Origin of the sequence: Mucilaginibacter sp. Bleaf8 (genome assembly GCF_018390515.1) — a bacterium.
Taxonomy (GTDB): Bacteria; Bacteroidota; Bacteroidia; order Sphingobacteriales; family Sphingobacteriaceae; genus Mucilaginibacter.
Map to the genome: position 1 here is coordinate 1,153,432 of NZ_JAHBBK010000001.1, position 115,343 is coordinate 1,268,774.

Annotated in this window: 96 protein-coding genes and 1 tRNA gene (2 of these 97 only partly in view); 36 read left to right on the forward strand and 61 right to left on the reverse strand. The window is 43.0% G+C overall.

The annotated features are described in order from the left end of the window. The 3 genes from KHS38_RS05050 to KHS38_RS05060 form a co-directional block, all read left to right on the forward strand. Nucleotides 1–1,102: the 3' portion of a sensor histidine kinase gene (locus KHS38_RS05050; RefSeq protein ID WP_213487412.1), read on the forward strand. Its footprint begins 1,784 nt before the window's first position; 1,102 of the gene's 2,886 nt are visible here — the last part of the coding sequence; its start codon lies beyond the left edge, outside the window; it ends in the stop codon at nt 1,100–1,102. A gap of 8 nt (nt 1,103–1,110) precedes the next feature. Then, nucleotides 1,111–1,752, forward strand: coding sequence for a response regulator transcription factor (locus KHS38_RS05055; RefSeq protein ID WP_213487413.1), 642 nt, complete (start codon nt 1,111–1,113; stop codon nt 1,750–1,752). Nucleotides 1,753–1,825: 73 nt separating this feature from the next. Further along, on the forward strand, nt 1,826–2,215 hold the full coding sequence (locus KHS38_RS05060) for a hypothetical protein (protein ID WP_213487414.1): 390 nt from the start codon (nt 1,826–1,828) through the stop codon (nt 2,213–2,215). A gap of 35 nt (nt 2,216–2,250) precedes the next feature. Here KHS38_RS05060 and KHS38_RS05065 read toward each other — a convergent pair whose 3' ends face one another. Genes KHS38_RS05065 through KHS38_RS05080 form a run of 4 tightly spaced genes read right to left on the reverse strand, consistent with a single transcriptional unit; the run spans nt 2,251 to nt 6,859 of the window. Then, nucleotides 2,251–2,820 carry a DUF4199 domain-containing protein gene (locus KHS38_RS05065; RefSeq protein WP_213487415.1) on the reverse strand — a complete coding sequence of 190 codons (570 nt, stop codon included), beginning with the start codon at nt 2,818–2,820 and terminating at the stop codon, nt 2,251–2,253. An 8-nt stretch (nt 2,821–2,828) separates the two neighbouring features. Next, nucleotides 2,829–3,503 (reverse strand): hypothetical protein, encoded by a 675-nt coding sequence (locus tag KHS38_RS05070; protein WP_249665286.1) that lies wholly within the window; start codon nt 3,501–3,503, stop codon nt 2,829–2,831. A 10-nt stretch (nt 3,504–3,513) separates the two neighbouring features. Continuing rightward, nucleotides 3,514–4,770, reverse strand: coding sequence for a dihydroorotase (locus KHS38_RS05075; protein WP_213487416.1), 1,257 nt, complete (start codon nt 4,768–4,770; stop codon nt 3,514–3,516). Between the two features lie 34 nt (nt 4,771–4,804). Further along, entirely contained in the window at nt 4,805–6,859 is a 2,055-nt protein-coding gene (locus KHS38_RS05080; protein ID WP_213487417.1) for a BatA domain-containing protein, read from the reverse strand. Nucleotides 6,860–7,031: 172 nt separating this feature from the next. Between KHS38_RS05080 and KHS38_RS05085 the strand changes: the two genes are divergently transcribed. Next, nucleotides 7,032–8,027 carry an aldo/keto reductase gene (locus KHS38_RS05085; RefSeq protein WP_213487418.1) on the forward strand — a complete coding sequence of 332 codons (996 nt, stop codon included), beginning with the start codon at nt 7,032–7,034 and terminating at the stop codon, nt 8,025–8,027. 205 nt (nt 8,028–8,232) lie between these two features. On the opposite strand, the gene KHS38_RS05090 is transcribed toward KHS38_RS05085, so the two are convergent. The 4 genes from KHS38_RS05090 to KHS38_RS05105 form a co-directional block, all read right to left on the reverse strand. Next, nucleotides 8,233–9,057, reverse strand: a complete 825-nt coding sequence (locus tag KHS38_RS05090) for a hypothetical protein (protein ID WP_213487419.1) — start codon at nt 9,055–9,057, stop codon at nt 8,233–8,235. A gap of 122 nt (nt 9,058–9,179) precedes the next feature. Beyond that, complete coding sequence (locus KHS38_RS05095) at nt 9,180–11,486, reverse strand: family 20 glycosylhydrolase (protein WP_213487420.1); 2,307 nt, start codon at nt 11,484–11,486, stop codon at nt 9,180–9,182. 144 nt (nt 11,487–11,630) lie between these two features. Next, nucleotides 11,631–12,596 (reverse strand): thioredoxin-disulfide reductase, encoded by a 966-nt coding sequence (gene trxB, locus KHS38_RS05100; protein ID WP_213487421.1) that lies wholly within the window; start codon nt 12,594–12,596, stop codon nt 11,631–11,633. A gap of 324 nt (nt 12,597–12,920) precedes the next feature. Then, nucleotides 12,921–13,310 (reverse strand): helix-turn-helix domain-containing protein, encoded by a 390-nt coding sequence (locus KHS38_RS05105; protein WP_213487422.1) that lies wholly within the window; start codon nt 13,308–13,310, stop codon nt 12,921–12,923. Between the two features lie 119 nt (nt 13,311–13,429). On the opposite strand from KHS38_RS05105, the gene KHS38_RS05110 reads away from it, so the two are divergent. Both KHS38_RS05110 and KHS38_RS05115 read left to right on the forward strand, forming a co-directional pair. Further along, nucleotides 13,430–13,729, forward strand: coding sequence for a hypothetical protein (locus tag KHS38_RS05110; RefSeq protein WP_213487423.1), 300 nt, complete (start codon nt 13,430–13,432; stop codon nt 13,727–13,729). Nucleotides 13,730–13,733: 4 nt separating this feature from the next. Then, entirely contained in the window at nt 13,734–13,967 is a 234-nt protein-coding gene (locus tag KHS38_RS05115; protein WP_213487424.1) for a hypothetical protein, read from the forward strand. Between the two features lie 14 nt (nt 13,968–13,981). On the opposite strand, the gene KHS38_RS05120 is transcribed toward KHS38_RS05115, so the two are convergent. Beyond that, a complete protein-coding gene (locus KHS38_RS05120) occupies nt 13,982–14,566 on the reverse strand; it encodes an LOG family protein (RefSeq protein WP_213487425.1) in 585 nt (194 codons plus the stop codon). 80 nt (nt 14,567–14,646) lie between these two features. Beyond that, nucleotides 14,647–16,116 (reverse strand): IMP dehydrogenase, encoded by a 1,470-nt coding sequence (gene guaB / locus KHS38_RS05125; protein ID WP_213487426.1) that lies wholly within the window; start codon nt 16,114–16,116, stop codon nt 14,647–14,649. 239 nt (nt 16,117–16,355) lie between these two features. On the opposite strand from guaB, the gene KHS38_RS05130 reads away from it, so the two are divergent. Beyond that, nucleotides 16,356–16,931, forward strand: a complete 576-nt coding sequence (locus tag KHS38_RS05130) for a hypothetical protein (RefSeq protein WP_213487427.1) — start codon at nt 16,356–16,358, stop codon at nt 16,929–16,931. Nucleotides 16,932–16,983: 52 nt separating this feature from the next. Here the strand turns inward: KHS38_RS05130 and KHS38_RS05135 are convergent, their stop codons facing one another. Together KHS38_RS05135 and KHS38_RS05140 are read right to left on the reverse strand one after the other, a co-directional pair. After that, nucleotides 16,984–18,264 carry a M16 family metallopeptidase gene (locus KHS38_RS05135; RefSeq protein WP_213487428.1) on the reverse strand — a complete coding sequence of 427 codons (1,281 nt, stop codon included), beginning with the start codon at nt 18,262–18,264 and terminating at the stop codon, nt 16,984–16,986. Nucleotides 18,265–18,271: 7 nt separating this feature from the next. Then, a complete protein-coding gene (locus tag KHS38_RS05140; RefSeq protein WP_213487429.1) occupies nt 18,272–19,510 on the reverse strand; it encodes a M16 family metallopeptidase in 1,239 nt (412 codons plus the stop codon). 147 nt (nt 19,511–19,657) lie between these two features. Between KHS38_RS05140 and KHS38_RS05145 the strand changes: the two genes are divergently transcribed. Continuing rightward, nucleotides 19,658–20,227, forward strand: coding sequence for a hypothetical protein (locus tag KHS38_RS05145; RefSeq protein ID WP_213487430.1), 570 nt, complete (start codon nt 19,658–19,660; stop codon nt 20,225–20,227). Here KHS38_RS05145 and KHS38_RS05150 read toward each other — a convergent pair. The 5 genes from KHS38_RS05150 to clpB all read right to left on the reverse strand — a co-directional run bounded on the left by KHS38_RS05150 (nt 20,214) and on the right by clpB (nt 25,042). Continuing rightward, nucleotides 20,214–20,567 (reverse strand): phosphoribosylpyrophosphate synthetase, encoded by a 354-nt coding sequence (locus KHS38_RS05150; protein ID WP_213487431.1) that lies wholly within the window; start codon nt 20,565–20,567, stop codon nt 20,214–20,216. The two genes, KHS38_RS05145 and KHS38_RS05150, sit on opposite strands and share 14 nt — an antisense overlap. A gap of 207 nt (nt 20,568–20,774) precedes the next feature. After that, the gene (locus tag KHS38_RS05155; RefSeq protein ID WP_213487432.1) at nt 20,775–21,311 is read right to left on the reverse strand and encodes a ferritin; all 537 of its coding nucleotides are present in this window, start codon (nt 21,309–21,311) and stop codon (nt 20,775–20,777) included. A 170-nt stretch (nt 21,312–21,481) separates the two neighbouring features. Next, a complete protein-coding gene (locus KHS38_RS05160; RefSeq protein WP_213487433.1) occupies nt 21,482–21,847 on the reverse strand; it encodes a hypothetical protein in 366 nt (121 codons plus the stop codon). An 85-nt stretch (nt 21,848–21,932) separates the two neighbouring features. Next, nucleotides 21,933–22,325 (reverse strand): DUF551 domain-containing protein, encoded by a 393-nt coding sequence (locus KHS38_RS05165; RefSeq protein ID WP_213487434.1) that lies wholly within the window; start codon nt 22,323–22,325, stop codon nt 21,933–21,935. Between the two features lie 125 nt (nt 22,326–22,450). Further along, a complete protein-coding gene (gene clpB / locus KHS38_RS05170; RefSeq protein ID WP_213487435.1) occupies nt 22,451–25,042 on the reverse strand; it encodes an ATP-dependent chaperone ClpB in 2,592 nt (863 codons plus the stop codon). Nucleotides 25,043–25,502: 460 nt separating this feature from the next. On the opposite strand from clpB, the gene KHS38_RS05175 reads away from it, so the two are divergent. From KHS38_RS05175 to coaD, 4 genes are all read left to right on the forward strand, one after another. Further along, a complete protein-coding gene (locus tag KHS38_RS05175) occupies nt 25,503–26,849 on the forward strand; it encodes a sensor histidine kinase (RefSeq protein WP_213487436.1) in 1,347 nt (448 codons plus the stop codon). Nucleotides 26,850–26,940: 91 nt separating this feature from the next. Continuing rightward, entirely contained in the window at nt 26,941–27,822 is an 882-nt protein-coding gene (locus KHS38_RS05180; RefSeq protein ID WP_213487437.1) for a helix-turn-helix domain-containing protein, read from the forward strand. Continuing rightward, on the forward strand, nt 27,819–28,253 hold the full coding sequence (locus KHS38_RS05185; protein ID WP_249665287.1) for a DUF983 domain-containing protein: 435 nt from the start codon (nt 27,819–27,821) through the stop codon (nt 28,251–28,253). The genes KHS38_RS05180 and KHS38_RS05185 overlap by 4 nt, the downstream gene beginning before the upstream one ends. Nucleotides 28,254–28,327: 74 nt before the next feature. After that, nucleotides 28,328–28,789: a pantetheine-phosphate adenylyltransferase gene (gene coaD / locus KHS38_RS05190; RefSeq protein ID WP_213487438.1), complete on the forward strand. Its 462-nt coding sequence runs from the start codon at nt 28,328–28,330 to the stop codon at nt 28,787–28,789. On the opposite strand, the gene KHS38_RS05195 is transcribed toward coaD, so the two are convergent. Beyond that, nucleotides 28,758–29,399 carry an NUDIX hydrolase gene (locus KHS38_RS05195; RefSeq protein ID WP_213487439.1) on the reverse strand — a complete coding sequence of 214 codons (642 nt, stop codon included), beginning with the start codon at nt 29,397–29,399 and terminating at the stop codon, nt 28,758–28,760. The two genes, coaD and KHS38_RS05195, sit on opposite strands and share 32 nt — an antisense overlap. Between KHS38_RS05195 and pyrE the strand changes: the two genes are divergently transcribed. The 6 genes from pyrE (at nt 29,398) to KHS38_RS05225 (ending at nt 34,655) form a co-directional block, all read left to right on the forward strand. Further along, nucleotides 29,398–30,045, forward strand: a complete 648-nt coding sequence (pyrE, locus tag KHS38_RS05200; protein ID WP_213487440.1) for an orotate phosphoribosyltransferase — start codon at nt 29,398–29,400, stop codon at nt 30,043–30,045. The genes KHS38_RS05195 and pyrE overlap by 2 nt on opposite strands. Nucleotides 30,046–30,543: 498 nt before the next feature. After that, complete coding sequence (locus KHS38_RS05205) at nt 30,544–32,172, forward strand: ABC-F family ATP-binding cassette domain-containing protein (protein WP_213487441.1); 1,629 nt, start codon at nt 30,544–30,546, stop codon at nt 32,170–32,172. Nucleotides 32,173–32,214: 42 nt separating this feature from the next. Next, nucleotides 32,215–32,287: transfer RNA gene (locus KHS38_RS05210), tRNA-Lys, on the forward strand. 302 nt (nt 32,288–32,589) lie between these two features. Continuing rightward, complete coding sequence (locus tag KHS38_RS05215) at nt 32,590–33,123, forward strand: phage/plasmid replication domain-containing protein (protein WP_213487442.1); 534 nt, start codon at nt 32,590–32,592, stop codon at nt 33,121–33,123. Nucleotides 33,124–33,259: 136 nt separating this feature from the next. Continuing rightward, nucleotides 33,260–33,664, forward strand: a complete 405-nt coding sequence (locus KHS38_RS05220) for a hypothetical protein (RefSeq protein WP_213487443.1) — start codon at nt 33,260–33,262, stop codon at nt 33,662–33,664. Nucleotides 33,665–34,202: 538 nt separating this feature from the next. Then, nucleotides 34,203–34,655, forward strand: coding sequence for a hypothetical protein (locus KHS38_RS05225; protein ID WP_213487444.1), 453 nt, complete (start codon nt 34,203–34,205; stop codon nt 34,653–34,655). Between the two features lie 857 nt (nt 34,656–35,512). Here the strand turns inward: KHS38_RS05225 and soxC are convergent. From soxC to KHS38_RS05300, 15 genes are all read right to left on the reverse strand, one after another. Next, complete coding sequence (gene soxC, locus KHS38_RS05230; RefSeq protein ID WP_213487445.1) at nt 35,513–36,736, reverse strand: sulfite dehydrogenase; 1,224 nt, start codon at nt 36,734–36,736, stop codon at nt 35,513–35,515. Nucleotides 36,737–36,744: 8 nt separating this feature from the next. Continuing rightward, nucleotides 36,745–37,386 carry a c-type cytochrome gene (locus tag KHS38_RS05235; RefSeq protein ID WP_213487446.1) on the reverse strand — a complete coding sequence of 214 codons (642 nt, stop codon included), beginning with the start codon at nt 37,384–37,386 and terminating at the stop codon, nt 36,745–36,747. A 12-nt stretch (nt 37,387–37,398) separates the two neighbouring features. Continuing rightward, entirely contained in the window at nt 37,399–38,658 is a 1,260-nt protein-coding gene (locus tag KHS38_RS05240) for a YeiH family protein (protein WP_213487447.1), read from the reverse strand. 19 nt (nt 38,659–38,677) lie between these two features. Further along, a complete protein-coding gene (locus KHS38_RS05245) occupies nt 38,678–40,135 on the reverse strand; it encodes a phytoene desaturase family protein (RefSeq protein ID WP_213487448.1) in 1,458 nt (485 codons plus the stop codon). Nucleotides 40,136–40,144: 9 nt separating this feature from the next. Next, nucleotides 40,145–41,755: a hypothetical protein gene (locus KHS38_RS05250; RefSeq protein WP_213487449.1), complete on the reverse strand. Its 1,611-nt coding sequence runs from the start codon at nt 41,753–41,755 to the stop codon at nt 40,145–40,147. An 11-nt stretch (nt 41,756–41,766) separates the two neighbouring features. Further along, nucleotides 41,767–43,131 (reverse strand): DoxX family protein, encoded by a 1,365-nt coding sequence (locus KHS38_RS05255; RefSeq protein ID WP_213487450.1) that lies wholly within the window; start codon nt 43,129–43,131, stop codon nt 41,767–41,769. Between the two features lie 108 nt (nt 43,132–43,239). Next, a complete protein-coding gene (locus tag KHS38_RS05260; protein WP_213487451.1) occupies nt 43,240–44,133 on the reverse strand; it encodes a cyanophycinase in 894 nt (297 codons plus the stop codon). A gap of 11 nt (nt 44,134–44,144) precedes the next feature. Further along, on the reverse strand, nt 44,145–45,488 hold the full coding sequence (locus tag KHS38_RS05265; protein ID WP_213487452.1) for a RagB/SusD family nutrient uptake outer membrane protein: 1,344 nt from the start codon (nt 45,486–45,488) through the stop codon (nt 44,145–44,147). Nucleotides 45,489–45,498: 10 nt separating this feature from the next. Then, nucleotides 45,499–48,606, reverse strand: a complete 3,108-nt coding sequence (locus KHS38_RS05270; RefSeq protein ID WP_213487453.1) for a SusC/RagA family TonB-linked outer membrane protein — start codon at nt 48,604–48,606, stop codon at nt 45,499–45,501. Between the two features lie 903 nt (nt 48,607–49,509). Further along, nucleotides 49,510–50,571 carry a HEAT repeat domain-containing protein gene (locus tag KHS38_RS05275; RefSeq protein WP_213487454.1) on the reverse strand — a complete coding sequence of 354 codons (1,062 nt, stop codon included), beginning with the start codon at nt 50,569–50,571 and terminating at the stop codon, nt 49,510–49,512. Nucleotides 50,572–50,595: 24 nt separating this feature from the next. Then, nucleotides 50,596–51,615, reverse strand: coding sequence for a leucine-rich repeat domain-containing protein (locus KHS38_RS05280; RefSeq protein ID WP_213487455.1), 1,020 nt, complete (start codon nt 51,613–51,615; stop codon nt 50,596–50,598). 121 nt (nt 51,616–51,736) lie between these two features. Then, entirely contained in the window at nt 51,737–52,042 is a 306-nt protein-coding gene (locus tag KHS38_RS05285) for a hypothetical protein (RefSeq protein WP_213487456.1), read from the reverse strand. Between the two features lie 2 nt (nt 52,043–52,044). Next, the gene (locus KHS38_RS05290) at nt 52,045–52,746 is read right to left on the reverse strand and encodes a hypothetical protein (protein ID WP_213487457.1); all 702 of its coding nucleotides are present in this window, start codon (nt 52,744–52,746) and stop codon (nt 52,045–52,047) included. 333 nt (nt 52,747–53,079) lie between these two features. Further along, entirely contained in the window at nt 53,080–53,334 is a 255-nt protein-coding gene (locus KHS38_RS05295) for a hypothetical protein (RefSeq protein WP_213487458.1), read from the reverse strand. Between the two features lie 28 nt (nt 53,335–53,362). Then, entirely contained in the window at nt 53,363–53,875 is a 513-nt protein-coding gene (locus KHS38_RS05300; RefSeq protein ID WP_213487459.1) for a hypothetical protein, read from the reverse strand. 704 nt (nt 53,876–54,579) lie between these two features. On the opposite strand from KHS38_RS05300, the gene KHS38_RS05305 reads away from it, so the two are divergent. Next, the gene (locus KHS38_RS05305; protein ID WP_213487460.1) at nt 54,580–55,578 is read left to right on the forward strand and encodes a hypothetical protein; all 999 of its coding nucleotides are present in this window, start codon (nt 54,580–54,582) and stop codon (nt 55,576–55,578) included. A gap of 1,496 nt (nt 55,579–57,074) precedes the next feature. Continuing rightward, entirely contained in the window at nt 57,075–57,755 is a 681-nt protein-coding gene (locus tag KHS38_RS05310; protein WP_213487461.1) for a tetratricopeptide repeat protein, read from the forward strand. A gap of 10 nt (nt 57,756–57,765) precedes the next feature. Here the strand turns inward: KHS38_RS05310 and KHS38_RS05315 are convergent, their stop codons facing one another. The 5 genes from KHS38_RS05315 to KHS38_RS05335 form a co-directional block, all read right to left on the reverse strand. After that, a complete protein-coding gene (locus KHS38_RS05315) occupies nt 57,766–58,308 on the reverse strand; it encodes a hypothetical protein (protein ID WP_213487462.1) in 543 nt (180 codons plus the stop codon). A 1,075-nt stretch (nt 58,309–59,383) separates the two neighbouring features. Beyond that, a complete protein-coding gene (locus KHS38_RS05320) occupies nt 59,384–59,758 on the reverse strand; it encodes a hypothetical protein (RefSeq protein ID WP_213487463.1) in 375 nt (124 codons plus the stop codon). A 3-nt stretch (nt 59,759–59,761) separates the two neighbouring features. Beyond that, nucleotides 59,762–63,325 carry a DUF6443 domain-containing protein gene (locus KHS38_RS05325; RefSeq protein ID WP_213487464.1) on the reverse strand — a complete coding sequence of 1,188 codons (3,564 nt, stop codon included), beginning with the start codon at nt 63,323–63,325 and terminating at the stop codon, nt 59,762–59,764. A 95-nt stretch (nt 63,326–63,420) separates the two neighbouring features. Further along, a complete protein-coding gene (locus KHS38_RS05330; RefSeq protein WP_213487465.1) occupies nt 63,421–66,906 on the reverse strand; it encodes an RHS repeat domain-containing protein in 3,486 nt (1,161 codons plus the stop codon). A gap of 257 nt (nt 66,907–67,163) precedes the next feature. Further along, a complete protein-coding gene (locus KHS38_RS05335) occupies nt 67,164–68,132 on the reverse strand; it encodes a hypothetical protein (RefSeq protein ID WP_213487466.1) in 969 nt (322 codons plus the stop codon). A 1,828-nt stretch (nt 68,133–69,960) separates the two neighbouring features. On the opposite strand from KHS38_RS05335, the gene KHS38_RS05340 reads away from it, so the two are divergent. Further along, entirely contained in the window at nt 69,961–71,046 is a 1,086-nt protein-coding gene (locus KHS38_RS05340) for an acyltransferase family protein (RefSeq protein WP_213487467.1), read from the forward strand. Nucleotides 71,047–71,446: 400 nt separating this feature from the next. Here the strand turns inward: KHS38_RS05340 and KHS38_RS05345 are convergent, their stop codons facing one another. Next, nucleotides 71,447–72,472 carry a DUF6438 domain-containing protein gene (locus KHS38_RS05345; RefSeq protein WP_213487468.1) on the reverse strand — a complete coding sequence of 342 codons (1,026 nt, stop codon included), beginning with the start codon at nt 72,470–72,472 and terminating at the stop codon, nt 71,447–71,449. Nucleotides 72,473–72,698: 226 nt separating this feature from the next. Between KHS38_RS05345 and KHS38_RS05350 the strand changes: the two genes are divergently transcribed. The 7 genes from KHS38_RS05350 to KHS38_RS05380 all read left to right on the forward strand — a co-directional run bounded on the left by KHS38_RS05350 (nt 72,699) and on the right by KHS38_RS05380 (nt 82,402). After that, the gene (locus KHS38_RS05350; RefSeq protein WP_213487469.1) at nt 72,699–73,430 is read left to right on the forward strand and encodes an ImuA family protein; all 732 of its coding nucleotides are present in this window, start codon (nt 72,699–72,701) and stop codon (nt 73,428–73,430) included. Nucleotides 73,431–73,434: 4 nt separating this feature from the next. After that, complete coding sequence (locus KHS38_RS05355; protein ID WP_213487470.1) at nt 73,435–74,934, forward strand: Y-family DNA polymerase; 1,500 nt, start codon at nt 73,435–73,437, stop codon at nt 74,932–74,934. A 9-nt stretch (nt 74,935–74,943) separates the two neighbouring features. Next, nucleotides 74,944–78,156 (forward strand): error-prone DNA polymerase, encoded by a 3,213-nt coding sequence (locus tag KHS38_RS05360; RefSeq protein ID WP_213487471.1) that lies wholly within the window; start codon nt 74,944–74,946, stop codon nt 78,154–78,156. A gap of 145 nt (nt 78,157–78,301) precedes the next feature. Beyond that, nucleotides 78,302–80,044 (forward strand): circadian clock protein KaiC, encoded by a 1,743-nt coding sequence (kaiC, locus tag KHS38_RS05365; RefSeq protein ID WP_213487472.1) that lies wholly within the window; start codon nt 78,302–78,304, stop codon nt 80,042–80,044. A gap of 2 nt (nt 80,045–80,046) precedes the next feature. Continuing rightward, nucleotides 80,047–80,331 (forward strand): circadian clock protein KaiB, encoded by a 285-nt coding sequence (gene kaiB / locus KHS38_RS05370; RefSeq protein WP_213487473.1) that lies wholly within the window; start codon nt 80,047–80,049, stop codon nt 80,329–80,331. A 17-nt stretch (nt 80,332–80,348) separates the two neighbouring features. Continuing rightward, on the forward strand, nt 80,349–80,669 hold the full coding sequence (locus KHS38_RS05375) for a circadian clock KaiB family protein (RefSeq protein WP_249665288.1): 321 nt from the start codon (nt 80,349–80,351) through the stop codon (nt 80,667–80,669). 14 nt (nt 80,670–80,683) lie between these two features. Then, entirely contained in the window at nt 80,684–82,402 is a 1,719-nt protein-coding gene (locus KHS38_RS05380) for an ATP-binding protein (RefSeq protein ID WP_213487474.1), read from the forward strand. Nucleotides 82,403–83,140: 738 nt separating this feature from the next. On the opposite strand, the gene KHS38_RS05385 is transcribed toward KHS38_RS05380, so the two are convergent. After that, nucleotides 83,141–83,680: an NAD(P)H-dependent oxidoreductase gene (locus tag KHS38_RS05385; RefSeq protein ID WP_213487475.1), complete on the reverse strand. Its 540-nt coding sequence runs from the start codon at nt 83,678–83,680 to the stop codon at nt 83,141–83,143. A gap of 146 nt (nt 83,681–83,826) precedes the next feature. After that, entirely contained in the window at nt 83,827–84,831 is a 1,005-nt protein-coding gene (locus tag KHS38_RS05390) for a saccharopine dehydrogenase family protein (RefSeq protein ID WP_213487476.1), read from the reverse strand. Between the two features lie 105 nt (nt 84,832–84,936). On the opposite strand from KHS38_RS05390, the gene KHS38_RS05395 reads away from it, so the two are divergent. Further along, nucleotides 84,937–85,503: a TetR/AcrR family transcriptional regulator gene (locus KHS38_RS05395; RefSeq protein ID WP_213487477.1), complete on the forward strand. Its 567-nt coding sequence runs from the start codon at nt 84,937–84,939 to the stop codon at nt 85,501–85,503. A gap of 303 nt (nt 85,504–85,806) precedes the next feature. Here KHS38_RS05395 and KHS38_RS05400 read toward each other — a convergent pair whose 3' ends face one another. The 9 genes from KHS38_RS05400 to KHS38_RS05440 form a co-directional block, all read right to left on the reverse strand. After that, nucleotides 85,807–87,636, reverse strand: coding sequence for an ABC transporter ATP-binding protein (locus KHS38_RS05400; protein ID WP_249665289.1), 1,830 nt, complete (start codon nt 87,634–87,636; stop codon nt 85,807–85,809). A 355-nt stretch (nt 87,637–87,991) separates the two neighbouring features. Then, nucleotides 87,992–88,159: a hypothetical protein gene (locus KHS38_RS05405; protein ID WP_213487478.1), complete on the reverse strand. Its 168-nt coding sequence runs from the start codon at nt 88,157–88,159 to the stop codon at nt 87,992–87,994. Between the two features lie 138 nt (nt 88,160–88,297). Then, a complete protein-coding gene (locus KHS38_RS05410; RefSeq protein WP_213487479.1) occupies nt 88,298–89,227 on the reverse strand; it encodes a methionyl-tRNA formyltransferase in 930 nt (309 codons plus the stop codon). A 42-nt stretch (nt 89,228–89,269) separates the two neighbouring features. Continuing rightward, complete coding sequence (locus KHS38_RS05415; protein WP_213487480.1) at nt 89,270–89,806, reverse strand: phage tail protein; 537 nt, start codon at nt 89,804–89,806, stop codon at nt 89,270–89,272. Nucleotides 89,807–89,831: 25 nt separating this feature from the next. Then, nucleotides 89,832–90,380 (reverse strand): phage tail protein, encoded by a 549-nt coding sequence (locus KHS38_RS05420; RefSeq protein ID WP_213487481.1) that lies wholly within the window; start codon nt 90,378–90,380, stop codon nt 89,832–89,834. Nucleotides 90,381–90,418: 38 nt separating this feature from the next. Then, the gene (locus KHS38_RS05425; protein ID WP_213487482.1) at nt 90,419–90,985 is read right to left on the reverse strand and encodes a phage tail protein; all 567 of its coding nucleotides are present in this window, start codon (nt 90,983–90,985) and stop codon (nt 90,419–90,421) included. 336 nt (nt 90,986–91,321) lie between these two features. Then, a complete protein-coding gene (locus KHS38_RS05430) occupies nt 91,322–93,103 on the reverse strand; it encodes a hypothetical protein (RefSeq protein WP_213487483.1) in 1,782 nt (593 codons plus the stop codon). An 8-nt stretch (nt 93,104–93,111) separates the two neighbouring features. After that, nucleotides 93,112–94,056 carry an NAD-dependent epimerase/dehydratase family protein gene (locus KHS38_RS05435; protein ID WP_213487484.1) on the reverse strand — a complete coding sequence of 315 codons (945 nt, stop codon included), beginning with the start codon at nt 94,054–94,056 and terminating at the stop codon, nt 93,112–93,114. A 33-nt stretch (nt 94,057–94,089) separates the two neighbouring features. After that, on the reverse strand, nt 94,090–95,280 hold the full coding sequence (locus KHS38_RS05440; RefSeq protein ID WP_213487485.1) for a glycosyltransferase: 1,191 nt from the start codon (nt 95,278–95,280) through the stop codon (nt 94,090–94,092). 174 nt (nt 95,281–95,454) lie between these two features. Here KHS38_RS05440 and KHS38_RS05445 point away from each other — a divergent pair, with 174 nt between their 5' ends. Beyond that, nucleotides 95,455–96,855, forward strand: a complete 1,401-nt coding sequence (locus KHS38_RS05445) for a hypothetical protein (RefSeq protein ID WP_213487486.1) — start codon at nt 95,455–95,457, stop codon at nt 96,853–96,855. Here the strand turns inward: KHS38_RS05445 and KHS38_RS05450 are convergent. The 11 genes from KHS38_RS05450 to KHS38_RS05500 all read right to left on the reverse strand — a co-directional run bounded on the left by KHS38_RS05450 (nt 96,852) and on the right by KHS38_RS05500 (nt 111,455). After that, nucleotides 96,852–97,757, reverse strand: a complete 906-nt coding sequence (locus KHS38_RS05450; RefSeq protein WP_213487487.1) for a glycosyltransferase family 2 protein — start codon at nt 97,755–97,757, stop codon at nt 96,852–96,854. The two genes, KHS38_RS05445 and KHS38_RS05450, sit on opposite strands and share 4 nt — an antisense overlap. A 54-nt stretch (nt 97,758–97,811) precedes the next feature. Continuing rightward, nucleotides 97,812–99,074 carry a glycosyltransferase gene (locus tag KHS38_RS05455; protein WP_213487488.1) on the reverse strand — a complete coding sequence of 421 codons (1,263 nt, stop codon included), beginning with the start codon at nt 99,072–99,074 and terminating at the stop codon, nt 97,812–97,814. After that, on the reverse strand, nt 99,067–100,974 hold the full coding sequence (asnB, locus tag KHS38_RS05460) for an asparagine synthase (glutamine-hydrolyzing) (protein WP_213487489.1): 1,908 nt from the start codon (nt 100,972–100,974) through the stop codon (nt 99,067–99,069). The genes KHS38_RS05455 and asnB overlap by 8 nt, the downstream gene beginning before the upstream one ends. Before the next feature lie 5 nt (nt 100,975–100,979). Beyond that, nucleotides 100,980–101,858: a glycosyltransferase family 2 protein gene (locus KHS38_RS05465; RefSeq protein WP_213487490.1), complete on the reverse strand. Its 879-nt coding sequence runs from the start codon at nt 101,856–101,858 to the stop codon at nt 100,980–100,982. 27 nt (nt 101,859–101,885) lie between these two features. Then, nucleotides 101,886–103,007 carry a glycosyltransferase family 4 protein gene (locus tag KHS38_RS05470; RefSeq protein ID WP_213487491.1) on the reverse strand — a complete coding sequence of 374 codons (1,122 nt, stop codon included), beginning with the start codon at nt 103,005–103,007 and terminating at the stop codon, nt 101,886–101,888. Continuing rightward, nucleotides 103,004–104,278: a lipopolysaccharide biosynthesis protein gene (locus KHS38_RS05475; protein WP_213487492.1), complete on the reverse strand. Its 1,275-nt coding sequence runs from the start codon at nt 104,276–104,278 to the stop codon at nt 103,004–103,006. Before KHS38_RS05475 ends, KHS38_RS05470 begins: the two co-directional genes overlap by 4 nt. Before the next feature lie 17 nt (nt 104,279–104,295). After that, nucleotides 104,296–105,282, reverse strand: coding sequence for an SDR family oxidoreductase (locus tag KHS38_RS05480; protein ID WP_213487493.1), 987 nt, complete (start codon nt 105,280–105,282; stop codon nt 104,296–104,298). Nucleotides 105,283–105,294: 12 nt separating this feature from the next. Continuing rightward, complete coding sequence (locus KHS38_RS05485; RefSeq protein ID WP_213487494.1) at nt 105,295–106,590, reverse strand: nucleotide sugar dehydrogenase; 1,296 nt, start codon at nt 106,588–106,590, stop codon at nt 105,295–105,297. 12 nt (nt 106,591–106,602) lie between these two features. Further along, nucleotides 106,603–107,625 (reverse strand): hypothetical protein, encoded by a 1,023-nt coding sequence (locus KHS38_RS05490; RefSeq protein WP_213487495.1) that lies wholly within the window; start codon nt 107,623–107,625, stop codon nt 106,603–106,605. A 2-nt stretch (nt 107,626–107,627) separates the two neighbouring features. After that, nucleotides 107,628–110,111, reverse strand: a complete 2,484-nt coding sequence (locus KHS38_RS05495) for an SLBB domain-containing protein (RefSeq protein ID WP_213487496.1) — start codon at nt 110,109–110,111, stop codon at nt 107,628–107,630. Between the two features lie 165 nt (nt 110,112–110,276). After that, nucleotides 110,277–111,455, reverse strand: coding sequence for a nucleotidyltransferase domain-containing protein (locus tag KHS38_RS05500; protein WP_213487497.1), 1,179 nt, complete (start codon nt 111,453–111,455; stop codon nt 110,277–110,279). Between the two features lie 115 nt (nt 111,456–111,570). Here KHS38_RS05500 and KHS38_RS05505 point away from each other — a divergent pair, with 115 nt between their 5' ends. The 6 genes from KHS38_RS05505 to KHS38_RS05530 all read left to right on the forward strand — a co-directional run. Continuing rightward, a complete protein-coding gene (locus KHS38_RS05505) occupies nt 111,571–112,536 on the forward strand; it encodes a glycosyltransferase family A protein (protein ID WP_213487498.1) in 966 nt (321 codons plus the stop codon). Nucleotides 112,537–112,649: 113 nt separating this feature from the next. Continuing rightward, nucleotides 112,650–113,564, forward strand: a complete 915-nt coding sequence (locus tag KHS38_RS05510; protein WP_213487499.1) for a serine kinase — start codon at nt 112,650–112,652, stop codon at nt 113,562–113,564. A 1-nt stretch (nt 113,565) separates the two neighbouring features. After that, entirely contained in the window at nt 113,566–114,423 is an 858-nt protein-coding gene (locus KHS38_RS05515; RefSeq protein ID WP_213487500.1) for a sulfotransferase domain-containing protein, read from the forward strand. A 77-nt stretch (nt 114,424–114,500) separates the two neighbouring features. Then, on the forward strand, nt 114,501–114,779 hold the full coding sequence (locus tag KHS38_RS05520) for a PqqD family peptide modification chaperone (protein ID WP_213487501.1): 279 nt from the start codon (nt 114,501–114,503) through the stop codon (nt 114,777–114,779). 10 nt (nt 114,780–114,789) lie between these two features. Continuing rightward, nucleotides 114,790–115,227: a lasso peptide biosynthesis B2 protein gene (locus KHS38_RS05525; protein WP_213487502.1), complete on the forward strand. Its 438-nt coding sequence runs from the start codon at nt 114,790–114,792 to the stop codon at nt 115,225–115,227. Nucleotides 115,228–115,291: 64 nt separating this feature from the next. Continuing rightward, on the forward strand, nt 115,292–115,343 hold the 5' portion of the coding sequence (locus tag KHS38_RS05530; protein ID WP_213487503.1) for an asparagine synthase-related protein. It continues 1,847 nt past the right edge of the window; the window shows 52 of its 1,899 coding nt (coding positions 1–52); it begins with the start codon at nt 115,292–115,294; the stop codon falls past the right edge of the window.

Here is a 115,343-nt window from a genome sequence, read left to right on the forward strand (position 1 = left end):
AAACGGCATCCAGTCCATCGATTACAGAGCGGTAACTAATACGTTTAATATAAAGAACTACTTGCTTTATTCTATTGTAAACAACCATGATACGGTATTTGGGCATAAAGCAAGGCTGCCTTATCATAAAAACAATATTGGTTTTACACTATCGGCAGTAAGTTATGATAACGCCAACGAAGTTTATTTTAAATATAAGCTATTTGGTAGCAATGACAGTAAATGGCAATACCTACCGCCTGGCGTCAAAACCGTGCAATATGCATCATTGATGCCTGGCACCTACCGTTTTTTGGCCATAGCTCAGCACACGCAAGGCAAACTTACCAGCCCTCCTATCGTGTTTGATCTAATTATTGATGACCCCTGGTGGATGCAATGGTGGTTCATGGCATTGATTTTACTGATACTGGTACTGCTCACAATCGCTTGTTTTAAATTTTATCATAAGATTTTACTGGATAAACAAAAGCTTAGGTATGAAAAAATCCTGGCTATTGAATACGAAAGGCAAACTATAAGCCGGGAGTTGCATGATAACATTGGGCAGCTGTTGTCACTTACTAAACTTACGCTGGGTACCACTGCCGGCAAAAGCGACGAATACAAGCAAGAGAAGATTGAGGAGAGCCGTGAACTGGTTGGCCAGGCTATTACCGATTTGCGTAACATGTCTAAAAGCCTTACCTTCCAAAACATGTCACATTTGGGGCTAACCAAAACCATACAAGCCGAAGCTGAACGTATAAACCGCAGCAACTTAGTTAATATGGCTGTTAAGGTGAATGGTAAGCCCTACAGTCTCGGAGAGCAGAACGAACTGGTATTGTTCCGCATATTCCAGGAAGCTTTGAATAACAGCTTAAAACATGCGTACGCGGAACATCTTGTTGTTACTTTGCAATTTGATTTTGATAAAGTAATGTTAACCATTATTGACGATGGCAAAGGCTTTGTTAAAAGCGATAAAATACAGGAAAGCGGCTCGGGGCTCAGGAACATGGAAAACCGTGCAGTACTTATTGGCGCCGACATGAGCATTAACACTGCACCAGGTAAAGGCACGCAAATTGTTGTAACATTAGATACTTTTACTCCCTGAATAGCATAATGCAACCTAATACAACACAAATAACTTTAGTGGATGACCACCGCCTTTTCAGAAGCGGGCTTGCCTCATTGATTAACAGCCTACCGGGCTATAATATACTTTTTGAAGCCTCAAACGGTGTTGATTTAGGTCGTAAGCTTACACCCAAAAACAAGCCCGATGTTATACTGCTCGACATCAATATGCCGTTGATGGATGGTATTGAAACTGCTAAGTGGCTGCGCGTAAACTACCCGGACATAAAAGTAATTGTACTATCCATGTTTGAGGATGCCGAAAAAGTATTGGCGATGCTACGCTTAGGTATCAAAGGATATTTGCTTAAGGATGCTGAACCACATGATTTTGAACAGGCACTGCAAAAAGTATCGGGCAATGAAGTTTACTTTCCGCAATTTGTAACCCGACATCTGGTATCCAACTATAACAATGAGCCAGACAAGGTTAAGCTAAACAGCCGCGAAATTGAGTTTTTAAAACTGGCCAGTACCGAAATGACCTATAAGGAAATTGCCGACCGCATGTGCATCAGTGCCCGCACGGTTGATGGTTACCGCGATCAGCTCTTCGAGAAACTAAACATTAAAAGCCGTGTAGGCTTAGTGCTTTATGCAGTAAAGAATAAGCTGATCGAACTATAAGAAATTATTAGGCAGCGTTTTGTACACAATTTTTCTGTTAGGTTGTTAAAACCTACAGAAAAATTTGATTGGAATGAGACGACGCATAGTTACGATAGTTACCCTTGTAATTTTAATTGCCTTATTTGGCATAGTGTATTACCGCTATTATTATGTTTTTGGCGACGGCGTTAAAGCCGGTACCATGAACTATTTTGTGCACAAGGGTTACGTGTTCAAAACCTATGAAGGTCGTCTGATACAAAGCGGGATCCGCACTCAACAGCAGGGTTCGGTACAATCCAATGAATTTATGTTCTCGGTTAGTGACGAGCGCGTTGCACAGCAACTGAACAGCAATGCAGGCGCCTACCTTAAGCTGCATTACAAAGAATACTTCCATACCCTGCCCTGGCGTGGCGTGAGCCGCTACGTTGTGGATAGCGTGGTATCGGTTACACCTGTTAATCCTGCACAGCCATAATAGCAGCCGTTGTTATCACGGCTCGCTTTGTACGCTCAAGCTTTATTTACGGCCCCTTCGCGCTTATACAAAGCGCCGAGGATTAAAGCTACAGCAAACAAGAGGATAATGGAAATCACAAAGTCCTGAATGGTTTTACCTATTGTAAACACCTTGCCTTGCTCAATGCTTTTCTGCATTTCGGCAATGGTAGTGTCTATATCTTTTTGGGGGCGATGGGCAAATTCCAGGGCGCCTCGGCGTATGTTAACCGAGTTTGTATTGGCAGCTTCCATAGCCGGCGGGTCAATCAGTTTAAAATACAGCCACCTGCCGCCGGTTGAGATTAAGTAGGTAAACAGCAGAATAAAGAAGATACCTGTGGCCGCTTGTTTTAAGCTCCAGTAACCGCCAATTTTTTTCCTTAACTTACTGGTTAAAAATAAGGTTAAGCCTAACTGTATAACGTAGGTGCCAATAAATGATATAAAGAAATATACTAAAGGCGAGCTAACCCAATAAGCAGTGCAATATACCAGCAGTATGTTAACCACCAGCAAAATGCCACCAAAAAGAAGGCCCCTTAAGGTGCCTTCTTTTCTGATGACGTTATTTAAATTCTCCATTTAACGTATTAATCGCGGCCAAATACTTGCAGTATGCTGTATACGGCCATATCAAATTCTTTATCTACCGCATTTTCGGCTACTTCCTGCTCGTCAGTCTGTGAACCTTTGGTATTTTGGAAGAAGGTGATCATAGGATAAAAAAGTTCCTTCAGCTCTTCATCTTCTGGCAGGCTTTGTGCAACGCGGTTTACTTCGGCCGGACTGCTTTCAACCAGTATCTGGTTGGCAATCACCGGCTCATAAATCTGGTGCTCATCCTGAAACTCATCATCCTCTACCAGTAAAAACTCTTCCAGGTAATCTTCCAGTGATGGTTCAATACCTTCGTCTTTACACTCGTTTAGATACAGCAACAGGTTCAGCAGTTCGGTACCACGGTCAAGTGTTTCCTCCTCAATCTCTTCCCACTCCGGTGTATCCAGATAATCATCTTCCAGGCGCTGTACATCGGCCTGAAAAAAGTTAACCATCAACAGGTCAAAAAACACCTCGCGTAAACCTTCGGCCTGAGGGTATTCATCAAATACCTCATCCAGGGCGTCTACTTTATCTAAAAAGTCTTCGTCGGCTGTAAATACTTCGGTCAGTCTGCTTTGCAGTGCGCCCACATTGATGGGGTTGTAAGCTGCAAATGCCTGTAATGCAGCGGCGATGGCTTGTTGTACTTTCGAGTCAATCATGATTATAAATTTAAGATCTGTATAACTGTTGGTTATTACAGGTTAACAGTACTTTGCCTTTTAAGTTCTGACCAATAAACGGTGAGTTGGCTGATTTTGAACGATTGCTTTGTTTATCAAACGTCCATTCTGTATCCATATCAAACACCACCAAGTTGGCAGGTTGTCCATTTTCTATGGATGGCAAAGCCACTTTCAGGATATTACGTGGATTGATAGCCAACTTTTCAACTATCGCCTCGGCAGATAAGCCTGCCTGTACAGCCAACGAAAACGCTGTTTGCAGGCCGATAATGCCATAAGCAGCTATTTCAAACTCCACCTCTTTAAACTCAATTTCATGCGGTGTGTGCTGCGATACAATAGCATCGATGGTGCCATCGGACAAACCCTGCAACAGGGCGTCCACATCGGCCTGGGTGCGTAGCGGGGGTTTTACTTTATAGTTGCTGTCAAAACCCATCAGGGCATCGTCAGTAAGTACCAGGTGGTGCGCGGCAACATCGCAGGTTACCGGCAAGCCTTTGCGTTTGGCTTCGCGTATCAAATCAACCGAACGCGCAGCCGATATGGTACTAAAATGGATGGGCGATTGCGTATACTCAGCCAAATACAAATCGCGTGCTATCATCAGTTCCTCGGCCAGTGCAGGTATACCTTTCATGCCCAGCAGGGTACTTACAACACCTTCGTGCACTTTGGCGCTGCCGGCAATGGCCATATCTTCAGGGTAAGAGAACACTAATCCGCCGAAGCCCTGCGCATATAGTAAAGCACGCTCCATTAGTCCGGCATCTTTAACCGGGTGGTTGCCATCGGTAAATGCTTTGGCACCGCTTTGGTGCATATCATACATCTCGGCCATGTCCTTACCTTCGCGCTTGTGCGAAATGGTGCCTAATGGATGTACCTCAACCAGATCACCTTTAGCTTTATTGATCAGGTACTCTACCTCGGTTTTAGAATGTACGGGCGGCTCGGTGTCGGGCATCAGGGCCACGCCGGTAAAACCACCAGCCGCTGCAGCCCGCAGGCCGGTTGTTAAGTCTTCTTTAGTTTCCAGTCCGGGTTCGCCTATGTTACAGTTCAGATCGAAAAATCCGGGCGACACGTACTTGCCCTGGGCGTTAAACACCTCAACGCCATCGGCACTGATGCCTGCGGCGATATTGGTAATACGACCATCCTGAATTAAAATATCAAGCTGTTGCTGATGAAACGGCGAGCCGGGTTGTAGAATAGTTGCAGATTGGATGAGCAAATTCATGTAAAGTGGCTTTATGCTTAGATTAATTGATCTATCAGACCAGCCCTGAAACCTGAGACTTGTTGACCCGGAAAAACCGGACAAGCGCTATTTCGGCTGCCACAAAAATCAGTGCCAAAATTATACAAAGTTTCCATAATTGCAGGCCAAAATTTGTTTCCGCTACAGCGCCCTTCAATGAGCCGTTACCTGCCTGTATTACGGCGCTGCCTTTTGGCGATAATTTTGACAGGTCAGCATTATTTAAATAGGTTAAATCAGACTCATGCCTGCTGTTGTTAAAAGCGGTTATGGCTATGGTGCTATCCTGCCGTGCAACACGGTAATTACCCGGCTGCTGTATTTGGTCGGCCACATAAAGCAGCGTGCTGCCCTCCTGCCGCCTAACATCGGGAATGAAACTTAAGGTTCCCTTTTGCAGTTTGATAATCTGTTTTTCGGACAGCTGTATAGGTTCGGTTTCAATAGCATTATCCTGCCCAATGGTATAAAAAAGTGGCTGATCGTGCCCGCTTAACAATGCTATGCGAAACAAAACCGGCAACATCAATGCATGGCGTTGCAGGTTACTGTAGGCATCATCAAGCGCAACTGCTGCTACATAAATGTGGCCGCTGCCACTGTTATAGCCGGCCCAAAACGGCTGGTGGCCGGGCAACTCCATCAAGCTTTGAGTACTACTGCGTGTAGCGGCGGCAAGTGTATAATACTTATGCACCTTGGGTAAATCAGGATTTTGCGGAACGTCTTCAAATACGGTTTTAAACAGTGGGTTTTGAAGATTTAAGGAGGCTACGCGCGTTTCTTCGGCAACCAGCTTTTCGGGCCAGGCTGCGCCTACCGGCTGTAGTAATGTACGATAGCTGGCCAAATCCGCATCGGCAGCGGGGAAAACCAGCAATGTGCCGCCTTTTGCAACATAGCTTTTTAGCTGCTGTGCCAAACCGGTTGAAATTGACTTTACATCACTCAAAACAACAAGTGGGTAGGTACCCAACGTAGAGTAATTTACATTGCCGTCATTTATACCATTAACGTTAAAAAAGGCATCGGCCCGAAAGGCAGCGTTAAGGTAAACATTTGGCGTACCGCCATCAACCAGCAGTACAGGCATTTGCTTGCGTACCTTAAAGGTAAAGTAAAACTGGTTATCAAACGTTACAGGGTTATCCTGTAGTTGTATTTCGGCCTGTTGCCAACCGGCCTGCAGGCCCGAAAAGGTGAGCGTATCTAAACTTATGCTGCGAGCCTTCACGGTAAAACTACCCAAGGCTTTTTGTGTACCGTTAACCATTAATTTTAATGGAATACCCTGTGCATCCTCTGCAGCGTAGTTATGCAGCTTTACTACCAGTCGTTCGGTTTCGTTAGGTCGGTGCAGGGCGTTAAGCAGCCAAACCGAATCTACTGCAACGTTGGGTAGTGTGTTTGCTTTAAGCTGCACCATATTAACCTGCATGCCTTCAGCCTGCTTAGCTGCTGTTTGGCTATAAGCACTCTTCTGGAAATCGGAAATAATATAGGCCGACGGTATAGCCGCGTTTTGACCTTGCAACAGGCTTTGCTGCCGGTTGATGATTTGCGGAAGACTGCGGCTCTGTGCGCTGATCTTTACAGTATCAACTGCATTATTAAACTCTTCGCGGCTGAGCAGGCGCTGATGACGGCCTTCAAAATCCTGCGTAAGCAGTTGAAAACGATCGTTGATATTGTAGGCTGATGCAATTTCTTTGGCCCGGCGCTTGGCTTCGTCAAGCAAACTACCCTCGCGTGTGAGCGTTTGCATAGAATAAGAGTTATCGATAAATATGCTTACCGCCTGCTGCTTACCAGCCGTGATCGAATTTTTGCCGGGAATAAATGGGCGGGCAAAAGCCAGCACCAAAAATGCAAGCGCCAGTAAACGGGCAGCCAATATTAGCCGTTCCTTCAAATTGCGCCGCGACGACTGCTGCTCATTAACTTCTTTTAAAAACTGTACGTTACTGAAATAAACTTTCTGGTATTTACGGAAATTGAATAAATGTACCAGTACCGGAATGGCCAGTGAAGCTAATGCGAATAAAAAAGCCGGATATACAAACTGCATGAATAATGTGCAATACCGCTTTGTTAGCTTAACGGTTAAAAACAAATATACCGGTTAATAACGCAAACCTGCAACCTTTAGCCGGTTAATATGCACAGCTATTTTACATAACACCAGCCGAACAATACGTATTCTGCAATGTTCATCTCAGTAAGTTTATTGATTTAATTTTATGGAATACAGAAAATTAGGGGACACAGATTTACAGGTATCGGCTATTACATTTGGCGCCTGGGCAGCCGGTGGCTGGATGTGGGGTGGCAATGATGATCAAGAAGCTATTGGTGCCATGAAAGCAGCTTACGATCAAGGCATTACCTCCATTGACACCGCACCTGTTTATGGACAGGGCAAAAGTGAGGAGCTGGTAGGCCAGGCCATTAAAGACCTGCCGCGCGATAAGGTGCAGATATTAACCAAATACGGCATGCGCTGGGATATTGCCAAAGGCACTTTTGGATTCAAAAGCCAAGATAACGATGGCAAGGATATAGACGTATATAAATATGCTGCCAAAGATAGCATTATACAGGAATGTGAAAACAGCCTGAAACGCTTAGGCACCGATTATATTGACCTGTACCAAATTCATTGGCCTGATGAAACTACGCCGATTGATGAAACCATGGAGGCTATATTACGCCTGCAGGAACAAGGTAAGATACGCCAGGCCGGCGTAAGCAATTACAGCGTACAACAAATGCAGGAAGCCGAAAAGACGATTAAGCTGGCCAGCAACCAGGTGCCGTTTAGTATGGTTAAACGTGATATTGAACAAGACCTGGTGCCGTACTGCATAGAGAACAACAAGGCCATATTGGCCTACAGCCCAATGGAGCGTGGCCTGCTAACCGGTAAAATGAAAGCCGGACAGCAATTTGGCGAAGGCGACCACCGCGCAAGTTTAAAATATTTTAAAGATGAAAACATTGAGCGCACCAACGCTTTTTTGCAAAAGATAAAACCGTTGGCTGACGAAAAGAACGCCACCTTAGGTCAGCTGGTAATCCGCTGGACTATTGAGCGCCCGGGCATTACCATTGCCCTGGTAGGCGCCCGCAATGCCGAACAGGCTACGCAAAACGCCAAGGCTATTGATGTAAAACTAAGTCAGGAAGAAATTCAGTTTATTAATACGGAGCTGGACAAACTGGTACTGGTTGATTAAGCCCCTCCCAACCCTCACCGGTAGGGAAGGCTTTACTTGATTTGTTGTTTATGGATTAAAAATAAGTGCTTCAATAAAAGACCTTAAATTTAATTTGTCATGGCGAGCGGTAGCGTGGCCATCCCATCGTATGCTTAAACAAGCGATGAGATGGCCACATTGCTGTGACAAATTAATCTTTACCTCCCAGAAGGGTTTAATAGACCTACCTATGCCGTCTTTTCTTTTTTGTGGTATGCGTTTCCTTATGGCGGGTACGCTCACGTTTACTTGATGTTTTTTTACGGGATGATGTATGGCGGCGGTTACTTGATGCATGACTGCGTGACTCTTGCTTAGCTTCCTGTTTTGGTGCCGCTACAGGCTGAACATCATTTTTTTTGCTACTGGTCTGGGTCGAATCTGTGCTCACTTGCTCCCCATTAATGCTGTTACCGCGCAGGTCATAAGCAATCAGTCGCTTTTGAACAGGCTTGGCGTTAGTAGTGTCGTCTTCATCATATACATTGAATTCGCGCATCAGTTTACCTTCTTTAATGAAGAAACTATCGTTGCCCCGGTATCCTTTACGTTGCGAACGGGTAAGTTTTGGAAAGTCTAACTGACGGGCGCGGTCCCCATTATATTCAAAACCAAACACAACTGCCTTGTGCGTGGTATCGGCCACCTGCGTATGGATAAAAATTTCAGGGTCGCCATCGGTATCCATATCCAGGTTCAACACATCCACAATACGGCCTTCTAGATCGCCGGTAGTCGTAGTGAACTTCTTTTCGGTGGAATCAGACCGCAGTATCTGAAACGCGCCAACGCTGTCCGTTCCTCTGCCCCAGCTCATCACATCATAATACTGGCCGGGTGCTACCTCAATAGCTTTATGATAACGAAAGGGCGACATCAGCGCAGGCGCTTTAGCAGCTGCTTTGCCTGAGGCGGCAGCTTTTTGTTCGCCGGCATCATTACTGCTATTACAGGCAGTTGCTGTTGCCAGGCAACCCAGCAACAAATAGGCATAATGCTTTAATATCATTTATAATCAGGGTTTATATCAATAGTTCAACTAACGTTTAAATAGCAACGAAAATACAGCATTGCTTATTTTGATGCAACCAGCATCTTATTCTGCGCAGGCCGCATTTACTTATTGCCCGCTCAATGGTACAAGGAGTCTGCCGAGAGCTCGCCTTTGGGTTTGCCCGGTATGGTCATGTACACGCGCAGGGTACTGAACGCGCCGGCATCAAAGTACTTGAGCGTAAAGGTATGGAATCCTTTTTGCAACAGCACCTCGCCTGTTTGCTCATACAGGCTATGCTTACCATCGTTGTTCACAACCGCCTGATCATCGATATACAGTACCGAACCATCATCCGATTGGGTAGAGAATAGGTATTTGCCATCGGTATCAATTTTAATATAACCATTGAAGGTAATACCAAACGTACGATTGGCTTTTTTAAAGGCCGAGGTGTTGAAGGTACGTACAATGCCGGTATCCATCACTCGCGCTGCATCCAGCTGCCCAACATCGGTAAAGTTGCCTGTTACCAGCTCATACTGAACGCCGGTAGCCGTACCTGTATAATTAACCGGTGGCAAGGGGGTGCGGTTGGTTACCACGGTACGGGTTACCAAACTGCGTTTGCCTGATGGTGTAACGACCAGCGTTTGCAGCTCGCGGTACTGATCGGGCGGAATATTTAGCGTAAACGGTGTGGTATAAACCAAATCAGTTTCGCGCGGCGTATAACCATCAATGGTGTAATAAATTTTGGCCCCTTCAACCGGCGATTTCAGGTTTACGGTCAACTGCGCTGCGGTATATGCGGTATCTTTAGCCCCAATAGCAGTAGGCACCCGGTAATTAATATTGTTCTTATCAAGCCAGGCTAAGTGGCGTGGTAAACGCACATCAGCAAAGTCGGTATAGTTTTTATTAGCCAGCGGCGTCCAAACCACTTCCGATAAAGCCATTAAACGGGGCAACAGCATGTACTCAGCTTTGGCTTCGGTAGCGATGTATTCTGTCCACATGTTAGCCTGTGCACCTAATATATACTTGTGCTGTTCGGGCGATAATGCCGGCGAGGCAGGATTGTAGTTATAGGTTTTTTGCAGTGGTCCAAAATTACCGATGCTTAATGGCTCCAGATCAGAGCGTGCCTGGGCATGATCAAAATATAACCCGCTTGAGCTTGGCGTCATTATCACGTTATGGTGCTGACGGGCAGCGGCTATGCCTCCAGCTTCGCCGCGCCAGCTCATTACAGTTGCGTTGGGCGCCAATCCACCTTCCAGTATTTCATCCCAGCCAATAACACTGCGCCCTTTGCTGTTCACAAACTTTTCCATGCGCTGTATAAAGTAGCTTTGCAGGCCGTGTTCGTTCTTCAGCTTTAATCTTTTGATCAGCTCGTGGCAATAGGCCGACTGTTTCCAAACCACTTTAGGCACTTCATCACCACCAATGTGAATGTATTTACTTGGGAACAGTTCCATCACCTCAGTAAGCACATCCTGCAAAAAGCCGAAAGTTTTTTCGGTAGGACAAAATACGTTATTGAATACGCCCCAGGTTTCGGCCACCTTGTATTCCTGGTTTACATCGCAGCTTAGTTCGGGGTAAGCAGCCAGTGCGGCCATAGCATGGCCGGGCATTTCAATTTCGGGCACAACGGTAATATAGCGGGCAGCTGCATACTGCACCACTTCACGTATTTCATTCTGCGTGTAATAACCGCCGTAGGGCGTATTATCAAACTGCTGCGGCATACGGTCGTGGTAGTTACCAATTAACGTTTGTGCGCGCTTGCTGCCCACCTGGGTTAACCGCGGATATTTTTTGATCTCGATACGCCAGCCCTGGTCATCCGTTAAATGCCAGTGAAAGGTATTGAGCTTGTAAGCGGCCATCAGGTCAAGATACTTTTTGATGAACTCAACCGAAAAGAAGTGGCGGCATACATCCAGGTGCATACCCCGGTAACCAAAGCGCGGGTAATCTTCGGCACGCAGGCAGGGCAGCTTCGCAACAGCGGCACGTTCAAGCGGTAACAACTGTATCAAAGTTTGTATGCCGTAAAACAGCCCCGCCCCTTTACCGGCTACGGTTACCTGCTGCGGCGTAATGGTAAGCCGGTACCCCTCGGCCGGGAGCCCATCGGTGCCGGCCGATGTAAGCATCAGCGTATTAGCTACAGGGCTACCTGTATTAGCTTTCAGCTGGTTTTTTAAAGCATATTTATTTTGCAGATAAGCAGTTAAAAACTGTACGGCCTTATTGTCAATACTATCGGCCAGTATAACCGTTTCCTGACTTAGCGTAAACGTACCTGCATTCTTTTGTAAAGATACCGGTGCCGGAATGATACCTTGGTTAAGATCGGTGGTTTGGGCCTGCACAGCGCCCTTTGTTAGTAAAACGAATAAAAAGAGAAGTAAACGAAGCTTACAGGACATATTTATTTATAATCGGTTTTTATAGTAAGAAAACGGAAAGTTAAAAGATTTCCGGGTGTTGGGAACCATATTGATTGTAAAAATTCAGCAACCAACAAAAAAAGCCACCTTTACAGATGGCTTTTGCTTAATATTTCTTTGATTTTAGTGTTGCACTTCCAGTTCGGCAGCTTCTTTAGCGGCTAAGTAACGTTCTGCATCTAAAGCAGCCATACAGCCGGTACCGGCAGCAGTAATAGCTTGGCGGTATACGTTATCCTGCGCATCGCCGCAGCAGAATACACCTTCCACATTGGTTTGTGTGGTGCCTGGTTTGGTTAAGATATAGCCTGTCTCGTCCATATCAATCCAGCCTTTAAAAATATCGGTGTTAGGATGGTGACCGATAGCTACGAAAAAGCCGGTTACATCCAATGTGCTTTCTTCCTGAGTTTTATTATTGAGTACACGAACGCCGGTTACATTCTGACCATCGCCTACAATCTCCTGCGCTTCGGTATTATAAATGATCTCGATGTTCGGGGTATTTTGCACGCGGGTTACCATGGCTTTTGATGCACGGAACTCATCGCGGCGAACCAGCATATATACTTTACGGCAAAGTTTAGCCAGATAGGTAGCTTCTTCAGCAGCGGTATCACCGGCACCTACAATAGCCACATCATGTCCGCGGAAAAAGAAACCATCACACACGGCACAGGCGGAAACACCAAAGCCGTTATATTTTTGCTCAGACTCCAGCCCCAGCCATTTAGCCGATGCACCGGTTGAGATAATTACAGTATCTGCAAGTATGGTTTTAGTTTCATCAACCACCACTTTGTGCGGCAGGCTCGAAAAATCAACCGAGCTTATATAACCAAAACGGATATCGGTACCAAAGCGCTCTGCCTGTTTACGAAAATCTTCCATCATTTCGGGGCCCATAATACCGTTCGGATAGCCCGGAAAATTCTCCACATCAGTTGTTTGGGTTAGCTGTCCGCCGGCCAGCATACCGGTGTATAAAACGGGTTTTAAATCAGCACGGGCAGCATAAATAGCAGCCGTATAACCGGCGGGGCCTGATCCGATGATCAGACATTGAACATGTTCTAGCTCTTGAGACATCAGCGTAGTATATTATGCAACAAAGGTACGATTAAATGCAGATACCACCAACGGCTATCCGTCAACAGTGTGCCATTGTTTACTGACGTTGGTTTTACGCGCCAGCAGCGGCCATATGGGATACTGATTGCTGCTTATTTTTGTTTCCATAAAATTAATTTTTCAATATTTTAACGAAACATGCAACAAAAGCAGTTGTTAGAGAGTAAGAGTATTAAAAGCCGAGTGATTATGATTATTATGACGATCCTTTATCTGTGTAAACGCTATAACGTGGTAAGTTTTTTTAAGAAAAAGCCTGTTACCGTGCAGGCATAATGCTGCTTACTTTTTACTAAGCAGTTCAATAATGCGGTCTTTATCTTTCAATTGGCTTTCCAGTAAGCTGATCTGTTTGAGCAAACCTTCCTTTTCAACCCGGTAAACGGTATTTGGCTCGGCAGCAACTGTAGTCTCGAACCTCTCGTTTTGATAAACAGCCGACTTCTTTGCCTTATTTTCTATGAAATAACTTATAGGCATCTGCAAAACTTCAGCAATCTTTTTAAGTGTTTTCAGCTTAATGCTATCCGTTGAAAGCATTTTGTAAAATCCAGCCTCGGTCATCTCTATATCTTTAGCCAATTCAGCCAGGGTTATACCCTTTACTTTAGCTTGTTGCCTGATGTTAACTTCTAAATTTTCAAAAAAACTATCTAATTGTTTACCAGGCATTTATACTAAATAAATATAAAAAAGTTTAGCCAAAATTGCTTTTTACTAAACTTAAATTTAGTTTAGTATTAAATTTGAATTACAAAGTTTGGAATTTATTTGCCGAATTAAGTAAAAATATGCCTGATATTAAATATAAATACCGCATAAATGAACTTATGCATCAGCTATCTGTTAATGAATATCGCAAAGCCATACGCTTGATCCCTATACAATTGGGCATAAGCGAGCGAACGTTTACCAATTATAGAAAAATAAGGCAGAATGACAAACGGGATATACCTCATGAAAAAGTGGATCTGTTGGAAAAGCTGTTTGGCTTAGCCACTGGCCAATTACAAAACTTTACATGGATTGCCCGGCCAATAGCCGAAACGAACGAGCAGGTTAAAAACTTGCCCAGGAAAATTAACCTTTAAACCTATGCCAAACATCAGTGAGCAGCAGCTGGTTGATATGCTGCAGGAACAGATTATAAAAAAAGCTGCATTTGACCATCAAATGCAGCAGCTACGTTTAGATGTTAACCCATCTACCCGAAGGCATCAGCGTAGTTCTTATATCAGGACGCTTGCCAGCCACCTTACCCAAATCAACCTGCTGCTCGATTTATGGGCCGACACTTTCGAGTTGGATTTGGATAAGATACTGGAGTAAGTATTAAGATTCGCCTATGTCAGGTTGCGGTCTTTAAACCAAACCTCGTCGGGCTTTACTTTAAAGCTGGCCATGGTAGCTACCAGCTCATCGGCATCAGCCGAGGTGAGCACCAGTTGGCGGTTTACCGGTTTCAGGAAACGCTGCTCTACCATCACGTCCATTTGCTTAAGCAAAAAATCGTAAAAGCCATTTACGTTCAATATACCGATGGGTTTGTGGTGCAAGCCTAATTGCAGCCAGGTAAGCACCTCAAAAAACTCTTCGAGCGTACCAAAGCCGCCAGGTAAGGTAATAATGCCGTCGCACAAATCGTTCATCATTTGCTTGCGCTGGTGCATGTTCTCCACAATGTGCAGTTCGGTTAGGCTGGTATGGCCAACTTCCTTATCCATTAAAAACTGTGGTATTACACCAACAGCTTTACCGCCTTGCTGCAACACGGCATCGGCAAGTAAACCCATTACCCCTACCCGGCCACCGCCAAATATCAGCGTTATATCCCGGCTTACCATTACACGGGCCAGTTGCTCAATTGATTCTTTTAAAACCGGGTCACCATTGAAATTGGCTCCGCAAAATACACAGATCGATTTCATATATTAAAAATAAACTCCGGCCACTTGCAGCAACCGGAGTAAGTAAAAGTATTATTTATTTGCCATTTATATGCCCTTGCTTAACGGGTATAATTAGGCGCTTCTTTAGTAATGGTAATATCGTGCGGATGCGATTCGCGAATACCGGATGCAGTAATGCGCACAAACTTGGCCTGCTGCAAGGTTTCTATATCCTTTGCACCGCAATAACCCATACTGGCTTTTAAACCGCCTACAAACTGGTAAGCAACCTCGGCCAGGGTGCCTTTATAAGGCACGCGGCCCACAATACCTTCGGGTACCAATTTTTTAATGTCATCTTCCACATCCTGGAAATAACGATCTTTTGAGCCAGACTCCATTGCCTCGATTGAACCCATACCACGGTATGATTTAAAGCGACGACCTTCGTAAATGATAGTTTCGCCCGGTGATTCTTCCACACCGGCAAACAACGAACCGGCCATGATGGAGCTGGCACCGGCAGCGATGGCTTTGGCAATATCACCGGTATGCTTAATACCACCATCGGCAATTACCGGTACGCCGGTACCTTGCAAGGCTTTGGCACACTCATAAACGGCATATAGTTGCGGCACACCTACACCGGCAATGATACGGGTAGTACAAATTGAACCCGGACCAATACCTACTTTAACTGCATCGGCACCGGCCTCGGCCAAAGCTCTGGCTGCATCGGCGGTTGCAATGTTACCTGCAATTACCTGCAAGTCGGGATACTGGGCTTTTACCGCTTTTAACTGATTGATTACCCCTTTTGAATGCCCGTGTGCTGTATCAATAGCGATTACATCCACACCGGCTTTTACCAGGGCATCAACACGCTCCATGGTATCGGCTGTTACGCCAACTGCGGCGCCTACACGTAAACGGCCGTGCTCATCTTTACAGGCAATCGGGTAGTTTTTAAATTTCTGGATATCTTTAAAAGTAATCAAACCACACAAACGGCCGTCGGCATCAACCACGGGCAGCTTTTCAATTTTATAGTTCTGCAATATTTCTTCGGCCTGCAATAAAGTGGTGCCCTGCGGTGCAGTGATCAGGTTAGCGCTGGTCATTACCTCGTTGATGGGCTTGCTCATTACTTTTTGGAAACGCAGGTCGCGGTTGGTTATAATGCCTTTCAGTTTGTGATCGTTATCTACAACCGGGATACCACCTATGCGAAACTCGCGCATAATTTTGAATGCATCGGCCACTACGGCATTTTCATCCAATGTAACCGGATCCTGGATCATGCCGCTCTCGGAACGTTTTACTTTACGTACTTCATCAGCCTGACGCTGTATGCTCATGTTTTTGTGCAGCATACCCAAACCACCTGCCTGTGCAATAGCAATAGCCAGTTCCGATTCGGTAACTGTATCCATAGCTGCCGAAACAAGCGGAATATTCAATCTGATTTTTTTAGTCAGGTAAGTGCTGGTGTTAACCTCGCGCGGTAAAACTTCGGAGTAAGCCGGCAGGAGTAATACGTCATCGTACGTTAAACCTTCGGCAACAAATTTAGAGGGGTCGAGCTGCATGGCAAATAATATTTGTGTTGATTATTTGCCGGGCAAAGATAGAATTAATTACCCATTACTGCAAACGCGAAGTATTTATGTGTGGATTTGTGAGTTTTGGATGATAATTACTTATGTCAATTCATCTGTGCACAACCGCTCAGAAATATAAACCGTTATTTAACCCATTTAATTATTAAAACAAAAAATCAATTATTGGCATTGGTTACTTTTGTACACATACCTAACTATGTCTAACAATGTCAAACACTTACAAACCAATCAACCTAAAACTGCTGTTGATAGCAGTACTATTTTCACTCCCATTTTTTAGCCATGCGCAACCCGCACGCGCCTGCATTAAAATACTGGAAAAGAACCACGGCTTTCAGGATTTGAAAGTAGGTAGCCTGATAACTGATCTGGGCAACAAAGTGGAACAGGCCAAAGATCATGAGAACTACCTGCACGGCGTGCAGTACTACCAGGTAATTGATACCAACCTGCTTAAGGCGGGCAAAAATATTAAGATCAGCAAAATATGGCTGGGTGTATATCAGCAGAAAATCACCTACATCCATTTGTACCTGGACCCAAGCTGTGGGAAAAGCATGTTAACCGAATTAAAAAGCAATTACGGCGCCGGGTTGCAACCTAACCGCAGGATGAAAAAATACCATTGGAAAAGCAGCCATGTATTACTGCGCCTTAACCTGAACGACCCGAATAATGCAGCCGTGCTTTATGCCGACCGCGATTTGAATGAACAGGTTTTTGCACAACTCACTAACGCGGCAAGCGACGAGCCAACGGAATTCATCACCAAAGCGCCCTGAAATAACAAAGGCGATGCATAATGCATCGCCTTTATTGCTTTAATGAATACAGTTATTCGTATTTACCAACAATCACCTTGTAAAAATCATCAAAGTGCAGGTATTGGTTAGCCAGCTGTTGTAATTGCTCGGCGGTAACCGTTTTTACAATCTCGGTATAACGGTTGTAGTAATCCAGATCCAAGCCAGAGAAGTACACGTTCTTGAACTTATCGGCATGCGAGAAAACGTTTTCCAAACTACCTAACAGCGAACCCAGCATGTAGTTACGCACCAGGGACAATTCTTCTTCACTGATTTGTTCAGTTTTAAGCAGATTGATCTCTTTTTCAATTTCGTTAACCGCACTACGGCACACATCAGCACCAACCTCGGTAGCAATAAAAAATGCACCGGCATCTCTCAAGGATGTAATGCCCGAGCCAATGCCGTAGGTGTAGCCCTTGTCTTCACGGATATTAGCCATTAACCTTGAGCCAAAATAACCGCCCAGTACCGTGTTTAGTACCTGCAGGGCCGGAAAGTCAGGATGCGAACGGTTTACCATTTGCACCCCCATACGTATGGCCGATTGCAGAGCCTGCGGCTTTTCTGTAAAGTAGAAACGCTCGGCGGCGGGCTGTAATTCGGGTTGCGCAGTATCAGCGGCCTGAGCTGCATTATCCCAGTCAGCTTCAAAAGCACTCGTAATCTGATTTAAAGTTGCTTCATCAACCTTACCGGCTATTACCAGCGTACAGTTTGAGGGTTGATACATATTCTCAAAGTGCTGCAATAGGTCAGCACGCTGCAACTGCTCAAAATCTTTCAGCTCGGAAGTTAATCCGTATATGGTATTTCCATACAGCGCTTTGTTAAAGGCACGGCGGGCCAGCATATCATTCTTTTGCAGGCTCACCTGTAGCTTTTGCTGCTGGTTGCGTATAAATGTTTCCACCTCCTTTTCAGGGAACTGGCTATCTGTAAGGATGCTTTTAATTACCGGCAAGGTATTACCCAGGTGGCGGTTAAGGCTGTAAAGCGTTAACTGCGATTGGTCGTAACCATAATCGGCCTGTAAAAAGGCCCCATAATAATCAATCTGGTCGGCAATCTGCGCGGCATTCAGCTTTGATGTACCCTCGGTAAGCAGGGAGTTTACGGCCAGGTTAAGCAAAGGCTTAGCTGGGTTAAAACGCAGGTTACCAAAAATCCACTCAATGCGCACCAGTTCCTGATCGCCGGAGTTGAACCAGAAAACCTGGCAGCCGTTAGCCAATACTTTATGCCCCGGCTTAATTAAATTTATATGATCAATAGCCTTTGATTCAGGCGCGATAGTTCTATCTAACATAAGCTGTTTATTTTTCGGCCAGGTAAATTAAAGTAGATGAATTATCCTTACGGAAGATGGCCTTGGCCTGCTCCTGAATTTGCTGCGCAGTTACGGCCAGGTAATTTTCCGTTTCGCGGTTAAATAAATCGGCATCGCCCAGCAATTCGAAGTAAGCCAGGTTCATGGCCTTGTCAAGCAGGGCCATTTCGGCAAACACCATGGTCGATTCTGTTTTATTTTTAACCTTGGTCAGCTCATCAACAGGTATTTGTTCAGCACACAGCTTTTGCAGCTCCTGCCAAACAGCGGCTTCGGCTTCTTCAATACTGATATTTTCGAGCGGCTTACCCTCTACTACCAGCATGCCGGTATCCAGGCTACCGGTAAGGTAAGCATGTATTTCACTAAATACCGGTGTATCCTTAACCAATGCACGGTGCAATCGGGCCGACTGGCCGCGTGATAAAATATCCGATATCAGGTCAATTGCGTAATAGTGCTCGTCCATACGGCCGGGCACCTGGAAGGTGATATAAATATCATTCAGCGGCACTTTGGCAGTAACGGTTTCGCGGCGCTCTTCACGCTGCTCCGGCTCCTGCGGTAAGTTACGGTTATACTTTTCGCCGGCTGGTATAGGGGCAAACCACTTGTCGCAAAGCGCTTTCACCTGATCGGGCGTAACATCGCCACCTACTACCATAATAGCATTTTGCGGATTGTAGTGCTTTTTAAAGAATGCTTTTACATCCTCTATCTGTGCATTTTCAATATGCGATAATTCTTTACCGATGGTGGCCCACTGATAAGGGTGCGTTTTATATACCAGCGGACGCAAACGTAACCATACATCGCCGTAAGGCTGGTTCAGGTAGCGTTGCTTAAACTCTTCCATTACCACATTGCGCTGCACTTCCAGGCTCTTTTCGCTAAAAGCCAGGTTAAGCATGCGGTCGCTCTCCAGCCAAAAGGCAGTTTCGAGATTTACGGCCGGAAGCGTGATGTAATAGTTGGTTATATCGTTGCTGGTGAAGGCATTATTTTCGCCGCCCACGCGCTGCAGGGGCTCGTCATAAACCGGTATGTTAACCGATCCGCCGAACATCAGGTGCTCAAACAAGTGAGCAAAACCGGTTTGCTCCGGGTTTTCATCGCGTGCGCCAACATCGTACAAAATGTTAACCACCGCCATGGGAGTTGTATGATCTTCATGAACAATAACCCGCAGGCCATTGTCCAATGTAAAACGGTTGAATTTAACCATGTAGTTTCAGAACAAAATTTAAAGTGGCAGCAAAGGTACGGTTTTTAAACAATCGAAGTAATTGTATTATCTTGACCCGTGTTTTGTAACCGCCTGCCGGATTTACAGAACACTTCCCTGTGATGCATCCTGTTTGAATGAACCAACATGAAAAGCAAGCCAGATTTATTACAACAAATAGAAACACTTGAAGGCAAAACAGGCATTTTGGCTTTAGCCAGCCAGTTGCACAAACAGAACATAGCCATACAAGATTTATTAGAAATAACCCTGCATCCCGAACATCTGTTTTCGTTCCGTGCCGCCTGGGTATTGGAAAACGTGATACTGCACAATGTTCATCTGTATGCACAAGATATAGTACCTATTCTGGCGTATGGCAAACGGATTAAAAACCCGAGCTGCCAGCGGCACTATGCCAAAATTTATGGCCATTTCACCAGCGCTAAAGCTGCAGCTGAGCAGCTCAATCAAACTGATTTAGACCCTATGGTTGAACAATGTTTTGACTGGCTGATAGACGAGCAGGTATTAGTGGCAGTTAAAGCAAGGGCAGCAGAAGTACTATTCAATTTGCGGCACCGTTATAATTGGATAGATGATGAACTGCCGCCATTATTAGAGAAGCTGATGTATAACGGCAGCCCTGCTATACTTTCAACAGGGCGCCGTTTACTTGGTAAGTTAGATAGCAAAAGAAAGCTTAGTCGGCTTTAGGGCGGTCGCTGCCGTGCAGGTTATCGCTCACCTGGTGGTGGTGCAGCTTGGCTTCAATGGCCGATGAACTGTTGTTGGCATACGTACCATAGGCGTCAACTAAAACACCTTTCAGGTTATGCTTAGCTGATGAAATGGCATACACAATCGACATATCAGACGGGTTGCTTGGACCCTCAAAACGGTAAAACTCGTCTACCTCAAAATCATCAGCGGTTAAATGTATATTTTGCGACTTGTCCTGAATGTTATCCGCATCGTCATCGAAGCTCAGGTTGGCCGTATATCCTCTTTGTAATAAATCGTTAGTGGCATCCACTAAGGTTTCATAATTTTTCATGGTAGTATCTATTTAAGTTGCGTGCAGTATTTGCAATGTGTTTATTTATTAAACTGCTAAAAGCCACCTGTTGTTTGCGATGCAGGTGGTTTTATATATTAATTACTACCACCTAAACGCACTTAAAAAAAGCAAAAAGAACTATAAAAGAAAAGCCGGCGTATTGGTATACGCCGGCTTTTTATTGCAGATATAAAGCACGCCTTATTATTCGGCAGCTTCGCTATCGTATTTAATTTTGTTAACGTGCTTGTCAATTTCCCACAAGCCGGTGCCTTCTTCGCCAATAACCTCGAACAGTTCCAGCGCACGACGGGCTTTGTACTCTTCTTCGCGTTGTTCTTTCATAAACCAGTTCAGGAATTCAAAAGTTACAAAATCCTGCTCTTTCATGCAGTTAGCTGCAATGTTTTTGAAAGATTGGGTAATGGCTACTTCCTGCTCCAAAGCATCTTCAAATACTTCGCGCAATGAGGTATAATCGTGCTTAATGCCGCTTACTTCTGGTGAGATAGCGCTGCCACCCATATCCAGCACATACTTAAACAATTTCAGCTGGTGATAACGCTCCTCGTCCGATTGTTTAGAAAAGTAATCAGATGAGTAGTCGAATCCGTTTTGGTTACACCATGAAGCCATTGCCAGGTACAATGCTGATGAATGAGCTTCTTTTTTTATTTGTTGATTTAAAAGAGCTTCGATATCTGTAGACAGTAAGCTCTTGATACGCATAATATCTTTCATAATACTTTACAGTTTAGTGCTGTTGTAATAAGATTGTATGCAATAATAGTGCTATAAATTTTGATGACAGAATTTAATAGCAATATGAAATAAGTCTAAATTAGTGAATTACACCAACTTGGCGGTAATCTGATATAGCGAGAAAAACTTGACTTGCAGATAATTTACAATCAGATAACGATTCTGCTCAGGCGGTCATGAATGATCTGGTTGAGTTCCAGCATCACAAAGGTTCCTTCCAGCAGTTCTTTAAGTGCAATGATTTGTAATAAATTTAAGAAGTAGCAATGATTACATGCACAGATAAACACCATCTCAATTTCGGGTGATTTGCTGTTGTCCAATAACAACGCTTCAATATTTACCCTATAGATGGAAGTTTTTAGCTTCATCAGGCCGCGGTAATCAAACTTAACCAGCTTGCCGGCAAAATCTATATACCAGCAACGTTCGCGGTCGCACTGGTAAACAGCACCAGTACGGGTAGAAAACACCTCGGTAAAATTTACAGCATTCTGAGTTTTTGCAGCGATCATCACACTGCAAATTTAAACCTATTTAGAAATAGTCCAAATAATATTTAAAACTTTTCTAAATAACCACACCCATTGCTGCTGTATGCTATTCGTACCGGCTGAATGCCCAGTAGCCCTCAATATCTTTTTCGTAAGTTACCTGATACACGGTTCCCTCTACTGTAATCGGAAAGGTAAATTCCTGCAAACCTGCGCCTGCGGGTATATGATGGCTCACAATACTATCGGCCACCATTTTAATAGCCTCAAACTGTTCATCTTCGCGCAGGGGCGGGTCGGGCAGCGCCATCCAATGGGTGTAGGCGGTAAGGCTTTGCGGGGCAGCCTGCGGCATGGCCCACGCGGGCACACCGTTTGCGTTAGCCAGCGCAGCTACCTGGTATATTTGCAGCGGTGTATTATCTGTAGCGTTAGCGTTGTACAATAGTACCGGTTGCCCTTCGGCCGGTAAGTTTTCTTTTACGGAAATCCAGTTCATGGTAAGCCAAAGGTATGAATGTTTGGCTATCCGCTCAAAACCAAACCCATCGTCACAAAAAAAGGGAGCTGCCTTACGGCAACTCCCCTATTCTGATCTAAACTCTATATTTTTGATTCTGATCTTTACTCGTTCAGAAACACAAATTGGTTATCAAACATATCCAGCTTAATGTGGCTGTCTTTATCCACTTTGCCGGCCAGTATTTGTTTAGAAAGCTCGTTGAGGATTTTCTTTTGAATCACCCTTTTGAGCGGACGGGCACCAAACTGCGGATCGTATCCCAATTGGGCCAACCAGTCTAAAGCTTCTGCCGATGCATCGAGGTGAATACCCATTTCGGCCAGGGTTTGCTGCAAGCCCTTGAATTGCAGTTTTACAATATCGCTAAGCTCATCGCGGCCCAGCGGGGTAAACATGATGATCTCATCAATACGGTTCAAAAACTCGGGACGGATGGTTTGGCGCAACAGCTCGAACAGTTGGTTCTTGGTTTTGGCAACCACGCTTTCTTTATCAGCATCCTCAAAGTTTTCAAAATTTTGCTGGATGATGTGCGAACCGATGTTGGATGTCATGATCACGATGGTGTTCTTGAAATTCACCACGCGACCTTTATTGTCGGTTAAACGGCCGTCGTCCAACACCTGCAGCAGAATGTTAAACACATCGGGATGTGCTTTTTCAATCTCGTCCAGCAAAATTACGCTGTAAGGTTTACGACGCACGGCTTCAGTTAACTGACCACCTTCATCATACCCTACGTAGCCCGGAGGCGCACCAATTAAGCGGCTCACGGCATGGCGCTCCTGGTACTCGGACATATCTATACGCACCATCGATTGCTCATCATCAAACAGGAACTCGGCCAAAGCCTTGGCCAGCTCAGTTTTACCCACACCGGTTGTACCTAAAAATATGAACGAACCAATGGGGCGGCGTTTATCCTGCAAACCGGCACGGCTGCGGCGTATAGCATCGCTTATGGCTTCAATAGCTTCTTCCTGCCCGGCTACGCGCTTGTGCAGTTCTTCTTCCAGGTGCAATAGCTTTTCGCGCTCACTTTGTACCATTTTAGTAATCGGAATACCAGTCCAGCGGGAAACTACACCGGCAATATCGTCGGCAGTAACCTCTTCTTTCAGCATTCGGCTGTCGGCCTGATTTTCGCGCAGGGCGGCTTTCAGCTTTTCAACCTCAGCTTCGGTTTCGCGGATTCGGCCGTAGCGCAATTCGGCTACCTTACCATAATCGCCAGCACGTTCGGCCTGCTCGGCTTCCAATTTATAGGCTTCAATAGCTTCAATTTTTAAGTTGATGCCATCCACCAGGTCTTTTTCGCTTTGCCATTTAGCACGCAGCGAGTCGCGCTCGGCAGAAAGGTTGGCAATTTCTTCGCTTAAGCTTTTAACTTTATAATCGTCATTTTCGCGCTTAATCGCCTCACGCTCAATTTCAAGTTGCATAATGCGGCGCTCCAGCTCATCTACCGCTTCCGGAACGGAATTCATTTCCAGGCGTAGTTTGGAGGCAGCCTCGTCCATTAAGTCGATAGCTTTATCGGGCAAAAAGCGGTCGGCAATGTAGCGTTGCGACATTTCGACCGAGGCAATAATCGCCTCATCTTTGATACGCACCTTGTGGTGTGCTTCGTAACGCTCTTTTAAACCCCGCAATATGGAAATAGCATCAGCAGCATCCGGCTCATCAACCATTACACGTTGAAAACGGCGCTCCAGCGCTTTATCTTTTTCAATGTATTTTTGATACTCGTTCAGTGTGGTTGCACCAATGGCACGCAGCTCACCACGGGCCAGGGCCGGTTTCAAAATATTGGCCGCATCCATAGCACCCTCGCCACCACCAGCACCTACCAAGGTGTGTATCTCGTCAATAAAGAGAATGATCTCACCATCGCTTTTGATCACTTCGCCAATAACGGCTTTCAGGCGTTCCTCGAACTCGCCTTTGTATTTGGCGCCGGCTACCAGCGCACCCATATCCAGCGAGTACACGGTTTTGGTTTTCAGGTTCTCGGGCGCATCGCCTTTAATGATTCGGAAAGCAATACCCTCGGCAATAGCGGTTTTACCCACGCCTGGCTCGCCCACCAGTACCGGGTTGTTCTTGGTACGGCGTGATAATATCTGGATCACGCGACGTATTTCTTCATCGCGGCCAATTACCGGATCAAGTTTACCCGACTCCGCATACTCGTTGAGGTTGCGGGCATATTTATTAAGTGCGTTGTAAGTAGCTTCGGCATTCTGCCCGGTCACTTTGCTGTCGCCACGAAGGCTGATAATAGCTGCTTTTAAATCTTTTTCGTTAACGCCGTAATCTTTCAAAGCGGCGCTGGTTTTATCATTTACAGACAGGATACCCAGCAACAAATGCTCTACGGATACAAACTCGTCTTTAAATTCTTTCAGGTAGCTTTGCGCTTTTTGCAAAGCGCTGTTGGTGTTTGATGATAAGTACAGTTCACTGCCGCTCACTTTCGGAAAACCGGCAACTTGCTGGTCTAACGTATCATTTAAGCGGCTGATATTAACGTTCAGTTTTTTCAGCAAATAGCTGATCACGTTTTCATCAACCAGTAACAAACCTTTCAGCAAGTGAGCATTCTCAATAGCCTGCTGCTGATTACCGGTTGCAATTTCGGAAGCTTTCTGGACAGCTTCCTGAGCTTTTATGGTAAAGTTGTTAAAATTCATGGTTATTAATATTGTTTAAAGCAACAATCTGTATCATACTATTCAAATCCTTTGCCACAAGCATTTAAATGCAAGATTGTCATCTAAAATCAATTCCAACCGACAAATTGTCAAGTATTACTGCACAAAAAACAATATTCTTTTTTAGATGTAGTTCAAATATTGCACTTGTAATTCCGTAACTATGAAAAAGATATTCACTGCCGTTGTTTCTTTATTTGTGTTGATATTCTTTATTTTAACTTATGTATTCAGCACAGATTCAGCAAATTCATAACTAATACCTTACTAAGGCTTTATCATAAATCGAGGTTATCTTCGCTGTATTTAATATTTATTTAGTTTATGATAAGCCAAGAAATAACCAAAGATTAATAATATAAACAATTACCTAAATTCACATCTTTAAATCGATTAGTTTTATTAAAAATTTTAAATTTGATTAATTAAACTAATTGATTTGAGAAGCTTCTTTTTTAGGCAGATATCTGTGCGTAAGCATATAGATTTCAGGAAGTATTATACCCTGCAAAACCTGGTTGGTGTAAAAAACGCAAGCATTATTTTTTTTCTTCTCAACTTTAGTTTCCGACTATATTATTGGCTATTTCCCGACAGCCTGAACCAATCGCCTCATATCAGAGAGTATAATATATCAAACTGGGTTTATCTTTTTATCACCCCACTGTTTCACCTAATTAGTTATAAACTTGGCAAGCTATACCATAAAAGCAAAGCTGGTATCACTGGCATTAACTACCTAACCGTTGCTTTTACCCAATACATTATTTTGTGCGGCATGACGGGTAGCTTCATAGCTATGCACAATATGCGCAATACCTTAACGCTGTTTTTAATAAGCCTGCTTACCATGGGTATTGTATTCGTGCTGCAATTTACGCAGGCCTTATTTATTAGCCTTACTACGGCAGCAGTTTTCATCAGCGTTTCACTCGCCATTACCAATAGTCCGTTTGAGCGGGTGGGTAATACTTTGGTTTGCATCGTGCTGCTAACCGGATACTATTTTATTACCCGTTTTATTTACGATTATAAAGCCAACCACTTTCAGCAACTTACTGAAATAAAAGCCAAAAACCTGGAAATTGAAAAAGCAAGCTTGTTTAAAACTGAGGTTTTGGGCATGGTAGCCCATGATTTGCGCAACCCCATTGCCGCTATCGAATCCATAAGCATGCTAATGGAATTGAACGAACTGGATGATGACATGCAGGATAACGTAAACATGATCAAAGCATCATGTGTGAAAGCGCGTACCATTATCAACGATTTGCTGGATGTAGCCCGCAATGACAACAGCAACGAAACGATGGCCCAGGCTATGATAGTTGAAGTGAACAGCCTGGTGAAAGAGATAGTACAGGAGTGGCAGGATAAGGCTGACGTGCACAACCATATACTGTTTTTTGCGCCCGAGTATCCTTTATATGCCCGCATCAATACCCAGCGCTTTCACCGGGTAATTGATAACCTGATCAGCAACGCCATTAAATTTTCAAAGGAAGATCATCCGGTTGAGGTACATTTACGCCACAAAAGCAATAAGATATTTATTGAAGTAAAAGACCATGGCGTGGGCATACCTCAGGATATGCTGCCATATGTTTTCGAACGCTTTACCAAGGCGGGCCGTACCGGTTTGCATGGCGAACAATCAACCGGCCTGGGCCTGAGCATTGCCCGCCAAATTGTAGAAAACCACGACGGACTTATCGATGTTGACAGCACGGAAAACCAAGGCTCGGTTTTCAGGATACAATTACCACAAGTTGATCAAGCTTTATAATACTCGCTAAAATCACAATCAGTAAATAGTACCATTATTCGGTCGAATAATACCACAACAGGTGGAATTTCCATACTAACTTTGTGGTGTTATGAAAAAGGAATTTCCCATATACGATATATGCACACTCTCTGATTACAAACAGGATGATATCCTGATCAGCCGGTTTGCACCGTATTTGGAAATCCATAAAAACCTGCATCTGCCGCATAAGCACAACTTTTACCACCTGGTACTTTTCACCAAAGGCGGCGGAAGCCATGCTATCGACTTCAAGAACTTTACCGTTAAGCCCTACCAAATTTATTTTATGATACCCGGCCAGGTACATAGCTGGAGCTTTGAGGGCAAGGTTGATGGTTATGTAATCAACTTTTCTGTGCCGTTTTTACAATCATTTTTACTTAAACCCGATTACCTGGAACAGTTCCCGTTTTTTAGCGGCGCACTGGATGACATGGTAATTGATATTCCGGAATCATTACATACCCACGTAATTGATCTGTTTGAGCAGATAGTTGCCGAAAGCGAAAGTAACCAGCGATTAAGTGCAGATATGGTACGTGCATTAATGCTGCAGCTTTTCATCAGCATAGGGCGGCTTAGCTTCAACCATCAAACACCGCATACCACTGCTTATAACTTCACTTTATTGAAGAACTTTCAAAAGCTTATCGAGAAAAACTTCACCACACTCAGGTTACCGAAGGAGTACGCTGAGCTGCTTTACATTACCCCTAACCATTTAAATGCCTTGTGCAATGATGTATTAGGCACGCCGGCAGGCGAAGTGATACGCAACCGCATTGTGCTTGAAGCCAAACGCCTGTTGGTAAATTTTGAGTTGAGCATTAGTGAGATAGCCTATCGCCTGAACTTTACCGACAATTCTTATTTCAGTAAGTTTTTTAAAAAGCAGGAAGGCTTAACGCCCGAAGATTTCAGGAAACAAATCAAAACGCAAAAATTATGAAAACGTTAACTATCGACAAAGAGGCCATGGACAATAACACTAAATATATCGCATCAAACTTCAAAGCTGCTTTACATGCCAAGTGCCCGGTGTGCCACACCGGTAATATGTTTGCTAACAGCATGTACAATATAAGCGGTCAGAAAATGCACAAGAACTGCCCGCATTGCAACTTTGAGTTTGAGGTAGAGCTGGGTTATTTTTATGTAGCCATGTTTGTGAGCTACGCGATGAATGTAGCACTGCTGGTAACTTTGGGCGTTGCTACTTATATATTAACTCACAGCGAAAACCCTTGGCTGTATACGCCTATACTATTGATATGTGCCTTTTTGCTATCACCGGTAAACTTCAGATATTCAAGGGTGATTTTATTATACTGGCTAACTCCGGGCATACACTTTGATCCGAAAAAAGCGTATAAAGAATAAGAATCAAAATACAGCGCAGGGGCAACTGAAATACAAAATCTAACTTTACCTTTGTGGCATAAGCCACGTATACCATGAAAGTTGCCCTGTTTCCCGGATCGTTTGACCCGGTTACCAAAGCTCACGTTGATATAGTAAAACGCTCTGTAGCGCTTTTTGATAAGCTTTACATCGGCGTTGGGATAAACAGCTCCAAACAAAGTTTTTTAAGCATAAGCCAGCGCGAGCAAATGCTGCGCGCCGTATTTGCCAACGAACCCAAAATCCACATCATTGCTTATGAAGGGCTTACTGTCGATTTTTGCAAAAGCATTAATGTCGGTTACATGATACGTGGTATACGTACCGTATCCGACTTTGAATATGAAAAGGCCATTGCGCAAATGAATCACGCACTGGCCCCTGATATTGAAAGTATTTTTATTGTGAGCAAACCCGGCTACTCTTCCATCAGCTCTACCATTGTGCGCGAAATTTTGCGGCACCAGGGCGATGTAAGCCAGTTTATTCCGAAAGAGGCACTGGAATTTCTGTAAGCAGATCCCGCTTCCATAACACATCCACAATTGACGGGAATGTGTTACCGGTAACGGTGGCAATACGCCCTTTATCAAACCACTGCACATCGGTAATGCCCTCTTCGGTTTGTGGTTTTAATTTGGCTTTGCCTTTATATTTCATTTTATACCAGTAGGTTTTCTTTAATACAACCTCGCCTTTAAGGGTGTATACATGATAAGTATTGATGATCTTTTTTCCGCAATCACCAATCCGGATACCACATTCCTCTTCCACCTCGCGCACAGCGCCCTCTTTAGGCTTTTCGCCTTTTTCGAGCTTCCCTTTAGGCAGATCCCATTTTTCATTCCGGTATATAAAAAGGTAATCTCCTTTGCTATTTTTTACCAAACCGCCCGCAGCTTCAATCAAAACATTGCTTTTGATAATCTTTTTCAGCACAGCCTTGGCATCGTCGCAAAGTATGTAATAGTAGAGCGGCGAACTGCTGCCGGATACTTTTGAAAAAAAGCTTTTTAACTCAAACGATTGTTGATCAAGCTGTTCGTACAATTCAACCCTTGCCGGTGTTGATTCTGTGAGCAGAATAACCTTTTGGTTAATATAAATTCTGTATTTTTGGGCCATGTTTAATAAAAATGAGATTGAACAGCAAGTGGCTGAATTTCTGCTGCAAATTAAAGCAATAAAATTGCAACCCAACAACCCTTTTACATGGGCATCCGGTTGGAAATCGCCAATTTATTGTGACAACCGCGTTACGCTGTCTTATCCGTCCATTCGCACTTACATCAGGCAAAAGTTGAGCCAAATGATACAAGAAGAATTTGGTTCGGTAGGTTGTATTGCGGGTGTGGCTACTGCAGGTATTCCGCAAGGCGCTCTGGTAGCGCAAGAATTGGGTTTGCCGTTTATTTACGTGCGTTCAAAACCTAAAGATCATGGAACCGGCAGCCTCATTGAAGGCGAAATTATGCCCGGCCAACGTGTAGCCGTTATTGAAGACCTGATTTCGACCGGCAAAAGCAGCTTGCAGGCAATTGACGCTTTGCGTAGTGCAGGTTATGAAGTGGCAGGCCTGGCAGCCATATTCAGCTACGGATTTGATGTTGCTGACGAGAACTTCAAAAAAGCAAAATGCCGTTTTGTAACCCTGTCTAACTACAATGCGCTGCTTAAGTTTGCCGAAGAAAAACAATACATCCAACCCGATAGCATCCAACTATTGCAACAATGGCGTACTAACCCTTCTGCATGGGGTCAGCAACAATAGTAATAAGATAATTTAGTTATACAAAAGGCCTGTGAGTTTAACTTACAGGCCTTTTTTTTGAATCATTTATAGCTATTGAAGCTAAGTTAAGGCAGGGATCATCTTCTCATCAAGTGCACCCTGCGATGATTAATGTTTGAGTATGCTTTTGTTACGCTCGGTATTGTAAAGTACTACAACTACATTAACCACAATCAAACCCACAATTAACGACACCATAATAATTTATAATTGATTACAGTCCTTAAACGCAAACCCTGTTCCAAACTTTAAGTGAAGATTAATAAATTTATATTTTTATGTAATTTATATTAATCTCTAAATAACCCTGTTAAACTACTAACCGAAGCGACAATTTGTTATAAAACAGCTTGGTTGACAATGCCCCAAATCAACTGATTAAAATGGGAACATTCGGCTACAGTGTGGATTTATAATCACACAATTACCCTTGTTTGCCTTATTTAACGTACTTTTGCATAAACTATTTGGTGCAGCATGATTACTGTTTCTAATTTATCATTACGCTATGGCAAGCGCACATTATTTGAAGATGTAAACTTAAAGTTTACACAAGGCAATTGCTATGGTATTATCGGTGCTAATGGGGCCGGCAAATCTACTTTCTTAAAAATTTTATCGGGCGAGGTTGATCCTACCACCGGATCAGTAAGCTTTACGCCCGGCGAACGCATGGCGGTATTGAAACAGAACCACTATGAGTTTGACGACTTTCCGGTAATAGAAACCGTGCTGATGGGGCATAAAGAATTATATGCCACCATGAAAGAAAAAGATGCTATTTACTTAAAAGAAGATTTTACCGATGCCGATGGTGAACGTGCCGGAGAGCTGGAAAATCTTTTTGCGGAAATGGACGGCTGGAACGCCGAAAGCAATGCCGCTACCCTATTAAGTAACCTGGGTATAAAAGAAGATTTACATTATAAATTACTGAAAGAACTGGACGGTACACAAAAGGTACGTGTACTGCTTGCACAAGCGCTGTTCGGCAAACCCGATATTCTGTTATTAGATGAGCCTACCAACGACCTGGATATCCATACTATTAGCTGGCTGGAAGACTTTTTAGCCGGTTATGAAGCTATAGTACTGGTTGTATCGCACGACAGGCACTTCCTGGATACGGTTTGTACCCACGTAGTGGATATTGACTTTGGTAAGATGACCATTTATACCGGTAACTATACGTTCTGGTACCAATCAAGCCAGTTAGCTTTAAAACAACGTTCGGATCAGAATAAGAAACTGGAAGAAAAAGTCAAGGAGTTACAGGAGTTCATCAGCCGCTTTAGCGCCAATGCTTCTAAATCTAAACAAGCTACCAGCCGTAAAAAAGCGCTTGATAAAATCAACCTGGATGAGATTAAGCCATCCAACCGCAAATATCCGGCTATTATGTTTAACCAGCAAAGCCGCGAAGCAGGCGACCAAATACTGCAAACCGAAAAGTTGGGTAAAACACAAAGCGGCGAAGTATTTTTCAGCAACATTAACCTGATGGTGAACAAGGGTGATAAGATTGCTATTTTATCACAAAACAGTTTAGCTACTACAGCTTTTTACGATATCATTACCGGGCGGGATACGGATCACACCGGCAGCTTTAAGTGGGGAATTACTATCAACCCTGCCGATATGCCTATTGATAATGCTGAGTACTTTAAAGGCAAAGACCTGAACCTGGTTGACTGGTTGCGCGAGTATGCCCCGGGCGAAAAAGACGAGCAGTTTATCCGCAGCTTTTTAGGCCGAATGCTTTTCTCGGGCGAGGAAGTACTTAAAAAAAGCACCGTACTATCGGGTGGCGAAAAAATGCGTTGCATGTTTAGCCGCATGATGCTGCAACAACCCAATGTACTCGTTTTTGATGAACCGACCAACCACCTGGACCTGGAATCGATCACGGCATTAAACAACGGCATGCGCGATTTTAAGGGAACTATACTGTTTACCTCACGTGACCATGAGCTTACCCAAACCGTAGCTAATCGTATCATCGAGCTTACCCCTGCCGGTTTAATTGATAAGATGATGAGCTATGATGACTATATCAACAGCGAAGCCGTGCAAAAGCAACGCGAAGAAATGTATGCATTAGTCTAAATATTTTGTTTATTTGTGTAATTACACAAATAAACAAAACCCGACTCCGTAGCTCAGTTGGTAGAGCAACAGACTCTTAATCTGTGGGTCCTGAGTTCGAGCCTCAGCGGGGTCACCCGAAACGCAGTTTTCTTACACGAAAGCTGCGTTTTTTGTTGGATGGGTAAAGCTATAGGTAAAGTTTGAATGAGCCTTAATGAACCTAATTGAACTCATTTGAACCTAATCACTTTCACTTCCAGTATATTTCTTGCATAGCATCTTTTGTTATCCAGCTATTGGTACCACCAATTCCAAAAAAATTGAGCAAAATCCTTTTTTTTATCTTCAGGGAAGTTATACAAAGTATAAACCGCCAAAAAAGCTATTGGGCGGTTACATCGAAATAACAAGAAGAAAAACTAACAAAAAACGGTAATGATAGACTCAATATATTCAAAGGCAAATATTGACACTCAGAAAAAACCTTATAACTATATTTATAATGCTATTCGTGATGGCTTAACTGAGATAATAGATGAAGGCATAAGCTCACACCTCAATCAACCTTTCCTCACTGGTAAACTTGAAAACTTTCACGTTTTTATTAGAGGGAATACGCTTAGATTCAACGGCAGCCTTTGCAAATACCTTTTGGGCGAGAATGTATCGACACTTTCAAAAGATCAGATTGATGCTGCTTTGAAAAAGCTTACTCAGCAAATGGGGTTTCCTGTGCAGCAAGCTACTTTATCTCGCATTGATATCGCTACAAACTTACCTGTTCAGCAAGCGCCAGAATTATATATTGGCTGTCTTGAAACCATGCAGAATGCCAATCTAATCAACTGGAAAGGTACCAAAACATTTAAGCGTAGTAGAGAAAGCCTAACGTTTTATAAGCAACTACGGGAATTACTCTTGCTAGAGCTGGAGTGTATTACTATAATGGTGGTTCTGATAAGGATGTAGCTATTAAAGCAGCTTTAGATGTAGTAATGACAGGAGTTGGATTTCTTGGTCCAATTGGATTTGGTGTAAGCGCCACATATTTCATATTGGATGCAGCGACAGATGGTTTCGGCGGATATGGAGCAATTAAATAAAAATGAGAAAGAAGATTGATTATATATACTATAAGTTTTATAAATTTCAAGTATCCGTTGGAAATGGGAGTATTGCATTGACATTCTCCTTTATATTTCTGAGTTTCCTTATGATGATAAATTTTTTTACGGGCGCATTTATTTTATATGCCGTTTCAGGAATTAAACTACCTTTTGGCAATCCTGTAGCAAGTGGATTGATAATAATCAGTGGAATTGCCTTGATTAATTATTTCCTATTCATCCATAAAAATAGGTACAAGAAAATTCTGAAAAGACATGAGGGTAAAAACGGAAGTAAGATCAAAAGTGGCAACAAGACAGTTTTAATCTATATGATACTATCGTTTATGATGCTTGGAGTTGGTTTTTGGTTGATGATTATGCGAAATCAAGGAAGTTTTTAATGATATTCATTTCTCACTTGCTTGGACAAGTGTCTCCCTTCTGAGAATCAAATACTAGGCAGGGATCACTAAAAGTATGACTTTACTTTTCTTAAAGTCCGTAGTCGTAAAAGATTACGGACTTTTATGTTTTTTAACAGCAGTAGATTAAGACTGTCATTTCTTCTTAACGCCGGTTAATTTTAAATACCAGCAGGTGCACCGGAACTCGAATCCCGCTTTCATAGCAGCGTTTCTAAAAGTACATAGGAAGCAAATGTTAAATTCGCATCCGGTCAAATATCAGGAATGTAGCAGGGTTAAGTAGAAAAGCTTCTGAAGAATTAAGTGCATTTGCTAAAAACGCTTAAGAAGTTAAAGATTTAGGTGCTACAGCTGCAAAGTATTTGAAGTTTTCGAAGAATATAGGAGTGGCAGGGAATGTCATTGGAGTTTTATCTGCAAGCTATCAACTTTATGATAATCCAACCAAAGGTAATACTGCCAGACTTATCGTTCAGGGTATAGGAATAGGAACAGCATTCATCCCTGGAGTAGGATGGGCAATATCCTGGGTATAGCAAGAGCCGATGCTATTTGGGTGATCAGCTTTACAATTGGATCGACAAACAATGATTTTGATATTATGATTGACTATTTTTATTACAAACTATATTGTGCGGTAAAGAAATCTTCTTTGCATGACACAGCAGCCTTTACCGCGTCAATGTTTATGGGCGGCTTACTTGGAGCTAATATTTTTGTCATAAGCGGCTTCTTGGCAAAAGAGAACATTTTACCTTTTATGTTTTCGAATAAAAATCAAGCTGCTTTTTTTGGGATTATTTTCATTATCATATCAAGCATCTTTTATTTAAGCCAAAGCCGCTATAAATCTATACTGAGGAAGTATTCTAGCGAAAGCAATTCAATAAGAATTAAAGGAAACCTTTTAGTAATGCTTTATGTGGTCATTTCTTTTTTGCTTATATTTTTAGTGGCTTACATTTGATATCCAAATTAATGTGGTCTATTTTGTCTACTTTACAAAATAAATAAGATAACTTTTCAACTACTAAATAATAATATAGTAGCGGGTCAAATGATAAAGTAAGGATGAACTAATGGATAGCCTTAAAGGTGAAGATAGATACGCCCTTACTGGCGTACATTAAGCCAAACGTTAATTCAAGTTCCGCTCGTTACTTATATAAATGATGTTTAATGTTATCGTCAGTGCGTAAATAAGTAGTTTTTAAATTAGTTATTCATGATGGTAAGATAACTTCATTAATAATAGATATGCTAAAAAACAATATCGCAGGTTAAATTATAGGGAAAGTTCATATGATAACTATGTGCACCGTTATGAGTCCAATTGAGCTTTAAGGAACAAAAATATCTGTAAAGATTTCATATTCTATATTCTCAGCGGGGTCACAAATATAGCTCATATGGATTCATTCAAACCCATATGAGCTCATAAAGCCTCATTGTATATTACTTATCGAAAGTAGCAACGACAAAAATTAAATGATTATTTAATTTTTGTCGTTGCTATATTGAAGGGGCTAAAAAGGTATATTTGTTAGCAGGTTACTGTGGCATCAACTTTTAAGCTAACACTGACAGCTAAAAAAGAAACAGCCGATATTGGCACATATTAGCAGATTGAATTGCCAAGATAAAACACATTCCTAACGAGCGAGATATCGAATTATTTACTTGTGTAGGTTATAATTTCTGATAAGCATCAAAACTAACACCTAATTGGTTACTTGAACTTATTCACCACAATCTTTGTGAAACATCTGTATTTAATTAGCAAAACGGTTATAGCTTACCTCGCAAATACAGCAAAGCCATTAATTATTTCCAGCTCTCAGACTTAAATTTCACACTACCATCTCTCTTGATCACCCATGCCGTAATAGGATTTAAATGATAACCGGTTATATCTACACCACGAGCGTCAATCAACTGTCTTAGCGTAGGTTGCATGTAGCCGGTTTCGTCAATTACTCGGCTCATTATTTCTGTTTCATTACCACTCCAATGCCAAAGGTATCTGAAATAAGTATGCGCTTTATCCAGCACCGGCTCCTGTAAGCGAGCACTGTTCCAGGTTTTGCCGGAATCGGTACTTACGTCCACCCTATGTACTTTACCCCTACCGGTCCAGGCGATACCCCGAATTTCAATCCAGCCCGGTTCTACATTGGCCGGGTACGACGGAAAAGTAATAATTGACCGGGCATCCATATCAAAACTGAATTGCCTGATGCGATCTTTTACCGGATAAGTATACTTGCTGGTTTCTTCACGTGTCATCCAGAGTTGATCGGACAGTTCAATTCTGCGAAGCCATTTCACATTGGTGTTTCCTTCCCAGCCGGGTAATAATAAACGAGCCGGGTATCCTTGCTCCGGGCGAATGGCTTCGCCATTTTGTGCATATACAATCATGGCATCGTTCCAGCCTTTACTAACCGGAATACTTCGGGTTAGTACTGCGGCATCCGAGCCTTCTGCTAAAAACCAAGTAGCTTTTGGTTGAACGCCCACTTCGCGGAATAAGGTCGAGAGCATTACGCCGGTCCATTCGCTCTGGCTGGTAAGCCCTAAAATGTCCTGTGGTGTCATCTCTTCCTTACCCGTCCGGAAATTGCCGGCACATTCTATAAAACAGGTGCGCGTTACGGATGGAAAACGTTTTAGATCACGCAGGGTAAACTTCATAGGCTTATCCACCATACCATGTATCAGCAGCTCATATTTTTCCGGGTCGATAACGGGTACCCCGGCATGATGACGTTCAAAGTGCAAATCGGACGGGGTGATGGTACTATACAAATCCTGCAAGGGTGTGCGCGATGAAATATCAGACGGTTTACGTACCGGATGTTCAAACAAGGAACGCTTGCCCAGTTTGCTTGGTCCGGGACCTATCTTTTTGGTTGGGTCATCTTCAGATGATAATGTGGGTATCTGGATTGACTTTCCCCATGCGGTTTGTACATGTATTACTGCGGCTGCAAGCGTTCCGCCCAACCATGTTCGGCGGTTCATCAGTAATTTCTCTTTCTTACCCATATCTCTGATTATTTAACTTCCGCACCACCCTCGCGGTCATCTGTAATGAAATGTTTTTTTGCTGGCATAATCACTTTAGGCAGTGTTTGTGCATTTATCACGGCATCGGTTTTAATAATGTGGTTTTGACCAAGGATGTATGCCGTAAGTGCATATACCTCGTTATTGGTTAGCGTACCCGGCGCTGTATAGGGCATGCTGCGGCGTATGTAATCGAACACCGTTGTGGCATAAGGCCAATAATTACCGATGGTATTGCTTTTTCTTCCTTGAAACGTAGTATCGCTTACCAAGGCTGGCGCCGGGAGCTTTTGCCCAGCTATCTCCTTACCTTCGGCTCCATGGCAGGCTGCACATTTAGCTAAGTAAACCACTTTACCTTCGTGAACTGTACCCGAACCAGCTGGCAAACCTTTACCATCAGGCTGAATATCTATATCCCAAGCTGCAATATCCTGCGTTGTTGCAACGCGGCCATAGCCAAACGTTTTGGGCCAGGTCAACGAATCAGTAGTACGGCGGCTGGTATCCAGCTTTGCGTTATGCAGCAATGTAGTTCGATTGTATAAACTCGAGAGCGTTACCACTATTACTCCACTGGCAATCACAACAAAACCTTTAAACCCAATTTTCCCCTTAGCTTTTTGCATCTTATACTACATTTATCTGAACAGCAAAAACGCAATAGCCAGCGTAATGAAAACATTAAAGGTTTGCGCTATTAGAAAAGCATACAACGGCTTTCTGCCGTTGGCACTGAACAGGTCACTAAATTTGGTTTCCAGTCCAATACTGGTAAAAGCCAAAGCAAACCACAAGCCTTGTAAATTTTTTAGACTATCCTTTACTTGTGCCGTTATAGCAGCCGGAATTAAGAACGAAAACAACAACGACGCGCCGATAAAGCCTAAAACAAACTTCGGAAAACGCTCCCATATCACTTTTAGGGTTGGTTTTTGTTCGGCATCATTGGCCGCAGGATTCTTGGTATAAGTCCAGTAAATGGATATAGCAAAAGCAGCTAATCCAAGCAGAACGTTTTGTGAAAATTTAACAATAGTGCTGATTTTTAAAGCCGCCTCACCTACCAGTGTACCCGATGCTACCACTGCACCGGTAGTATCTATACTACCGCCCAGCCATGCACCGGTAACCTCTTGCGGCATGTTAAAGTGATGAGCGATGAGTGGCATTACAATCATCATGGGGATGGCAGTAATCAACACCATCGAAATTACATATGACAGTTTTTTAGAATCACCTTTGATTGCTCCTGCTGTTGCAATAGCTGCCGATACCCCACAGATGGATACTGCACTCGATATCATCATGGTAATCTCGTCATCAACCTTGAGCTTACGGCAAACCCAATAAGCAAAATACCATACTGAGGTTACTACCACTAATGATTGTATTAAGCCTAATGAACCGGCTTTCAAGATATCTGAAAAGATAACACTGGTACCCAACAGCACCAATCCTATCTTTACAAATAATTCAGTTGAAAGCGAATTGCGCAGCCATTCGGGCAGGTTAAAAATATTGCTAATAAGCAACCCTATCACCAAACTAAAAATTACAGCTTCTAAATTCAGGGCCTTAGCTTGTGTGCTACCAGCCAATATCAGGGCGAAAATGGTAAGCAGGTATACGATGGGAAAACCCCGCAGAAAATCAATAAAACTTTTACCGCTTAGCCACACACCAATCAAGCCAATGATGCCTACAAACAGAAACTGCAAACTAATTACTTTTAAGTTATCTGCGCCCAAAACCTTCGTAAAAAGCTCATCGCTGGTTTTCCAGCCAAAAGCCGGTACCGCCAGCAGCACCCCGGCCAGTGCCAGCAGTATAATAAGCGAGCCGAGTATAACCACGACCCAATCTTCATGTAATTTCAGTTTAACAGAACTTGTTGACATGTAATATATAGGTTAAAAATTAATTTTTAGTATGTAATGGCAGAACATGAATGTGAAAGATATTGCGCAATGCATGCTTAGCCGCATGATAGCCGCACATACCATGCACTCCACCGCCCGGAGGCGTAGATGAAGAGCACAGATACAAGCCTTTAGCCGGTGTAGTATAAGGCGACCAGCGCACAGCCGGACGAGTGAACAATTGCCTTAAATCGATTATACCCCCGTTTATATCACCACCTATGAGGTTTGGGTTAAATTGTTGTAATTGCGCTGTATTAAATGTATGCTTAGCCAATATACGCTCTTTAAAGCCGGGCGCAAAACGCTCTATCTGGTTTTCTATTGCGGCAGTCATATCTGTTACCGAACCATTAGGTACATGGCAGTACGCCCAGGCGGTATGCTTACCATTAGGTGCACGGCTATTATCGAATACGCTGGGCTGAGCCAATAGCACAAAAGGTTTTTCGGGATGTTGGCCCTTGGCAGTTTGCTGTTCGTTTTGAACAATCTCCCGCAATGTGCCCCCCAAATGTACGGTGCCAGCCTTGCGGGTTGTCTCGTCTTTAAATGGGATTGATTCATCTAAAGCCCAGTCGATTTTAAATACGCCCATACCATAACGGTATCTTTGCAGCTGCCGTTTGTATAAGCCCGAAAACTTCTCACCTGCAATTTCTAATAGCTGTTTGGGTGTTACATCAAACAATACAGCTTTGGCCGATGGCAGCTGTTGTAATGAGCTGATGTATGTATTAGTTTCTATCTTTCCGCCAATAAAAGTAAAATAAGCAGCCATAGCTTTGGCAATCTGGTAAGAGCCGCCTTTAGGTATAGGCCAGCCTTTCAGGTGCCCGTTAGCCATTAATACCAGGGCAATGGCCGATGTTGACCAGTTTTGCAAAGGCTGTATAGCGTGTGCCGCCATACCAGCAAAAAGCCCTTTAGCCTGTTCTGTTTTAAAGCGTTTAGCTAAAAGCGTAGCAGGCTGCAAAGCCTTTAAACCAAAAGCGGCCATGGCAAAGGGACGTTCAGGCAAATGCAGGGGTGCCAATACGTCCGGCGCAATAGATGGCCAATTGTTCACAATAGGCTGCATCAGCTTCAAATAAGTATCTTTATCATCGCCCAACAGCAAGGCCGTTTTACGGATATCATTCTTCAGCACAGCAGCCGGCCCGGTATCAAATGGATGGGCGGCAGCCACTTCAGGATAGATATATTCCAGTCCGAACTGATCCAAGGGTAAAGTCTGCAAAAACGGCGACCCTGCCGCCATCGGGTGAATAGCCGAACATACATCATGCTGATAGCCGGGCAGGGTTAGCTCTTGAGTAGCTAAACCGCCCCCTATTCTACTGTTTCCTTCTAGTAATAATACCGATAAGCCATGCTGTTGCATTAAAATGGCTGCCGCTAAACCGTTAGGCCCTGAACCCACCACCACAGCATCGTAATCAAAACTTCCAGTCATCCCTATTCACTAATATCTGCCAGCTTGCAGCTGGCTGTCTTTTAATACGTAGTCTTTCTTGTACCGATCCAACACAATGTAAACCGAATCTTTTTTATCGTCGATGCCAGACAGAATTACCCGCGAGCCATCCTGTGTTGCATATTTCAAAACCATGTGGTTACGTTTTCGCTTGTCCTGCTTTTCTTCGGCAATGCCTTTAATACGTCTGCCGGATACAGCATTTTTGTCAATTCTGTAAATTTCATCACCGATATTAGCAAGCGCTTGTTTAGGTATCCAGTTTTTATCGGCTTTATCTTTTTTAAGTTTGTTTTCACCTTTACTGCCTCGGCGGTCGCGGGCCGATACATATTTATCCTGCAGGTATAGTACATGGTTCACCGTATCGGCATCATAATAAAACACGCGCTTGCCACCTGCCGTGCCAGTAAGCTCGAAAGTGCGATTGATATCGCGCATGGGTGATCCGCCACCATTAGACAAATCAAGCTTAACAGGTTTGTTGACGTTATAAGTCAAGGTCGACCACTTCTCGAACGTTACATCCCGCCAGCGTACCGAATCAAGTGGCGAGTATGGTACCGTTTGATTATTGATCTTGAACTCTGTAACATGGTAATTGCCCCGTAAAACCGATACGCCTTTCATAGCAGGTTGCTTGTAGGGGTCGTAAAAGAAGTTCAAATACTCGGCATAAAACAGGTAGATCAGGAATATAAATATGGTAAGCGCTTTTAAGCCAATCCGTGTATACCGCAGCCACGTTGCCGAAAAAGACGGAAAATAGGTTGGCGGTATGGTAAAGCGTTCCTTCACCAGTAAATTGTACACCGGCACGGCATCGTACCACAACAAAAAGGCAGCAAATAGTACAAAGTACGAAGCATAAATGTGCACCCCGCCATCATAAGCAAAATTCACGTAAGTGATATCACCCAAGGCACTCAACAGCAATACAGTACCCAATGTAGTTGTTTTTCTGAAAAACAACAGCACACCAGCCAGCAGCTCCACCACACCCGCAAACACCTGGTACCAGGGAACAATACCAACAGAAAGCCAGTAGATTTTTTGCGCCGTAAAATCACCAAAATTGGTATTCAGCAACCCTAATGAGGGGTAAGGCATTTGGGTGGGGAACAGCTTGGTATAACCAAACCCAATAATGCCGATGCCTGCACGGTAACGCACCACTACACGCACCCAGTAGTACAAAGTATCATAATTCAGTTTCGATTTTTTGCTTTCTACCAAGGTCCATATTACAGCACCCACCAGCGCAATAGCCAGCACCTGCAACCAGTCGGTATAGCCTAAAAGATTATAGGAAGGTTTAGAGAAGTGATACAAAGAGGGTTGAAAACGGGCAATATCATAAATATCACGGTAGTGGATTTTGAACCAGTTTATACCGAACAGATTTTTATACCATTCGCCACTAAGCGGGATAGACATAACAAGGAAAAATATGGCCGATACCCGCAGGGCAAACTTCTGCCCGGTTGTCCAGTAAGACGGTTTACCACCAGTATTTTCGATATGGCTGCCGTTTAGCTCCTGATCGGGTTGATCGGTTACTAAATTTGTATCTGCAATGATTTCTGTTTTGCTTGACATGGCTTTACTGATTAGAGTTTCAAACCTTTGTTGCGTCCTTTAGCCGCTTCTTTAAGCAGGTACTTTTTGTTGATGCGGGTAAGCACAGCATATACCGAGTCTTGTTGCTGATTAATGCCTGATAAAATAATATGCAGACTATCCGGCCGGGTATAATGCAGTGTAAACCTATCTTGCGGATAATGACTATTTTTATTTACTAAATATAATTCGCTTTTGGTTGCATCAATGGTATAACTATAGTAGCTCCTTTCACCTGAACCTGCAAGCTCGTAGTCGCGCTGAAAATCGTCAGGATGAATCTCTTCCGTTACAGCAGAATCAATCAGTTGTGGCTGTAAAGTTTTGATGCTGATGGTAGCCCACTTCTCAAAAACCACATTTTGCCAGCGAGTTGAATCAGTATCCGAATATGGATGCACCTGCCCTTTTATTTTGAACTCGGTTACATCGTATAAACCAGCTGCTTTTGGTAACCCTTTGGTTGTGGGATAATGATAACCATCCTGTTTGTAAGCTGCATAGGTTTTAGCTGCATACAGCACCACAAAAAAGAATATCAGCAGGCTTTTTAAAGCGACAAGGCCATTGCGTTGCCAGCTTTGCTGCAATACCGGTTTTACACTGGCGGGTGCAGTTGGCTTTCTTAAAGTAATAAGGCGGTACAAGCGAGGCACGTCATAAGCTATAATATACAGTGCAATTACAATCAAGTATAAGCTATAAATACCTTCGCCGCCTTCATAAGCCATATTTGACATCAGCACGTTACCCGTAAAAAGCAAAATAACAAGTGCACCAAACGAAGCAGTTTTGCGGGATAGTAGCAGCAACCCGGCCAGCACCTCTACTAACCCTAAAAAGGTTTCGTAACCGGGCACAATGCCCAGGCTCATGGCAAACAGTTTCCATCGGGTAAACTCGCCGTATGCGGTATTTAGGTTGCTGATAGAAGGATAAGGCGCCTGCAACGGAAATACTTTGATAAAGCCATAGGCCAATATGCCAATAGCCAACCGATAACGAAGTATGGTACGCAGCCAGTAGTTCAGTACCGGATAATTGCGTTCCCGTTTATCTGCAAAGCTCCAGATCACAGCGCCAATAAGCGCTATTAAAGCAATTACGGCCCAATCTGCTAAGTTGGCTAACTTCCAACTGTTGGGTGAATAATCGGTAACTGGCTGTGGTGTGTAGCGGCTCAGGTAAAAAATATCACTAAATTGAAGGTTCAGCCAGTTGATGCTAAACACGTGCGCATAGTACTTCCAGTCGAGCGGCAATGCCTGTAGCAAAAAGTAAATGAACAAGAACCGGAAAACAGCTTTTTCCCAAGGCTTCCATTCGGTGGTTTGTAGTGTGCTTGATGTACTCATGGTAAATCAGTTAAGATTATAAAAGACGCCGAGGGCAAATTCGAACTGCCGTAAAAGTTTTTGCAGACCCTAACCTTTCCACTCGGTCCCCCGGCTTTTCCGTTTATATTAGTTTGCCCCGGTTTTGGATGCTGTTGTTTTAGTTGGATTTAATACCTGACGTAATTGCAAATCGAACTTCTGCCCTTTTTGCAAGTAGTAGAATGGTCCGTTATTGCCCGAATCACTTGATGGGTTCTTGATTTTGCCATCAAACTGATGTTGATCGTAAATGGCCACGTACGATGCCCCCAGTACCTCAAATTGGTTTTGATGTACCACAATGGCTGTACTTTCGTCAATACCGATACCCAGCAAATCGGGCCGGGTTTTTATAAAACCCAGCAGATCGAACTGACGGTTCCGTTTTAAAATATGCTGATCGATGGCTACGTTGTGGATAAAGTCTAATCCTTGGGTATGATTGCCCACCAAAACGGTGTTTCCTTTCGTATCGCCACGAAACAGGTATGAGCCCTGTATGGTTGCTCCAGCTGATGTGCCACCAATAACACCGCCTCTATCCAGCAAGGCACGGAACTCTTGATGTGCCAACGTATTCAAAAAGCTGTCGGCTATTTTCCATTGCCTTCCGCCTTCAAACCATACGCCAGTGGCCTCGCGGATGGGTTTTACAAAGGCTTCGGTATTGGCTACTTTGGAGTCGCGGGTGTGCAGTACGATAATGCTTTTTACGCCCAGGTCCTTCAGCTTCGCTATCGTGCGACTATCGTTTTTAGCAATTGTAGAATCTTCACCAGCTGTGGGTACATAAATAATCTTGGCATTGGGGCCGCCGGCCAATTCAACAAACCTGCTCCATATTTCGGGACCGATGTTACCGCCGCCTACAATTACCAGCGATCCTTTTTCGGGCCCGGTAACAGATGCGGTTTGCTGTGCTTTTACCAGCCCGGCCTGAAAGGTTATCAACGTTATGAGAGTTAACAATTTTATTTTCATATCAGATCAGTTTAATAGCTTGGATTTTGAATTATTGATGGATTAGCTACAATCTCGGCGGTGGGTATAGGGAAAAGATATTTGCGGGTATCGGTAATACCAAGCACCGCGGCTACACGATTGGTGCGTACCAAGTTAAACCACCTGTCGGCCTCAAAAGGGAACTCTACCCTACGCTCGGCTTCGATAGCTAATAATATATTGCTTTGCGTGGCGGCTGTTGAGGGTTGTAAACCAGCCCTATCCTGTACCGCATTTAAATCAGCTAAAGCACCAGTAAGGTTGTTTTGCTGTGCCCGGGCTTCGGCTCGAATAAGATACATTTCGGCAATACGAATAACATAAGCCGGATCGGTACCTACCGGGTTACGGTAGTACAACTTGCCATACCATAAATTGCCGGGAGGCGCAGTTTGCCCGATTAACGCATTGCGGTTACCACCTACAGTTGCGTCATTCAATAAATTAACCAATACTGCGGTTGGTGCCCATTCCCTACGGCCGCCCAGCGCCGGTGGCAACCACCAGTTACTATGGCCGTTTTTGAAAGATGTACTGTAAGCAATCTCAAAAACAGATTCGTTAGTGGCAACAGCATTGTTTGCAAAAAATGCGCTGTACGGTTTCAATAATGTATAGTTGCTGGTTTCGCCAATAACCTTGGTGGCATACTGCTCGGCAAGCGCCCATTGCTGTTGATACAGGTAAACACGGGCACGCAGCGCCCACACGGTTTTCTGTGTAGCACGATTGCGGTTTACAGTATTGGGTAATATCGGCTCGGCAGCATCTAAATCTTTCAATATCTGCGCATAAACATCGGCTACACTGCTGCGGCCAATGCCAGCGTGGTTAGTTGGTGTATGAGTTGGCGTCAAAATCAGCGGTACGCCGCCCCAGCCTCTAACCAGGTCAAAGTAAGAGAAGGCCCGTAAAAAGTAAGCCTCACCCAGATATTGGTTTCTAAGCGTGGTGGTTAGCAATTGATCGTTAACCTTAGGCACGGCCTCCAGAATGTAATTGGCTGATAATATGGTTTTGTAAATCTGTGCCCATGCGGAACTTACATAACCATTATCAGCTGTTAGCTTATGACCCACTACTTCTTGCGGAGCTTGCTGCGAGCCGGTCCACTGAATATCGCCGCCCGACAGGTAAGACAGTGCCGGAAAATTGGAACCGTAATAATTATCGTTGCCGAAAGTATTGTATAAACCATTTACCGCCGTTGCTGCACTTCCGGCATTAGTAATAGCTACCGATTCATCAATCTGTTGCTCGGGTTGCACTTCCAGAAACTTTTTGCAGGAGGTTATGGCGAAAAACATAGGGATGATATAGATCAGTCTTTTCATGAGTTGCTTTTTAAAAAGTGATGTTTGCACCAAATTGAACCGTACGCGGAATAGGCGGCGTACCCAAATCATAACCCAACACATTTGGGTCGGAGGTTACGTTAATTTCGGGATCCGGACCGCGATAGTGTGTCCACAACCAAAGGTTTGAGCCGCTTGCATACAGGCGCACACTCGCTGCTTTAATTTTGTCTGATATGCGCTTTGGCAAGGTGTAGCCTAAGGTGGCATTGTTCAGGCGTAAAAAGGAACCGTCTTCTATATTACGGCTGGTAGGGCTTAAGGTATAATTGTTGCCCACGGCAGTTAAACGTGGCATATCAGTTTGGTCACCTGGCTTTTGCCAGCGGGAAAGCTGACGTGTATCCATGGCCCGGCGATCATCGCGGGTACCGCCACCTTCCAAAAAGTAGGCGTTGTTGTTGTACACCTTGTTACCCCATTGAAAGTTGAAGAATATCGATAAATCAAAGCCTTTGTAGCTGAACGTATTATTAAAACCTCCTACAAACTTGGGCAGTGCATTACCATAAATTACTTTATCGGCCGTATTAATTACACCATCGCTGTTTACATCCTGGTAAACGGCATTACCGGTTTGTGAGTCAACATATAACTGGCGGTACACGTAAAATGAATTCATGGGCGAACCCTGCACCATTCTTTCAGCTGCGTAGGAAGCATCGATCGGAATAGGCAACTTTTCGATTTTGTTGATGTTACGGGCCAGGTTAAAGTTGGTTTGCCACTTAAACTGACTCGTGCTGATGTTTACCGTGTTTAAGGATATCTCAAAACCTTTATTGCTCATTTCGCCAGCATTTTGCAAGATGGATGAAAAACCTTGACTAAGTGGCAATGGCAAATTCAGGAGCAAGCCGGTAGTGTATTTATCGTACACGTTAAACTCGGCAGTAATACGATCTTTGAAAAAGCCCAGGTCTAAACCAATGTTAGCCTGCCGGGTGGTTTCCCATTTCAAATCGGGATTGGCCAATTGTTGTGGTACCGTGCCCGGATTGTCCAGATAGTTAGCTCCGGCCCCCCACAAACCTCTGGAGGCAAAGTTGTTGATACCGTTTTGATTGCCCGTTTTTCCGATACTGGCACGCAATTTCAGATTGCTGATGGCATTGGCATCGCGCAAAAACTCTTCTTCTTTAAGCTGCCAGGCTATACCTGCTGAAGGGAAATAGCCCCATTGATGGTCGGCACCAAACTTAGATGATGCATCGGCCCTGAAACTCGCTTCAATAAAATACTTGCCGGCATAGTTGTAATTTACCCTCGAAAAGAACGACGAAAGCTTGTAATTACTTGATGTTGATGACGAGGTAGTAGTTGCAGCTGAAGCAATTTGTTTAAATGAATCGTTGGGAAAGTTAGTGCCTTGTGCCAGTGTTTGCTTGGCATTACTGCCCTGCAGGGTATTACCCAACAAAATGCCTATTGTATGGTTATTGAATGTTTTATTGTAAGATAGCGTTTGCTCATTGGTCCAGATGGAGTTGCTGCTGATGCTGGAGGTTGCCAGATTTTTGTTAGCCGCACCCAGATTGGTTAAGCTGTTCCAATACTGATACTCATCGTACAAGTTATAATCCAAACTCCAGCTGGTACGGAATTTTAAACCCGGAAGAATATTTACATCACCATAAATGTTGCCTATATAACGGTTGCTGGAAGAGTGCATGTCGGTATTGCTAATCAATACATCCAGGTTATCAAAACCGGCCCATTTAGCCGGGCTACCATCAGCATTCACTTTAGGCAAATAAGTTGGGGTGTGTATACCCGCTTGTAAAATACCACCTTGTGGTCCATCGCCTACCCGTGCATTGGTGCGATACGAACGCGACAAAGAATTGCTGGTACCTACGCTGAACACCTTACTAATCTGCTGATCCAAGTTAAACTTAAAGCTGGCGCGTTGGTAATCATTAGTTCTTAAATCGGCCTGCTGTTTGTTATAGCCACCGCCAATGTAATAGCGGGTTTTATCGTTGCCGCCTGACACGGATAGATCATAATTCTGTAGCAAACCGGTGCGGAATATATCATGCAACCGGTCATAAGTAGGCTGGTCTTGCGGTAAGCCTCTGGGTGCAGGGCTGGCAATCGGGTTATCAGTTAATGCCCTAAAAGGCACATACTGATAAGTATTGGCTGCGGTAGTGTTGCCAGCGGCCAAATAATCTACACGGGTATTTCGGTAAAATTCATTCACCAATTCAGCATGTTGCGGACCGGTTACTAACTCCCATAACTTGGGTGCCCAAGCCGCACCTATATAGGTATTCAGGCTAACTTTAGCCCCAGTGTTGTACTTACCTCGTTTAGTTGTAATAAGCACTACGCCGTTTGCAGCACGGGCGCCGTAAATGGCGGTAGCATCGGCGTCCTTAAGTATAGTTATTGTTTCAATATCGTTGGGATTAATATCAGCCAGTGGATTGTTTGCTTGGCCCTGGGTAGTGATTTTTTGTAGCGACTGACTATTGATGTATACGCCATCTACTACATATAAAGGATCATTGCTGGCATTGATAGAGGTAGAACCCCGTATACGAAAAAACAAACCGTCACCTGGAACCCCTGTACCGGCACTTACCTGCACACCGGCTGCACGGCCTTGTAGTTGCTGGTCAAAACTGGCTACCGGTTTGTTGGTAATTTCATCGGCTTTAATGGTAGTAATGGCGCTGGTTACCGTTTTACGATTTTGTGTGCCGTAGCCAACCACTACAACATCGCCCAATTGCTTATTGCTGGGTTTTAGCTGAACAGTTACCGGACTATGATTGGCAACAACTTCCTGCTTTTCGTAACCAATAAAGCTAACAATTAGGGTGTATGGAAACTTTTGGCCGGTAACAAAGTTGAAGCGTCCTTCGGCATTGGTGGATACAGAATGTGTAGTACCATGGATGCTTACTACGGAACCAGGCAGCGGCTCTTTGGTAACGGCGTCCACCACCTGCCCTTCCAATCGGGAATTTATGGTTGCAGGCGGCTCGTTTTGCGCCAATACAAGCAAAGGAGTGGCTAATGTTAATGTAAAAAGGATTAAGATGTTTAGGAAAATAGGAATGTTCTTTCTACGGACATATATTTCCATATATTTAACAGGTTTTGGTAAATGACAAGATTTGTTTGCTGAACCAGTAATGATAAGCAGTGAGTGATTGGCGTTACTGAGCTGCTGTTTCATTATCGTAACCGGCAAGGCTTCCTTGCCGGTTGTTTTATTTTATACGGTTAGTAGCTTATTTTTAGCATGGCATGTAAGGTTGCGTTTAAGTATAGGTACAGCAATTTTATACAAGTATTTTCACCTGTTAGCTGCTTATCAAAATTTAAGGGAAAATTACAGGCAACAACAACTCATACACATACCGTTGCTATGAGTCACAACAGACGTGAGTGGCATTACGCTGCCTGGCATTACAATCGTGTTTAGTTGTGTTGTTTTCATGATACAAGCCAAACATAGAAATAAAAAATTTAATCTACAAAAACTATAGACTTTATATTTTTTATTTTTTAAAATTTGAACAGCCGGGCTTTTTTATGCTGTTTAACGCTTCTGAGCGGTTTTCTTTGAAACTTTGGTTTCAAATGCTTACTATAAATATAAAGAATTTCTGATTCGGTGTTAAATTTAAGTGGCACATCTTTGGCGCATCTGTTGGCGCACTTCTCCTTTTTCACCAATTGAGCTACGGAGTCGGGTTTATTTATTGCGTTGTATTAGATTCTTGGCTGAAGTTTGCCCACTGGCAATATCTACCATAAGTAACATTATTTTTTAGTCGGAGTGTTTTAAATATATCCAGTGTCAGTGCCTGCTGCTTAGTTGTAAGTGAATCTTTACCAATCACTATAGTATAATAGTTATTAATAGATTCATTAAAGTTCCGCTTACCTCGTCTGTATAGTGCTGTTTCTCCCTGATATCGGAGCTTGGTGTGACTGCATCGGAGCATTACCATGCATAGAAAGAACATACAATGCTATAGGCCTACTCATTTTCATTAAGCGCTCGTACAACATCCTCCATGGAATACTTATCCAGTTTGATTTGTCTCTTTAACGGCTCAAATAATGGGTTCGGATATTTCGTTATGGCTATAAGTAAATCAGTTCCCAATGTTTTATACCGAAACTCATCTTTGGTTGCCAAGGTTCGTTTAAACAACTGTAGGGTTTGTGCTTTATCCGGGTACCGGGCAAGTGCTTCATAAAGTACCTGCCATTTACCGTAATCATATAGCTTCTCCTTCCATTCCCTTTCGAAAATCCCGGTAAGCTTTGGATAAAAACTACTATCGGGCATTTCTATAGCTGCGCGTATGGCATAATCTTCCTTTCTACTATCCTTGTTATCATTGAATGCATCTCGGATGATACCGATGTCACTACTCTTTCTATACCGGGCTAATGTCCATATCGCAACCGGCATTTTTTCCAGTGTGGCTATCTCTTTAACCCGATTATAGTATTTGGCTTGTGGGTTCATATCGTATAGCAAATTATACTTAGCAGACAAGGCCATGTGCTTATCGTAAAGCAAAATACTATCAACTATTTGTTTCTGATGTTTGGTTAACCTATAGCCGGTTGATGTTGAGTCGTAGGGTATAACAGCATTCAAAAAGTAGTCACCAACTAAATAACTATTTATTATACACCCCATGAATGTAGATACTCGTGCTGTATCATGTAAATGAGCTAGAACAATAGAGAAAGTTGCCGTATCGTTTCTGGCAGATAGTGCATCAAGGGCATAACATCTTACCACCGGATTTTTGTGGTTGGTTAAAGCTCTTAGCTCTGGTAAGGTCGCTGTTTTGCTTAACTGTTCATAACGTGTCCACTGCACTGTCCTAACACCCGCCTCCCCAACACCTGAACTGTTTACCTGATTGTATTTTGCCATACTATCCACTATCCTTTGAATCGCTGGTCTTAGCTGCAACTTTTGTTTCTGCTTTGAACCAACATTGTACTGACAAGCCATCAATAGATTGATGAGCATAGTGATAGCCGTTAGTGAAATAGATAACTGTTTATTAATTTTCATAATCATTTATCGATAGTGGAACAACTAATTTCCTTTCAAGCCATCGGTATAACCCATGCTTTTTAATCTTGCCCTTAGCTGTGCGTCTACCTTGTTTTTCGTGGTATAGAATGCCAGTACCTTGAGTAAAGGAGGTAACGGCTGCTGAATGAATTGCTCAAAATCAACATTGGTCTTGTAAATCCTGAGCTTCTCTAATGCTGGCAGCTTCTCCAGCCCCGATAAAGATGTCAGCGTTTTGCAGTTTAGCAGCTTCAAATCATGAAGTTCAGGCAGCTCCCGGTCAAAGTGAATATCTGGCAAACGTATCTGGTCTTCTACCTTGAGTGTTTGTAGCTTACGGAAGTTACCCATATTGCTGATATCGTTTAAGCCCCTAATCCAAACCAGCTCCAGATGCTCAATCTCATTTTCACCAATTTCATAAATATTATCCCGACCACCTAATGTGATGCTCAGGAACTTTAGCTCCTTCAAACCATTTACAAAGTGCAGTGGTGCTTTGGAAATTGAATTTAGCCGTAAGCTATTCAGTTTGGTAAGTGTACCTACCGCATCAATGTTCTTGGTATGCCCGCTGATGATTAAGGAAGTTAGGTTACGGTAGTTGCTGAGGAATTCCAAATTAAACGCTTTCGTTTTAGTATCTATCAGAAATAGTTCTTTGACCTGCTGCAGATTCTCTGCACTAAGCAGTTCCGTTTCCTTTATTTCATAGATACCTACAGTTAGTCGCTGTAGGTTGGTCAGCCGGGTAATGGCTTCAATGTTATGTGCTTTTATCAGGCAATCGACAGCAAGTGCTTTCACGTTCGGCAGGTGGTTAACTACATTACAATCAAACGAATCACCGTAATGCCCGTAAAATCGTATGCGGAAGTTATCATCGTACTTAGCACATAGCTCGTTTAGCTTGTCTAAGATTTTCCCGGTGTAATCTTTGGCAACAAATTGAATGATGACCTGCTCACCCTTACTTAGGTGCTGCTCAATTTCTTTTTCGGATATGGTGGCAGGACTGTCTATTCTTATCTGCGGCTGCATATACTAACGTTTGGTAATAATAGGTTCGTCAAATGCGATGACATCAATGACATGGTTTAAGCAAACGATACAATAGTGTTTCATTTCTTTGCCGTGAATATAAGCTATGGTGTGGTTCTCATTATAATAAATATGCTGATTTAGAGTACACTCTTAGTATGCTTCCTGTATATTCGTCATCCTCGCCACTAATTGCAAAACTCTCGTTAATAATCTGATAAGCGATATAGAACTTATTAAACCTGCTTTCATACCGCGGGCAGTCTTTGTCAACAATAATCGGGTTGGCTTTTCCGGTTATCGTTTCTTCCTCATGGTCAGCTACCTTGGCGGCAACAATCGTAATGCTCAGGTGATTGTCCCTTGGCTCTTCCAATGTATGCAGATAGATATATTGAATGTTGTTTATTTCGTCAAAGTAATCCATTATCAAACTACTACTTGTTTAACTTTCACAACAAACCAAGGCACTGGCTCAAAACCGTTCTCCTCATTGTTCAGGTATTCTGCAATGGCTTGTTGATTGGGTATACTGTCAAAAAGCCCGGTTTCATTTATCTGAACACCAAAGTTTCTCGTTAATTCCGCTGTTAAATCATGACAGTGAAAAGTATGAAAGTTTCCGTCTAATTCAACACCAATGATATCATATCCTATTGTAAATTCTGTATTGGTGATGGATTCTTTTATCTTTTTGGAAAGATTATGAAACAAACCTATTGAATTACTTCTGCCATTTTCTGGTTGAAAGTCATCAATCAGTTGTTCTGCTGCTGTACCATCAAAGTATATTGCCATAATTGCAAGGTCTGATAGGTGCGAAAAAAAACGCTGTTTGTAATCCATCAGCGTATCCAGCTCCGTAAAGAGGTTAACCCATCCCAAACTTCCTACATCAAATTTGCTATCAACCCAATGTTGGATATGACCTATTGTCTGTGAATTCAGTTGACAAGAGTTAATGATGTCAGCATATGATTGGTCATCATCACTTGTCCATGAGTATGACCAACTATCTAATAAACTGTCGTTGATACAGGTACTACAGCTATGAATAATACGACCGTCATTTGTACCAAAGTGAACAGGTCGTAATTTTAGCAAATAATATCCACCAAGGTAATATGCCATAATTAAAAATGTACGTGCAGGTCAGCATCAAGAAGTTTAAGCAACTTGATTTCCTTGTCAATCCCAAAGTACCGTTTCCATAATTTATAACCTTTTGTTTGCTGGTAATGGAAAAGCGATACACGATAGCGACTCTTATGCCAATATAGTTCCCACTTGAGTGTAATAGTTGTCTGATATATCGGGAGGCAAAAGTTTCTTATGGCTATAGAGGGCATCAACCGCCTTATCCCGCTTTTTGAGCACACCGATTATCGAGAGGTAATAAGGAATGGATTTACAAGATTTCAGCTCAACTTTATCAGGCACATCGCCGCAATTAAATTCTAAGCGTTAAAAACTACCGGATTGTTTGTAAACAATAGCGTTCTCCATAGTGACATTGCCGTTATCGTATACTTCACAAAAGTTATAACTTCTCCTCACCTCGCAGTTTCCGCAAAATGAATGATAATACACAATGGTATCTACATGTATCCGGTTTAAAGAGTCAATTTGGCGATTAGCCCATTTCCGGATGTTAATGGATTGGGCTGTTGCTACGTGACCAAGCAGCATGATGAAAAGTATTTTTAGCAGGAATTTCATAACGGTTATGAAGCTTTAAGCTATTCAATTACATTTTTACTTTCACGTTTGGATGCTCGCTTTGCAGGAATGATTTAAGTTCCGGCAAGTGAATGTAATCCTGCTCATTCAACTTAATTGGATTGAATACTCTTGCGCTTTGATAGGTCAATAGCCATCCTTTTATAGTTTTTACCTGATAAAGCTTATCCCACGAAAAAGTGCCAGTAAACGACTCCCCGGTGTTCTCAACACCTTGCTCAGAGAAGTGATAAGTAATCCTTTCTTGCAAACGGAGACTGTTCTTAAAGCTTTTTTTGATAGAAAAATGCGCCGATATAGGGGCATATATAGCCATGGTGATGAAGAATATACCTGCACCGCTCCAAGGTTCATCCATGACATAATAATCGTCTAAAGTCAGTGTATACAGGAAGGCTATGGTAAACAATATACCCAAGACGGAAATAATTTGTGTCCAACGTTTGGCATACATCATTCTGAACTGTAGCTGTCTGAATTCCGGATAGGTAACCTGCGAAGTAATAGTAAAGTCGTACATGATATATTTAGGTAAACGAATTTGTGATAGTTACAGCTACGAAGATAGGAAAGTGTTTAAAATTTCAATGGAGCGACTTTGGCTGACTGTAAATATCAAGCAGGTTGTAACTAAATACAAACTCGAATCGCGACCAACAAATAAACGCTATCAGAGCGGCTGAGATAATAGCTGATAGAACAGCCACCCTATTAAGCCCAATACCACTAACGCAGGGATAGCGACAAGTGCGATTAACAAAACCTGTACGATTGCCGTTCTAATTGGATGCCTAATGTCTGATATCGTCCTGGTAGCAAAGTAAGGTATATGCCGTTAACCGGTAATAAATACCGATATTGACGTTAGTACTTAGCTTATCTGGTAACTGATAAGATTATGAAAGCCTTAAGGAGAGCATTTTAAGCAGATCGTCCATCTGCGAATTATAGTTATTGGCATCTGGCGCATACCTGCCGAAACCATTGACCTATTATTCAGAAAGCGGCGGCTGATCTGTCCGAAAAGGTTTATATTTAAAGTGTTCAAACTGTGTTGCATAGATACGGTTATCGTAAGAGACTAAAGCTTACGTCTCAGCAATGGCGCACTTATCGAAGTATCAAAAAAATAAGCTACCCGCTCCAAAGAGCTTTTTAAGGCCTTATAAGGGCTCAGAAGATAACGAGTATATAATTCATAAGAAATTTATTTGATCGATAATTATGACACTTGAGAAAGAGGTTTGTTACCAAGGTAGAAATAACACTATCGGAAATTTGCTTTTAGCTATGCTTATAATTATGTTTTCCGTTGCTTGTAATAGATCTCAAAAAACGAAAATATCTATTCCTTCAGGAACTGATACCATTACCCTGAATGATAATGAGGTCATATTTATCTCTCCAAGTGATCAAAGTATCAAAAAACTTAAAAAGAAACAGGGAGAAGACTTTTATACGGTCGCAGATGATGCGAATAATTATTTTGCTGAAGCTTCAAGCTATCTGGATTCTTTAGAAGTATCTTATAAAAGTTACGATGATAACAAAATCATTGTATTTAACAAGAACAATAAATCCGTCAAAATTCCCAGGCATACCAGCCCTTGGTATGTCATCTTTTATAAAGACGGAAGATATGAAACGCTGGATTTAATCAATGTAAAAGAAGGATATTCAAAGTTTTTCAATAATAAAAGCCCGGTAAATCGGAATCATCTTTACGCTAAACCTATCATAGATTCCATTGCAGAAAAAAAATATTCTGTAGTGGAAGAAAAAGAATGTGACCTCAATACGGATGGATTCAGAGATATGATCATCGTCTTCGGGAATAATAGTGATATAGATACACAAGATCCAACAACTAAAATTGCTCCTGTCGCTCTTTTATTAAATGAGCAGAATAAAAAGTATACGGTATTGATCAATGAAAATATATATCCAAACAACTTTGGAGATGCATTTAAAAGGTTGGTTGTAAAAAACAATTACTTCACCATCGAACTATTGAATGAGATACCCGACCAGTATATCTCAGAAAAATATGTAACGTTCAAATTTAACAAAGTCTCAAAAGAGGTCATTCTTTCAAAATACGGAGAAAGCATCGATTGGAATGACGGAAAAAGAAATGAGACGCTGTGTTCAGATAAAGACCTTGGAAGGATTTTATTCCAAGCGTACAATTCCAATACTATTCAAGCTAAATGCAAAAATTAAATTTTAGTACGAGGGATTGCTTCTATCATTAGTTACCATTTTCAGCAATAATGCGCGTTCTATGTACGTATCCTTGCAGACATTTTGGGGTCTGGATCAAGAGCCAGTCTCACTGATTTTCGAACTAAAATATTTTCACCGGATGGAACTGTTCCAACAACGGCTGAATGCTTGAATCTGTCTTTTGTCAGATTAATATGGCCATCAGGACCTTCAATGTAATTTTATTACAGCTGAGATAGTCACGATGTAATTTGTGTATTTGCTGATGAGAAAACGGTAAGCAGTCTACCGGGATTGAAACTACCTATTCAATCCTCTAATGATCCAATAATAGATAAGCAGATTCGTATATTGATTGACGTGTGGCAAATATCTGAATTTCTAAGGAGTTTAAAGCCTACCGAAGAACTTGAAAAGTGAATGGTTGTAGGTAGTAAAAGAAACGTTAATAACCAATATCAATCATCGGACGGCATCCCTGCCAACTGTTTCAACTGAGTTTGATGATTTTGTTAAAGATGTAACGCAATTTAAGAAGGCTAAATCTCCAGAAGATATTGTATTTCAAATGATGAGCGTAATTAAATCAATCGCTGATTCGTAGTTGAATGATTAGCTTAACCGTGATCACACTACTTTTCATTTATCGCAAACCTCATGAAAAACGTTTACCATATCTTCCGTCAAACGAGTAATATGTCAAAAAAACCATAGGTTAAATTATAGGTAAAGTTCTAATGATGATCATAAGAAATTTTGTGAATCTATTTGAACTCCAATGAACCTCAAACCTTGTACAAGCCCCATATTCTATATTCTCACCGAAGTCACCCGAAACGCAGTTTTCTTACACGAAAACTGCGTTTTTTGTTTGATGGGTAAAGCTATAGGTAAAGTTTGAATGAACTTTTGTGAGTTGCATTTGAACCGAAACGATCCAAATACAGATGTTTTAATCGCAAAATATTTTCATTTTTCGTATGTTGGCTAAGTGATATTCTTAGCGATCATTCTCGGCATTATCATAATGGGATATATCACCAGCCCATTCATCGTTATTCTTCACGAGTTAGGTCACGCTCTCGCTTATCTTATTATTTACCAAGCCCGAGCGCATCAATGTATACATTGGTTCTTATGGCGAGGAGCAAAAGGCTTTTCGGGTACAAGCTGGCAGGCTAAAACTTTACATCAGGAAGTCATTTCCTTTTGCCAAAATGATTGGTTTATGCAAAAGCAGCAAAATAGAAACTAATCCTTATAAAGACATCTGCATCATACTTGTCGGCCCTGTATTTACCCTGCTTTCGGCGTCAATATTCTTTTTTGTAGCAATTAATGTTGAAATACATGGCGCTATAAAGTTTTACTGCTTTAGTTTAGTTGTGTGTTCATTCATAAGTTTAATCAATAACCTACGCCCTAATACCGTTAAATCAGTACGCTTTGGTGAGATAGATAACGATGGTAAGCAAATTCTTTTTGCATGGGTTATGAGAAAAGCATTCACGCAGTATTATGAAGCTGTGGCATGCATTAACAACGAAGAATTTCAAGTAGCGGCCAATATCCTTAGTTATGTAAGCAAGCAGGTTAAACCTAATGAAAAGCTGTTAAGAATTTGTACAACCCTGTCATTATATAATAACTCTTATGATGAGTTCATACATTACACCGATCAGCTCAAGAAGGTAGCTATTTTAAACAGCACAGACTACGTTCATAGAGGCTACGCCTACTCAATGAAAGCTGCATCTAAGCCAGCGATCATAGAATATCAATTAGCGTTAAAACTCGACAAGGAAAATCAATACGCCTTGAATAACTTGGGATATGAGTACATCTGTACTGAACAATATGATAAGGCAAAAACGCAGCTGAATAGATGTATCCAAATTTACCCGAACTTCTCGAACCCTTACAGTAATTTAGGGTATCTGCATACCTTGCTTGATGAGTTCGTTACTGCAAAGGAGTACTTAGACAAAAGCATGGCCCTTGAACCGACCGAGCCATACCAATACCTGCATTTGGGTGTTTTTCACTTAAAACAAGAAGCACCAGAGCTGGCTATTGCCGCTCTGCATAAGTGCAGGGACTTGGATGCCACCGTTCAGTTGCAAAACTATCTTGATCAAGCAGATGAAATGCTGGCACGCCTTAAAGCTTTGTGACCGGTTTGGACTAATCCGTAGGAATGAGATATTTATAGCCACCAAGCTCTTTTACCAGCACATATTGTTTCCAGAAACTTTCGTCATCAAGCGTTGAATAAGCGAACGTCCATCGGGTGAGTTGCCCCAAAGTTTCGTTCACATGACTATCAGGTACATTATTGGCAACTACGTAAGGCTTAAAGTAAGTCCACTTATACATTCGCTTTTCTTCAGGCAAGTAAACAAAGTAGCGCACAGAGACAATACCTTTTTCATCTGTTACGCGCACCGGAATTAAAATCACATGACGATCTTTGGGGTAGATTAGCACAAATTCATTCATAATGGTGTTGTGCTTGATGATATGGTGAAGCTTTGCTTTTTCTTGCGCATAAAAGAACGGCTTCAATACGTTTTCAGAAAGCTGATTTTGATACGTTTCAGCTTCCTGTCTTTTATCTTCCTTAAGCTGCTCCGCAACTATTTCATACAGGCCAACGTAAGCACGGTTTTCCCGCTCTTCTATTTCCCACATGTCTTTATGTTTCTCCCAATTAGGTTTTTTCTTCAAATCTGCAATCTTTTGAAAAAGCGCGCCGTTCCAAAAGTCAGGCGAATATTCGCTTGTACCGTCTTTAAAGTAACTCCATCTAATTAAGCTATTTAAAAAGTTCTGTTTCCCTTATTCCAGTGTCCTGACATCAAAGTAAGTTTCGTCCTCTTTCTTATAGTACCATTTATTATTGTACTGAAGACCTTTACAATATGAGCGTAGGTTTTAGGAATACTGTCTAAATCCCCCCGCATCATGAATATCTTTGTTGGTAATGATGTTTACTTTAGCTTTTGCACCCTTATTGCGCAAAGAGTTAAATGAATTATTTACGCCTCTTTGTAGAAAGAAAGCTACAAATTGCGTTCGATCTTGGTTATAAAGGCACTGGTAAACGTTATTGATATTGATACTGCTATCGGTTGCTGGGATGATTTGCTGTAGCAAGGTTTTATCAAAGGGCTGGTTAAGGAGTTTATCGTGCAAGGCAAGTCCTCCTGGATGATCCTTGGCGTTGCGCCTGTCGCGGTTGGGTACTTATCGATGCTCACCCTGGCGTTACCCAAATGGTCATTGAGCTTATATTCATACAGGTAAGTGCCGTTATTGGGTCTTGCCCTGCCTTCCTCCGTCTGGATGAACGCGATCTGGCCATCCTTCTATACAATGCCGCCTACGTAGTCCCAGGTGGTCGGGCCCGACGTGTTCTCTGAAAACAAGAAATGGCAGCCTTGGAATTCTACCATCTCTTGTATTGTTACCACAACCGGGACGCTTGCGGTAGCATGGGCGATTTTAATTTCGATGTATTTGCCGCTGTTTCAGATGAGCAATAGTTTTCAGTAGGATAATTTTTGTTGATACTCCTCAGATTGAAGTCTAGATAACAAAAAAGGTCCGTAGCCTTGAAAGACTACGGACTAAGAAAATCTATATTCATTTACATAGGCGATGCTTACAGTAGCAGGGGGGATTACCAAGGTATGTAATAAAAAAACTAAACAGCTATACGCTATTATATATGCTTTGTTAAGAAACCACAAGGTTAAGAAATAGAAAAACCCCCGCCCCAAGCTATAGGCTTGGTGAAAACTTAATGTTGTTTACACGTTAGGTATTTACGTACTAGTGGTGTTATTTCAAAGTGGTCAATATCATTCCCAAGTGCCCAGTACTTCAATAGATCACTATATAATTTAGGATTTCTATCAATAATACTAACTATCTCAAGCCATAAATTAGATTTATCGCGTAAATTTTCCGATAAATATTGATCATAAGAGGCTAGTATTAATGCCATTATACTATAGGCTTCAGCAGAACTTAATGCTTCCGAGCTGGCAAATTCTATGAATTCCTTAAGCCTTTTAGAGTCTGCGTATTCTACTGCCCAATCCTGCTGTGATCCGTCAAATGGAAAATTTAATTTTCTACTTAATTTATCAAGAGTCTGTTTGTTGATTATCATAAATTATTGCTTAATTTCGGGATATGCTGTCTTCACACCATTTCCACTTGGAACCAAACGTATATGAGTTGGTGTTGAATACGTGCCATCCGGATTTATCACTCTGGCCGGGAAACCTTCAGGCATAGGTATTGAAACAGCACCATTCTTCGTTGCTCCAAGGTTCTCATTAATGAAACCTGCGGCAGCTTGATTGTCTAGGAATTGCCCCTGCGCCATATTTGATCCAGAAGCCCTACGTGTCAACTGATGTGTCATTCCTTCTCCATGTGTTTCAAATGTATGTCCAAATGCCTTTTTAGTTAATGGTATTTCTTCGGCCAAAGCATTTCCGGTTAATTTCTCAGCAATTAATGGACCTTCTCCCCTAAACAAATTTCCTACAGCTCCAAATATTTTTCCGCCGACATAGCTTACAGCCAGATCGGTTGCTATCTCTTTGGAAAGTCTCACATTATCAGCCTTAGCTTCCGCTCTTACTTTTGGATCTTTATCAAAAGCTCGATGTGAGTTCTGTCCATCAATCCATTGTGTTACGGCACCTACAAAGCCAATTGCCCCATTAACTAAGGCCTTCTCGAACCCAACGACCTTTTGACTCAGATAATGGGTAGTTTTTTTATCTATAAGGCCTCCCATTGGAACACCACAACAACCCTGTGTTTGCATCCCATCTGGATCAATGAACCTTATAGGATTGTTATTCCCATAAACATATGGGCTCCACCTTCTTTCTTTTTCCGCGAGCGGATCGACACTTGTCCACCTTCCAATCACCGGATCATAGAACCTTGCACCGTAATCATACTGGTTAGCCAGGTCGGTTTGCACTTCCTTACCATTGTAAAGATAGCGGTTGTTGTTGGAAAGATCATAACCACCCGTTGGTTTCCTAAGTCCAAAGCTGTAGTACTCGTCCTCCTGGATAATCCTCGGCGTCGTGCTACTTGTTACTGTTGGGTCCTTATCGATGCTCACCCTGGTATTACCCAAGTGGTCATTAAGGTTGTACTCATACAGGTAAACGCCACCACTTGGCCTAGCCCTGCCCTCCTCCGTCTGGATGAACGCAATCTGGCCACCCTTGTATACAATCCCGCCTACGTAGTCCCACGTTGTAGGGGCCGATGAGTTTTCTGTATTGCTCTTGTTCTGCAGCTTCTGCCCGGCTGCATCATAGGTATAGGTAGCCAGCTGGGTGGTGCCCTGCTTCACTTCACCCGGCAGGTTCAGCATATTGTAAGTAATGCTCTTACCCATACCATCGCTCGTCGCATTTCCGTTCAGATCATACTGGTAGCTCCGGGCACTGTAACCCGTTACCGTCGTTAACTGGTTACCACTGTAGGTATAGTCCAGCGTACCCTGACCTGCACCTCCCCTTATAAGCTTGGTGATGTTGCCCATCCCGTCATAACTGATCGCCTCATCCAAGGCGTTGCCGGTCGATACCGCATTGGTTAGCCTGTTCAGCTTGTCATACGTGTAGGCAAAGGTCTTCGTGCCCGGTGAGCTTACCTTCTTGGTCAGGTAGTTCATCTGCGCAATATTCCCGTTCCACTGTGCGTTTGCTGCTGCATCCGGCGTATTGTACCTCAGGTCCAGCGAGAACAGGTTGCCGCTCATTGTCATCGTGCGCATCCAGCCCCGCTCGTTGTAGCCGTAGCTCAGTGTCTGCAGCCCATCACCCAATGCCTTGTCCTTCAGTTGCCCCACTTCATTGTACGTCAGTTTGGATAATGACGTTGGTGCTGCATCATTGATGCTTTCCGTAGTTTCTACCTTTCTGCCCATATGGTCGTAGCTGTAGTTCATGGCAATCGTTGTGGTGGTGCCATTCGCAACATGCGTACGCTTGCTACTCAGCAGCTCATCGGTAAAGCTGTAGGTGTTGTCAGTCTGATCCGTGCCCAAAAGATTATTCTCGCTCTTGCTTTGCACTACCCTTCCTTCCTCGTCATAGTAGTTCACCGTCAGCAGCATCTTTGTTGTGCCCAGTACATTCACCTTAGTGCCCGTCAGCAGGCTCTTCACGTTAGCGCTTTGGGTAGTGCTTGCCTCACCGAAGGTATTGCCTGGAAACGCATAATCGTCATAGTAATTAACGGTTAACAATTGCCCGAAGCTGCCCTTGGGTATTGCGTTCTTGGTATAGCCGCTGTTTTGCCCGTCGGCGTTCGTGCTATCTCTATCTTCCCAAAGCTTAGTCTGATTGTTTGCTATTGTCTGTAACTGTTCCCGGATGGTGACACCGCTAGCACGGCTGCTTGCCAGGTCATCAATCCAAAGGCCGGTCATCACTGCCCTGCCTAGTGCGTCATACTTGGTATAGGTCATCTGCTGCGGACTTTTCGATCGCTGGTTGGCATCCTGCGTCATCACCACCTGATCCAGTTTGTTGTAGACCATATAGGTCCAGCCCTGGCCAGGCACCTTCTTTTCGATCAGCCGGTTGCGGTCATCATACCGGTACCGGTAGCAGTAGGCGTCCTGCAGGGTTTGAGTCGGCTGCCCGTTGTCGGCGTTCGCTCCCGGCGGTAATACGAACGAGAGGTTGCCCAGATCGTCATATACATAGTAGGTGCTCAACTTTTCAATCGTGGTGGTGCCGTTCACCACTTTGCGGTTGAACGTGCGCTTCAGCACCACGTGCCCTTCCTTATCCTTGTACTCGTGCACCTGGCCGGCTAAGCCGTCCGCTTCCACGTAGTTCTCGTCTTTCATCACCGTCAGGTACAGCTCCCCTGCCGCATAGTAAGGCGTCTTGGAGGTGGGGTGATTGGGATTAGCAAGCGAACGCTCGTATTCCTTGCCCGCTACGGTGCTGGCAACGGCCGTGTACAGCCGCACCGAGTAATCGCCCGTTACCGCATTGGTGCCGTATTCCGTTTTTACCGTATGCCCGGTCGTGGCGCCGGCAACTGGCTGCCAGGGCTCGCCCGGTGCACCCTGCTCCATGATCCGGTTAAGCGGCGAGGGCTCGAACACCGTCTGGGCAAAGGGCTTGGTCGTCCCCATTACGCCCGGCGCGTTCCAGGCAGTGCCCGTAGGTGCGGCATAGAACGAAAGCTGATCGGCAATAGCGGTAGCCTTGTAGCTGCCGTCGCTCGCGGCTGAGGGCTGCACGGCATAAGGCTGGTATTTAAGCGTCTCCCTGCCAAACTCATCATAGGCTACGGGCTGCACCACATCGCGTTGCGTGGGGCTACCTTTGACCTGCACCGTCTGCAAGGGCCTCCCCAGACCGTCAAAGTACTGGATGCCTACCATCAGGCTTCGACTCGTGGTAGTATCAGCCATCAGTTGCCCTGAGGTGGTAAAGCCTGCTATGCGGGGCGTATAGGTGACAATGTAATTCTGGTCTGCGCCCGGGCGCGCCTTTAAAGGAACGCCGGGGATCACCGACTGCAAGGGCACATACACCCGAAGGATTTTGCCTGCAGCTGCCGTGAAACTGAACGGCGCTTTCAAGGTAATGCCTGTGGTGTTATAGTACTCGCCTGCTGCAGGGGTGCCCGTTAGCTGGCCGGAGGTTACCTGCGTCTGCGCTCTGGAAAGCAAGGCCATGGACAGCAGCAGCGCTGTGAGAGCTGCTGCCGCTTTATAGGGTTTGCAAATAGCTTGCAACATAAGATCTGAGGTTGAATGGTAAGTGATTAAGGTTACTGGTTCTGGTAGTGGTAGTCCATCTGCTTAATGATATGCCCCTTGCTGTCGCGGATCGTTCTTAACCGCTGGAACTCGTCATACTCGTACGTCGTCGTCTCGCCACGCGCATTCGTCTGCGAGGTCATGCCCACTAACGGATCGTAGGTATAGGTCGTCATCTCCGCATCTTTAGGATACAAGCGGACATCATCCACTTGACCTGAAAGATTGATTGTGTAAGCATTTCCTGTCACCGATACATTGGATATAATCTGAGACCAGGTATCTCCAGCTTTGGACCAGTAGGATAATGTATAATTCCCACCGGATAAACCAGTAAGATTCTTTGAGTAGGAGCCTGTATAACTATAATGGCCGGTTTTTGCGTCATTATTAACACTGTTACCCTTTCCTTCTTCAAAGCTTTCGAAGAAAATATCATTACTTCTTGCATTTTTGACTAGAGCCACAGGATATTGCCCGTTGTATCCCCACTGGTAGCTTTGGGTTGCCCCCATGGATAGTTGCTGCTCCAGTAATCTGCCTTGCGTATCATATTTACCGTAAATGACACGAGTTTCTATAGGATTTGCGGCATTTTGCAATTCGATCGATTTAGGAAGCAACAGGTTATTACTATTGAACTTACCGTAATTTGTTCTTAGCATCCTGGTTTGCTTGCCCGCCACCGTTTCTGATTTCTCTATCACTTCATTGTATCTGTTGGCAGCAAGGAGCGCATCGTATACGCCGTCCGGATCTTTACCTGTGGCGACCAGGTCTGCAGGATAATTGTAGTTCTTAACTTCTTCCTGCCTGCTGCTATTGGTGGTCTTTTCTGTTTTCAGGTAATAGTTTGCCGGATCGTAAGTATAACGGGTTTCCGTAACTACTTCGCCCCTACCCGGTGTAAATGAAGACACTTTCGTATTGACTAGTTCGGACCTGCCGGCGTAGGGGAAATACTGATTAGAAAGGAACCAAATTGGAGGATAAGTCGAAACGACCGGAGCTTTACTGTCAGTTGCAGGAAATCCCGGTGGAACATTAAACATAACTGGTGCAATAGCATACGATGAAAAGTTATTGGCCATTGCTATATTATCATAACCAGGGTGGATGTAGTCGGCATAGGTATTGACCGTCTTTTTCACTACCTCTCCGGCAGCATTAAACACGGTCTCCTTTTCCAATAAGCCATACATCCAACTAAAATTCTGAGCCGGCGTTGCCGGGTAAGCGCCATAACCCGGTTGCCCTGCACCCGCATTGCCGGAACCAGGACGGTTGATCGTAAACAGTCTTTCAATCTTGCCGTTGGTGGTGTTGGAACCTTTAAGGTATTCTACAATACGGCTATAGGTCACCGGGCTGCCCCCGTTCAACACAAAATCGTAGATAGGTGAACTTTGCCGAAGAAGAATATTTGGTGCCATCTGTTCATACATAGGGTCAGCACCGGGTGGGTGGAGTATGGATACAATACGACCTTCATAATAAGCGGTCTGTGTATAGAGTGGATAAGTCGTCAGGACACCTGATGAGCCGCCCGCTTCGTTGAGGTACTCATATGTGCGGATAGATACCGGCTCGGCAGATACCCCGTCGTAATCTTTAACCGATCTAGCACGGAGTCCGCCGACATAGGGCTGCAGATGTGCATAGGTTATACCAGGAGAAGCAGGATGAACGAGATACTTTAACCATCCGGCACCGTAGAAATCTCTTTGTGAACCGGTAAAATTATAATGAAACCGCAGTTTATAACTTTTTCCTTTTCGCAGCCCAGGTAGAGAAAAGGGATAGGTAAGATATCGATCATTTGGCTTATTAATGTCGATTGACGTCACAGCGAAACTGTTACCGTTAACGATTTCAAATACTTCTAATCTGATAAGGCAGTTTTCACAAGATGACCCAGAACTGTTTGACTGTATATTTAATCTAAAATTCGGATCAGGCGCCATATCCTCGTCGTAAGTGAAAGCAAAATCCTGGTAGGACGGATTACCGTTAGTCATGCTAAATTGAAAATTTGTGGCGCGTTCCTCTGTATAACTTGGATCGTTTCCGGCTATGTAAAACTGCTGGTTCAGCCAGCCGTCATCGGCTTGATTCGGCTCCATTTCGAACAACGTATGACCTCCGGTTGGGTAAACGATTTTATTCATCGTACCAGCGATGCCGCCTAGATCCGCATCCCGATTGGATCCCGGGAACTCGTAGCGGCCTGCTATACCACCGGAAAAAATTTCACGTGGAATGCGTGAGGCGTTTTCAGATTCTTGGATACGACCTGTCGGATATCCCCAATGATCTTGATTAATACTCAACCGCTCCGGAAGTCCACTGTTATAGTAAAATTTGTAAGGTGAACTTTTTATATCAGCGTTCTTGCCAGCGAACGGCGTTACCGATAGCAGCGTAGCCCTGCCCGTTAAGGAATAATCCTGCTGCAACAGAAACCCGGACACTATTTGGTTTGCTGAACTTAACACGCTGATTTGCTTAAGAAGGCGGTCGTTTGGAAGATCCGTCCTCAGCGCACTGTCATAACCAAATCGAAGGCTGACGCCGTTGGGAAAAGTAATTTGTTTGAGTTTCTTGCCTGAGAAACTGATGGTTGATCCAGAAAAGCTATGTATGGGTGGCTGACCCAAATTAGGATAAAGATTTTTGACCTCGCTTTCTGAAGAGGAGGCTACATAAGGCTGTATAAACACATCCTCATATTGCAGGTCGATATGATCGCCCGAAACCGGCGACTCTATTTTGGTGAGGTACCAGGAAGAAACATAGTCGATATTAGGAGCGCTGCTTGGATTGTGGGTTACTTCTGTATCTTCGAAAGTATATTTCAGTCCGTGTACATCGGTAATGATGAATTTAATGATTTTACCGCCCGGCTGACTATGAATTTTCTCGACTTTAACCTTGCTATCTTCAATCATCAAAATGGTGCCGTCCCGACCGTAAGTAAACTTACCGGATTGACCATTAACGTTATAAGAAAAAATATCCGCCTGAATATCCAACGTGTGTGCATTGGCTTTTACAAAAGGCTTAAGCGAGTAGTCATCAAAAGGTTGATTCCCTGTATTGTTATTAAAGTAGGGTGTGTTGAGATAACCTGCCGGATGATCGTCTTCAAGCCCTCTGATCGTTCTTGAGACCGCACCGCCGGCATTTAATGCCCAGCCCAAGCCTACGCTTGAGGCAACTTCATCAACCCGGATCCCTCCAGCGTGGTAATCCAGAGACACGGAAAGGGAAAGTCCATTTGCGTTATAACTATATATCGGCACATTGATTTGGGGTATCCCGGTTGAAGGGCCGACCGGAATATTGCCGAATTTGGTTAATGCGCCTACATTAGGTGATGGTGGTACTATATTCTGTAAGCCAACACTGAATAATTCTTTGTCCTGAGCAGACGAGCTTCCCGTTAATGCGCTGAGGAAAAAGATAGTAAGGTAAATAATGATTGAACGTCTGAACATAAAATTGTTGAAAGATTTGGTTGAGATTTATTTTACATAACAGTACAACATGTTTATACCTGCTTGAGTCAAGTGCAAACAAAACCACATTGGACAATGCTTTTATACAATATGCTTATCTATCTTAGAGACTGCTCGGATTTATATCGGCTTTGACTTCACCGTACTAGAAAATAGTCCATTTTACTGTTGGTCATAAGATCATTTGAATTAACCTTTTGACAGCATCTGTTAGAAGTATCCTATTATGCAACTATTCAGTATTTGATTTTAGCTTTTGAAGAAGGGGTTTTGCTGTTCTTTAAATCCTCAACCTCTTTCTTCAAATCAATCATATACAGCGTCATTTCCTCCATCTTCTTAACCAAGATCCGGTTCATCTCTCCTAGGCTGATGCCTTCCTTGGCCACTTCTTGCTCCGATGGCATATCCGGCAGGTGCTTGTTCTTATCAATGTAGCTTTTGACCTCCTTAAGAGGGGGCAGCTTGTAGGTAGGCTTAAATACATAGTCAGGCCAGCTAGCCTGTAGCTTTACATTAACTTCTTCTGCAATAAGCTTTCCAGCTACAGCCAGCTTATAACCTTTCGCATCAGTGGTGCCAATAGCAACATTGCCATTGGTCTGGAAGGTTGCAACAGCGCCACCAAAAAGCGTACTACCGATCGCAAAGTTAGATCCTGTACTGTACACACCCGGCCCAATAGCCCATTTGGCCGTATTATCACTTTCCGATGCTTTCGTATTGAACTGTATACTAGCCTCTCCGTTGTCTGCAGCCGGATTTAACTTGATTAGGCCTGGCGACGAACCTTTTATATTTAGCAGGGCTTGTGGGTTAGTGGTACCAATACCGATATTCCCGGTTGCACCTTGAATAAACATCCGGGTGTATAATGGAGACGTCGTTGTGTTTCCCTTCGTTTCGAACAACATGTTTCCGGTATAGTTACCCCCATCAGCAACTTTAATCCGGCCCGATGGTTCTCCTGTTCCGCGGTCATAGGTAGCAAAGTGGATTTCGGTGCTTGCTCCCACATAGCCGCTACCGTTGGTCAAAGTTAATATGGGTCCCTGACCTCCCTGAACATCCTTTCTTAGTTCTAAAAGTGTCTTAGGGGTGGCAGTCCCTATACCGATATTACCGGTTGTGCTCCATGGTGTGTTTTGTGCATAAGAAGCGTAGCCGGCTAATAATCCAGCCAGTAGAGAAGATAGCTTTTTCATTCTTGAATTGTAATAATGATTAAATTGATATACTTAGTAAGTTGACCGTGGTCAATCTTCCACGGCGATTTGTAACAACAGGAAGTTAGATGAGTTACGTAAGAATTGCGGGGTCAATTGCCTAGGCAACTGAATGAAAGTTAATGTCATTTTTGTGATAAGGTATTAAAATTAGACATGTGCTAATTCGCTATCAAAGTTATTATATAACTAACAAAACACCAACAATACAACGCTTTATTTACAACAAACACAAAATGCAAATTCAGGTGACTGCTATAAGCGCATAGAGGATCAGACAAAACTAAGTAGCCGCTGATTGCTCGTATTGAATTCAGGAGCCTTTAACTTTACATATAGCACTTTACGGATTAGAACAGAAAGAGTTAGAAGATGTTGAATTCGTTATAAATGATGAATTACAACTCAAAATTTATTGCCACATCTTGATATGAGAAAAAATAGTTTGGCAGGTACTAAATTACTGTTGATCAACTGATAATTATTTTATTGATAATACTTAGGCACTAAAAACGGACAGCTTAAATTTAATTCTCATTTGTTAGACCATGTTTTTAAACATTCTTTTCTTTAGCTTCTCATCGATACTTTACTCTATAAACAAAAGGCCATTGGTTACAGGACGACCATTTCTAAGGCTTATAAAAGATAAGAAAATTGATGTTGTCTTAAAAAAATCCATATCCAGCACTTTATATCGTAAATTCATTTTACTACTCGGATAAGTACCACATTAAGTTTTCAGGTCATTTAAAAATATACATTGAAATAACTGTTCCTTCTACATCGATGACTTTGATAAAGCACAGTTGAAACATTTGATAAAGTAATTTATAGAAAAGAAGAACTCTTAGAGAAGATAAAGCGAGCAACTATTTAACTGTTCTTCTCTTAAAAGGATTGATCAACAAACCAAGGTGGAACAAATTAGGTCTTCTTGAATTTGCAGATTAAATAGGTAAAGCTGGAATAACAGCCTCGTGCAACCTCTTTGAATCTTCACGACTTCCGATGAGCCATAATTCTTGTAAAAGTTCCTTATTCTATATTCTCAGCGGAGCTACTAAGAAAAAGCCTTTTAGAGCAATCTGACAGGATTTTTAGTTTCCTAGCAAGTTTAGAAGCTTTATGCAGTTGCCTATTATGTTTGTGCATAAGTTTGTACAGGCGCCGCATAAACAATTCAAAAGAGCTTAAAAAACACTACTAAGCCGATAGAACCGACAGGCTCTTAATCTGAATATCAAACATCAAAAGGCTTAACCTAGTTAAGATGTCAGGCCTTTTCACATGCGCTGTAAAACATCAGTAAAGCTTCACCTTTTCCCATTAATTTCTGGCTGCGAGCACCTGTACTTACGCCGTAATCAACACTTTGTTCTTCTTTACCTTCGTCCTTATATCTACCCGCCTTGAAGCTCATTATGAGGACTATATTTAATACTTCACTATCATCAAGCACCTGCTTGAGAAAATCACGCTTTATGATGTATAAAGCCGCTTATGTGCTTGTAAAGGTTTATGGCAAATGGATCAATGAGTCTAACAATCAGCTTCACATGGTTGATGGATTAATTGCGGCTGTAATAACAATACAGGGCCAATAACCAGGAATGCAACCGAGATCAGGTGAAAGGTGCGATATATGCCGAGGAAGTCTTTTAGTAGCATAAAAGGAAAGATATGCCCTGGCTAATATTAAAAGTATGGCAAAGATAACGTTCTGTGTTAACAAATCTTATACTATAAAAAACAACTCTTTATTATTGTGATAATATATTTATTATTGTAGGACACAATAAGTTCAATGACCCGACACATACCTAGCCTTAACGGATTAAGAGCAATAAGCATATTCATCGTAATCATCTATCATTTAAGCCTTGGCGGATTCATCTCTCAAAATGGGCCATTAAATGTCCTGTCTCCAATACTGTTTAACGGTGCTCTTGGCGTAAATATCTTCTTTTTCATAAGCGGCTATTTGATCACAACTTTGCTGATCGGCGAATATGATAGAAAAGGTCATATTTCTTTAGGCAAATTCTACATCCGTCGAACCATCCGGATCTTTCCCGCTTACTACTTCATGCTCTTAGTGTATGCGGTACTACAGTTGTGTGGTTATTTCAAGATAACCGGCTGGGAATGGCTATCTGCTGTCGGATACGTGAGGCAGTTTTATCAGGAAGGTACTTCAGAGCTTGGCCACCTGTGGTCTTTATCAGTTGAAGAGCTATTCTATTTATTTTGGCCGTTTATATTTATTAAGGCCGGCAAAAATCGATCATTGATTACTATTATTTTAATCGCAATCACCGCGTTATACAGAATATTTAGTTACGAGTTTCCGCCCAGCTTTTATCTGCACCATACGATCTTCTACTCTGCCGATGCTTTATTGATTGGGTGCTTATTCGCCCTCCATAATGAAAAGATTAAAACCTTTGTGCAAAGGTGGAAGTATCCTGTCCTCTTTTTTGGTGGAACCCTTGTGTTTTCTCTGTACCTGGAGAAATACACCTACCATTTAATGTCTGACCTGATGCGAGCTCATCAGACGAACACCAAAATCTTTGCTTTTTCAGCAATTGTACATGGGCTGTTCGGCAGTTTAGGTTCAATATCAATTGGGCTCATTGGGCTTGTTGTTGTTAGCTCGATATACAACAAGGGCATTTGGTTCACTATTTTAAACGCCAAGATCATGGACTACATTGGAAAACTTTCCTACAGCTTTTACTTATGGCAACAACTGTTTACTGCTGACCGCAGATATCTACATCAGTTCCCTATCATTGTAATACTGTTGTTTATCATTATTGCTGCACATATCTCTTTCTATATTATTGAGCAGCCGTTCCTGAAGCTTAAACAACGCTTCAGCGCATAGCAGTTAAGCTGATACCCATGATGAGGCTTTCGATGTGCTGCCTAAGAACCTTCGTAATAGGGTACTTAACCACCTTATGTTTCCGATTCCTGCATAATAAAGGTCTTGGAGATTTCGTTACTTCGTCTTGTAGCTTCAATCAGCCTTAAATGCTTATCAATAATTATTTCCTCGCAGCGTTTTTTATGCATCCTTCTTTTACAGGCATGTTAAAAAAAGAGAACCTACAACTCCCCCCTGTTTACAAACTGTCACAGACAGCAACTACTCATTTGGTAGATGGTTTAACTTTTAAAGGAAAAGTTGAGCGTTGGATTACCTTTTTATAAGCTAAAGATAGTAGTAATATAAAATTCACCTCCGGATAAATAATGGTAGCTGTAATCTTTAAACGTTGCTTTTAATTATGCCAGGTCTCACTTTCTCTTAAGGCTGATAACATGTTGTACAAAAGACTAAGCCCGAAAGTACCCTGCATTCCATAGTCACGAATTGACTTTGTGCTGCCGTCTGTAAATTGAATACTAAGGTTACCGGTCTGATCATCCGTCCAATTGACTTGATAATTATCTTGCAGCTTTTTTATATTGATATAATTAATCAGCGATAATAGCTCTTGCAGCCTGTTTGGTGACAGCTTACCTTTAAAGGAACCTTGCTTTGGATTATACCCTTCGGCAACATACTTGGCGGTGCCGTCTGCCGCTATGTTCAATTCAAAGATAGGACATGTACCAAAGCAACCGGATGTTCTAAATTTAATAGACTTGATATGATACTTCGCCGGTTTTCTGTTTAGCTCCACAAAATTGCCCTTCATATAAACAAGCGTATCTATGGTTGAAGTATCAATAAACTCGGTCATTGATTTCATGCGATGCTTGCGTGCATAGTACAAAAGAAACTGCTGGTTTTCAACCATAACAGGTTTAGCTAACTGGCAAGGTTCATAATGGTCTTTGGTCAACCATAGAGTTTTAAAAGTGTTATTGCCATTATCCATAACAGTAAACAGATAAAACTGATTATACCAATAAACATATACCAGTAAGTCTGTCTTATCGTCGTGGTTGAAATCGGCTTTTTCCCAACTCCTGATATTCCACTGCTTTGCAATACCCTGGCAATCGAGTTTCTTGACAAGCGTATCGGTGGGTTGTATTGTCATCTTCACATTTTCTGACGACCTGAATCGTTTATCTAACCGGACAACAAAGTCCAGCACCTGCTGGTCTGAATGTAAACTATCAATTGTATTGGCAAATCCCCATCCTATAGCCAGGGAAAAGATAAGTGTTAAAACAAATTGCTTCATGGTTTTGAGTTGATAGGTAAATATAGTCTTATTAGCTAAAAGTAAAGTAGCCTGATTAAAACAGACTTCCTTGAATGCCATTGATCGGTTGTTTAGCGCTTGCAGGTTCAAACGGCTTTTCAAAGCTTAAACCTACAAACTACTTTCCTGTAAGCTTCTCAATCATCAAAGTTCAAACATGATAAAGTCTGCGTAAACGGTTTGAAGCTCAATAACCGATTCAATAGTACTTCAATATAAATCTCCCAAAAGAATGTGAATAACTCTATTTTAAAATACTAAATTTTTTAGCATACATTTGTTATTCAATCGGTACAATCACTGTTACGAATTAAGTATGCTTCAAGGTAAGAAAGACATTGTTAGTAAACTGCAGCAAAATATTATGCTATGGGAAGGCTTCAAAGCACCATCAACTGGTACAGTCAATCAGTTTGGTTTGGGCATAATTGAAGCATCATTTGCTAACGGTGTGTTTCCTACCGGAGCCATTCATGAGTTTTTAAACTTTAAACCCGAGCATGCAGCAGCAAGTGGTGGTTTTGTGGCTGGCCTGCTTCAGCCTATTTTAAAAGCAAGCGGCATATGCCTGTGGATTGGTACATCACGCACAATCTTTCCCGTTGCGTTAGCTTATTTCGGGGTTTCGCCCGATCGTGTTGTTTTCATTGATGCAATCAAAGAAAAAGACGTGCTATGGGCAACGGAGGAAGCCTTAAAGTGTAACAGCGTTGCTGCGGTAGTGGCGGAAGTTAGCAAATTATCTTTTGCACAATCACGCAGGTTGCAACTCGCAGTCGAAAAAAGCAGCACTACCGGCTTCATTTTACGCAACGATCCTAACGCACTTAGTACGACAACTTGTGTTGCCCGATGGCGGATAACTCCTTTGCCTAGCGCCCCTGAAGACGGCATGCCGGGCGTTGGCTTTCCCCGCTGGAATGTAGAACTTATAAAAGTGAGGAACGGCAATTCAGGGGTTTGGCAGGTAGAATGGCGTAACGATAGATTTTTGCTGGTTACTGAACAGGAAAATACTTCCGTCGATGTGATAAGAAAGGTGGGGTAATGAGATGCAGAAACGATATATGGCGCTTTGGTTTTGCCACTTGAAAACAGATTGGTTAACAATACGCAAACCAGAACTGGCCGAAACTCCCTTTGTATTTTCATTTCCGGTACATAACCGGAACCTTCTTACCGCTGTTAGCCCCAAAGCCGAAGCACAAGGGCTGTACAAGGGTATGCGTGTTGCCGACGCCAAAGCTATGGTGCTCGACTTAAAAGTATTCAAAGACAAGGCTAACCGGGATATAAACCTGTTGAACGCTATTGGTGAATGGAGCATCCGCTACACACCATTTGTTGCAATTGATGCACCCGACGGCTTGCTGCTTGATATAAGCGGCTGTACGCATTTATGGGATGGTGAAAGAACCTATTATAAAGAAGTGGTTAACCGGTTTTTGAATAAGGGCTACACGGTAAGAGCTGCCATAGCAGATACCATTGGCGCTGCATGGGCCGTTGCCCGCTTTGCACAAGCACACCCCATTGTTACATCCGGCCAACAAGTCAAGGCTATTCTGCCCCTGCCGCCGGCTGCACTCCGGCTGGAAACCGCAATTTTAGAGCGGTTAGACAAACTGGGGTTCCGGACAATTAAGTCCTTAACTGCTATTCCGGTTAGCAGCCTTCGCCGCAGGTTTGGTGAACAGCTTACTTTACGGCTCAAACAGGCCACTGGTGAAGCATCTGAATACCTACATCCACTCCAGCCAGTAGAAGCTTATGCAGAGCGACTGCCTTGCCTGGAGCCTATATTAACACGGGTTGGGATTGAGCTTGCCATCCGGTACCTATTACAAGCCCTTTGCAAATGGTTAGCTAAAGAAGGCAAAGGCATACGTGCTGCAAGTTTAAAATGCTTTCGCATAGATGGCCATATTCAACAAACAGACATTGGAACCAATCAGGCTACTTACCAGGTGGAGCATTTGTTTAAGCTGTTTGAATTGAAGATTGGCGACATAGAACCGGGCTTAGGCATTGAGCTTTTTACTTTAGAAGTAACAAAAGTTGATGATGTAGAAACAACCCAGGAAGCTATCTGGGCAGACAAACAGGCTTTACAAAATACGATTGTGATTCAACTGCTTGACCGGCTGGCCGGCAAAATAGGAGCTCAGGCCATTCATCGCTATCTGCCCCAGGAGCATCATTGGCCCGAACGCTCTATCAAAAAGGCCGAAAATTTTGAAGCCAAACCGGCAACAGCATGGCGCACAGACCAACTAAGACCAACGATATTGTTACCGCGTCCTGAACTTGTCGAAGTTTCTGCCCCCATCCCCGATTATCCGCCAATGCTTTTCCGTTATCAGGGCACAGTGCATCACATTAAACGTGCAGACGGCCCGGAACGCATTGAACGTGAATGGTGGCTGGATGAAGGTGAGCACCGAGATTATTATATTGTAGAGGATCAGCATGGACAGCGCTATTGGATATTCCGCCTCGGGCATTACGGGCAGCGCCGGCATCAATGGTTTTTACATGGTTTTTTTGCGTAATGAATGGCTATGAGTTACATTGAGCTACAGATAACCACCAATTTCAGTTTCTTAAGGGGCGCGTCCCATCCCGAAGAAATGATTAGGCAAGCTGCTGCTTTGGGCTACAGCGAGGTTGCCATCACTGATCGTAATTCTGTGGCTGGCATTGTACGGGCGCATGCAGCCGCAAAAACACAGGGCATGCGCATTATTACCGGTTGTCGCCTCGATTTAATTGACGGGCCAAGCCTGCTCGCCTACCCCACCAACATAGAAGCCTACGGACGCCTCTCGGCCCTCCTGACGACGGGGAATCAGCGGGCCGAAAAAGGTAAATGTTATCTTTATAAAGCCGATGTTTTTGATAGTAAGCAAGGCATTGTTTTTATTATACTGCCGCCAGAAAGGCTAAACTCACTTTTTGACTTTGAAGCAGCTTTTGAATCAGACGTTGCCGATTATAAACAACATATAAAGAACAATCTGTACATTGCCGCTACCCGTACCTACCAGGGTAACGACCATAAAAGGCTGTTTCGCATAAATCAGCTATCCGAACGCTATCAAATACCCATGGTGGCCACCAACGATGTTTATTACCATGACCTTAGCCGCCGGGAACTACAGGATATACTGACCTGCGTGCGAGAAAAATGTACCATACAAGATGCAGGTTTCCGCTTACAGCAAAATGCCGAACGCTTTCTGAAAACGCAACAGGAGATGGAACGGCTATTCCGAAGCTACCCGGAAGCGATTTGGAATACGCAACAGATAGCGGAAGCCTGCACATTTTCACTGGACGAACTCAAGTACGTTTACCCTGAAGAAATAATCACAAACGGTAAAACACCGCTCGAAGAACTAAAGCGGCTCACCTGGCAAGGCGCAAAGGCTCATTTCGGTAAAAAGATACCCGAAAAGCTGTTGACAACAATTAAGTATGAGATCAAATTCATTGAAGAAATGGATTATGCGAATTACTTTTTATTCGTTTATGACATTGTAAGGGAGGCAAGGCAGCGGGGCATACTTTGCCAGGGCCGGGGTTCAGCTGCAAACTCTGCGGTTTGTTTTTGTTTAGGCATTACGTCTGTCAATCCAACAAAATTTGACTTGCTATTTGAACGCTTCATATCCTCGGCCCGCAACGAACCGCCGGATATTGATGTAGATTTTGAGCATGAACGCCGTGAGGAAATCATTCAGTACATCTATAATAAATACGGGCGTGACAGGGCCGCTATCGTTGCAACCGTAACGCAGCTGCGCCAAAAAGGAGCTATTCGCGATGTGGGTAAAGCCATAGGCCTTTCACAGGATACGATTGATAAGCTATCTGCCGCTATTTGGGAATTTACGGATGAATGGTTTGAACCCACCCGGCTTATTGAACAGGGCTTAAACCCTGATGATCCGCAGTTGCGGAAAATATTAAGTTTAACAGCGCAACTCATGGGCTTTCCACGCCAGTTGGGGCAGCACACGGGCGGTTTTATTGTAACGCAGGGTAAACTAACCGACTTGTGCCCTATCATCAACGCCCGGATGGAAAACCGCACAAATATTGAGTGGAATAAAGATGACATTGAAGCCCTGGGATTTTTAAAGGTTGACGTGCTGAGCTTGGGTATGCTCACTTGCATACGCAAAGCATTTGATATGATAAAGGAGCATTACCATATTGAACTTACCTTGGCCAGCATCCCCGAAGATGACGAGTTGGTATATGAAATGGCAAGCCGGGCAGATACGATTGGCGTGTTCCAGATAGAGAGCAGGGCACAACAATCCATGCTTCCGCGGTTGCGACCACAAAGCTTTTATGATCTTGTTGTTGAGGTAGCCATAGTAAGGCCCGGCCCAATTCAAGGCGATATGGTACACCCCTATTTGCGCAGAAGGAATGGCGAAGAAGCTATTGATTACCCCTCTCCTGAACTCGAAAAAATATTGAACCGTACTTACGGCGTTCCTCTTTTCCAGGAACAAGCCATGAAAATTGCGATTGTTGCAGCCGGTTTTACTCCTGCCGAGGCCGACGAATTACGCCGCAGCATGGCCACATTCAAATTCAAAGGTTTGGTAAATAAGTTTGAGCGAAAGCTGATAGACGGCATGGTGGCCAAAGGCTACGATGAAGAATTTGCACGCAGGGTATTTAAGCAATTGGAAGGCTTCGGCAGCTATGGTTTCCCGGAAAGCCACGCGGCAAGCTTTGCGCTGTTGGTATATGTTTCCCTATGGCTTAAATGCTACTACCCGGATGTTTTTGCAGCGGCATTGCTCAACAGCCAGCCGATGGGCTTTTATCAACCGGCCCAAATTGTCAGCGATGCCAAGAACCATGGCGTTAAAGTATTGCCAATTGACGTTAACTATTCGGATTGGGACAATATGCTGGAGCCAAGAACAAAGTGGCTTCATCCACTGCGCCTGGGCTTTCGAAACATCAAAGGGTTGCGCCAGGATGATATATTGCTGCTCATAGCCGGCAGGAAGCAGCCTTATAAGTTGATTACAGAACTGCTTGATGCAGGTGTACCACAAGCCGCTTTAGAAAAATTGGCCGATGCGGATGCCTTCCGTTCTTTAGGCTTGGATCGCCGGCAGGCACTGTGGGAGGTTGCTGCATTGCCAGACACGCCTCAAGGCCTTTTTAAAGGCCAACCTTCATCAAGTTCAACCGAACAGCAAACAGAGCTGCCGTTTATGAGTTTGGCAGAACATGTTATTCAGGATTACGCATCCACCTCCCTATCATTAAAAGCCCACCCGGTTAGCTTTACAAGGGAAGACCTCAAACGCATCAACGTATTGTCTTGCCAGCAAATTTCATCTGCAAAAGCCGGGTTAAAAGTTAAAGCAGCAGGTCTCGTTTTATCCCGCCAACGTCCGGGTACAGCCGGTGGCGTTTGCTTCATAACCATTGAAGATGAAACCGGTACAATAAACCTGGTGTTGTTTGAAAAACTGTTTGAAACGTATCGCAAAGAAATATTAGGTGCAAAGCTGCTCATGATTGAGGGCTGGATACAACGTGAAGGTACCGTGTTACACGTTGTGGTGAAAAGCTGCCATGATTTGACAGCGTTATTAGGCCGGGCAATCAAATCAACAGTTGATCCCAATCTACAAACAGCGTCTCCCGAACTACCTTTTATAGGCAGGAATCGAAGAACGCAAGTCAGGGAAAGCAGCACAGGTGAGGCAATTCCAAAAGCCCGGAACTTCCGATAGGTGCGGTCGGCTATTATAATGATGACTCAGTGCTGTTAATTAAGAAACAAACCTATGCTTAGCGCAATAGTATTTTCTGCAAAACGTCAAATATAAACTTTAAAGTAAATTGAAACTTTTATCTTAGCGAACTACTCACGTTCTCATGATTGATCAAACCAACTTCACTGGGCAAATGTCCACGTTACCCAAAACTCCCACAGGAATTACCGGTTTAGACGAAATTACAATGGGGGGATTTCCCAGTGGAAGACCTACCTTAATTTGCGGAAGTGCCGGATGTGGCAAAACTTTATTTTCATTAGAGTTTATTGTAAGAGGGGCATTGCAGTTTGATGAACCCGGCGTTTTTATAGCATTCGAAGAAAAAGCAAATGAGCTGGCTACCAATGTGGCTTCACTGGGCTTCGATCTGAACAAGCTTCAGGAAGAAAAAAAGATCAAAATTGATTACATCCATGTTGATAAAAGCGAGATTGAAGAAACAGGCGAATATGATTTAGAGGGGCTATTTATCAGGTTAGGCTATGCGATTGATAGCATAGGAGCCAAACGTGTAGTATTGGATACTATCGAAAATTTATTTGCCGGCTTGTCCAACCAGGCGGTACTCAGAGCTGAGCTTCGCCGGCTGTTTCAGTTTTTGAAGAACAAGGGCGTAACAGCTATTATTACCGGTGAGCGGGGAGAAAGCAGCCTGACACGCCAGGGATTGGAAGAGTATGTTTCTGATTGTGTAATTCTGCTGGATCACCGGATTATTAATCAGATATCAACGCGCAGACTGCGTATTGTGAAATACAGAGGATCGGTGCATGGTACCAACGAATATCCTTTCCTGATAGATGAAGAGGGCATTTCAGTGCTTCCGGTTACCTCGTTACAACTCAATAAAGAAGTTTCGACCAATGTGGTGTCTTCGGGCATTTCGACGCTGGATTCGATGATGAGTAAAGGTGGCTTTTATCAGGGGAGCAGTATTTTGGTTTCTGGCACTGCCGGTACCGGCAAAACCAGTATTGCAGCAACATTTGCAGATGCTACCTGTAAGCGAAAAGATCGTTGCCTTTACTTTGCTTTTGAGGAGTCTCCGAATCAGATTATCCGGAATATGGGTTCTATCGGCCTAAATCTTCAGAACCATATTAATGATGGATTGTTACAATTTCATGCTGCACGGCCAACACTGTATGGTTTGGAAATGCACCTGGTTGCCATACATAAAGCCATACGCAAATTCAAACCGCAAGTAGTTATACTCGACCCAATCACCAATTTGATCACGGTTGGAACGGTAAGTGACGTTAAATCCATGCTGGTTCGCCTGATCGACTTTTTGCAGGAGGAGCAGATTACCGTTATGTTTACTGCCCTTACTTTAAACACGATTGTGAACGAGCAAACCGATGAAGGTGTATCTTCTTTGGTAGATGCCTGGCTGCTGATTAAAGATATTGAATTAAATGGCGAACGTAATCGCGGCTTATATATTATGAAGTCTCGCGGTATGCAACACTCTAACCAGATACGTGAATTTGTTATTACCAATGATGGTCTGGATTTAATAGATGTTTACTTAGGCCCTGATGGTGTACTAACAGGTTCAGCCCGCGAAGCGCAGATGTTGCTGGAAGAAACAGGTGAAGTATTGCACACCCATGCCATCAGCCGTAAAGACCGCGAGTTATTACGCAAGCGGAAGGTACTGGAAGCGAAAATCGACAGCCTGCAAACTGAATATGAGTCGACCGAGGAAGAGTTGAACAAAGTTTATATTGAGGAGGAAATAAAGAAAGGGGTGATGCAGCAAACACGTAATAAGATGACGGAGATTAGAAGAGGGCATTCAACACCTGATAAGAATACTAAAGCAGATAAAAAGGAATAGTAGTGGAAGAAGAACAATATGAATTACGGTTATACGTAGCCGGAAAAACACAAAAGTCGGTTACTGCCTTACACAACCTTAAAACGTATTGTGAGGAGCACTTACTTGGGAAATATACTTTAGAAGTAATCGATTTGCTGGAACATCCGCAACTGGCCGAAGGCGATCAGATTTTAGCTATTCCTACCCTGGTTAAAAAAGTTCCTGATCCTGTCCGCAAAATCATCGGCGACTTATCGAACAAAGAAAAAGTATTGGTTGGACTGGATATCCGGACCAAATCATAAGCCTTTAAGCAAACGGAATGAGTGCAGAAGAAAATACAATGTCTGATTGGGACATGCAGCAAGATTCGGTGTATGCACTTAGATTGTTTGTGGCAGGAACGTCAAGAGTATCGGTGCGGGCAATCACCAATTTAAAAGAAGTTTTGGAACAACACCTTAAAGGGCGCTATGAGTTGGAAATTGTCGACATACATCAGCAGCCCGAAATGGCCCGTGAAGAAAACATCACGGCAGTGCCCACGTTGATCAAAAGACTTCCGGTGCCGAAAAGACTTTTAGTGGGCGACATGTCAGACAAACAACGGGTAATGAAAGGGCTCGGATTAATAAATTTTTAACTGCTTTGGAAAACGTGCCTTCATATAATGATCTTTTGGCAGAAATCAGCACTCTTAAGTCAGCACTTAAAGAGACAGGCAGCCGGTTAGAAGAAACTGAATACCGGCTGGAGGAAGCCAATGATGTAATTGAAGCTATCCGCTCCGGCGAAATTGATGCGTTGGTGGTAAAAGCCCCTAATGGTCACCAATTATATACGCTAAAAAGCTCTGATCATGCCTATCGTATCTTCATTGAGCAAATGACCATCGGTGCAGTTACCTTGAACAGGGCCGGAGAGATTTTATACTGCAACTCACAGTTTGCAACAACCGCCGGTTTATCACTTGAAAAAGTTTCGGGCAGACACTTTTCCGAGTTTTTCGCTCCGGATAACCAGAATAGTTGCGCTGACTTAATGGACCGTGCATGGAAAGACAAATGCAAGGCAGAGCTACTGCTTTTGAGTGCTGGCGGACAAGAAATACCTGTGTTACTATCTATGCAGACGCTTGACCTGGAAGAAGGACTTGCCATGAGCGTCATCGTCACTGATTTAAGTTTGCAAAAAGAACAGCAGCAACTTTTGCAGGAAAAAAACAGCGCACTGGAGCAGGCACAACACATGACCGAGGAGTTAAATGCCAATCTGGAACGGACAGTACAGGAACGTACGCGGGAACTATATGCCAACCAGGAACGATTGAGCCGTATTTTGGAAACCATGGCAGAAGGTGTTGGCATCATTGATACAAAAGGGCAATTAACCTATGCCAATCCCATGGCGCAGAAAATTTTGGGGTTAGAACAAAGCGAAATCAAGGAACGCACCTATGACGACCCGAAATGGCAAAACCTGCGCATCGACGGCTCTGCTTTACCGGATGACGAGCATCCGATGGCCATTATGATGAAGACGGGACAGCCCGTGTACGATCATGAAATAGCCGTGCAGCCTACAACCGGTGACCGTTTTTATATATCTATCAATGCTGCGCCAATCCGGGATGAACAGGGTGAGATTATTGCGGGTATCGGCACCTTTATGGATGTAACCAACAGGCGTAAAGCAATGCAGCAGAAAGATGAGTTCATTAGTGTTGCCAGTCATGAATTGCGTACTCCAATCACCAGTTTAAAGGCATCGCTGCAGTTATTAGAACGGATGAAAGATAGTCCGTCATCAGCTATGTTACCGCGTCTTATCGAACAATCGAACAAAAGCTTAAACAAGGTAAGCGTTCTGGTAAATGACCTGCTCAATGCAACCAAATTAACAGAGGGTCAGGTATCATTAAAGAAGGATAAATTCCGCTTGAGTGACCTTTTAGAAAATTGCTGTCACCACATCCGGATGGACGGTAATTACGAAATTCTCTGTCAGGGCGACAATTCATTGATTGTAGAAGCCGACAGGGATAAAATAGACCAGGTACTGGACAATCTTGTTAACAACGCAGTTAAATATGCTCCGGCGTCAAAGCATATCAGCATCCAATATTACAAAGATGGTGATATGGTAAAAGTTTCAGTCGCTGACAAAGGACCTGGCATTCCGCCAGAGAAATTGCCCCACCTTTTTGAGCGTTATTACCGTGTAGACAGCGGCGGCCATCAGTATTCCGGCCTGGGCCTGGGGCTGTACATCTGTTCAGAAATAATCAAGCGCCATGGCGGGCAGATAGGCGTGCACAGTGCAGCAGGAAATGGAACCACGTTTTGGTTCACGTTACCCCTGTCCGTGACCTTTTGAATTTCATAACACGATTTCTGCTCTCCTAGTTCAAAACTCTCGCAATGAATAAAAGTATCCTACTCGCTTTTACAGGTATAAGTCTATGTATAAGAACATATGCACAGCCAACATCACCCGCCTTAAAAACGACACTTCAAAAGTCCTATGAAGGCAGATATTTAAATACACATAAGGCTTTAAAAACTGCGGGATGAATATCCTTAGGGACGGGGATTCCATTGTTTTGCCTCGGTTTTGCTGCAGGAATTGGTAATATAGAAATGGAAATAAGGGTGCAGAAAGAACAACCAGATGGATGATAACAACCGGAGCTGCACTTACCTTGGCAAGCATTCCGTGCTTTGTTCTATCACACCACTTTAACAATAAGGCGGCCGCCTTATTGTTAAGTAACCAACCCGTTATTATTCCATTATAGAATGGTTATACATCAAGTATATAACCAGCGCTTTGCTTAAGATTTCCGCTTTAAGCGTGCAGCATTCCAGCCAACCTTGGGTATCGACTTAAGATGAGTTGTTAATAAAGGTACTAAGTGCTTTACCGGCATGATGCCGTTGAATAATTATTTTCATTGAAATACTCTATTCTGCTTTCAATAGCGCGTATGATATGTTTCCAAGTAACATTTTCCTTTGAAGGTTATCCTATATATGCACTGTAGTTTCAAGCGCTTTTCAGTATTCTGTGCCGCTGTATTTAATGATATTAGGACATGCCAGTGCTTAAATAAAACTATAAAGATGCAAGGTAATCCAGGTACTGCTGAGCACTTTTGTCAATACGTTCCGTTGTGGCTTGCAATTCCGTTCCATAAAAGATAAATGGCGGGCGGTAGTCTGCTCTTACATAATCAAAAGTCAGCTCAAAGGGAGCCAGCAAATGCTCCATCGTGTACTTGTACCTGCCGGTTGGTTGATAACCATCCTTATCGATTCCTGTACTGATAGCGAGTGCAATTTTTTTGCCACTCAATTTATAACCACTGTTCGCCCCGAAAGCCCAACCGTAAATTAATACTTCGTCAAGCCATTGTTTAAGCAATGGAGGGCAATTAAACCAGAAAAAAGGAAACTGAAAGACGATATTATCAAACTTTTCTAAAAGTTGCTGCTCACTTTTAACATCGATTTTACCGTTCGGATAAGCGGCGTACAGATCGTGAACCACATATGTTTCAGGAAATTTCCTGAGTTCATCGATCCACCGTTTGTTTACAACAGAATGAGCAAGGTTGGGATGGATAATAATAATTAATGTTTTTAAAGGTATCATGTGTATTCTGAATTTTATAAATTATCATGGATAATCTGACGGAAGCATCAGTCATTCTAAACCACGTCGCAGAGCTAAGATTTGCTTTAATAATGGTATAGCTTTAATTGAGCTGAGCACCGGGAATGCGTCAACCTAATCAATCACTACCCGATATATTCGATGATATTGATTCCAAACTCCTTTAAACGGCTCACAACATCGTCGGTCGATATAATGGTTTCAGGAAGGTATAAGCCTCCTTTTTGTGGAGTCGGTTGACCGCTAAGACCAAATATGGCTTCAGTTATTAAAAATACACCAACAGCAGTCAAATGAGAATTTCCTTTTGGGCCAGATACTATTGTGCGCAGCTTTGTTGCTTCACCAGATAATAACACCCCTTCCATATCAATGTACAAATCATGTGAAGCTTCCAAACCCTGACCGCTTCCAATTGATTTCCCTATAGCAAAATCAAACCGAATATTGGCAGCACTGGTAAATGCAGCAATGCTTGGCACATCAAGGGTACTCATCGGATAACCCATCACCGATGTATGATCATGTAAATGGATTTCCCTTGCATTTTCTTTTGCGTCGACAAAATGCCATTTACCATCCTCATGAAGTAATGCCCGCCCAACAAAACCATTTACCTGACTTGCTACCAGTGGTCCTATAGGATCTCGCTCGTCATATAATCCAGCAGTTTCAATCCGTGTAATATGGCTGAATTTACGTGCAAGTTGTTTTGCAACAAGGGTTAATATTCCGGCCTGCCAATGGCCTGCAAATACAACTGGAGCTAACACTGTCTTATGCAAGCCAAGAAATGCTGTAGGAGAAACTTCATCAGCAATTTCGGTAACAGTAATACAGGCAATTCCATTTATAATAGCAGTTTCTCTTAGAACATTACCGTGATCCTCCATTGCCGTTATGATAAGATCAATCTTCCCATAATCGCTTAAATTGAACCCTTCATCCAAATTAACGTAGGCGGTTTCTGCATTATTTAACTCTTTAGCTAAATCTTCCCCATTTTGAGGATTTCTACCGGCCAGAATAAGTCTTATAGCAGTATGCTTTTTGCTGATTAGTCGTGCAATGTTACTTCCTACAAGTCCATATCCGCCAACAATTATAATACGCCTGTCCTGTAATTCCATAATATAATGTTTAAGTATTTGCATTAGGTCGTCTGACCTAATGCAAATATAGGTCAATTGACCTAAAACACAATACTTAATATTTTTATTTTACTTTTACCTAAAATGGACAAGAAAGAGGAGCGATTAAAGCATATTTTACAAGCAACTATCTCTATACTTAGTAAAGAAGGAGCTGAAAATCTTTCTATGAGGAAAGTAGCCAAAGTGGCAAACTTGACTTTAAGTAATCTTCAATATTACTATAGAGATAAAGACCTGTTGTTAATCGCGACGGTAAAATATTATTTTGAAAGCTGCAAGGAAGAAGTAACCCATGCCATCAATCTTTTAACAGCTGAAAGCACACCGTCTACAGAAGTTTTTTTAGTGAAGTTGTTAAATATGCTATTGATAGAGGGCAAGTCCAGCGATCAAATTTTGATGTTTCAAGAAATATGGACCTTAGCAGCAAGGAACAAAGAACTGGAAAAGGCAGTAGAAACCTATTATAAAACCTACTGCTTATGGTTAATAGATCTTATTTCTATGTTTTCTAAGGAACCAGAGGCAATCGTAAGCTTGCTTGTCCCATTTGTAGAAGGTTACACCATTGTTAATAATGTTGTTCCACTAAATAAAGAAAGCATAATTCAGATGATAGTAAAACTTATTTTAAGCATGGGGAAATAAATTAGGCATTGACAGATTTATAGGTTTAATGATTATTTATTAAAAGGAAGTCTGCGTTTAGGCATCCGAAAACTCGACTTTTCAATCAGCTAGCAATTAGCAAACAATCAACATGAGGTTGTCATTACCCATTGAACAGGTGAGAACGAGAAGGAGTATTTCTTATTTCAAGGTTTTTTATAGCGCATTACTTACAAAATAACACCCCAAACTGGTACTTACGGATTTACAAAGAAGCTGACCTAAACAAAGCCTACGCTGTCTCCTCACACATTAAACCAAACTTTAATAGACCATACCTTGCTATTGATATCCCATTGCCTGTAAATTAAACAGCTCTGCGTAGCGTCCACCGGAGGCAAGCAGCTCGGCATGGCTTCCTACTTCAAGGGCCTCCCCTTTTTCCAGCACCAATATCCGGTCCGCCATCCGTACCGTTGAAAACCGGTGAGAAATCAGTACGGCAGTACGGCCCCTGGTAAGCTCTGTAAAACGCTCAAAAACCTCGTACTCTGCCCGGGCATCCAATGCCGAGGTTGGCTCATCTAAAATAACCAGCTGTGCCTGGCGCATATAAGCCCGCGCAATGGCTACCTTTTGCCATTCCCCGCCGGATAGCTCTACGCCGCCCGCAAACCGTTTACCCAGCATCTGATGATAACCATTTGGCAAACGACTAACCAGCTGATCGGCCAGGCTTAGTTGTGCTGATGAACGGATCAGTGTATCGTTTTCCATCTCGTCAATATTTCCGGCAGCGATATTCTGTGAAAAGGTCATCTGGTAGCGAAGGAAATCCTGAAAAATTACGCCAACATTCTTCCGCAGGTCGTACAAATCATATTCTTTAAGGTCATGCCCGTCTAACAAAATTCGCCCCTCTGCAGGATCGTAGAGGCGTGCTAACAGCTTCACTAAGGTAGTTTTGCCGGCGCCATTTTCACCAACTAAAGCCAGCTTCTCTCCGGCGTGTAAGGTAAAGTTAAGATAACGATTGGCCCAGCGTTCGCTATTCTGGTAACGGAAACCAACGTTTTCAAACACAAATCCGGTGACAATAGGATTCGGGAACGGTAAGGGATTGTCTGCGCTTTGAATTCGTGGTTTGATATGGAAGAAGTCATAAAAATCTTTCAAGTAAACAGCACTTTGTGAAACGGTAGAAAACCGGGTAAGTACGCTCTCCATCGAGGCCCGCAACTGGCGGAAAGATCCTATTAAAAAGATCAACTGACCTAACGATATCTTTCCCTGAACGATTTGTATAATAACGAACACATACGCACCAAAATAGCCTAAGCTGGCTAAAAGTGCAAAGAACGATCCCCATATGGTGCGTTGCACCGAAATGCGGCGGTTATCGTCATAAAACTGCTTGGAAAGCTTTTTGAAACGTTCTGTAATGAAACCGGCAAGTCCAAAAATCTTGATCTCCTTTGCCGTCTCGTCACTGGCACCGAGATAACGCAGGTAATCCAGCTCTCTCCGTTCGGGGGTTTGTTTGCGGCTTAGCGAGTACGTTTTATCGTTAAAATAAGACTCGCCTAAAAAAGCGGGTATAATACATACGGCTAAAAGTAAAATAACCCATGCATTGAAAATAAGCAGCCCGGATATCAGTAAACCGGTGGTAATGATGTCCTGAATTTGGCTCATCACTTGTGCAAGCAGCATCGTCCGGCCAACGGTTTGTTGACGAGCCCGTTCTAACTTATCATAAAATTGTGCGTCCTCAAACTGCTCAAGATCCAGCGTTGCTGCATGAGCCATTATTTTAATAGAAGAATAGTTGGAGAAAGTATCGCCAAGTAACCCCTCGGTAAGCGTAATTACCCGGGTAAGCACATCAGATAACACGGCCAGGATAAACTCAAAACCGATGAGTTTCCAAAGATTGTTATCAACCCTTCCACCTGGGGTGTGACCAAGCGCTACCACCTGATCAATCACCAGTTTTCCAACATACAATAATAGAAAGGGAAAGACCGCTTTAATGAGGCGAAGTATAACACTTACCACCATTAGTACCGGGCTGGATGCCCAAACCAAGCGAAAAAATTCGGGCAGATAGCGCAATGCGTTTAAACGCTCGCGGATAGATAACTGTTTGGCAGCGTTGTTGGGCTTTTTCAATATTATGGATAAAACGTTATCTGCAAAGATAAATTTTCCAATTAAGAGGTTGTCAGTAGGAAGGCATTTTCCTAACCCAACAACAAATCATCTGATTTGATTGAGAGAGATGATCATGGTCAGCAATGAAACTATTTTGCAGATAGCAGGAGCGCTTGATTATGAACGCTAGAAAATATTGCATGCAAATAGCCCAGGCACTTTACATTCTGTAGCAAAGTAAAACAACAGGATTCCCTGTTGCTAATAACATCTACCTGCAGCCACAACAAGAATCAGGCATCTTATTAAAGATGGTAATTCAGGCTAATGCAACTTATTAGCGCTTGCTGCATGAATAACAGTAAGCCTTACTTTAGCTGGCGTAATATTGATAAGAAAGACGATCTTCAATAGGATCGAAGTTAGCCTCCTGATTAGAGAGCTCAAAACCCGACTGGATACTGATTAATTCAACTACAGGCTTTTTCCAGGCTTTTTTTGAACCAGACTCTTTGTTTTCTTGTATGTTATTATCTTTCATCTTTTTAGGTTTTGCCTTTATAGTGGTCTGTAAAAAAGGCTATTACAAATAAAAAAAATATTTCTGTATTTTCAAAATAAACACTGATAATGATCAGTTTGTTTAAAAAGTGGTTTGTTAACTACTACTATATGTTACTTAGACACCCAGACGCTGACCTTCCGTTAACCCGAACGTACTTGCATGGCGGCCGGGTACAAAAGCACCATTTATATTTAACATATTAATGCTTAAAAGGTGCTGGTCGGCACAGATTACCTCTAATTCATTTTGATGGCTGATGATAGTACCGGGCGGTTGCTGATTGAGCTGGATTGATAAACTCTTCTCTCCTGAAACCACATCAAGTATTTTAATTTCCTGCCCGTTGAGTAAGGTGATCGCTCCTTTATTCCAGGGATTACAGGCCAGTACAAGGTTCACAATTGCTTCTGCATTCATATTATCCCAATTAATCAATACATCAGCCAATGTTGGCCGCTTATAGTAGGTTGCGTTCTTGGCAACTTGCTTTATTGCTGGTAACTGTTTTTTTTGAATGGCATGTTGTATGAGGTATACAGCCCCCTCTACAACCACTTGCGATAATACCATATTAACAACGCCAAAGCTCATATAGTTTTCGCGCTGTACAGACTTACTCCATACCACATCGCCGGCATCAAATCTATCGTTTATACGGTGGATTGTAGCGGTTAGTTGCGCTTCACCATTTTTGATTTGCCAAAATAGAGGATTAGGGCCCCGATAAGCAGGCAATGGCCCGAAATGCACGTTGTAGATGTGATTCCGGAGAACAGCATCGATCTGCTCAATACGAATCAGATGCGTAAACCCCATAACGAAAACTATGTCGGGCTTGGTTTCTTCGAGCCAAAAGTACAGGTAATCAGGCTCACCTTGTTGAAAAGGCATTCTGGCCTGCTGGCAAAAATGGCCGATGGCCTGCAAGTCCGACTGATCGCCAATACAGGCATCTGCAAAAACAGACGCCTGTATACGATTGTGCATCAGTGCCTGTAAAAGCGGCATGCAAAAAGCCGCATTGCTGACAATCCCAATCTTCATATATAACAAATCATCTTTCGATATGACACAGCATGTGAGTTATTACTGAAAGTTTGGATAGATGCCACTTGTACAAATAATATAATTGATAGTTAGATAGGGCATACGGTTTTCGTGAGGCTGGTTCCCGCCAGCATCAGAAAGTGTATCTGCCAACAACGGCTGTACTACCAAGTTGGGGGTAGCAGTTGGCAGGTAAAGATTAACTATTTTAGCATTTGTCGTGGGATCTACCGGGGCAGCCAAAAAATTATTTGTTACGGTGGATACCGTACCGTTCGCATTACTAACATTAAAAGAATGGTTATGCACTGGTAATTGCGCGGTGTTTAACGTTACCTGCTCCACACCGCCTTTATTGCCTAGTGGATAGGTACTACCTGTTTGGCTTACCACAACCCGGCCCCGTAAATCTGGTAAGCCAAAAGTTGTCTGCCCGTCACCCCCATAAGTTGTTCCCAACAAAGTGAACAGCGCATCATTTTCTGCAATAGATACTATAGAGCCGTTACAAAAAAGCCAACCTACGGGCGCATAATTTCCTGGAAATAATCTGATTTCTCCTAAATAAGGTTCCATAATGTTCTTTTTAAAGGTTGAATAATTAACTACGCTGTGGAAAATAACCAGTAATGGCAATACAAACGTTTAATACCTGATAAGGCATACGATTTTCATGTGGGGCGCTGCCACCTGATGTTGAAATAGTATTAGGTGTGAGTGTGGTGGAAGTACCTGTACCTAACTGATTCGTATAGGCATTCACTGCATAGATTGGTGAAGTTGGTGTGGTTGTAAAAACCCCAACCTCACTAAGATGATCATCCGTACCACCGAGTGACTGTGACCCAACAACCTCAGCAGCTTTCACAAGATGTGTGTGCACGGGCATCTGCTGCGTGTTAAGGCTAACGGTTTCCGAGCCACTAGTCTGACCAATCGGCATTGTCCCTGCTTGTGCACCAACTATCGCTTTGCCCTGATAATTAGGTAAGGCAAAGGTAGCTCTGCCGTCGCCGCCATAGGTAGTTCCTAAAAGAGCAAACAACGCTTGGTTTTGGTTAATCTGCATTAGTTGCCCATTACAAGGCGCCCATCCTCTAGGTATCTGGCCAAAACCAAAAACTCTTATTTCTCCAATATAAGCATCCATAATTTTTTGTTTAAAGTAAATTGATTTTATTACGAAGTTTACGGGCGTTGCGGGTAATCACCTACTAAAGCAATACAATAATTGGTTACTAAATAAGGCATCATATTGCTATGAGCTGCCTGACTACCACTAGCGCCTACCGCTGCAGGATTTAATGATGCTGTAGGGGTTGCTGTAGATGGAGCATAAGCCCGGCCAGGGGTTGGTGAGGCTGTAGCATTTGCCCTTGAACCTGCATTGGAAAGGTAAGTAGTATTTGACGGCTGGTTAATAACACTGCCTACACCTGTAACTGTTGCGCCGTTGAACGTATGCGTGTGTGCTGGCATTTGCGTACTATTCAATGTAACATTGGCTGCACCACCGGTATTACCTATACTGTAAACAGTACCGAATTGTGTTGACTGGCCGGAACTTACAGCTACTGAGCCTTGCAAGTTAGGCAAGCCGAAGGTGGTTACGCCGTCGCCGCCATAAGTAGTTCCTAAGATGGTAAACAATGCGGCGTTCTGCTGGATAGATAATAACTGGCCGTTGCATTGCATCCAGCCGTAAGGCGCAAAATTGAAGCCGAACGCCCTGATTTCTCCGATAAATGGTTCCATAAATTGGTTGGTTAGTATATAATAAATGAATAATTATTGGTTCAATTGAATGGCAAGGCTATACCGCTGCACGGAAAGACATAGATTTGCAGCCAATAGCTGAGTGAAGCAGCATAAGGAGGTCATAATTTGTAGATGGTTAGGTTATAAGGTTATGAACTGTAATTACGAAAAAAAAGTTCGTAATTACAAGCAATTCGAAAATTTTATTTTCTTTTTAAGAAACCCATGCAACCAAATAGGAGATTGAAATGTGATACTACTTCTAAAGCAATATCACACAGCCTATCAGTGCATTAACCCAAAAAAGAAATAAACTGCGGATGTAGGAAAATATTAATTGTAACTGAGCGACACAGAAAAACGCCCCAGTTGGATAGATTGTGCAGCCAGTAAATTCCGGAGTTCAGTTTCTTTAGCGCAATCAATGGTGTTGGTAGAAATGAGAACAATATCAGGCTTTACTTTTTCGCAAATAGCAAGCAGCACCTCACTGCCACCATATATTTTGTAGCCATACAAGGTCATATTGTGTTTAGTTTCATCATCGTCTATCCAACCTATCGGCCTGAGCTGATGCCGGTGATTTTGAAGCAATTCTTTGATGAGCAGGTAACCGCTATCACCTGCACCATAAATGAGCACACGTTTTTCATGCGTTCGGTTCCTGCTAATGGCTTCGTTCATCCAACGGTAAAAAAGCCTGGAAAACATAATACCGATAAAGGTTAGCAGAAAATCAATAAGAAAAAAATAGGGTTGATAAATATCAGCCTTCCCTTTAAGAAATAGAATAGTAGCCAGCACTACGGTTGCAAGTGCAGTAAACACAAAGTAACCCGCAATTTCAACCACTTCCATATAGCGCCACATACGGTAATAAAGGCGACTAATATAAAACAGAAAAATTTTGACAGTTATAAAGGTTGCCAGTACTACATAATTGTTCTGTTCCGAAACATGCACGGCATTCTTTGCTATCAAAAAAGCGCAATAAATAATCAGTATATCGGCAGATACGCCCATGATCAGCTTTTTGTGAAAAAGAAAGAAGCGCAATGTGATGGCATTCCCTTCTTTACGGCCGCGCAGCCGCAGGTACGATAGTTTCTCTTCCGATTCGTTATAAACTTTAACCCGGGAGAGTAGCATTGCGAATGCGACAGAAAATATGGCCAGCAAAATCACACATAGCAGAAGGTTATTTACCTGATTTTTGTACAGCAGTACACAGGATGCTCCCCATACCAAACAAATGGCATATAGTGTTAATACTGCCTTTTTTTCACTTAATCCCATGGCAACCAGGCGGTGCGATGTATGGTCGCGGCCACCCTGATCTATACGGCGACCTGCAGCAATCCGCTTGATGGTTACCAGCGTAGTATCCATTATCGGAATAGCCATAAGGCTGATTGGCACCAGCAATACTAATACAGCTGATGACGACCCCAGCCGGCCTTGTACCGAGATACTCAGAAAAGACAAGGAGAAACCTAAAAACAAACTACCGGAATCGCCCATAAAAATACGGGCAGGCTTAAAGTTGTAAACCAAAAACCCAGCGGTAGCCCCGGTAAGGGCAAAGGCTATGGCAGCCAGGCCGGTTAGTCCGTTAAGTGTGGCCAGTACCCCGCATATAAGAGATACAATTGCCGAAATACCGGCTGCAAGGCCGTCCATGTTATCCAGCAGGTTGATGGCATTAGTAATTCCTATCACCCATAAAAATGTTAAAGGAATGCCCGCCCAGCCCAGCAATCCGCCGCCAAATGTATAACCATGATAGATGAGCACAAATGAGGTTGCAATTTGTGCCAGAAGTTTCATAACAGGCTTCAACTCCATCAGGTCATCAACCAGCCCGGTTGCAAACATTACGGCAATTGCACCAAATAAGCTCCAGTGCATTTGATCAGCCGGAATTATGAGCAAAGACAGACAAAACGCTGCGAAGATGGCTATCCCTCCCATAAGGGCTGTTGGGTTTTTATGCCACCTGTCTGCACGGGGGTGTACTACCCATCCTTTGAACTTGGCCAGCTTGATAACCAGCGGTGTTGCTGCGATACATAAGATCAGCGAAATAACGCCGGTAATGATGGGTGTAAAAGACATGTAACCGATTATATAGTTTGCGGTGCCACTTTGTACTTGGTTTCCAATATTTTTTGTATGCCCTCTTCTATACTAACCAGCTCCCGTTGCAACACCTGCAACATTCTGGAATTATCTGGCTGCCTCCTAGTCATATCACCTTCTTTTAAGGGATCGAGATGGATGATAGTAGATGAAGAATCGGTTATTTGAATTACCTTCTTGGCCAAATCAAGCACACTCACTTCAACGGCATTACCTATATTAACCACTTCATTCAGGTACAGGGATTCCTCAAATATTTTTGCAGTAGTATCTATATTATCATCAATATAGCAGAATGTACGGGTTTGGAGCCCGTTGCCATAAATGGTGATATCCTGATTTTTCAATGCCAGATCAATAAACTTGGACACAACAAAATCAGTGCTTTGCTTAGGCCCGTAGGTATTAAAAAACCTGAAAATGGTAAAGTCCAGACCGTACTCTTTATGATAGGATTTAAAAAAAGCTTCACCAACATTTTTTACAATCGCATACGGCAACCTGGAATTAAGCGGCGTTGTTCGTTCGTTTTGCGGAAACTCTACCGGTTCCCCATAAACTTCGGACGAAGACGAGTAAAACACCCGCTTAACACCCGTGTTTTTTGACAAGTTAAGAATATTTTTAATACCCTCTATATCCTGCAATACGGATATGGGGCTGTTCAGTGTACGCTTTACCCCCACCAATGCGGCATAATGAAACACATAATCAAATCTGAATGCCAGCATTACGGCAGCCAGATCATCATAGTTATTGACGTCGCATTTAATGAAGGTAAAGTTGTCATATCCCTGAGGAAGATTATGCATACAACCGGTAATCAAGTTATCTGCTACAACCACATGATATATCTCGTTCTGCACCAGGTGGCACGCCAAAGCACCGGCCACATTTCCCGCTCCTCCGGTAATAAGGATCTTAATCATTCAAAGGTGTACTATGGTTTATGAATCAGTTCTTTAAGATAATAAGTATTTATACAATTCTTCCGTTTCTTTTACCAAACGCTGGTAAGCGTAATTTTGCAAAGCAAATTGTTTTCCGGCGTCTGCCATTTGTTGCAGGCGTTCCGGGTTTAGTATAAGCTTTTGAAGCTGCTGTGCATACATTTCAGCACTCAGATCAGATAGCATACCAGTAACTCCATCCTTCACCACATCTTTAACGCCGCCCACATCCGTACAAAGCACCCCCTTGCCCGAAGCCAGCGCTTCGATAATACTTACGGGAGTTCCTTCGTTTAAAGAAGTGAGCGCAATGATATCAGATCCGGCATTGATAACATCAATGTCCTTTCGCCAGGAAGTGAATATGATCTGAGCATCGTAATTCTGTTCATTGGGCATACAGTAGCTAAATCCCATGTTCCTCGCCATATCCGCAATCTCATCCAGCAACTCCCCATCTCCTACAATAAACACCTTGAACTTCACCAGCGGGTTTTCATCTCTAAAAATCTTTACCGCTTTTATTAACAAGGCGTGATTTTTTATAGCCGTAAGGCGACCTGTTATCGTAATCACGGCTTCATCGTCGGTTATACGATAATAGTTTCGAAAGGTTAATCGCTTTTGCTCATCTAGTTCAGCAAACTTTTCCAGGTCAAATCCAAGCCTGATAACGTGAACTTTACTTGCGGACGCAATGCCATACTTGTTCACCAGATCATCTTTCTGCTTCTCGCTGATTGCAACGATGGCATTGCTTAGCCCGCACAAATATCTTTCGATAGCCAGAAACACTTTGGTTTTAAAAGGCGAAAAATAACCGTCGAACACATTGCCATGATAGGTATGTACAATAGCCTTAGGCCGGTTAGCGGCATGGTAAGCAGCCAGGCGACCAAGTACCCCTGCTTTCGCGGCATGCGTATGTACAATATCGGGCTGATAATTACCGATTTCTTTACTGATATGGCGGTATGCCCTGGCATCATTAATGGGATTAATGCGCCGAAACATATCAGGAACATATTGAAAAGTAACGCCCAAATCTTTTAACATATATTCGGAACTACCTTCATGCGGCTCTTTTATACCGGCCAATAACTGCGTTTGATACGCCGCATTCATATACCTTGACAGGTAAGCGACATTATAGGTCGGTCCGCCGATATTTAAACGGTTAAGTATTCTGAGAACTTTAGGCATTAATAATTGGTGGTTCGTAATGACTTGGATTTGAACGGCAGCATTTACAACCGGCACCAAGGCTTAACTCAAATATATAGCTAATTTTCATTATAAGTAATTTTTCATTACCAATAATCCTTCACTAAATTTGTTACTTTACAAGTCAATAAACATCTTTATTCAAAGCATTGCATGGGAGAAATAAGCTGGCTCGATTACGTTCTATTACCATTTTACCTGCTGCTTATTTATAAATTTGCTTTTTTTTGTCGCGACAGATTTTACAACGACGATCATCCCTACCGCAAATACTTTATACCGGCCCTGACAGCCAAAGTAGCTGGTGCAATATTTATAGGCCTTGTTTACTTTTACTACTATGATGGCGGCGATACGCTAAACTTCTTTTACCACTCACAGGTTATCAATGCCACCCTGCCCGAGTCGCCGGGTACTTGGTTAAGGTTAATTACGCATCAGGCCGATACAAGTAACATGAAAGATGCCCTGGCTCTGTCGGACATGTATTGGTATGATGATACAGCATCATACACAACATCCTGCCTGGGCGCAATTATTGGAATATTTTGCTTTACGAAATACCTGGTGATCAATGTAATAGTGGCATCCCTTTCGTTTACGGGGATGTGGCTGATGTTTGTCACCTTTGCCCAAAAGTATCCGCAGCTTGTTAAACCCGTAGCTATCGCTATTCTTTTTATACCGGGACCTATTGTGTGGGGATCAGGCTTGTTCAAGGATAGTTTTTGTATGTTCTCAATCGGCAGCCTTATGTATTGTACAACTATCCTGTTCGAAAAACGCAGTTTTAAACCATGGCTGGTGCTCCTGTCCATATTGTGTGTAACACTTATTGTACTGATAAAAGCTTATATTTTGATTGCCCTGCTACCCGTAATCTTTTTAAAAACGTTTATAGACTATACGAAAAGAGCAATTTCGACACCCGGCAATAAGGCGCCTTACTTTATTACATTAAGTATTGGCACTATGATCGGTTTATTTGTTCTGAGAAAAGCCACCGTTTACCTTTCCGTGCTGAGCATCCAGGATGTGCTGGAAACCATTAAACGGCAAAAAGATTACCTGCTGCAGGTTTCTCTTGCCACGCAAGGTTCCGCTTATGACCTTGGCGACTTTGACCCTACTTTAGGAAGCTTGTTACGTAAATTCTGGCCGGCTGTTAATGTAACTTTGTTCCGACCTTATATTTGGGAAAGCAACAATGTATTGCAATTATTTGATGCATTACAATCGGCTGCAGTATTGTTGCTCACACTATATGTTGCTTTTAGTAAAAATATCTTCAAAACACTTAAATTGATTTTTCAGGACACGAACCTGCTGATGTGCCTGCTGTTCACATTGCTGTTTGCCTTTTTTGTAGGCATTTCTACCTACAATTTCGGGTCATTGTCTCGATACAAAATACCATGTACGCCGTTTTATGTGCTGTTATTAATGATTTTGTTATATCAGGACAAGGATGCTGCTTTGACAAAAGACCACCAATTACAGGAAGACAGCAGCAAGAATGCAACGCCTGGAAGTAACCCTCAAAAAGTCAATTAAGCTTTCCGGCTTAATGAAGCAAGGTAGTTTTTCACATCTGCGATAGACCAGGTTAAGTCGTTGTTTAAAGCGTGGCCGAAAGCTTTGAAAAACACCCTCACTTTATTGGACAGGTCAGCCTTATTCCGCATAAGTATCAGCAGCAGAAAAACAGCACCAAAACACAAATAATGCAACAGCGCAGAGAATTTAAGTTGGTATCTGGATCGGTAAACAAAAAACTTATTTCTCACAAAAAAGTAGGCACGCCATTCCTTAACCACATCCCAGTTTGCAAGATAGAAGCGGCCGCTGTTCAGCGGGTGATATACAATTGAGTTGGTAACGATACCCACAGGTAATCTGCCTTTTTTTACTACCCGATAGAAAAACTCTGTTTCGTCTCCCCAAATAATCATCCGATGGTTGGGAAAGCCAACTTTTGTAAAAACATCACGGTGAAACAGTGTACCGTTAAATGGAATAAGAGCGCCTGGGATATAGTTGGTTTTTATCTGGCTATATGCCTTGTATCCAGGAATAACAAAAGGAAACGTTTTTTTATCGGTAATACTGAGCACCAGCGAGTTGATAACAGAGCCGGGAGACGGCTGATGAGCAAACAATTGCTGCAAGGCATCCGGCACCGGCATGCAGTCATCATCCATACACCATATCCAATCATAACCCAGTTGGTAGGCCCGCTGCATGCCGGTGCAAAAGCCACCAGCGCCCCCAAGGTTTTCCTGGTTAATTGTCATGACATCTTCTTGCAACAAAAGCCACTCCGCGGTACCGTCGGTGCTGCCGTTATTTACAACGATGATATTATCCAAAGCATATGTCTGCCATCTCAGCGCTGTAATCAAGTCCTTGAGTAAGGACATTCGGTTGTAGGTTACAATTACGGCGGCTGATTTCATTTAATTTCACAAATCTAATTTACAGATTCAAATGCGGTGGCTATTTGTTAATAATTAATCTGTTAACGTATTTTTATAGATAGCCAGATATTGAGCCAGGGCTTTATCTAACGAGTAGAATTCAATAGCGCCTTGCCGGATAGCCGCTTCATCCTTATTGAAACTTTTGATTTCTGTAATTGCTTTCTGATAGGCGTCATCTGTAAGTTCAGGTATCAGGATGCCGCTTTTGTACGTATTGATTATTTCATCCACATCTCCTACACCCGAATTTGAAATAACCGGTATGCCCATTGACATGATCTCGCCATGCTTAGTGGGCGATGCTGCTTGTTTTGAATAACAGGCCTTGATAAAGAAAACGGAAAAGGCACTCAACGACAATAAGGCCGGTATTTCGGAACGCTTAGCATATACGGTATGAACATCGGTGTCAGGCATACCTGCTTGCAGGCACATCTGCTTGATTTCATGATGCCGATCGGGCGATATGAAAAGGAATTTTGCCTTTGGGATGTGTTGGTAGATAACGCCTAACAAGCGGATCATATCCTGCGTGAGATACCAGCCGCCGATAGAACCTAAGTAGGAAAAAACCTGATCTTCTTTTTCGAAGCCGAAGCGGGCTCTGAGTAGCTGCTGCTCTTCCGCAGTAATGCGGGCGGGGTCAAAAAGTTTGGTATCCACAGCGCAGGGAATTACTGCCATGCTCTGCACATTAGCATTTGCGGGCGCAGCTTCATGGAATATCTTTCTGGCTTTAAAAGTAAGACAGGTGATCGCATCTGCGTATTGCAGACAGGCCTGCTCATGTTTTTTGAAGTAATGATAGACCGAGCGAAAAACCGGATTTTTCAAATTCCACATTCCCCCGTCTACCCTGTCATCAGCGTAAAAGCCCCGGATATCATGAAAGAATTTAATACCATACTTCTTTTTTAGCCGAAGGCCTACTACCGACGGTATACCGATACGGGTATGCACCATCGCAAAGTTTTTCTGCTTATGCAGCGAAACAGCCTTTTGCCATATCGAGAAAACATCCTTCAATGTTGACAGAATCGGCGGCTTTTTGGTGTAAAACAACGGCACCCAGTGTATATTATTCTCGCGGCAAATATTTTCTATAACATCTTTCCCGGCTTGGAACCGGGCTTTCTTTTCGCAACTGATTAAAGTAAAAGCATACCCATTGGCAGAAAGGCCGCAGATATAGGGTAGTATCTGCGACTGCCCCAATGGATCAGTCATGCCATCATAAGATATGTACAATATTTGTTTTTTTTCCTGCACAGCGTTTAACAATGGGTTATTCATTTATCATCCATTTCTCGTACCACATCTCAAACATCAGCAAGTACCATATTTGTAAGTGCTTTTCCTTACGCCCTGCATAAAACTGGTTCACAATATGAGTCACCGCATTTGCATTGAACAAACCGTGTTTACCAATCCGTTCTTCACTAAGATACAACTTAACAAGCGGTTTTAACTCCTTGCTTAACCAGCTTTCAATCGGAATAGCAAAACCCATTTTAGGCCGGTCCATCATTTCTTTAGGAATATACTTATGCACAATTTGCTTAAGTATATATTTTTTTTGTTTTTGGTGATACTTGTATTCGGATGGAAGTTGTGCAGCCCATTCAATTATATGCTGGTCCAAAAAAGGTTCACGCCCTTCCAAACCGGTACTCATTGTAGCCCGGTCTACCTTTTGTAAAATATCGTCAACCAGGTAAGTCTGATAATCAACAGCCATCATATAAGAAAGCGCATCATACCCCTCGTCAAGCTTACTGGTTTGATGAGCTGTGCGCAGCTCGGTAACCGGTTTGGTGAATAAACGGCCAATTTCATCGTCTGTAAAGACCAGTGTAAGATTTTTCAGCAGTTCGGCAGGCGATGGGTTGCGCAACAGATTCCTAAACTTGTCATACCGGCCATGAAAATTATGCGTGTTCCGCAAATACGGAATACGTTCGGACGATATCCGGTCCATGGCATAAACCAGTGTTTGGCGCAACGGGGCGGGAATGGCAGCAATCTTATTGCCATATCTGGTTATATAATCGTACCGGTTGTAGCCTGCAAATATCTCATCGCCAGCATCGGCAGATAGTGCAACGGTTACCTGCAGGCGCGCTAAACGGCTTACCAGCATTGTCGGGATAGCGCTGCTGTCGGCAAATGGCTCGTCATAAAACTCCGGCAGCTCGGGGATAATAGCCAAAGCTTCGGCGGCACTACAGTAATATTCGGTATGATCGGTGCCCAGTCTTGACGCTATTACCTTAGCGTAAGGTGCCTCATCCAATTTATTGTCTACACTCCCTATAGTGAATGTTTTGATACGCTCGGTGCTATTTTGCTGCAACAGCGTTGTTACGCAGGTACTGTCATAACCCCCGCTCAAAAACACGCCTACGGGTACATCGGCCACCATACGATACTGAAAACTTTGCTGCAATATCCGCTCTGTTTCTTCAATAGCTTCGGGAAGCGAGATATGAAGTCTCGGTTTATCATAATAATCGTATACGTTCCAGTACGACTTAATTTGGCTTGATTTGGTTTTTAAATCTAATCGCAGTAAGTGCCCCGGTGCAAGTTTGAACGTATTATTGTAAATGCAATGCGGCCATGCCACATAGCCATACTGTAAAAAAGAGGCAACCGCATCAGGATTGATCTCCTTATGAAAGCCAGGATGCGGTAAAAAGCTTTTTAATTCGGAACCGAATAAAAACAAACCGTTGTGTTGGTAATAGTAAAAAGGCTTCACACCCGCTCTGTCACGAATACAAATCAGTTCATCCAGCTTTTGGTCATACAGTACAATGGCAAACATACCGCGCCATTGCTTTATGGCATCTTCACCCCATTGCCGCCAGGCATGTAATATAACTTCGGTGTCTGATTGTGTTTCAAATTTGTGGCCCAATGCAATGAGTTGATCACGTATAGCAATGTAATTGTAAATCTCTCCATTGAAAACCAGGTGCAGGCCATCGTAGCTCATTGGCTGGCTGGCGCTGGTACTTAGATCAATAATAGACAGCCGTCGGTGCCCCAATCCTACTTGTCCGCTTTCGAACTGGTGTAGCCATGTACCCTGCCCGTCGGGCCCGCGATGAGCCAGCGAGCCTGACATCTGATTGAGTATCTGGCTGTTGCTTTTATTCGTAAAATCGACAAATCCGGTGATGCCGCACATAAAATTTAAATAAACAAATGTTTAATAATAGCCAAAGACCGCCTGGTGTAAACTACGCCAAATCTTAACCTTATAGCCTTGTAAAAATAAGCTACTGCTTTTCTCCTGCTTTTATTAAGTGCATAATATAAAGCGGTTAAGCTATACATTTCGGCCATTACGGATTTGCAGACGGCTAGGTTGCTTTTCAGACAAACATCTTCTTGCAAATGCCTTTCTAATGCGCGGGTTCTGTTTAAAGTATCATCCCCGGTAGCGGTAATCATGCTTCTGGTATCGTGCTGAATCATCGAAGAAGTGATATCTGCCAAACCTGTTAAGGAATAACGGCAACATAGTTGAAGCCACAAAAACCAGTCTTCCGTACCCGATAAATTCCTGTCTTCCGAAAACCTGATTTCATTGAATGCAGCTTTACGCACAAAGACGTTATTAATGCTTAATATATTGGTTCTAAATACCTCGTTGTTAAGCATGCCCGAACGAACCACCGACGGCTTAATGATTTTCAGATCGCTGTTGCGCCAGTCATAACTGGTATGAAACACGGTAGCGTCCGGGCACTCATTTAGGTAAGCGGCCGCAACCTGCAAATGATTTTGATACGCGTGATCATCACTGTCAAAAAAATTGAGATAGGTACCTGATGCATGCGCAGCTCCATAATTTCGTGCCGCACCACGCTCGGCGTTCTCTTTCCAGTAATATTTAACACGCGAATCACCTAAGGTATTAACCATGCTCCGGGTATCATCATTACCACCGTCATCAATCACTAATATTTCAAAATGTTCATAGGTTTGTTTGAGCAACGATTGCAAGGTTGACCGCAACAACGTTGCCCGATTGTAGGTAGGGATGATGATTGAAAACGGAACAGGCATATCTATCCTAAATTGCTCATTAGTATATTATTTCTGCAGGCTGGTTTGGTACAGCCTAAGATGTTGTTCGATAAATTTATTCAGACTGAACCGCTTTACATCCTCTGCGCCATTGGCCGACAGATGAGCTCTTAAAGCATCATCTTTCAACAATCGGTCAACGGCATCAGCAATTGCTTTACTATCCTGATAAGGCACAACCAGCGCATTCCTCTCGTGTACAATAAATTCGTTAGCCACGCCCGATAAGGTAAAAACCGACGGAACACCCGAAGCTAAAGCCTCAACATAGGTTTGCCCAAAGGCCTCCACCGTTTTATCAATCGGAGCATGTATGTAAATATCCAGTACTTTATAAAAGGCTTGAATATCGTTTTCAAAAGCAATTTCGGTACAGCTGCCCGGAGGTAAATGTTCAGCTATCAGCGTTTTGATCTCTTTTGTATAATCACCAACGGCATTGGCAAAAATAAAGTGCAGCTCAGGGTATTTCCGTTTCAACTCACCTAATGCAGGGATAATGTACTGGTAGCCTTTTAGATGTATATAGCGTGCAAAAACGCCTACCTTAACGGAATTGGCAGGGAAGTCATATTTTTTATTCAGGCGATCAATTCGCTCACTATCAACGCGTCTGAAACTTTCTAAATCAAATCCATGATGTATCAAACAGACCTTGCGAATATCAACCTGCTCCATATCAATCAGCACCTTTTTGGTTACTTCAGAAATTGCTACGATGTCCGTCGCCAAACTGTTGATGAGCTTATCAACTACAACTGCTTTGCTATAATAAAGATGATTGAGTGTTGAATAGTGTCTGGTAGAGATACGTGATTTAACGCGGCACAGATAAGCTGCAAGCTGCCCGTAAATGTCTGCATTTCGAAGATGCGTATGCACAACATCCGGTTTAAACCGCTTAATGACACCACACAATTTCAGTAACAATAATGGAGCCTGTATTTTACTGTTATAACTGAGCCTAACTACAGGTATTCGTTTCGATAATAAAAATGCTTCCATTTCACTTTCGCCACCGTTCAGTAGTACGAATGATAAGCTTTGGCCTTGCTTTAAAAGGCCATCTGTCAACCATTCCAACCCTAACGACTTATTGATGCTATGCAGAACGATCAATATCCTCACCGTTTTAACGTTATATTAATTTTACTTTTTAACCACTCTGTGTACAGGCCGACGCCCCTGAAAATTTGTTTATAATATATAGTAGTTGCCCCTACAAAACACAAAAAGTAGGCTAAAGCCGAGGCTAAGCCAAATTGCTGAATTCTTAGTACCCCTATAAAACTGTAATTAATTAATAGCGTCAACAAGATGATAAGCGGACTAAAGTAATAATAGATATTATTATGCTTTTTATAAAATATAAACCCCGCTAAAACCAGATACAAGCTATAAAAAAACTGCCCCGTTAACAACCACCACAAGTACTTCAATGCCTCATGAAACTTGTTGCCGATAAAATAATCAAAAACGATTGGTGCTATGCAACCAATCAGGAATATCAAGCCAACTATGAAAATACTATATCTTACAATAAGGATTATAACTTTTACCATATCTCCCTTATTTAAACTCTCGTACATGAAAGGATAAAAAGGTGTAATAAACGATGTGGTAACAAAATTTATTAATAAAGCAACTTGAAATGCCAAGCCATATGGGCCTACCTTCGCACTACCGTAATAATAATTAACTGTATAATTATCAGCATTATTAAGCGTAAAAATCATGAAAAAGAAAGGAATTGTCGGTAATCCTCTTTTTAAAATTATGCGTACCCACTGCTTGCTAAAGGCCGGCTTTAAAAAGCCTTTGCTTAAAAAGTAGCAGAGGCACAAGCCACCTGTTATTACGGTGGCAACAAACATACTTTTGACCCTGCCCATGTAGCCATCGCCACAGTAGCGAATAAAGTAAACAGCCAGCCCCAGTTCTATGACAGTTTTGGCTATAGCAATAAGGCCAAAAAGAAGCGGTTTATTTTTATTACGCAGAATGGTGAACAGATACTCACCAAAAAAATTTGAGAAACCAAACAGGCAAATCAGGTATTGAAGTGAAATGCGTAAACCTGTGAGATTTTGAATGAAGCCGCCCAGGAATGATACACCTAATGCCACACCACACAAAACCACCAAAGGAATGAGCAGTGATGTGCTGATGAAGCTGGAAACATCAGTTTGAGTGAATTTTGAATATTCGACTGTAAAGGTTTCACCAATGCCCATATTCATGAGCGGAGCTATGAAATATACGGAGTTAGAAAAAATAGTGATAACTCCATAATCGGCCTGAGATAAATAATGCGTAAAAAATGGCAACAGCAAAAAAGATATACTCTTGGCCAAAAAACCGCAAATAGTGTAGATACCAAAGGCCTTGTAAAAACTCAATTTATCTGCAATTAATTTTAATATTGAGAAAAGCTATCAATCGTAATATTTAACCCCTCTTGAAGCATAACGTCGGGTGTATAACCCAGCAAACGTTGTGCTTTACTAATGTCTGCAATACTGTGTCTTACATCGCCAACACGGAATGCACGATACTGCGCTTTAAGGCCCACACTTTCCTTTTCAGTAATCAAATCCCAAAGCCGATTTAGTGATACCTGCTCGCCGCAAGCAACGTTATAAACCTGGTTCACCGCAGCCTCGTTATCCACCAGTAAAGCAAGAATATTGGCCTGAACAGCGTTCTGCACAAAAGTAAAATCGCGTGTCTGCTCGCCGTCGCCATTAATTAATGCCGGCCGTTGTTCTTTTACAGCCTGAATAAACAACGGAATAACTGCGGCATACTCTCCGGCCGGACTTTGCCTGGGCCCAAACACGTTAAAGTAACGTAACCCGATAGTTTCCAGTCCGTAAGTTTTGGCAAACACATCGGCATATAACTCATTCACATATTTGGTAACGGCGTAGGGTGACAGCGGCTTTCCGATGTGATCTTCTACCTTGGGTAATTCCTTGCTATCGCCATAGGTTGATGATGATGCCGCATATACAAACCGCTTTACGCTGCCGCTTTCTTTTACGGCGCTTAGCATATTTAAAAAGCCGGTAACGTTCACGGCATTGGTTGTTAGCGGATCGTTAACAGAACGGGGTACCGAACCCAGTGCCGCCTGATGACTAACGTAGTCCATATCTTCAACAGCTTTTTTACAAGTATCCAGATCCCGGATATCACCCTCAATCAGTTCAAAAGCCGGGTTATGCTCAAAATCAACTAAATTATGTCGAAACCCGGTTGAAAAATTATCTAAAACACGCACTTTACCTGCCCCGTATTTAAGCAGATAGGCCACCAGGTTTGAGCCAATAAATCCACCGCCGCCGGTTATCAGAAACGATAGCGTACTTAAGTCGTGATTATGGTATGGTTTATCGTACATTATTTGTTTTGTTTATAAACGGCCATCTACTATTGACTTATCCAGCATGCCTTTTACGTCGTAAAGCACACCGCCGGCAACAAGCAGCGACTGGAAGTCGAGTTCACGAAATTCATCGTGGCATACGGCCAGTATAACTGCATTATACCGTTTTTCTGGCTGCAGGCTGCTTAGGCAAGCAATATCATGTTCTCGCTTAACTTCGCTGCAATCAGCCCAAGGATCAAAAACGGTAATATTGACCTTGTACTGCTGCAGCTCACTGATAATATCTACAACCTTTGTATTACGCACATCAGGGCAATTCTCTTTAAAGGTAATACCTAAAATCAGCACGTCTGCTCCCCATACAATAATTTCCTTTTTCACCATCAGTTTCACTACAGCATCGGCAATATAGGCCCCCATGCCATCATTTATACGGCGACCGGAAAGGATAATTTCTGGATAATAACCAACGGATGTAGCTTTTTGCGCCAAATAATAAGGGTCGACACCAATGCAATGGCCCCCGACCAAACCGGGCTTAAATGAAAGGAAATTCCATTTAGTAGAGGCCGCTTCCAGTACATCCAACGTATCAATTCCCAACAAGTGAAATATTTTAGAAAGCTCGTTTACAAAAGCGATGTTGATATCGCGCTGTGCATTTTCAATTACCTTAGCAGCTTCTGCTACTTTGATAGATGGTGCTAAATAAGTACCGGCGGCAATAATGGAACTATACAACTGGTTGATCTGCTCCCCTGCCTCAGGAGTAGACCCAGACGTTACCTTTTTTATATTAGGCAAACGGCGCGTACTGTCTCCGGGATTTATTCGTTCTGGTGAATAGCCACAGTAAAAATCGGTATTGTAGCGCAGGCCTGAACTTTTTTCTAATATAGGCACACAAACCTCTTCGGTACAACCGGGATACACGGTAGACTCGTAAACCACGATATTCCCTTTTTTTAGCACCCGGCCAACCGCTTCAGACGCTTTTATTAAGGGTGTAAGGTCGGGGTTATTAAACTGGTCTACCGGAGTTGGCACCGTTACAATAAAGATATTGCACTGATCTAAACAGCTATGATTATCCGTAAAATATACACCGGCATTTTCAGAAGCTAACCTAGTAACACTTTTTAACTCTTCCGGGCTGGTTTCCAGGGTATGATCATTGCCGCTGTTTAATTCTTTTATCCGGTTGGCATTAATATCAAAACCAACAACCTTGTATTTCTTACCAAACTCAACAGCGAGGGGTAACCCCACATATCCTAACCCAATAATAGCAATGGTATCAGTTTGATTTATTAAAGACATGAATAGATAAATTTAGGTACGTTTCAATAATGATTGTGCCGATAGTACCACGGCAATAATTAAAAACCCGATTACTGCGGAAACCACTGTATATTTTAATGCGCTTACGCGTGATGCATCCAGCGGCAGTTCCGGTTCGTCAATTATACGGTATAAAGGTGTTTCCTTTTGCAGGTTAATTTTAGCAATCTCGAGGTTTCGCATCACTTCGGTATAAGCCGCAGCAAAAGCGGTGGCCCTGGCCTGGTTAAACAACGAGCCCGAACGCTGCACAGTAATAGCCGGGTTAAGATTAAAAGTACGATCATTGGTAGCAGCAGTAGAAACAAAAACATTCCTCAATACCATACCCAAACTGTCGGCCTCATGTTGCAGGAGTTTAACACTGCTGGCCGAAACTCTGGTTTTTGTTTCTATAAAATATTTAGATGTTTGATCAAGAAGCAGCCTGGCAGAGTGATAGGCAATGTCAGGGTCTGTTGCGGTTGCACTCAGGATATAAACAATCAGCTTTTTATCACGCTTAAATACAATAAAAGATTTGCCTACAGCAGAAATGATTCTGCTATATAATTTCTTTTGCCCGGGCGAGTAAGTCTGAGGCTGCTTACCGAACGAGCCAAGCGCGTTGTACGGCGCAGAAAAGTTCTTTTGTGCAATGAAATTCAGCAGCGTTTGGTGTGTGTTTTTATCTACTTCAGACAGCAAGGCTGCGCCAATCAACTTCCTGGATTTAAAAAGCTCGATGATATTATCGCCAGAGAAAATGTTATCCGGACTGCTGGTAATTGCATCAAAGCCCAGCTGCGCAGCCAGGTTGGCTATACCGCCGCCTTGCCGTTGATCAGTTGAAAGCACAAAGCTAAAACTGGCCGTATAAACCGGCTTTTTGGCTTTCACTTTGAGGTAGCCTGCCAGCCCGCCCAATATAACGCCCAACAAAAGCAAATACCACCGTCTGAGCAAATGCCGCATTACATGAGTTAGCTGCTTTTGCCACACAAAACCTGCATCTTGTTTTTGTGCTTCTTCCATGCTTATTTGATATTGGAAATCGTTACAATGATAAGCGATACTAATGAAAGAACAGCTGATGTAAGTCCTATCGTTTCGGTGGTGCTTAGCCCCTTCCTTTCTATTTTTCTCGGAACAACTATCTCTCCCCCTTCTTCAACTTTAGGGTATGATCGAAACAGGCCCCAGATACCATTATTGGTTTTCCCGATGTTTCCGTTGGCATGCACAACGTAAATTTTGGAGCGGCGAGCGTTGTCGGTCGTTCCGCCGGCCTGAGACAGGTAATATTTTAAAGATTTACCTTTTCGGTATCCTGTTTGTGTTGCAGCAAGTACCTCTCCGCTTACTTTAACTAAGGGATCTATTCTCAATACCTGCACCATATCACCATCCTGCAATACATAATTTTCAATTGAGCCGGGTTCTTCCATTACCTTTTTTAGGTTTACAGCTATCCTGTTGTTTGTCCTGGTCAAATCATCCAACACTTTGGTGCTGGTGTCTTTGATGCTGTTTTGAATGTTTCGTATACTGGCCCTGTTTACGGTATCGGTTTGTAAACTGTTTCTGATCAGAAACACCCCTTTTGCATAGGCCTGAGAAGTAAGACCGCCCGAACGGCTAATTAAATCGCTGATCCGCTCTTTTCTTGACTGGATGGTGTAGGTGCCCGGAAAGTTAACTTCACCATTGATACTTACCCTCTGCTGGGCCGTATAACCCGGATTACGCCTAACGGTTACAATATCATACGGCTGCAAAATAAACCGGTTATTTTCAATTGAAAGTTCTTTGGCGGTGTTAATGTTGAACACAGTGGCGATGGAATCAGTGTTTTTATCGAGCCGTTCGGCAACCAGCCGCCTGCTTACCTCTACGTTGTAAGACGAAGCCGCATCGGTAAACCCGCCAGCTGCAAACAGCATATCTTTCAGAGAAAGGTTTTCCCGATAGGCATAAGGGCCCGGATGGCGCACTTCGCCCTGCACTTCTACAGTATAATTGGTATTAAAAGTAGTTGCAAAAGCGATAGCTACCGAATCTCTTTTTTGCAGCGGTATATCAGCAACGTTACCGTTTAGCAGGTTGCTTACGTTAAACGTAATGCTTTCGCCGGTACCATCAGCATGTGAACGTGTAAGGATAGCACGCTCGGTAAAAACGTTTTCCTGCAGGCCGCCTGCACGTTTAATCAAACCGCGCAAGGTCAGATTTGGGGTGAGTTCAAACTGCCCCGGCCGGTTTACGGCACCACTAATGGCTACTACATTCTCAATGCGGTTAAGAATGGCATCTACCTGAAACTCGTCGCCGTTTGCCGGGAGGTAGGTATTGAACTCGCTCTTGGCAATATCCCTGATCTTTCGCTCCGTATCAGTTACCTGCTTTACCCGGATATAGGCTTTATAAGCTTTATCTGTAAAACCGCCGGCAAAAAATATCAGGTCTTCCAGTTTTTCGCCTTCTTTAAGTTCAAAGATGCTTTCCCGTTTTACCTGCCCTCTGATGCTTACATGTTTCTTGTATACAGGAAAGTTGATAACATCGTTCTCTTTCAGCGGAAGATTACCTTTCTGGTCGCCCCGTGTCAGGAACTGATAGATATCGATTTTGGCGATAACTTTATTATTGCGGATCAACTCAATGTCACGATAAGTATTAATTGCACCGGGGCCGCCGCATAGGTACAATGAGTTGAATACAGTAGATAGCGACGACACTGTATAATTACCCGGTTTTGCTGCTCCGATTACGGTGATATGAATGCTTTTTATTTTACCTAATGAGACAATTAGCTTAGATGAGCCATTTCGCAACGATGGATATACCGTACTGCTCATTTTTTCGCGTATACGTAATGTGGCTTGTTCAATGGTGAGGCCAGATACACTTACCGATCCAACCTGTGGAATAAATATCGCGCCTTCTGGCTGTACGGTGGTTCGAAGATTGGTTTCCTGATAGCCTGAAACATTAACCAGCATTTCATCGTCCGGCCCTAAAACATAATTTATGGGCGTTGCAATACGAAGATTAGGTTCAAAGGACAATGACGGCGTATTGAAAAATGCAGAACCGAAAACTTCGGGCGTGTCATTGGTTTTCTGATAAACACGGTAATCATTGGCAGCTGTTTGCCTATCTGTAGATGGCAGCGTGGTGGGCTCAGTGGTAGCTTGGCTGGTGTTGCGTGGCTGCGTAGACAGCCTGTTCCTTAACTTTTGCCATTCCGCAGGCGACATGCCTTTGGCCATAGCCATTTGTTCGGCCTGTTCAAGAGTTACGCCGTTGCTTTGCAACTGTGCCTGAATGGCAGCAATCTGTGCATCAGAAAGCTGGTCTACAGAAATGTTACTTAAATTATTACCTTTCAGCAAATCAATGCGGCCGGCATCGGTTACATCTATATTGCTTCTTCTTCCTATATTCTGAGCCTCAGAACTTAATATACATAAGCAGGTAAATACCGCCAGAAAATATAGTTTTCTCTTGTAGCTATACATTTTAATCATTCCCAACACAAAACAAGATCGTGAGGCTAATTTAATTGGTTTATTATGGCTTTTTATTGTTCAATAATACGAATTTTAAGCGAACAGGTTCTATAAATACGAACATTTCATGAAGTAATAGTTAAAAGGTGTCAGCAACTCAACTACTACGCAGTATTAATGCCGGATTGCCTGATAAATTAGCCTGAACGGCCGCAAAACAGCTAATACGGGCAATAGGTATACAGGTAATTGCGCTGCATTAATATCAGCATACGTAGGCAAAAACACGTAACACATACACCGAAGCATAAATTTCACCTTTTGCCATGCGCTGTCTTGCAACTGCAACGAACGTTTAATGAACGGCAATTCATTAATATAAAAACGACTTAGCGGTAATTGCACCGATAGTGGCGCAACAAGTTCATCTTTGCTCAAGTATATTTTGCTGTCTGTAGTGAAGTTAATACCTAATATATCATTCACCAGATGCAGTCCAATATCCAGCCGCTTGCGAAAGCCATAGCTTTTGGCTGTGGATAAGATGAGTTTAGTATCCAGTGATGCTGCTTCTTTTTGAATCAGGCAAGCCATATCAATCAGGTATTTAAACTTAATGGACATATCCTTAACAAAGTGATTGGAGGCTACGGCCAGAAAATCATACGTAGGCGCAAGTTTTTGTATAGCAAAGCTCCCGGTACGATATGGCACCAGGCCGGCCGAAAAAAAACGGTATGCCGGGTATTGCCCCGAAAACTTATCCAACAGGCGCCAGTGCAGTTCAACGGCCGACGGCGTGCCGGGTTTATGATAAACTATGTCCTTAAAAAATTCCTTATAATAGCCGAGGAAAGGCCGTGGAACAGTGGTAATTCCTTTGTAATGATTGTTGATAAGCCAATCTTCAATCGTCGCCACATTTACGGTATCTACCAAAAAGTCCAGGTCAGTACTTTCCCTGGCAGCCCAGTCTGCATAATATCCTTCAGCAAAAAGGGCACCTTTGTAGGGAATAAGCGTAATACCTTGCTCCGCAAATTTTCCTACAAGTTCGGTACAGGCTTTTATCTGTTCAAAGTTCCTCAATTTTGTGGCTTGGTATCTCTTTTTCAGGCTGGCTAAAAACTGGGCCGGTACCTCAATACCATGTGTTGTTATGGCACTATACAGAAAGGCCCGGATGCTGTGCACTTGCGCAAGCTTGAACACCAGCTGCCAGTTAACAGGCGCGTCCTGTAAGTGATCTGTAACTGCTGATAAATGACAAGTGCCTAACTGCAACCGGGCAAGTAATATGATAAATACCTGCTCGTTACTGTAAATTTCTTTTAAGCCCCTGTTATCTAACATAAGGAAAAGCTTTCAACTATTTTATTAAACTCTTCGTATAAGGGAGGATTAGCGACGAAACTATATGCTATATTCGCATTGCGAAAGCCTCAAATCTAATTAAAAGGTTGATGAAATGGTTGTGCCTGATGATATAATTCTATCTGTTATCATTCCGACAAGAAACAGGCCTCATTTACTTACACGGGCTTTACGTTCTGTTGCCTTGCAAGGTTTTACCGGCTTTGAAGTTTGTGTAATCGATAATAATCCGGATACTGATATCAGTAATGCGGTAAAAATTATTGTCGATGAATTTTCGACAAAGTACACTCACCTGAATTGGATTTACCTGCATAGCGACAAGCAGTTTGCCGCCGGCGCACGTAACGACGGTATCTTCGCTACCAGGGGCCGGTACATCGCTTTTTTGGATGATGATGATGAGCTTCTGGAAAACAGCTTACACTTAAGGGTAAAAGAAATGCAAATCGATCCGGCTATAGCCCTGCTTTACTGCGCAGGCTATTCTATGATCTATCCCTACCCTTTTAAGATGTACCGCTATTATCATTATGATAAACGCCGGCACAAGGATAAACTGATGATGATGTCCTGTTCATCTATCATGATAAACCGTGACTTATTTAAGAAGCATAATTTATACTTTGATGAGCAGCAAAGCCGTATGGATGATTATGACCTATGCCGAAGAGTTATTCGATTAGGCCTGAAAGTAAAGTCAATTCCGAACCCTTTGGTGCAAATTAACCTTCATCCCGAAACGCGAATTTCTTCCCATCAACTCATTAACTACGATTTTAAGGATGTGCTTATAAAGCGGTGGGGAGCGCCTGCCGAGAAAGTTGTATACAACTATGCAGAGGGAGTATATATATGGCGTAAATGTTTTGGTATTGCCGACATGCGCTTTAAGGACATTGTAAAAGCATTAAAACAAAACTTTAACAGAACCCCGACGCTTTCTTTCCGTATAAAATATCTGATAGTATCTATAAGTCCGAAGCTGTTTCTTACCCTGTACCATGCCGGCGTTTCGCTATCACAACTTTATAAAAACAAAATAGCAAACAACGCTTGATCGTAACCGAAAGCAAAATACACTTGGAAGTTAATTTACTTAAAAGTTATATTCGCATTCCTTTGATTAGCCTTAATAACCAATTGGCCTGCTCCTTACTTATTTAATCTAAAATGATATACAAATACTGGGGTTTCGGATTACATATATCTTCGCCTATAGTTATGCCCGAGCTGGTGCCTGCAAACTTTGAACAGGCAGACGTTACGCTAACTATCGGCCGTGTTCCTGATAATTTAAATGAACCACAGATAGTAAAGCGCTTATTTGCAACCGTAAGCGAGCAGGAGTTCATTTTCGAGATCAGCAATGTAGCCCGGTACTATGCCGCCGGGGGTAAAACTGTAATCATTGAACCTAAAGAGGGTGCAGATGAGCACAGTATACGTCTCTTTTTACTGGGAACAGTAATGGCCGTTATTTTGTACCAGCGGGGCTGTATACCGTTTCATGCATCGGCTGTAATAAATAAAAACAAACTTGTTTTGTTTGCAGGTAATTCTGGTGCAGGTAAATCCACCCTATTAACACAAATGGCATCTCGTGGCTACGAAATTTTTACGGATGATATTTGTGTGATGACGTTTGATAAGACCACAAACCAGGTAACGGGCACCGCCTCCTATCCAATGCTAAAGCTTTGGGAGGATATTTTGGATAACGCCGCAAACCCTGCATCTTTTAATAAAGAGTATCCGGTAAGGCCACATCTACCCAAGTATGGCCAATTTTTTCATGACAACTTCAACCGGGAGGCACTTCCGGTAAGCCATATATTTATATTGAAAAAAGGGTTGGATACTGACCACCCTGCTCAGGTACCGTTGGATGCATTGACAGCCTTTCGTATTCTTGAAAAGCAGACCTATAGATCCCGGTTCGCTGTCAGCCCGGCCTTGAGGTCCCTGCATTTCAACATGATATCGACACTAACTAACCAGGCGCAGGTTGTGGAACTGCAAAGGTGCCGCACCAGCGGCGAAACAAAGTTTACGGATTTGGCAGAAATTGTAGAAACCTGGTTATAATATGGTAAACAAACAGTTTCCGCACAAAATTATTTGGCTGGCCTCTTATCCTAAATCAGGCAATACCTGGTTCAGGGCATTTGTTTCGGCTTTGATGGGAGCCAGTGAGGTAGAACTGAACAACCTGAAAGCCGATGGAATATTCTCGTCCCGCCAGCTCTTTGAGAACATCACTGACATAAGCTCACATGATTTGTATGACGATGAAGTAAAGCTGATGTTGCCCGATGTATACCGGGAATTGGCTGCAACCCGCCATAGTGCAGCGTTGATTAAAGTTCATGATGCGTTTACCCGTAATATAGCTGGTGAATTTATCATCCCGCAAGACGTAACGCACTGTGCTGTATATTTTGTGCGAAACCCGCTGGATATCATTGCGTCATTTGCTAACCACAATAATCTTACTATCGATCAAACCATCAAAACGCTGAATAATAACGACGCCTACTTAGCCATGCAGAAAGCAAATCTGAATATCAATGTTCAAACAGCACAACTACTGCTTAACTGGAGCAACCACGTTATCAGCTGGACAACCTTGCCAAACTTTCCGGTTTATGTACTGCGGTATGAAGATATGCTTACCGATACGTTCAACGTATTTAAAAATGTGCTGAACAAAATAGGCTGGCACTACCCTGATGAGGAAATAAAGAATGCCATTGCCGCCAGCAGTTTCAAGAAACTAAGCGAACAGGAAAAAAGCAGCGGCTTTTTTGAAAAGAACATCAACAGCAAAGTTTTCTTCCGCTCGGGGCAGGCAGGTAACTGGGTAAATGAACTTACGCCAGAACAAATTGCCAGGGTAACGGAACAACATGGCGAAGTAATGAAAATGTATAATTATCTTCCATAAGATATCCGGAAACGGAACATTATACTACAACTTAAATTTCTTATTTTTAAAACTTAATTTAATTAATTATAAGCTTAATGATTACGCTACAGTCGTTAATTACCCGGAATGAGACAGAATTTGTGGTAAGCGAACTTGGGAATGACCTGGTAATGATGAACACTAAATCGGGAAGTTATATTGGACTAAACGAAGTAAGTGCCGATATATGGAGGCAACTGGAGCACCCTGCAAAGGCGACGCAAATTATCAGCCATCTGCAAAGCCTTTATGAAGTAAGTGAAGACGTTTGTGAAACCGAAACGCTGGAGTGCCTGAATGCAATGTTGAAACAAGGTCTTATCCGTTACAATTAATGGCTTAACCATGGCCAAACAATCAAGTAAACGCTCTAATTTGCCTGGTAACCTGAAGTTCCTCTTAGCCGAAGCATTAATTACATCAGCCTGGGTTAAGCTAAGCTTGTGTTTTTTCCCATTTACCAAGGTACTAACCTGGATGGGGGCCATACATGGAGAATCGGATTATTTAGCAGACGAACAAAGCGCTCCTGTGCGCAGCAATATTAAGTCGGCGTTGCGGCTGTGCCGCAGATACGCACTTTGGCCAACTGAATGCTATACGCTTGCTATTACCGGAAAAATTCTTTTAAAACGCAGAAAAATAAACAGTACCATGTATATTGGATTCAGGAAATCGCCGGAGGGAAAATTTGAAGGGCATGCCTGGTTACGCGCTCATGATACCTATATCACGGGGTTTCAAGAGTCTGCAGGATTTAGCGCCAACATAACGTTCAGTTAATTACCCTCAATACACCTAACAGCACCGCCTATACTTACATGCACAGCAGTTATCTCGTCAGCATATGAGCGTTATATTTGGGAAAGGCAATTTTTGCAACAGACCGCTTGATTCAA

Bases quoted from the DNA above. Each gene is read 5' to 3' on its own strand.
- KHS38_RS05055 (WP_213487413.1), top strand. From the start codon at position 1,111: ATGCAACCTAATACAACACAAATAACTTTAGTGGATGACCACCGCCTT.
- KHS38_RS05060 (WP_213487414.1), top strand. From the start codon at position 1,826: ATGAGACGACGCATAGTTACGATAGTTACCCTTGTAATTTTAATTGCC.
- KHS38_RS05065 (WP_213487415.1), bottom strand. From the start codon at position 2,820: ATGGAGAATTTAAATAACGTCATCAGAAAAGAAGGCACCTTAAGGGGC.
- KHS38_RS05070 (WP_249665286.1), bottom strand. From the start codon at position 3,503: ATGATTGACTCGAAAGTACAACAAGCCATCGCCGCTGCATTACAGGCA.
- KHS38_RS05075 (WP_213487416.1), bottom strand. From the start codon at position 4,770: ATGAATTTGCTCATCCAATCTGCAACTATTCTACAACCCGGCTCGCCG.
- KHS38_RS05080 (WP_213487417.1), bottom strand. From the start codon at position 6,859: ATGCAGTTTGTATATCCGGCTTTTTTATTCGCATTAGCTTCACTGGCC.
- KHS38_RS05085 (WP_213487418.1), top strand. From the start codon at position 7,032: ATGGAATACAGAAAATTAGGGGACACAGATTTACAGGTATCGGCTATT.
- KHS38_RS05090 (WP_213487419.1), bottom strand. From the start codon at position 9,057: ATGATATTAAAGCATTATGCCTATTTGTTGCTGGGTTGCCTGGCAACA.
- KHS38_RS05095 (WP_213487420.1), bottom strand. From the start codon at position 11,486: ATGTCCTGTAAGCTTCGTTTACTTCTCTTTTTATTCGTTTTACTAACA.
- trxB (WP_213487421.1), bottom strand. From the start codon at position 12,596: ATGTCTCAAGAGCTAGAACATGTTCAATGTCTGATCATCGGATCAGGC.
- KHS38_RS05105 (WP_213487422.1), bottom strand. From the start codon at position 13,310: ATGCCTGGTAAACAATTAGATAGTTTTTTTGAAAATTTAGAAGTTAAC.
- KHS38_RS05110 (WP_213487423.1), top strand. From the start codon at position 13,430: ATGCCTGATATTAAATATAAATACCGCATAAATGAACTTATGCATCAG.
- KHS38_RS05115 (WP_213487424.1), top strand. From the start codon at position 13,734: ATGCCAAACATCAGTGAGCAGCAGCTGGTTGATATGCTGCAGGAACAG.
- KHS38_RS05120 (WP_213487425.1), bottom strand. From the start codon at position 14,566: ATGAAATCGATCTGTGTATTTTGCGGAGCCAATTTCAATGGTGACCCG.
- guaB (WP_213487426.1), bottom strand. From the start codon at position 16,116: ATGCAGCTCGACCCCTCTAAATTTGTTGCCGAAGGTTTAACGTACGAT.
- KHS38_RS05130 (WP_213487427.1), top strand. From the start codon at position 16,356: ATGTCAAACACTTACAAACCAATCAACCTAAAACTGCTGTTGATAGCA.
- KHS38_RS05135 (WP_213487428.1), bottom strand. From the start codon at position 18,264: ATGTTAGATAGAACTATCGCGCCTGAATCAAAGGCTATTGATCATATA.
- KHS38_RS05140 (WP_213487429.1), bottom strand. From the start codon at position 19,510: ATGGTTAAATTCAACCGTTTTACATTGGACAATGGCCTGCGGGTTATT.
- KHS38_RS05145 (WP_213487430.1), top strand. From the start codon at position 19,658: ATGAAAAGCAAGCCAGATTTATTACAACAAATAGAAACACTTGAAGGC.
- KHS38_RS05150 (WP_213487431.1), bottom strand. From the start codon at position 20,567: ATGAAAAATTATGAAACCTTAGTGGATGCCACTAACGATTTATTACAA.
- KHS38_RS05155 (WP_213487432.1), bottom strand. From the start codon at position 21,311: ATGAAAGATATTATGCGTATCAAGAGCTTACTGTCTACAGATATCGAA.
- KHS38_RS05160 (WP_213487433.1), bottom strand. From the start codon at position 21,847: ATGATCGCTGCAAAAACTCAGAATGCTGTAAATTTTACCGAGGTGTTT.
- KHS38_RS05165 (WP_213487434.1), bottom strand. From the start codon at position 22,325: ATGAACTGGATTTCCGTAAAAGAAAACTTACCGGCCGAAGGGCAACCG.
- clpB (WP_213487435.1), bottom strand. From the start codon at position 25,042: ATGAATTTTAACAACTTTACCATAAAAGCTCAGGAAGCTGTCCAGAAA.
- KHS38_RS05180 (WP_213487437.1), top strand. From the start codon at position 26,941: ATGAAAAAGGAATTTCCCATATACGATATATGCACACTCTCTGATTAC.
- KHS38_RS05185 (WP_249665287.1), top strand. From the start codon at position 27,819: ATGAAAACGTTAACTATCGACAAAGAGGCCATGGACAATAACACTAAA.
- coaD (WP_213487438.1), top strand. From the start codon at position 28,328: ATGAAAGTTGCCCTGTTTCCCGGATCGTTTGACCCGGTTACCAAAGCT.
- pyrE (WP_213487440.1), top strand. From the start codon at position 29,398: ATGTTTAATAAAAATGAGATTGAACAGCAAGTGGCTGAATTTCTGCTG.
- KHS38_RS05195 (WP_213487439.1), bottom strand. From the start codon at position 29,399: ATGGCCCAAAAATACAGAATTTATATTAACCAAAAGGTTATTCTGCTC.
- KHS38_RS05205 (WP_213487441.1), top strand. From the start codon at position 30,544: ATGATTACTGTTTCTAATTTATCATTACGCTATGGCAAGCGCACATTA.
- KHS38_RS05215 (WP_213487442.1), top strand. From the start codon at position 32,590: ATGATAGACTCAATATATTCAAAGGCAAATATTGACACTCAGAAAAAA.
- KHS38_RS05220 (WP_213487443.1), top strand. From the start codon at position 33,260: ATGAGAAAGAAGATTGATTATATATACTATAAGTTTTATAAATTTCAA.
- KHS38_RS05225 (WP_213487444.1), top strand. From the start codon at position 34,203: ATGGGCAATATCCTGGGTATAGCAAGAGCCGATGCTATTTGGGTGATC.
- soxC (WP_213487445.1), bottom strand. From the start codon at position 36,736: ATGGGTAAGAAAGAGAAATTACTGATGAACCGCCGAACATGGTTGGGC.
- KHS38_RS05235 (WP_213487446.1), bottom strand. From the start codon at position 37,386: ATGCAAAAAGCTAAGGGGAAAATTGGGTTTAAAGGTTTTGTTGTGATT.
- KHS38_RS05240 (WP_213487447.1), bottom strand. From the start codon at position 38,658: ATGTCAACAAGTTCTGTTAAACTGAAATTACATGAAGATTGGGTCGTG.
- KHS38_RS05245 (WP_213487448.1), bottom strand. From the start codon at position 40,135: ATGACTGGAAGTTTTGATTACGATGCTGTGGTGGTGGGTTCAGGGCCT.
- KHS38_RS05250 (WP_213487449.1), bottom strand. From the start codon at position 41,755: ATGTCAAGCAAAACAGAAATCATTGCAGATACAAATTTAGTAACCGAT.
- KHS38_RS05255 (WP_213487450.1), bottom strand. From the start codon at position 43,131: ATGAGTACATCAAGCACACTACAAACCACCGAATGGAAGCCTTGGGAA.
- KHS38_RS05260 (WP_213487451.1), bottom strand. From the start codon at position 44,133: ATGAAAATAAAATTGTTAACTCTCATAACGTTGATAACCTTTCAGGCC.
- KHS38_RS05265 (WP_213487452.1), bottom strand. From the start codon at position 45,488: ATGAAAAGACTGATCTATATCATCCCTATGTTTTTCGCCATAACCTCC.
- KHS38_RS05270 (WP_213487453.1), bottom strand. From the start codon at position 48,606: ATGGAAATATATGTCCGTAGAAAGAACATTCCTATTTTCCTAAACATC.
- KHS38_RS05275 (WP_213487454.1), bottom strand. From the start codon at position 50,571: ATGAAAATTAATAAACAGTTATCTATTTCACTAACGGCTATCACTATG.
- KHS38_RS05280 (WP_213487455.1), bottom strand. From the start codon at position 51,615: ATGCAGCCGCAGATAAGAATAGACAGTCCTGCCACCATATCCGAAAAA.
- KHS38_RS05285 (WP_213487456.1), bottom strand. From the start codon at position 52,042: ATGGATTACTTTGACGAAATAAACAACATTCAATATATCTATCTGCAT.
- KHS38_RS05290 (WP_213487457.1), bottom strand. From the start codon at position 52,746: ATGGCATATTACCTTGGTGGATATTATTTGCTAAAATTACGACCTGTT.
- KHS38_RS05295 (WP_213487458.1), bottom strand. From the start codon at position 53,334: ATGAAATTCCTGCTAAAAATACTTTTCATCATGCTGCTTGGTCACGTA.
- KHS38_RS05300 (WP_213487459.1), bottom strand. From the start codon at position 53,875: ATGTACGACTTTACTATTACTTCGCAGGTTACCTATCCGGAATTCAGA.
- KHS38_RS05305 (WP_213487460.1), top strand. From the start codon at position 54,580: ATGACACTTGAGAAAGAGGTTTGTTACCAAGGTAGAAATAACACTATC.
- KHS38_RS05310 (WP_213487461.1), top strand. From the start codon at position 57,075: ATGAGAAAAGCATTCACGCAGTATTATGAAGCTGTGGCATGCATTAAC.
- KHS38_RS05320 (WP_213487463.1), bottom strand. From the start codon at position 59,758: ATGATAATCAACAAACAGACTCTTGATAAATTAAGTAGAAAATTAAAT.
- KHS38_RS05325 (WP_213487464.1), bottom strand. From the start codon at position 63,325: ATGGCCTTGCTTTCCAGAGCGCAGACGCAGGTAACCTCCGGCCAGCTA.
- KHS38_RS05330 (WP_213487465.1), bottom strand. From the start codon at position 66,906: ATGTTCAGACGTTCAATCATTATTTACCTTACTATCTTTTTCCTCAGC.
- KHS38_RS05335 (WP_213487466.1), bottom strand. From the start codon at position 68,132: ATGAAAAAGCTATCTTCTCTACTGGCTGGATTATTAGCCGGCTACGCT.
- KHS38_RS05340 (WP_213487467.1), top strand. From the start codon at position 69,961: ATGACCCGACACATACCTAGCCTTAACGGATTAAGAGCAATAAGCATA.
- KHS38_RS05350 (WP_213487469.1), top strand. From the start codon at position 72,699: ATGCTTCAAGGTAAGAAAGACATTGTTAGTAAACTGCAGCAAAATATT.
- KHS38_RS05355 (WP_213487470.1), top strand. From the start codon at position 73,435: ATGCAGAAACGATATATGGCGCTTTGGTTTTGCCACTTGAAAACAGAT.
- KHS38_RS05360 (WP_213487471.1), top strand. From the start codon at position 74,944: ATGAGTTACATTGAGCTACAGATAACCACCAATTTCAGTTTCTTAAGG.
- kaiC (WP_213487472.1), top strand. From the start codon at position 78,302: ATGATTGATCAAACCAACTTCACTGGGCAAATGTCCACGTTACCCAAA.
- KHS38_RS05375 (WP_249665288.1), top strand. From the start codon at position 80,349: ATGAGTGCAGAAGAAAATACAATGTCTGATTGGGACATGCAGCAAGAT.
- KHS38_RS05385 (WP_213487475.1), bottom strand. From the start codon at position 83,680: ATGATACCTTTAAAAACATTAATTATTATTATCCATCCCAACCTTGCT.
- KHS38_RS05390 (WP_213487476.1), bottom strand. From the start codon at position 84,831: ATGGAATTACAGGACAGGCGTATTATAATTGTTGGCGGATATGGACTT.
- KHS38_RS05395 (WP_213487477.1), top strand. From the start codon at position 84,937: ATGGACAAGAAAGAGGAGCGATTAAAGCATATTTTACAAGCAACTATC.
- KHS38_RS05405 (WP_213487478.1), bottom strand. From the start codon at position 88,159: ATGAAAGATAATAACATACAAGAAAACAAAGAGTCTGGTTCAAAAAAA.
- KHS38_RS05410 (WP_213487479.1), bottom strand. From the start codon at position 89,227: ATGAAGATTGGGATTGTCAGCAATGCGGCTTTTTGCATGCCGCTTTTA.
- KHS38_RS05415 (WP_213487480.1), bottom strand. From the start codon at position 89,806: ATGGAACCTTATTTAGGAGAAATCAGATTATTTCCAGGAAATTATGCG.
- KHS38_RS05420 (WP_213487481.1), bottom strand. From the start codon at position 90,380: ATGGATGCTTATATTGGAGAAATAAGAGTTTTTGGTTTTGGCCAGATA.
- KHS38_RS05425 (WP_213487482.1), bottom strand. From the start codon at position 90,985: ATGGAACCATTTATCGGAGAAATCAGGGCGTTCGGCTTCAATTTTGCG.
- KHS38_RS05430 (WP_213487483.1), bottom strand. From the start codon at position 93,103: ATGTCTTTTACACCCATCATTACCGGCGTTATTTCGCTGATCTTATGT.
- KHS38_RS05435 (WP_213487484.1), bottom strand. From the start codon at position 94,056: ATGATTAAGATCCTTATTACCGGAGGAGCGGGAAATGTGGCCGGTGCT.
- KHS38_RS05440 (WP_213487485.1), bottom strand. From the start codon at position 95,280: ATGCCTAAAGTTCTCAGAATACTTAACCGTTTAAATATCGGCGGACCG.
- KHS38_RS05445 (WP_213487486.1), top strand. From the start codon at position 95,455: ATGGGAGAAATAAGCTGGCTCGATTACGTTCTATTACCATTTTACCTG.
- KHS38_RS05450 (WP_213487487.1), bottom strand. From the start codon at position 97,757: ATGAAATCAGCCGCCGTAATTGTAACCTACAACCGAATGTCCTTACTC.
- KHS38_RS05455 (WP_213487488.1), bottom strand. From the start codon at position 99,074: ATGAATAACCCATTGTTAAACGCTGTGCAGGAAAAAAAACAAATATTG.
- asnB (WP_213487489.1), bottom strand. From the start codon at position 100,974: ATGTGCGGCATCACCGGATTTGTCGATTTTACGAATAAAAGCAACAGC.
- KHS38_RS05465 (WP_213487490.1), bottom strand. From the start codon at position 101,858: ATGCCTGTTCCGTTTTCAATCATCATCCCTACCTACAATCGGGCAACG.
- KHS38_RS05480 (WP_213487493.1), bottom strand. From the start codon at position 105,282: ATGTACGATAAACCATACCATAATCACGACTTAAGTACGCTATCGTTT.
- KHS38_RS05485 (WP_213487494.1), bottom strand. From the start codon at position 106,590: ATGTCTTTAATAAATCAAACTGATACCATTGCTATTATTGGGTTAGGA.
- KHS38_RS05490 (WP_213487495.1), bottom strand. From the start codon at position 107,625: ATGGAAGAAGCACAAAAACAAGATGCAGGTTTTGTGTGGCAAAAGCAG.
- KHS38_RS05495 (WP_213487496.1), bottom strand. From the start codon at position 110,111: ATGTATAGCTACAAGAGAAAACTATATTTTCTGGCGGTATTTACCTGC.
- KHS38_RS05500 (WP_213487497.1), bottom strand. From the start codon at position 111,455: ATGTTAGATAACAGGGGCTTAAAAGAAATTTACAGTAACGAGCAGGTA.
- KHS38_RS05505 (WP_213487498.1), top strand. From the start codon at position 111,571: ATGGTTGTGCCTGATGATATAATTCTATCTGTTATCATTCCGACAAGA.
- KHS38_RS05510 (WP_213487499.1), top strand. From the start codon at position 112,650: ATGATATACAAATACTGGGGTTTCGGATTACATATATCTTCGCCTATA.
- KHS38_RS05515 (WP_213487500.1), top strand. From the start codon at position 113,566: ATGGTAAACAAACAGTTTCCGCACAAAATTATTTGGCTGGCCTCTTAT.
- KHS38_RS05520 (WP_213487501.1), top strand. From the start codon at position 114,501: ATGATTACGCTACAGTCGTTAATTACCCGGAATGAGACAGAATTTGTG.
- KHS38_RS05525 (WP_213487502.1), top strand. From the start codon at position 114,790: ATGGCCAAACAATCAAGTAAACGCTCTAATTTGCCTGGTAACCTGAAG.